93 protein-coding genes, 3 pseudogenes and 1 riboswitch (1 of these 97 cut by a window edge) are annotated in these 98,931 nt (G+C 74.1%); of the genes and pseudogenes, 51 read left to right on the top strand and 45 right to left on the bottom strand.

Features of this window, described 5'->3' with window-relative positions; translation table 11 throughout:
* Nucleotides 1–264 precede the first annotated feature (264 nt).
* Nucleotides 265–936 carry a DNA-3-methyladenine glycosylase gene (locus tag OO47_RS19390; RefSeq protein ID WP_030204869.1) on the bottom strand — a complete coding sequence of 224 codons (672 nt, stop codon included), beginning with the start codon at nucleotides 934–936 and terminating at the stop codon, nucleotides 265–267.
* Between the two features lie 87 nt (nucleotides 937–1,023).
* Between OO47_RS19390 and OO47_RS19385 the strand changes: the two genes are divergently transcribed.
* The 3 genes from OO47_RS19385 (at nucleotide 1,024) to OO47_RS19375 (ending at nucleotide 3,101) form a co-directional block, all read left to right on the top strand.
* Nucleotides 1,024–1,806: a sporulation protein gene (locus OO47_RS19385; RefSeq protein ID WP_030204872.1), complete on the top strand. Its 783-nt coding sequence runs from the start codon at nucleotides 1,024–1,026 to the stop codon at nucleotides 1,804–1,806.
* 84 nt (nucleotides 1,807–1,890) lie between these two features.
* Entirely contained in the window at nucleotides 1,891–2,430 is a 540-nt protein-coding gene (locus OO47_RS19380; RefSeq protein ID WP_030204875.1) for a YbhB/YbcL family Raf kinase inhibitor-like protein, read from the top strand.
* A 164-nt stretch (nucleotides 2,431–2,594) separates the two neighbouring features.
* A complete protein-coding gene (locus OO47_RS19375) occupies nucleotides 2,595–3,101 on the top strand; it encodes an HNH endonuclease (RefSeq protein WP_030204878.1) in 507 nt (168 codons plus the stop codon).
* A 69-nt stretch (nucleotides 3,102–3,170) separates the two neighbouring features.
* Here the strand turns inward: OO47_RS19375 and OO47_RS19370 are convergent, their stop codons facing one another.
* From OO47_RS19370 to OO47_RS19355, 4 genes are all read right to left on the bottom strand, one after another.
* Complete coding sequence (locus tag OO47_RS19370) at nucleotides 3,171–3,938, bottom strand: sulfite exporter TauE/SafE family protein (protein WP_030204881.1); 768 nt, start codon at nucleotides 3,936–3,938, stop codon at nucleotides 3,171–3,173.
* Between the two features lie 98 nt (nucleotides 3,939–4,036).
* Entirely contained in the window at nucleotides 4,037–4,975 is a 939-nt protein-coding gene (locus tag OO47_RS19365) for an SPFH domain-containing protein (protein ID WP_030204884.1), read from the bottom strand.
* A 93-nt stretch (nucleotides 4,976–5,068) separates the two neighbouring features.
* Nucleotides 5,069–5,500 carry an NfeD family protein gene (locus tag OO47_RS19360; RefSeq protein ID WP_030204885.1) on the bottom strand — a complete coding sequence of 144 codons (432 nt, stop codon included), beginning with the start codon at nucleotides 5,498–5,500 and terminating at the stop codon, nucleotides 5,069–5,071.
* 70 nt (nucleotides 5,501–5,570) lie between these two features.
* Nucleotides 5,571–6,368 carry an ABC transporter ATP-binding protein gene (locus OO47_RS19355; protein WP_030204886.1) on the bottom strand — a complete coding sequence of 266 codons (798 nt, stop codon included), beginning with the start codon at nucleotides 6,366–6,368 and terminating at the stop codon, nucleotides 5,571–5,573.
* A 136-nt stretch (nucleotides 6,369–6,504) separates the two neighbouring features.
* Here OO47_RS19355 and OO47_RS19350 point away from each other — a divergent pair, with 136 nt between their 5' ends.
* Nucleotides 6,505–7,209 carry a hypothetical protein gene (locus OO47_RS19350; protein WP_063831916.1) on the top strand — a complete coding sequence of 235 codons (705 nt, stop codon included), beginning with the start codon at nucleotides 6,505–6,507 and terminating at the stop codon, nucleotides 7,207–7,209.
* Between the two features lie 286 nt (nucleotides 7,210–7,495).
* Here OO47_RS19350 and OO47_RS19345 read toward each other — a convergent pair whose 3' ends face one another.
* The 3 genes from OO47_RS19345 to OO47_RS19335 all read right to left on the bottom strand — a co-directional run bounded on the left by OO47_RS19345 (nucleotide 7,496) and on the right by OO47_RS19335 (nucleotide 9,671).
* Nucleotides 7,496–7,756, bottom strand: a complete 261-nt coding sequence (locus tag OO47_RS19345; protein WP_030204892.1) for a chaplin — start codon at nucleotides 7,754–7,756, stop codon at nucleotides 7,496–7,498.
* A 132-nt stretch (nucleotides 7,757–7,888) separates the two neighbouring features.
* On the bottom strand, nucleotides 7,889–8,533 hold the full coding sequence (locus tag OO47_RS19340) for a response regulator (protein ID WP_030204894.1): 645 nt from the start codon (nucleotides 8,531–8,533) through the stop codon (nucleotides 7,889–7,891).
* Nucleotides 8,526–9,671 (bottom strand): GAF domain-containing sensor histidine kinase, encoded by a 1,146-nt coding sequence (locus tag OO47_RS19335; protein WP_030204895.1) that lies wholly within the window; start codon nucleotides 9,669–9,671, stop codon nucleotides 8,526–8,528. Before OO47_RS19335 ends, OO47_RS19340 begins: the two co-directional genes overlap by 8 nt.
* Nucleotides 9,672–9,856: 185 nt before the next feature.
* Between OO47_RS19335 and OO47_RS19330 the strand changes: the two genes are divergently transcribed.
* From OO47_RS19330 to OO47_RS19320, 3 genes are all read left to right on the top strand, one after another.
* Nucleotides 9,857–10,669, top strand: coding sequence for an SDR family NAD(P)-dependent oxidoreductase (locus OO47_RS19330; protein ID WP_078489743.1), 813 nt, complete (start codon nucleotides 9,857–9,859; stop codon nucleotides 10,667–10,669).
* Entirely contained in the window at nucleotides 10,666–11,766 is a 1,101-nt protein-coding gene (locus tag OO47_RS19325; RefSeq protein ID WP_051715136.1) for an S-adenosylmethionine:tRNA ribosyltransferase-isomerase, read from the top strand. Before OO47_RS19330 ends, OO47_RS19325 begins: the two co-directional genes overlap by 4 nt.
* A 291-nt stretch (nucleotides 11,767–12,057) precedes the next feature.
* Entirely contained in the window at nucleotides 12,058–12,843 is a 786-nt protein-coding gene (locus OO47_RS19320) for a transglycosylase SLT domain-containing protein (protein WP_030204899.1), read from the top strand.
* A gap of 69 nt (nucleotides 12,844–12,912) precedes the next feature.
* Here OO47_RS19320 and OO47_RS19315 read toward each other — a convergent pair whose 3' ends face one another.
* The gene (locus OO47_RS19315) at nucleotides 12,913–15,480 is read right to left on the bottom strand and encodes an ABC transporter ATP-binding protein/permease (protein ID WP_030204900.1); all 2,568 of its coding nucleotides are present in this window, start codon (nucleotides 15,478–15,480) and stop codon (nucleotides 12,913–12,915) included.
* Between the two features lie 196 nt (nucleotides 15,481–15,676).
* Between OO47_RS19315 and serB the strand changes: the two genes are divergently transcribed.
* Complete coding sequence (serB, locus tag OO47_RS19310) at nucleotides 15,677–16,906, top strand: phosphoserine phosphatase SerB (RefSeq protein ID WP_030204901.1); 1,230 nt, start codon at nucleotides 15,677–15,679, stop codon at nucleotides 16,904–16,906.
* A gap of 164 nt (nucleotides 16,907–17,070) precedes the next feature.
* Here serB and OO47_RS19305 read toward each other — a convergent pair whose 3' ends face one another.
* The 4 genes from OO47_RS19305 to OO47_RS19295 form a co-directional block, all read right to left on the bottom strand.
* Nucleotides 17,071–17,589: a SixA phosphatase family protein gene (locus tag OO47_RS19305; RefSeq protein ID WP_030204902.1), complete on the bottom strand. Its 519-nt coding sequence runs from the start codon at nucleotides 17,587–17,589 to the stop codon at nucleotides 17,071–17,073.
* A 35-nt stretch (nucleotides 17,590–17,624) separates the two neighbouring features.
* Entirely contained in the window at nucleotides 17,625–17,828 is a 204-nt protein-coding gene (locus tag OO47_RS19300) for a hypothetical protein (RefSeq protein ID WP_030204903.1), read from the bottom strand.
* A 165-nt stretch (nucleotides 17,829–17,993) separates the two neighbouring features.
* Nucleotides 17,994–18,110 carry an SGM_5486 family transporter-associated protein gene (locus OO47_RS38465; RefSeq protein ID WP_267883698.1) on the bottom strand — a complete coding sequence of 39 codons (117 nt, stop codon included), beginning with the start codon at nucleotides 18,108–18,110 and terminating at the stop codon, nucleotides 17,994–17,996.
* 17 nt (nucleotides 18,111–18,127) lie between these two features.
* Nucleotides 18,128–19,477 (bottom strand): CynX/NimT family MFS transporter, encoded by a 1,350-nt coding sequence (locus OO47_RS19295; protein ID WP_030204909.1) that lies wholly within the window; start codon nucleotides 19,475–19,477, stop codon nucleotides 18,128–18,130.
* A gap of 64 nt (nucleotides 19,478–19,541) precedes the next feature.
* On the opposite strand from OO47_RS19295, the gene OO47_RS19290 reads away from it, so the two are divergent.
* On the top strand, nucleotides 19,542–20,240 hold the full coding sequence (locus OO47_RS19290; RefSeq protein ID WP_030204912.1) for a FadR/GntR family transcriptional regulator: 699 nt from the start codon (nucleotides 19,542–19,544) through the stop codon (nucleotides 20,238–20,240).
* Here the strand turns inward: OO47_RS19290 and OO47_RS19285 are convergent.
* From OO47_RS19285 to fabG, 3 genes are all read right to left on the bottom strand, one after another.
* Entirely contained in the window at nucleotides 20,229–20,630 is a 402-nt protein-coding gene (locus OO47_RS19285) for a hypothetical protein (RefSeq protein ID WP_030204916.1), read from the bottom strand. The two genes, OO47_RS19290 and OO47_RS19285, sit on opposite strands and share 12 nt — an antisense overlap.
* A gap of 186 nt (nucleotides 20,631–20,816) precedes the next feature.
* On the bottom strand, nucleotides 20,817–21,593 hold the full coding sequence (gene fabI / locus OO47_RS19280; protein ID WP_030204920.1) for an enoyl-ACP reductase FabI: 777 nt from the start codon (nucleotides 21,591–21,593) through the stop codon (nucleotides 20,817–20,819).
* A 5-nt stretch (nucleotides 21,594–21,598) separates the two neighbouring features.
* Nucleotides 21,599–22,318 carry a 3-oxoacyl-[acyl-carrier-protein] reductase gene (gene fabG / locus OO47_RS19275; RefSeq protein WP_030204922.1) on the bottom strand — a complete coding sequence of 240 codons (720 nt, stop codon included), beginning with the start codon at nucleotides 22,316–22,318 and terminating at the stop codon, nucleotides 21,599–21,601.
* A 330-nt stretch (nucleotides 22,319–22,648) separates the two neighbouring features.
* Here fabG and OO47_RS33440 point away from each other — a divergent pair.
* The 3 genes and pseudogenes from OO47_RS33440 to tyrS all read left to right on the top strand — a co-directional run bounded on the left by OO47_RS33440 (nucleotide 22,649) and on the right by tyrS (nucleotide 26,939).
* Nucleotides 22,649–24,134, top strand: a pseudogene (locus tag OO47_RS33440) (TldD/PmbA family protein).
* 91 nt (nucleotides 24,135–24,225) lie between these two features.
* On the top strand, nucleotides 24,226–25,617 hold the full coding sequence (locus OO47_RS19265) for a metallopeptidase TldD-related protein (protein WP_030204928.1): 1,392 nt from the start codon (nucleotides 24,226–24,228) through the stop codon (nucleotides 25,615–25,617).
* Nucleotides 25,618–25,670: 53 nt separating this feature from the next.
* Nucleotides 25,671–26,939 (top strand): tyrosine--tRNA ligase, encoded by a 1,269-nt coding sequence (tyrS, locus tag OO47_RS19260; protein WP_030204930.1) that lies wholly within the window; start codon nucleotides 25,671–25,673, stop codon nucleotides 26,937–26,939.
* Between the two features lie 91 nt (nucleotides 26,940–27,030).
* Here the strand turns inward: tyrS and OO47_RS19255 are convergent, their stop codons facing one another.
* Nucleotides 27,031–27,306, bottom strand: coding sequence for a GlsB/YeaQ/YmgE family stress response membrane protein (locus tag OO47_RS19255; protein ID WP_030204932.1), 276 nt, complete (start codon nucleotides 27,304–27,306; stop codon nucleotides 27,031–27,033).
* Between the two features lie 169 nt (nucleotides 27,307–27,475).
* On the opposite strand from OO47_RS19255, the gene OO47_RS19250 reads away from it, so the two are divergent.
* Together OO47_RS19250 and OO47_RS19245 are read left to right on the top strand one after the other, a co-directional pair.
* On the top strand, nucleotides 27,476–27,817 hold the full coding sequence (locus tag OO47_RS19250; RefSeq protein WP_030204933.1) for a DUF3099 domain-containing protein: 342 nt from the start codon (nucleotides 27,476–27,478) through the stop codon (nucleotides 27,815–27,817).
* 188 nt (nucleotides 27,818–28,005) lie between these two features.
* Nucleotides 28,006–28,230, top strand: coding sequence for a hypothetical protein (locus OO47_RS19245; RefSeq protein WP_030204935.1), 225 nt, complete (start codon nucleotides 28,006–28,008; stop codon nucleotides 28,228–28,230).
* Between the two features lie 6 nt (nucleotides 28,231–28,236).
* Here OO47_RS19245 and moaA read toward each other — a convergent pair whose 3' ends face one another.
* From moaA to OO47_RS19230, 3 genes are all read right to left on the bottom strand, one after another.
* A complete protein-coding gene (gene moaA, locus OO47_RS19240) occupies nucleotides 28,237–29,226 on the bottom strand; it encodes a GTP 3',8-cyclase MoaA (RefSeq protein WP_030204937.1) in 990 nt (329 codons plus the stop codon).
* 163 nt (nucleotides 29,227–29,389) lie between these two features.
* Nucleotides 29,390–31,015, bottom strand: a complete 1,626-nt coding sequence (locus OO47_RS19235) for a solute symporter family protein (protein WP_030204939.1) — start codon at nucleotides 31,013–31,015, stop codon at nucleotides 29,390–29,392.
* A complete protein-coding gene (locus OO47_RS19230) occupies nucleotides 31,012–31,386 on the bottom strand; it encodes a DUF485 domain-containing protein (protein ID WP_030204941.1) in 375 nt (124 codons plus the stop codon). Before OO47_RS19230 ends, OO47_RS19235 begins: the two co-directional genes overlap by 4 nt.
* Nucleotides 31,387–31,659: 273 nt before the next feature.
* On the opposite strand from OO47_RS19230, the gene OO47_RS19225 reads away from it, so the two are divergent.
* Nucleotides 31,660–33,195 carry a S8 family peptidase gene (locus tag OO47_RS19225; RefSeq protein WP_030204943.1) on the top strand — a complete coding sequence of 512 codons (1,536 nt, stop codon included), beginning with the start codon at nucleotides 31,660–31,662 and terminating at the stop codon, nucleotides 33,193–33,195.
* 78 nt (nucleotides 33,196–33,273) lie between these two features.
* Nucleotides 33,274–34,584 carry a CoA transferase gene (locus tag OO47_RS19220; RefSeq protein WP_030204945.1) on the top strand — a complete coding sequence of 437 codons (1,311 nt, stop codon included), beginning with the start codon at nucleotides 33,274–33,276 and terminating at the stop codon, nucleotides 34,582–34,584.
* Here OO47_RS19220 and OO47_RS19215 read toward each other — a convergent pair.
* Both OO47_RS19215 and OO47_RS19210 read right to left on the bottom strand, forming a co-directional pair.
* Nucleotides 34,581–35,255, bottom strand: a complete 675-nt coding sequence (locus OO47_RS19215; RefSeq protein ID WP_030204951.1) for a lysoplasmalogenase — start codon at nucleotides 35,253–35,255, stop codon at nucleotides 34,581–34,583. The genes OO47_RS19220 and OO47_RS19215 overlap by 4 nt on opposite strands.
* A complete protein-coding gene (locus tag OO47_RS19210; RefSeq protein WP_030204954.1) occupies nucleotides 35,252–36,232 on the bottom strand; it encodes a sterol desaturase family protein in 981 nt (326 codons plus the stop codon). The genes OO47_RS19215 and OO47_RS19210 overlap by 4 nt, the downstream gene beginning before the upstream one ends.
* 166 nt (nucleotides 36,233–36,398) lie before the next feature.
* Here OO47_RS19210 and OO47_RS19205 point away from each other — a divergent pair, with 166 nt between their 5' ends.
* Entirely contained in the window at nucleotides 36,399–36,683 is a 285-nt protein-coding gene (locus tag OO47_RS19205; RefSeq protein WP_030204956.1) for a hypothetical protein, read from the top strand.
* An 11-nt stretch (nucleotides 36,684–36,694) separates the two neighbouring features.
* Here the strand turns inward: OO47_RS19205 and OO47_RS19200 are convergent, their stop codons facing one another.
* Nucleotides 36,695–37,435, bottom strand: a complete 741-nt coding sequence (locus OO47_RS19200; RefSeq protein WP_030204958.1) for a VIT1/CCC1 transporter family protein — start codon at nucleotides 37,433–37,435, stop codon at nucleotides 36,695–36,697.
* A 129-nt stretch (nucleotides 37,436–37,564) separates the two neighbouring features.
* Here OO47_RS19200 and OO47_RS19195 point away from each other — a divergent pair, with 129 nt between their 5' ends.
* From OO47_RS19195 to OO47_RS19175, 5 genes are all read left to right on the top strand, one after another.
* Nucleotides 37,565–38,545 (top strand): DEDDh family exonuclease, encoded by a 981-nt coding sequence (locus OO47_RS19195; protein ID WP_030204961.1) that lies wholly within the window; start codon nucleotides 37,565–37,567, stop codon nucleotides 38,543–38,545.
* A gap of 64 nt (nucleotides 38,546–38,609) precedes the next feature.
* Nucleotides 38,610–38,843: a hypothetical protein gene (locus OO47_RS19190; RefSeq protein ID WP_078489738.1), complete on the top strand. Its 234-nt coding sequence runs from the start codon at nucleotides 38,610–38,612 to the stop codon at nucleotides 38,841–38,843.
* 94 nt (nucleotides 38,844–38,937) lie between these two features.
* Nucleotides 38,938–39,753 carry an SURF1 family cytochrome oxidase biogenesis protein gene (locus tag OO47_RS19185; RefSeq protein ID WP_030204965.1) on the top strand — a complete coding sequence of 272 codons (816 nt, stop codon included), beginning with the start codon at nucleotides 38,938–38,940 and terminating at the stop codon, nucleotides 39,751–39,753.
* 33 nt (nucleotides 39,754–39,786) lie between these two features.
* Nucleotides 39,787–41,577 (top strand): glycoside hydrolase family 15 protein, encoded by a 1,791-nt coding sequence (locus OO47_RS19180; RefSeq protein WP_030204967.1) that lies wholly within the window; start codon nucleotides 39,787–39,789, stop codon nucleotides 41,575–41,577.
* A 4-nt stretch (nucleotides 41,578–41,581) separates the two neighbouring features.
* Nucleotides 41,582–42,337 (top strand): SDR family oxidoreductase, encoded by a 756-nt coding sequence (locus tag OO47_RS19175; RefSeq protein WP_030204969.1) that lies wholly within the window; start codon nucleotides 41,582–41,584, stop codon nucleotides 42,335–42,337.
* A gap of 21 nt (nucleotides 42,338–42,358) precedes the next feature.
* Here OO47_RS19175 and amaP read toward each other — a convergent pair whose 3' ends face one another.
* From amaP to OO47_RS19150, 5 genes are all read right to left on the bottom strand, one after another.
* Nucleotides 42,359–42,946 carry an alkaline shock response membrane anchor protein AmaP gene (gene amaP, locus OO47_RS19170; RefSeq protein WP_030204972.1) on the bottom strand — a complete coding sequence of 196 codons (588 nt, stop codon included), beginning with the start codon at nucleotides 42,944–42,946 and terminating at the stop codon, nucleotides 42,359–42,361.
* A gap of 118 nt (nucleotides 42,947–43,064) precedes the next feature.
* Nucleotides 43,065–43,685 carry a DUF6286 domain-containing protein gene (locus OO47_RS19165; protein WP_030204975.1) on the bottom strand — a complete coding sequence of 207 codons (621 nt, stop codon included), beginning with the start codon at nucleotides 43,683–43,685 and terminating at the stop codon, nucleotides 43,065–43,067.
* Nucleotides 43,682–44,062, bottom strand: coding sequence for an Asp23/Gls24 family envelope stress response protein (locus OO47_RS19160; protein WP_030204978.1), 381 nt, complete (start codon nucleotides 44,060–44,062; stop codon nucleotides 43,682–43,684). Before OO47_RS19160 ends, OO47_RS19165 begins: the two co-directional genes overlap by 4 nt.
* A gap of 6 nt (nucleotides 44,063–44,068) precedes the next feature.
* Nucleotides 44,069–44,260 (bottom strand): hypothetical protein, encoded by a 192-nt coding sequence (locus tag OO47_RS19155; protein WP_030204980.1) that lies wholly within the window; start codon nucleotides 44,258–44,260, stop codon nucleotides 44,069–44,071.
* A 74-nt stretch (nucleotides 44,261–44,334) separates the two neighbouring features.
* Nucleotides 44,335–44,820, bottom strand: coding sequence for an Asp23/Gls24 family envelope stress response protein (locus OO47_RS19150; RefSeq protein ID WP_030204983.1), 486 nt, complete (start codon nucleotides 44,818–44,820; stop codon nucleotides 44,335–44,337).
* 93 nt (nucleotides 44,821–44,913) lie between these two features.
* On the opposite strand from OO47_RS19150, the gene OO47_RS19145 reads away from it, so the two are divergent.
* Nucleotides 44,914–45,585, top strand: a complete 672-nt coding sequence (locus OO47_RS19145) for a hypothetical protein (protein ID WP_030204985.1) — start codon at nucleotides 44,914–44,916, stop codon at nucleotides 45,583–45,585.
* Nucleotides 45,586–45,608: 23 nt separating this feature from the next.
* Here the strand turns inward: OO47_RS19145 and OO47_RS19140 are convergent, their stop codons facing one another.
* From OO47_RS19140 to OO47_RS19130, 3 genes are all read right to left on the bottom strand, one after another.
* On the bottom strand, nucleotides 45,609–46,409 hold the full coding sequence (locus OO47_RS19140) for an enoyl-CoA hydratase/isomerase family protein (RefSeq protein ID WP_030204988.1): 801 nt from the start codon (nucleotides 46,407–46,409) through the stop codon (nucleotides 45,609–45,611).
* Nucleotides 46,410–46,538: 129 nt separating this feature from the next.
* Nucleotides 46,539–46,760 carry a helix-turn-helix domain-containing protein gene (locus tag OO47_RS19135; RefSeq protein ID WP_006123601.1) on the bottom strand — a complete coding sequence of 74 codons (222 nt, stop codon included), beginning with the start codon at nucleotides 46,758–46,760 and terminating at the stop codon, nucleotides 46,539–46,541.
* Between the two features lie 442 nt (nucleotides 46,761–47,202).
* Entirely contained in the window at nucleotides 47,203–48,801 is a 1,599-nt protein-coding gene (locus tag OO47_RS19130; protein WP_030204990.1) for an ABC-F family ATP-binding cassette domain-containing protein, read from the bottom strand.
* 312 nt (nucleotides 48,802–49,113) lie between these two features.
* On the opposite strand from OO47_RS19130, the gene ypfJ reads away from it, so the two are divergent.
* Together ypfJ and OO47_RS19120 are read left to right on the top strand one after the other, a co-directional pair.
* Nucleotides 49,114–50,004 (top strand): KPN_02809 family neutral zinc metallopeptidase, encoded by an 891-nt coding sequence (ypfJ, locus tag OO47_RS19125; RefSeq protein ID WP_030204992.1) that lies wholly within the window; start codon nucleotides 49,114–49,116, stop codon nucleotides 50,002–50,004.
* Nucleotides 50,005–50,085: 81 nt separating this feature from the next.
* Nucleotides 50,086–50,487, top strand: a complete 402-nt coding sequence (locus tag OO47_RS19120; RefSeq protein ID WP_030204993.1) for a VOC family protein — start codon at nucleotides 50,086–50,088, stop codon at nucleotides 50,485–50,487.
* A gap of 49 nt (nucleotides 50,488–50,536) precedes the next feature.
* Here the strand turns inward: OO47_RS19120 and OO47_RS19115 are convergent, their stop codons facing one another.
* Together OO47_RS19115 and OO47_RS19110 are read right to left on the bottom strand one after the other, a co-directional pair.
* Nucleotides 50,537–51,964, bottom strand: coding sequence for a hypothetical protein (locus OO47_RS19115; protein WP_078489736.1), 1,428 nt, complete (start codon nucleotides 51,962–51,964; stop codon nucleotides 50,537–50,539).
* A 210-nt stretch (nucleotides 51,965–52,174) separates the two neighbouring features.
* Complete coding sequence (locus tag OO47_RS19110) at nucleotides 52,175–53,302, bottom strand: alpha/beta hydrolase (RefSeq protein ID WP_030204998.1); 1,128 nt, start codon at nucleotides 53,300–53,302, stop codon at nucleotides 52,175–52,177.
* A gap of 381 nt (nucleotides 53,303–53,683) precedes the next feature.
* Between OO47_RS19110 and OO47_RS19105 the strand changes: the two genes are divergently transcribed.
* The 7 genes from OO47_RS19105 to OO47_RS19075 all read left to right on the top strand — a co-directional run bounded on the left by OO47_RS19105 (nucleotide 53,684) and on the right by OO47_RS19075 (nucleotide 62,210).
* A complete protein-coding gene (locus tag OO47_RS19105) occupies nucleotides 53,684–54,958 on the top strand; it encodes an inorganic phosphate transporter (protein ID WP_030205001.1) in 1,275 nt (424 codons plus the stop codon).
* 12 nt (nucleotides 54,959–54,970) lie between these two features.
* A complete protein-coding gene (locus tag OO47_RS19100) occupies nucleotides 54,971–55,192 on the top strand; it encodes a hypothetical protein (RefSeq protein ID WP_030205004.1) in 222 nt (73 codons plus the stop codon).
* 158 nt (nucleotides 55,193–55,350) lie between these two features.
* A riboswitch (cobalamin riboswitch) is annotated at nucleotides 55,351–55,493 on the top strand.
* Nucleotides 55,494–55,525: 32 nt separating this feature from the next.
* Nucleotides 55,526–56,506, top strand: a complete 981-nt coding sequence (locus OO47_RS19095) for a cobalamin biosynthesis protein (RefSeq protein ID WP_030205006.1) — start codon at nucleotides 55,526–55,528, stop codon at nucleotides 56,504–56,506.
* Nucleotides 56,503–58,050, top strand: coding sequence for a cobyric acid synthase (locus OO47_RS19090; protein WP_030205009.1), 1,548 nt, complete (start codon nucleotides 56,503–56,505; stop codon nucleotides 58,048–58,050). The genes OO47_RS19095 and OO47_RS19090 overlap by 4 nt, the downstream gene beginning before the upstream one ends.
* A gap of 82 nt (nucleotides 58,051–58,132) precedes the next feature.
* The gene (locus tag OO47_RS19085; protein ID WP_030205012.1) at nucleotides 58,133–60,244 is read left to right on the top strand and encodes a putative cobaltochelatase; all 2,112 of its coding nucleotides are present in this window, start codon (nucleotides 58,133–58,135) and stop codon (nucleotides 60,242–60,244) included.
* The gene (gene cobO / locus OO47_RS19080) at nucleotides 60,244–60,852 is read left to right on the top strand and encodes a cob(I)yrinic acid a,c-diamide adenosyltransferase (protein ID WP_030205017.1); all 609 of its coding nucleotides are present in this window, start codon (nucleotides 60,244–60,246) and stop codon (nucleotides 60,850–60,852) included. The genes OO47_RS19085 and cobO overlap by 1 nt, the downstream gene beginning before the upstream one ends.
* Nucleotides 60,846–62,210 carry a cobyrinate a,c-diamide synthase gene (locus tag OO47_RS19075; RefSeq protein ID WP_030205022.1) on the top strand — a complete coding sequence of 455 codons (1,365 nt, stop codon included), beginning with the start codon at nucleotides 60,846–60,848 and terminating at the stop codon, nucleotides 62,208–62,210. The genes cobO and OO47_RS19075 overlap by 7 nt, the downstream gene beginning before the upstream one ends.
* 2 nt (nucleotides 62,211–62,212) lie before the next feature.
* On the opposite strand, the gene OO47_RS19070 is transcribed toward OO47_RS19075, so the two are convergent.
* Nucleotides 62,213–62,941, bottom strand: coding sequence for a ZIP family metal transporter (locus OO47_RS19070; protein WP_030205024.1), 729 nt, complete (start codon nucleotides 62,939–62,941; stop codon nucleotides 62,213–62,215).
* A 66-nt stretch (nucleotides 62,942–63,007) separates the two neighbouring features.
* On the opposite strand from OO47_RS19070, the gene cobC reads away from it, so the two are divergent.
* Nucleotides 63,008–64,651, top strand: a complete 1,644-nt coding sequence (gene cobC / locus OO47_RS35190) for an Rv2231c family pyridoxal phosphate-dependent protein CobC (protein ID WP_234323228.1) — start codon at nucleotides 63,008–63,010, stop codon at nucleotides 64,649–64,651.
* Between the two features lie 116 nt (nucleotides 64,652–64,767).
* On the opposite strand, the gene OO47_RS19060 is transcribed toward cobC, so the two are convergent.
* Both OO47_RS19060 and OO47_RS19055 read right to left on the bottom strand, forming a co-directional pair.
* Entirely contained in the window at nucleotides 64,768–65,745 is a 978-nt protein-coding gene (locus OO47_RS19060; RefSeq protein WP_030205028.1) for an SCO1860 family LAETG-anchored protein, read from the bottom strand.
* A 318-nt stretch (nucleotides 65,746–66,063) separates the two neighbouring features.
* Nucleotides 66,064–66,783, bottom strand: coding sequence for a siderophore-interacting protein (locus OO47_RS19055; RefSeq protein ID WP_030205030.1), 720 nt, complete (start codon nucleotides 66,781–66,783; stop codon nucleotides 66,064–66,066).
* Between the two features lie 60 nt (nucleotides 66,784–66,843).
* Here OO47_RS19055 and OO47_RS19050 point away from each other — a divergent pair, with 60 nt between their 5' ends.
* Nucleotides 66,844–69,243 (top strand): penicillin acylase family protein, encoded by a 2,400-nt coding sequence (locus OO47_RS19050; RefSeq protein WP_106969418.1) that lies wholly within the window; start codon nucleotides 66,844–66,846, stop codon nucleotides 69,241–69,243.
* A complete protein-coding gene (locus OO47_RS19045) occupies nucleotides 69,240–69,800 on the top strand; it encodes a GNAT family N-acetyltransferase (RefSeq protein WP_030205034.1) in 561 nt (186 codons plus the stop codon). Before OO47_RS19050 ends, OO47_RS19045 begins: the two co-directional genes overlap by 4 nt.
* A 129-nt stretch (nucleotides 69,801–69,929) precedes the next feature.
* On the opposite strand, the gene OO47_RS19040 is transcribed toward OO47_RS19045, so the two are convergent.
* Nucleotides 69,930–71,015, bottom strand: coding sequence for an amidohydrolase family protein (locus OO47_RS19040; protein WP_030205036.1), 1,086 nt, complete (start codon nucleotides 71,013–71,015; stop codon nucleotides 69,930–69,932).
* A gap of 86 nt (nucleotides 71,016–71,101) precedes the next feature.
* Between OO47_RS19040 and OO47_RS19035 the strand changes: the two genes are divergently transcribed.
* A complete protein-coding gene (locus OO47_RS19035; RefSeq protein WP_030205038.1) occupies nucleotides 71,102–72,202 on the top strand; it encodes a pyridoxal-phosphate-dependent aminotransferase family protein in 1,101 nt (366 codons plus the stop codon).
* A gap of 68 nt (nucleotides 72,203–72,270) precedes the next feature.
* Here OO47_RS19035 and OO47_RS19030 read toward each other — a convergent pair whose 3' ends face one another.
* Entirely contained in the window at nucleotides 72,271–73,338 is a 1,068-nt protein-coding gene (locus OO47_RS19030; RefSeq protein ID WP_030205040.1) for an alkene reductase, read from the bottom strand.
* Nucleotides 73,339–73,479: 141 nt separating this feature from the next.
* On the opposite strand from OO47_RS19030, the gene OO47_RS19025 reads away from it, so the two are divergent.
* Nucleotides 73,480–73,989: a MarR family winged helix-turn-helix transcriptional regulator gene (locus tag OO47_RS19025; RefSeq protein ID WP_033209576.1), complete on the top strand. Its 510-nt coding sequence runs from the start codon at nucleotides 73,480–73,482 to the stop codon at nucleotides 73,987–73,989.
* 207 nt (nucleotides 73,990–74,196) lie between these two features.
* Here the strand turns inward: OO47_RS19025 and OO47_RS19020 are convergent, their stop codons facing one another.
* Together OO47_RS19020 and OO47_RS19015 are read right to left on the bottom strand one after the other, a co-directional pair.
* The gene (locus OO47_RS19020; RefSeq protein WP_030205043.1) at nucleotides 74,197–75,267 is read right to left on the bottom strand and encodes an aminotransferase class V-fold PLP-dependent enzyme; all 1,071 of its coding nucleotides are present in this window, start codon (nucleotides 75,265–75,267) and stop codon (nucleotides 74,197–74,199) included.
* Nucleotides 75,268–75,424: 157 nt separating this feature from the next.
* Nucleotides 75,425–76,135: a DsbA family oxidoreductase gene (locus tag OO47_RS19015; protein ID WP_030205045.1), complete on the bottom strand. Its 711-nt coding sequence runs from the start codon at nucleotides 76,133–76,135 to the stop codon at nucleotides 75,425–75,427.
* On the opposite strand from OO47_RS19015, the pseudogene OO47_RS37875 reads away from it, so the two are divergent.
* Nucleotides 76,110–76,454, top strand: a pseudogene (locus tag OO47_RS37875) (zinc-binding dehydrogenase); the annotation flags it as partial. The gene OO47_RS19015 and the pseudogene OO47_RS37875 overlap by 26 nt on opposite strands.
* Before the next feature lie 70 nt (nucleotides 76,455–76,524).
* Nucleotides 76,525–76,836, top strand: coding sequence for an MDR/zinc-dependent alcohol dehydrogenase-like family protein (locus OO47_RS37870; RefSeq protein ID WP_030205050.1), 312 nt, complete (start codon nucleotides 76,525–76,527; stop codon nucleotides 76,834–76,836).
* Here the strand turns inward: OO47_RS37870 and OO47_RS19005 are convergent.
* A complete protein-coding gene (locus OO47_RS19005) occupies nucleotides 76,761–78,260 on the bottom strand; it encodes an aldehyde dehydrogenase (NADP(+)) (protein ID WP_078489742.1) in 1,500 nt (499 codons plus the stop codon). The genes OO47_RS37870 and OO47_RS19005 overlap by 76 nt on opposite strands.
* A 110-nt stretch (nucleotides 78,261–78,370) precedes the next feature.
* Between OO47_RS19005 and OO47_RS33435 the strand changes: the two are divergent.
* The 4 genes and pseudogenes from OO47_RS33435 to OO47_RS18985 all read left to right on the top strand — a co-directional run bounded on the left by OO47_RS33435 (nucleotide 78,371) and on the right by OO47_RS18985 (nucleotide 82,314).
* Nucleotides 78,371–79,146, top strand: a pseudogene (locus OO47_RS33435) (IclR family transcriptional regulator).
* A 155-nt stretch (nucleotides 79,147–79,301) separates the two neighbouring features.
* Nucleotides 79,302–80,303, top strand: a complete 1,002-nt coding sequence (locus tag OO47_RS18995; RefSeq protein WP_106969417.1) for a hypothetical protein — start codon at nucleotides 79,302–79,304, stop codon at nucleotides 80,301–80,303.
* Nucleotides 80,300–81,538 (top strand): sensor histidine kinase, encoded by a 1,239-nt coding sequence (locus OO47_RS18990; RefSeq protein WP_030205056.1) that lies wholly within the window; start codon nucleotides 80,300–80,302, stop codon nucleotides 81,536–81,538. The genes OO47_RS18995 and OO47_RS18990 overlap by 4 nt, the downstream gene beginning before the upstream one ends.
* A gap of 74 nt (nucleotides 81,539–81,612) precedes the next feature.
* Nucleotides 81,613–82,314: a response regulator gene (locus OO47_RS18985; RefSeq protein WP_051715166.1), complete on the top strand. Its 702-nt coding sequence runs from the start codon at nucleotides 81,613–81,615 to the stop codon at nucleotides 82,312–82,314.
* 15 nt (nucleotides 82,315–82,329) lie between these two features.
* Here the strand turns inward: OO47_RS18985 and OO47_RS18980 are convergent, their stop codons facing one another.
* The gene (locus OO47_RS18980) at nucleotides 82,330–83,208 is read right to left on the bottom strand and encodes a hypothetical protein (RefSeq protein ID WP_324606520.1); all 879 of its coding nucleotides are present in this window, start codon (nucleotides 83,206–83,208) and stop codon (nucleotides 82,330–82,332) included.
* A 381-nt stretch (nucleotides 83,209–83,589) separates the two neighbouring features.
* Here OO47_RS18980 and OO47_RS18975 point away from each other — a divergent pair, with 381 nt between their 5' ends.
* The 5 genes from OO47_RS18975 (at nucleotide 83,590) to OO47_RS18955 (ending at nucleotide 91,566) form a co-directional block, all read left to right on the top strand.
* Nucleotides 83,590–85,047: a peptidoglycan D,D-transpeptidase FtsI family protein gene (locus tag OO47_RS18975; RefSeq protein WP_030205066.1), complete on the top strand. Its 1,458-nt coding sequence runs from the start codon at nucleotides 83,590–83,592 to the stop codon at nucleotides 85,045–85,047.
* A 187-nt stretch (nucleotides 85,048–85,234) separates the two neighbouring features.
* Nucleotides 85,235–85,621, top strand: coding sequence for a hypothetical protein (locus OO47_RS18970; protein ID WP_051715170.1), 387 nt, complete (start codon nucleotides 85,235–85,237; stop codon nucleotides 85,619–85,621).
* A 138-nt stretch (nucleotides 85,622–85,759) separates the two neighbouring features.
* On the top strand, nucleotides 85,760–87,826 hold the full coding sequence (locus tag OO47_RS18965; protein WP_030205070.1) for a SpoIIE family protein phosphatase: 2,067 nt from the start codon (nucleotides 85,760–85,762) through the stop codon (nucleotides 87,824–87,826).
* On the top strand, nucleotides 87,823–90,639 hold the full coding sequence (locus OO47_RS18960) for a SpoIIE family protein phosphatase/ATP-binding protein (RefSeq protein ID WP_030205072.1): 2,817 nt from the start codon (nucleotides 87,823–87,825) through the stop codon (nucleotides 90,637–90,639). The genes OO47_RS18965 and OO47_RS18960 overlap by 4 nt, the downstream gene beginning before the upstream one ends.
* Nucleotides 90,640–90,810: 171 nt before the next feature.
* Nucleotides 90,811–91,566 carry an SDR family oxidoreductase gene (locus tag OO47_RS18955; RefSeq protein ID WP_030205075.1) on the top strand — a complete coding sequence of 252 codons (756 nt, stop codon included), beginning with the start codon at nucleotides 90,811–90,813 and terminating at the stop codon, nucleotides 91,564–91,566.
* Nucleotides 91,567–91,893: 327 nt separating this feature from the next.
* Here the strand turns inward: OO47_RS18955 and OO47_RS18950 are convergent, their stop codons facing one another.
* The gene (locus tag OO47_RS18950) at nucleotides 91,894–92,919 is read right to left on the bottom strand and encodes an AraC family transcriptional regulator (protein WP_234323227.1); all 1,026 of its coding nucleotides are present in this window, start codon (nucleotides 92,917–92,919) and stop codon (nucleotides 91,894–91,896) included.
* 55 nt (nucleotides 92,920–92,974) lie between these two features.
* Between OO47_RS18950 and OO47_RS18945 the strand changes: the two genes are divergently transcribed.
* Together OO47_RS18945 and OO47_RS18940 are read left to right on the top strand one after the other, a co-directional pair.
* A complete protein-coding gene (locus OO47_RS18945) occupies nucleotides 92,975–93,214 on the top strand; it encodes a hypothetical protein (protein WP_030205083.1) in 240 nt (79 codons plus the stop codon).
* 36 nt (nucleotides 93,215–93,250) lie between these two features.
* Nucleotides 93,251–94,489, top strand: a complete 1,239-nt coding sequence (locus OO47_RS18940; RefSeq protein WP_234323226.1) for a TerD family protein — start codon at nucleotides 93,251–93,253, stop codon at nucleotides 94,487–94,489.
* A gap of 45 nt (nucleotides 94,490–94,534) precedes the next feature.
* Here the strand turns inward: OO47_RS18940 and OO47_RS18935 are convergent, their stop codons facing one another.
* Both OO47_RS18935 and OO47_RS18930 read right to left on the bottom strand, forming a co-directional pair.
* A complete protein-coding gene (locus OO47_RS18935) occupies nucleotides 94,535–95,977 on the bottom strand; it encodes an alkaline phosphatase PhoX (protein ID WP_030205089.1) in 1,443 nt (480 codons plus the stop codon).
* A gap of 265 nt (nucleotides 95,978–96,242) precedes the next feature.
* A complete protein-coding gene (locus OO47_RS18930; RefSeq protein ID WP_030205092.1) occupies nucleotides 96,243–97,703 on the bottom strand; it encodes a hypothetical protein in 1,461 nt (486 codons plus the stop codon).
* A 239-nt stretch (nucleotides 97,704–97,942) separates the two neighbouring features.
* On the opposite strand from OO47_RS18930, the gene OO47_RS18925 reads away from it, so the two are divergent.
* Nucleotides 97,943–98,931 carry the 5' portion of an endonuclease/exonuclease/phosphatase family protein gene (locus OO47_RS18925; RefSeq protein WP_030205095.1) on the top strand. Its footprint extends 847 nt past the window's final position, so only the first 989 of its 1,836 coding nucleotides appear in the window; it begins with the start codon at nucleotides 97,943–97,945; the stop codon falls past the right edge of the window.

The following is a 98,931-nucleotide window of genomic DNA, read 5'->3' as shown; positions in this document are numbered from 1 at the left end:
CCTTCGGTCTTGCGTCTCCGACTCTATCAGATCTTTCCGACCCGATTTCCTCGGTGCTTTCCGGTCCCTTTCGCTTTCACTCCGGGGGCCTTCCGGCGTGGTCACTACTTTAGCGGATTTCTCCGGCGACTCATAATCGAGCCATTCGAAACGCATTACGGCATGCCGGAATACGCCCTCGCCGAGGGAATCTTCTTGAGTAGTGGATGGCCACTGCAGGGGGTGCTTGAACAAGCAGGCCCTGGTCCAGCGGCTCGGGCCACATTACGCACTTCGTCGGTCCGAGTCAAGGCCCTCCTTGTTCCTCTTGCGGGGGGTGTGGGCGCGGTACGGGCTGACCGTGGGGTCCCCGTCGATCCAGAAGCGCCAGGGATGCGGGGCGCCTTCGCCGCCGACCCCCGTGCGGGGGCCGCTGCGGACCAGGTCCGGGGCGGGCGGGGTGCCGGTGAGGACGGCGAGCGGGGCGGCCGGGCCGGCGCAGGCGTCCTCGCCGTTCAGGGAGAGCGCGACGTCGAGGGCGGTGGCCAGGCGCGCCGGGCCCTTGGCCAGCTCCTCGTCCTTGCGGGCCGAGCGGCGGCGGGGGCGGGCCTGCTCGGCGCCGCTCACGATCTCCCCCGCGCGCAGCAGGACCCCGCTCGCGCTGCCCACGGGGCCGCACACCAGGTTGAGGCAGTGCCACATGCCGTAGGTGAAGTACACGTACGCGTGTCCGGGCGGGCCGAACATGACGGCGTTGCGCGCCGTCTGCCCCCGGAAGGCGTGCGAGCCCGGGTCGATCGCGCCGGCGTACGCCTCCACCTCCGTGAGGCGCAGCTCGATCCGTCCTTCCTCCGTGGTGCGGACGAGGGTGCGCCCGAGGAGGTCCGGGGCCACCTCCAGGACGGGACGGTCGAAGAAGGACCGCGGGAGCGGCGTACGGTCGGGGCTCTCGTTCATGGCGTCCGAGCGTAGTGGGGACCGGCGCGGAACCGGTTACCGTCTTCGCGCGTATGTAGGGGTCAGGACCGAGAAGGAGTGAAAGCCATGGGATTCAAGAAGCTGCTCGCGAGCCTGGGTGCCGGCGGGGCCACCGTGGAGACGGTGCTCACCGAGGAGAACGTGGTCCCGGGCGGGGTCGTCCAGGGCGAGGTGCGGATCCAGGGCGGCAACGTCGACCAGCAGATCGAGGGGCTGTCCGTCGGGCTCCAGGCGCGCGTGGAGGTGGAGGGCGGCGACCAGGAGCAGAAGCAGGACATCGAGTTCGTGAAGGTGCGCCTCGGCGGGGCCTTCCAGGTGCAGGCCGGCGCGGTGCACGTGGTGCCGTTCGGCCTGGAGATCCCGTGGGAGACGCCGATCACCGCCGTGTCGGGGCAGCAGCTGCACGGCATGAACATCGGCGTGACCACGGAGCTGGAGATCGCGCGCGCCGTGGACTCCGGCGACCTGGACCCGATCAACGTGCACCCGCTGCCGGCGCAGCAGGCGATCCTGGACGCCTTCCTCCAGCTGGGCTTCCGCTTCAAGAGCGCGGACATGGAGCGGGGGCACATCCGGGGGACGCGGCAGAAGCTGCCCTTCTACCAGGAGATCGAGTTCTTCGCGCCGCAGCAGTACCACGGCCTGAACCAGGTCGAGGTCAGCTTCGTCGCCGACGACCGCGAGATGGACGTCGTCCTGGAGATGGACAAGAAGCCGGGTCTGTTCACCGAGGGCAGCGACTCCTACCGGTCCTTCAAGGTGGGGCTGCACGACTTCCACACCACCGATTGGGCGGCTTACCTGAACCAGTGGCTCGCCGAGGTCGGCGGCCGTCGCAACTGGCTCTAGGCTCGGGTCCGTAAGGCCGCCGGGGCCGTCGGGCCGCGAGGCAGGAGTGCCGCGGCGGCGACGGGCGATACGGAGGGTTTCTACGTGTCCGAGGGCAAGAGGGCGCCGCTCCCCCACGACTTCCATCCGCCGGTGGCGGCGTTCACGGTGGTGAGCGACGACATCGCGCCGGGCGGGGTCCTGAAGGACGCTCAGGTGTACGCGGAGGGGAACGCCTCGCCGCAGCTGCGGTGGGAGGGTTTCCCGGCGGAGACCAAGAGCTTCGCCGTCACCTGCTTCGATCCGGACGCCCCGACGGGCAGCGGGTTCTGGCACTGGGTGCTGTTCGACATCCCGGCGTCGGTGACGGAGCTGCCGGCCGGGGCCGGTTCGGGTGCGTTCGAGGGGCTGCCGGCCGGTGCCGTGCACGCCCGCAACGACTACGGCGCGAAGGAGTTCGGCGGCGCGGCTCCCCCGGAGGGGGATCCGGCGCACCGTTACGTCTTCACGGTGTACGCGGTGGACAGCGAGAAGCTGGGGCCGGACGCCGACGCCTCGCCGGCGGTGGTCGGTTTCAATCTGCGGTTCCACACGCTGGGCCGTGCGCAGTTGGTCGGTGAGTACGCGGCTCCTGCCGCGGGCTGATCGTTCGTTTGTTGTTTGCCCGCTTCTGGTCTTGGAGAGATCAGAAGCGGGCACCTTTTGTTTCGCGAGAAATTGCGTTGTCCGACCCGGCCGGCCCGGCCATCGTTGATCCAAGCCCGAAGTCCCGTACGGGGGGCCGGGCCGGCACACGGGAGGTGGGCAACATGCGGGACACGCTGGTACTCAACGCGAGCTTCGAGCCGCTTTCGACGGTCACTCTGAACCGTGCGGTGGTGCTCGTGCTGCAGGACAAGGCCGTCGTCGAGCAGGCCCATCCCGAGCTGCGGGTGCGCGGTGCCGCCGTCGATCTGCCGGTGCCCCGGGTGATCAGACTCTGCCGGTACGTCCGGGTGCCCTTCCGAAGACAGGCCCCGTGGTCGAGACGGGGGGTGCTGGTCCGGGACCAGCACCGGTGCGCGTACTGCGGGAAGCGGGCGACCACGGTCGACCACGTCGTGCCGAGGGCCCAGGGGGGCGAGGACACCTGGCTGAACACGGTGGCGTCCTGTGCCGAGGACAACCACCGCAAGGCCGACCGGACGCCGGAGCAGGCGGGGATGCCGCTGCTGCACCAGCCGTTCGAGCCGACCCCGGCGGACGCGATGCTGCTCGCGCTGCGGGCGAGCGAGCGGTCCGCGCTGCCGGAGTGGCTGGCGAACTCGGCCGCGTAGTCCGCGTACCCGCGGATTCGATCCGTATGCGAGGGCCCGTCTCCCCGGTGGGAGGCGGGCCCTTCCGTGTCACTTGAGGGTCAGTTGGAGGATGGCGACGACGCCGACGGCGATGATCACCCCGCGCAGGACGGCGGGCGAGAGCCTGCGGCCGACCTTGGCGCCGAGCTGGCCGCCGATCGTGGAGCCGACGGCGATGAGCAGGACGGCCGTCCAGTCGAACTCCGCCACGAAGAGGAAGAAGACGGCGGCGACGCCGTTGACGAGGGCTCCGAGGATGTTCTTGACGGCGTTGACGCGCTGGAGGTCGTCGTGGAGCAGCAGGCCCATGAGGGAGAGGTAGAGGACGCCCTGGGCGGCGCCGAAGTACCCGCCGTACATGCTGGCGAGGAGGAGGCCGACGAGGAGGGCGGGGCCGCCGTCGGGGTGTGCCTCGGACCCGGTCCGCTCGCGTCGGCGCTGCACGGCCGCCGCGATGCGGGGCTGGAGGAGGACCAGGACGAGGGCGAGTCCGATGAGGACGGGGACGATCGCGTCGAAGGCGTCGGACGGGAGGGCGAGGAGCAGGATCGCGCCGACGAGGCCGCCGGCGAGGGCGGCGGCGCCGAGGCGGAGGACGCGCTTCTTCTGGCCCTTGAGTTCGCGGCGGTAGCCGATGGCGCCGCTGACGGAGCCGGGGACGAGGCCGAGGGCGTTGGAGACGTTGGCGGTGATCGGTGGCAGTCCGGTCGCGAGGAGGACCGGGAACGTGATCAGCGTTCCCGATCCCACGATCGTGTTGATGGTGCCGGCGCCGATGCCGGCGGCGAAGACCGCCAGGGCTTCCCAGAGGGACAACGCCTTCTCCTTACAGGATCGGTGGATCGCCTCCCCGCTCCGGGGTCGCCGGGGTCGAGGGGCTCGTACCGATCATGCACGAGAATTACGTGTACGTGTCAGTCAACCGGCGGTTCGTCTCGCCTTTCGGGCGCGCCCGTCTTGGTGTTGAAGCCGGGGGCGCCCGAGCCGATGTTTCCGAAGGCGCCGGAGAGGCCCTTGAGGGCGTCGCCGATCTCGCTGGGCACGATCCAGAGCTTGTTGGCGTCGCCCTCGGCGATCTTCGGGAGCATCTGGAGGTACTGGTAGGAGAGGAGCTTCTGGTCGGGGTCGCCGGCGTGGATGGCCTCGAAGACCGTGCGGACGGCCTGGGCCTCGCCCTCGGCGCGCAGCGCGGCGGCCTTGGCCTCGCCCTCGGCGCGGAGGATCTGCGACTGCTTCTCGCCCTCGGCGGTGAGGATCGCGGACTGGCGTGTGCCCTCGGCGGTGAGGATGGCGGCGCGCTTGTCGCGCTCGGCGCGCATCTGCTTCTCCATCGAGTCCTGGATGGAGGTCGGGGGCTCGATCGCCTTGAGCTCGACGCGGTTGACGCGGATGCCCCACTTGCCGGTGGCCTCGTCGAGGACGCCGCGCAGGGCCGCGTTGATCTCCTCGCGGGAGGTGAGGGTCCGCTCCAGGTCCATGCCGCCGATGATGTTGCGGAGGGTGGTGACGGTGAGCTGCTCGATGGCCTGGATGTAGCTGGCGACCTCGTAGGTGGCGGCCCGGGCGTCGGTGACCTGGTAGTAGATGACCGTGTCGATGTTCACGACCAGGTTGTCCTGGGTGATGACCGGCTGCGGCGGGAAGGGGACGACCTGTTCGCGCAGGTCGATCCGGTTGCGGATGGAGTCGATGAACGGGACGACGATGTTCAGTCCGGCGTTGAGCGTGCGGGTGTAGCGGCCGAAGCGCTCGACGATCGCCGCGCTCGCCTGCGGGATGACCTGGATCGTCTTGATCAGGGCGATGAAGACGAGCACCACCAGAATGATCAGGACGATGATGACTGCTGACATCGTGTTCCCCGTGCCCTTCGCTGCCGGTTGACTGCCGGTTTGCTTTCGATGATCGAGTCTCGCAGACGCCGGAACGTCATGGGCGAGGTTCGGTCACATGATCACGGCGGTAGCGCCGTCGATCTCGACGACGTCGACCTGTTCGCCCGGTTCGAAGGTCTGTCCGGCGTCGAGCGCGCGGGCGGACCAGACCTCTCCGGCGAGTTTGATGCGGCCCCCGCCGGTGGCGTCGATCCGTTCCAGGACGACGGCCTGACGTCCCTTCAGGGCGTCGACGCCGCTGGAGAGTCCGGGTCCGTCGCCCCGGTGGCGGGCGGCGAGGGGGCGTACCACCGCGATGAGCGCCACGGAGACGGCGACGAAGACGAGTACTTGGGGAACGATGCCGAAGCCGAGGGCGGCGGTCACCGCTCCCGCGACCGCCCCCACGGAGAACATGCCGAACTCCGGCATCGCGGTGAGGACCAGGGGAATGCCGAGTCCCACCGCGACGATCAGCCACCACACCCACGCGTCGATGTCCACCCGTTCATGGTAGGGCGGCGGGTGCTTCCGGGACAGGGCGCGGTGCTGTGCGGTCACGGCGCCCGGCCGGTCACTTCAGCGGCAGGCCGCGGGCGGTCCAGCGGTCCTCCAGGCGCTCGACGACGAGCGGGAGGCCGAAGCAGAGGGAGAGGTTGCGGGAGGTGAGCTCGGTCTCGACGGGACCGGCGGCGAGCACCTTGCCCTGACGGATCATCAGGACGTGGGTGAAGCCGGGGGCGATCTCCTCGACGTGGTGGGTGACCATGATCATGGAGGGGGCGTACGGGTCGCGGGCGAGGCGGCCGAGTCGGCGGACCAGGTCCTCGCGGCCGCCGAGGTCGAGGCCGGCGGCGGGCTCGTCGAGGAGGAGGAGCTCGGGGTCGGTCATCATCGCGCGGGCGATCAGGGTGCGCTTGCGCTCGCCCTCGGAGAGGGTGCCGAACCTGCGGTCCAGGTAGTCGTTCATGCCGAGGCGGTCGAGGAAGGCCTTGGCGCGGTCCTCGTCGACCGGGTCGTAGTCCTCGTTCCAGGTGGCGGTCATGCCGTACGCGGCGGTGAGGACGGTCTGCAGGACGGTCTGGCGCTTGGGGAGCTTCTCGGCCATGGCGATGCCGGCCATGCCGATGCGGGGGCGGAGTTCGAAGACGTCGGTGCCGACGCCGCCGAGCTGCTCGCCCAGGATGCGGGCGGTGCCCTTGGTGGGGAAGAGGTAGCTGGAGGCGACGTTCAGGAGGGTGGTCTTGCCGGCGCCGTTGGGGCCGAGGATCACCCAGCGTTCCCCCTCCTTGACCGACCAGGAGACGTCGTCCACCAGAGCCCGTCCGTCGCGGACCACGGATACGTCCACCAGCTCCAGTACATCGCTCATGAGCGCGTTGTCTCCCCTTGCGGTCGAGTGTCGTCGCCTTGCGCCGGCGGGCGCGGCGTCCAGGGGAAAACCTACGTTATCGCCGGAGCGGGCCGGACAGGCCCTGGTGTTTCCCCCGAGTCCTTAGTCTGGGGGGATGCTTTCGGAACCACGCTCAGGACGTCTGGCCGCCTGGGGCAATGCCCTGCTGGCCGGGGCGGTGTCGCCGGACGAGGCGGCCATGGCCATTGTCGGGGAGGACGCGGTGCACCGCGTGGAGGGGCTGCCGGGTGAGGCGGGGCCGGTGGGGCTGACGCTGGCCCTGGGGCGGCTGCGGCGGCTCGGGGTGACCGGGTGGCGGGTGGCGCTGCCGGCGCCGGGCCATCCGCTGGGGCTGAGCGGGCCGCCGGACTTCAACGCGCGCGCGTTGGAGGCGGAGGAGGCGGTGGTGGGCTTCGGCGCGCCGTACGGTCTCGTGCCGGAGGTCTCGGAGGCGGGTCCGGCGGGGGACGTGCACGTGGAGGTGGTGTGGCGCTGTCTCGCGGTGCGGGAGGCGCCGCCGGCGGACGTGCCGTCGCTCGGCGAGGCGGAACGGGAGCTGGCGGAGGCGCTGCGGGACGCGACGGCGGTGCTGACCCGGCTCGACGTGGCGGCCTCGGGCCCGGCGGTGGAGGTGGCGCGGGAGGCGTACCGGGCGCGGTCGGAGGTGGGCCGCGAGGTCCTGGCCCCGGGCTACCCGCCGCGCGCGGTCCGGGCGGCGCGGGGGGAGGCGCTGCGGCCGGTGGAGCGGGTGGCGCGGCGGGCGCAGGTCGCCGCCTACAACGCGTACGTGGAGGAACGGGAGCGGGACCGAGGGTTCTGAGGCCCGGGGCGGGGCGCGGGGGGCGGCGCGGGGGGAGGCGCTGCGGCCGGTGGAGCGGGTGGCGCGGCGGGCGCAGGTCGCCGCCTACAACGCGTACGTGGAGGAACGGGAGCGGGACCGGGGGTTCTGAGGCCCGGGGCGGGGTCGGCGCGGCGGCTCTGGTGGGCGGAGCCGCTGTGGTCGGCGCGGCGGCTCTGGTCGGCGGAGCCGCTGTGGTCGGTGGGGAAAAGGGAAACCCCCGGCCCCCGGGGGGATCGTCCGGGGGGCGGGGGCGTTCGGCGGCGGGTCAGTCGTTGACGGCGCCGTTGCCGAAGGCCGGGTTGAGCAGGCCGATCACGTTGACCGTGTTGCCGGAGACGTTCACGGGGACGTGGACCGGGACCTGCACCGCGTTGCCGGAGGCGACGCCCGGGGAGTGGACGGCCGCGGCCTCGGCACCCGCGTCGGCGGAGGCGACGCCCGCACCGGCGGCGACGATGCCACCGGTGACCATGGTGAGGGCAGCGGCCTTCTTGAACTTGTTCACTTGGTGATTCCTCCTGGTCATCACTGCGGGCGATCCGCCGCAGCATGCCCTGGAGAACGCCCCGCTCCCCGGGAGGTTGCGCCGAACGGGGGACGTACACACGACGGTATGAAGGGGTGAACGGTCGTGCGCCCGGCGCGCACGGGGGGCGCGTCAGCGGGTGAGGCCGTGGCGCACCGCCCAGAGGGCCGCCTGGGTGCGGTCCGCGAGGTCGAGCTTCATCAGGATGTTCGAGACGTGCGTCTTGACCGTCTTCTCGGAGAGGACGAGGGCGCGGGCGATCTCGCGGTTGGAGCGCCCGTCCGCGATCAGGCCGAGGACCTCCCGCTCCCGTTCGGTGAGGGACGGCCCCCGGCCCGTACCGCCGTGGGAGTCGTCCGGGGAGAGGAGCGCGCCGGCGACCTCGGGCTGGAGCAGGACGTGTCCGGCGTGGACGGAGCGGATCGCGCCGGCCAGGGCGTCGGGGTCGATGTCCTTGTAGACGTATCCGGAGGCGCCGGCGCGGAGGGCCGGGACGACCGTTCGCTGCTCGGTGAAGCTGGTGACGATCAGGACCCTGGCGGGGTTGGCGAGCCCGCGGAGCCGCCTCAGGGCCTCGATCCCGTCCGTACCGGGCATCTTCACGTCCATGAGGACCACGTCGGGGCGGAGTTCCTCGGCGCGGGCGACGCCCTCGTCGCCGTCGCCGGCCTCCCCCACGACCTCTATGTCGTCCTGCACCTCCAGGAAGGTGCGCAGGCCTCGGCGGACGACCTGGTGGTCGTCCACCAGCAGGACGCGGATGGGCTTGTCAGCCACCGGGGACCTCCATCTCGATCGTGGTGCCCTCGCCCGGGGCCGAGGTCACGGTGAGCCGTCCGCCGACGCCGCCCGCCCGGTCCCGCATGGAGACCAGGCCGAGGTGGCGTCCGGCGCTGCGGACCGTACGCGGGTCGAAACCCTTGCCGTCGTCGGTGACGGTGAGCCGGGCGCCCCGGCCGTCGCGGGTGAGGGAGACCCGGACCAGCTTCGCGTCCGCGTGCCGCAGGGCGTTGTGCAGGGCCTCCTGGGCGACCCGGAGGACGGCCTCCTCCTGGGCGGCCGGCAGGGCGCGGACGCCGGGGCTCTCGAAGGTGACCCGGGCGGAGTGGGCGCGGTCCAGGACCTGGATCTGGGTGCGCAGGGTGTGGACGAGGCCGTCCTCGTCCAGGGCGGCGGGGCGCAGCTCGACGACGGCGGCGCGCAGCTCGTCGGCGGCCTCGGCGGCGAGCGCGGCGACCTGCTGGAGCTCGCCCTTGGCGCGGACCGGGTCGCGGTCCACGAGGGCGGCGGCGGCCTGGGCGGTCAGCCGGAGCGAGAACAGCTTCTGGCTGACGGCGTCGTGCAGCTCGTGGGCGAGGCGGGAGCGCTCCTCGGCGATGGTGAGTTCGCGGCTGCGCTCGTACAGGCGCGCGTTGGTGAGGGCGATGGCGGCGTGCTGGGCGAGGATCGAGAGCAGGGCCTCGTCGTCGGCGGTGAAGCCGCAGCGGCCGTCCTCCCTGGGGCAGCGCTTGTTGGCGAGGAAGAGGGCGCCGATGATCTCGTCGCCGTCCCGGACGGGCAGGCCGATGAAGTCGGACATCTCGGGGTGGGCGGCGGGCCAGCCCTCGAAGCGGGGGTCCTCGCGGACGTCGGCGAGCCGCTCGGGCTCGGCCTTGTGGAGCATCGAGGCGAGGATGCCGTGCTGGCGGGGCAGCGGGCCGATCGCCCGCCACTGCTCGTCGCTGACGCCGTCGACCACGAACTGGGCGAAGCCGCCGTGGTCGTCGGGGACGCCGAGGGCCGCGTACTCGGCGTCGAGGAGCTCGCGGGCCGAGGCCACGATCGTCTTGAGGACGTCGCGGACCTCCAGGTGGCGGCTCATCGCCAGGAGGGCGGTGCTCACGGCGGCCAGGCCGGAGCTGGGTCGATGGCTCATGTGTTCACCGTACCGGCGGGGTGTGACCGTCCGTATCCGTCCGGGGACGAGGCCGGGGCGGGTCCCGGGACCTAGGTCGAAGTGCCCTCGGCGGTCCGGGCGCGGGGACGAGGCGGCGGGCGGGGGCCGCGCCGGAGGGTGGAGCCGTCGGTGTCCGAGCGGATGGACGGAAAGGGGCGGTGGCCATGGCTGTCGCGATCGTGACGGGGGCGTCGAAGGGGCTGGGCCTGGCCCTGGCCCACGGGCTTGCGGGACGAGGCTGGGACCTCGTGCTCGACGCCCGGACGGCGGACGTCCTCGAGGAGGGCGCGGCGGCGGTCCGCGCGGCGCACGGGACGCGGGTGGTGGCGCTGCCCGGGGACGTCCGGGACGCGGTCCACCGGCGGGAGCTGGTGGCGGCGGCTCGGCGGCTCGGCGGGCTCGACCTGCTGGTGAACAACGCGAGCGCCCTGGGGGCCGCGCCGCTGGTGCGTCTGGAGGAGCAGCCGCTGGAGGGCCTGCGGGAGGCCCTGGAGACGAACGTGGTGGCGGTCCTCGGCCTCGTGCAGGAGGGGCTGCCGGTGCTGCGGGAGAGCGGGGCGGGGGCGGTGGTCGTGGTCAGCTCGGACGCGGCGGTGGAGGCGTACGGGACGTGGGGCGGGTACGGGGCGTCGAAGGCGGCGGCCGACCTGCTGGCGGCGGTGCTCGCGGTGGAGGAGCCGGGGCTGCGGGTGTGGGCGGTGGATCCGGGGGACATGGAGACGGACCTGTACGCGGCGGCGGACCCGTCGGGGGTCGGCGGGCGGCCGAGTCCGGAGTCCGTGGTGCCGGGGCTCCTCTCCCTCCTCGACCGGCGTCCGGCGAGCGGGCGGTACGGGGTGGCGGGGGCGGCGTCGCCGGAGACGGTGGCGCCCGGGTCCGCGTCCCCGCCTGCGCCCGTGCCCGCGTCTGGTTCTGCTGGTTCTGCTGGTTCTGCGCCCGCGCACGCGCACGCGAGGACCACGGGGCCGGGCCGGTGAGCGTCGTGGTGGACGGGCTCGAAGGGCTGCGCGTGCCGGAGGAGCTGTCGGCCCGGGTGCCGGCCGAGCAGCGGGGGCCGGGGCGCGGCCGGGACGACGTGCGGCTGCTGGTGTCGCGGGGCGAGGTGGTGTCGCACCACGTCTTCCGGGAGCTGCCGTCACTGCTGCGGGCCGGGGACGCGCTCGTCGTCAACACGTCGCCGACGCTGGCGGCGGCGGTGGACGGGCGGCTCGGGCCCGAGCCGGGCGGGGAGCCGGTGGTGGTGCACTTCTCGACGCGGGGCGACGACGGGCGGTGGGCGGTGGAGCTGCGCTCGCCGGAGCCGTCGGGCAGTACGCGCCCGCGTGCGGGCGGCCCGGCGGGGGCGGTCGTGCGGCTGCCGGGCGGGGGGCGGATCGAGCTGGCGGGGCCGCTGGTGCCGGGGAGCGGGCGGCTGTGGTGGGCGCGGGCGTACGGGGACGTGCCGGGGCTGCTCGGGCGGTACGGGCGGCCGATCCGGTACGGGTACACGGAGCGGGACCAGCCGCTGTCCGCGTACCAGACGGTCTTCGCGCGCCCCTCCCCCGGCGGTGGGGGCTCGGCGGAGATGCCGAGCGCGGGGCGGCCCTTCACGGCGCGGCTCGTGGCGGAGCTGGAGGCGCGGGGCGTGCGGATCGCCCCGCTCTCCCTTCATACGGGGGTGGCGTCGGCGGAGGCGCACGAGCCGCCGTACCCGGAGCGCTTCGAGGTCCCGGCGGCGACGGCGGCCCTGGTGAACGCGGCGCGGGACGGCGGGGGGCGCGTGATCGCGGTGGGGACGACCGTGGTGCGGGCGCTGGAGTCGGCGGTGCCGGAGGGCGGCGGGCGGGTGCGGGAGGTCCGGGGCTGGACCGATCTGGTCGTGACGCCCGCGCGGGGCGTGCGGGTGGTGGACGGGCTGCTCACCGGGCTGCACGAGCCGGAGGCCTCGCACCTGCTGATGCTGGAGGCCGTCGCCGGGCGGGCGGCGCTGCGGAGCGCGTACGCCGCGGCGGTGAGGGACCGCTACCTCTGGCACGAGTTCGGGGACGTCCATCTCCTCCTTCGGGAGGAGAAGGCTCACCGTATGCATTGCTGAAGCAACTCGGGGTGAGTTCGAGGCCTCCCCCGTGTGAGGCCGGGCATAGGACCCACGTCACTTACGAAGCCGCTTAGTGGAGACCTCAAGGTCGGATAAGGACGGAGAAAAACGGGCACACGGGACGTCCTGCGGACCCCTCCCGGCCCCCCGGTCCACTATCCGGCTTCGTACGTCACACCTTTGCCACCAGATTTTGCTGCCGCTAAGAATTGCATCCGTCGCCGCCGAGTGAGGCGTGTGCCGCCCCCGGCCGGAGCGACCCCCAGCGATTCGAAGAGGTAGTCCTGCATGTCTGCGAACACCCCTGGCCACAGTCGTCGTGGTCTGAAGAAGACCCACAAGGCCACGATCGCCGGCGTCGCCGCTCTGGGCGCCGCGGCTCTCACGCTCTCCCTGGTTCCCGGTAACGGTTCCACCGAGACCGAGCCCCAGGCTCTCTCCACCGGTACTCAGAAGGTCGCGTGGTCCTACGACGCGAACAGCACCCAGGCCAAGGCGCTGGCCGCCGGCCTCAACGAGCAGCAGACCGCCCTCGGTCTGAAGGCCCAGCAGGAGGCCAGGGCCAAGGCGAACCTCGCCGCCCAGGCGAAGGCCGCCGCCGAGGCCAAGGCCGCGAAGGCGAAGGCCGTCTCCCAGGCCAAGGCCGCCGCGAAGGCCAAGGCCGCCGCGAAGGCGAAGGCCCAGGCCGCCGCCAAGAAGCGCGCCGCCGAGAAGGCCGCCGCAAACCGCTCCGTCACCCGCACCCCGGTCTTCGCGAACAACCTCGACGGCTGGATCCGCGAGGCGCTGTTCATCATGGACAAGCACGACATCCCGGGCAGCTACGCGGGCATCCACCGCAACATCATGCGCGAGTCCTCCGGCAACCCGCGCGCCATCAACAACTGGGACATCAACGCCATCAACGGCATCCCCTCGAAGGGTCTGCTCCAGGTCATCCAGCCGACCTTCGAGCGGTACCACGTCAAGGGCACCAAGTTCGACCTGTACGACCCGGTCGCCAACATCGTCGCGGCCTGCAACTACGCCGCCGACCGCTACGGCTCGATGGACAACGTCAACAGCGCGTACTGATCGCGCACCGGTACGCCGAAGGGCGGCACCCCGCACGGGATGCCGCCCTCGGACGCGTTCGCCCCCCGGTTACTTGCGCATGACCTCGGGCTCGTGGCGGCGCAGCAGCCGCGCCACGACGACGCAGAAGACGACCGCCATCAGGAGTTGGACGCCGAGGTCCATGCCCCACTGGCCGGCCGTGTGCTCCCACAGGGGGTCGGTGTCCGTGGGGTTCTTCGGGTCCCACGGCGGCATGAGGCGGGCCAGGTCGAGGGTGGTGCCGGCGCCGGCGATGCCCCAGCGGGACGGCATCAGCCAGGCGAACTGCTCCAGGCCGGGCGAGCCGTACACCTGGAACAGGATGCCGGTGAAGACGACCTGGACGATCGCGAACATCACCAGGAGCGGCATGGTCTTCTCGGCGGTCTTCACGAGCGCGGAGATGACCAGGCCGAACATCATCGAGGTGAGGCCCAGGGCGATGACCTGGACGCACAGCTCGACGGCCGGCGGCATGAAGAGGCCCTCCTCGGGCAGCGCCCGGGTGGAGAAGCCGATGCCGCAGATGATGACGCCCTGGAAGGCCGTGATCAGACCCAGGACGATGACCTTGGACATCAGGTACGCGGAGCGGGAGAGGCCGGTGGCGCGCTCCCGTTCGTAGATGACCCGTTCCTTGATCAGTTCGCGGACCGAGTTGGCGGCGCCGCTGAAGCACATGCCGACCGCGAGGATCAGCATGATCGTGCCGGCGTCGCCGTTGAAGCGGGACGGCGGGGTCGGCGAGCCGAGGCCGAAGTCGGCCGGGATGACGACCGAGACCGCGCCGAGGACGGCCGGCAGGATCACCATCAGGCCCAGGAAGCCCTTGTCGGACGCGATCACCGAGACGTAGCGGCGGATCAGGGTCCACAGCTGGGAGCCCCAGCTCTGCGGCTTCGGCGGGCGGGACATCGCCTGCTGCGGCACCTGGACGGGCTGGGCGGCGACGGCGTCGATGTCCGCGGCGTACAGCTGGTAGTGCTGCGAGCCCTTCCAGCGGCCCGCCCAGTCGTAGTCGCGGTAGTTCTCGAAGGCGGAGAAGACGTCGGCCCAGGTGGAGTAGCCGAAGAAGTTCAGCGCCTCCTCCGGCGGGCCGAAGTACGCCACCGAGCCGCCGGGCGCCATCACGAGGAGCTTGTCGCACAGGCCCAGCTCGGCCACCGAGTGGGTGACGACGAGGACCGTGCGGCCGTCGTCGGCGAGGCCGCGGAGCAGCTGCATGACGTCGCGGTCCATGCCCGGGTCGAGGCCGGAGGTCGGCTCGTCCAGGAAGATCAGCGAGGGCTTGGTGAGGAGCTCCAGGGCCACGGAGACGCGCTTGCGCTGGCCGCCGGAGAGGGAGGTGACCTTCTTCTCCTTGTGGATGTCGAGCTTGAGCTCGCGCAGCACCTCGTCGATGCGGGCCTCGCGCTCGGCGGTCGCGGTGTCGCCGGGGAAGCGGAGCTTGGCCGCGTAGCGCAGCGCCTTCTGGACGGTCAGCTCCTTGTGCAGGATGTCGTCCTGCGGGACCAGGCCGATGCGCTGGCGCAGCTCGGCGAACTGCTTGTAGAGGCTCCGGTTGTCGTAGAGGACGTCGCCCTCGTTGGCCGGGCGGTAGCCGGTCAGCGCCTTGAGGAGCGTGGACTTGCCGGAGCCGGACGGGCCGATGACGCCGATCAGCGACTTCTCCGGGACGCCGAAGGTGACGTCCTTGAGGATCTGCTTGCCGCCGTCGACCGTGACCGTGAGGTGGCGGGCCGAGAAGGAGACCGAGCCGGTGTCGACGAACTCTTCCAGCTGGCCGCCGACGATGCGGAAGGTCGAGTGGCCGACGCCGACGATGTCCTGCGGGCCGAGGAGGGCGGTGCCGCCCTTGGCGATCGGCTGGCCGTTGACGTACGTGCCGTTGTGCGAGCCGAGGTCGCGGATCTCGAAGCGCCCGTCGGGCGTCGCGTGGAACTCGGCGTGGTGCCGCGAGACCTGGAGGTCGGAGACGACGAGTTCGTTCTCCAGGGCGCGGCCGATGCGCATGACGCGGCCGAGCGACAGCTCGTGGAACGTGGTGGGGCTGCGGTCGGAGTAGGCCGACGACGCCCCCGCGGCGGCGCCGGGGTGACCGTGTCCCTGCTGGTGCGGGACCTGCGGCTGCGCGGGCTGCTGCTGCCAGCCGGCCTGCTGCGGCTGCGGGGCCTGGTGCTGCGGCGGTGCCTGGTGGGTGGCCCACTCGGCCTGCTCCGCGGCCTGGTGGGCCGGGACGGGCTGGGCCACCGGCGGCCGGTGGTGCGCCGGCTGCTGCTGCACGGGCTGCTGGGGCTGGTGTCCGGCCTGGGCTCCGGCGGCGAGATTCAGCCGCGGGCCGTCGGTCGCGTTGCCCAGGTGGACGGCCGAGCCGGGGCCGATCTCCATCTGGTGGATCCGCTGCCCCTGGACGAACGTGCCGTTCGTGGAGCCGTGGTCCTCGATGACCCAGCTCCGGCCGCCCCAGCTGATCGTGGCGTGGCGCCACGAGACCCTGGCGTCGTCGATGACCAGGTCTCCCTGCGGGTCCCGGCCCACGGTGTACGACCTGGACGGATCGAGGGTCCAGGTCCTTCCATTCAATTCCAGTACGAGTTCTGGCACTCCACGCCCCACTACTTGTCCCCCGATGTACCCCCGTCGCTGGGAGTCCAGGGATGGCGAACATCCGGGGGGAACTATTTCAGGCCCGGTCCCCTCTCGGAAAGTCGGGGCGCGGGCCGGGGCGGCGCGGGCCGCCCGGGGCCCGGGTGTCCGGTACGCGGGACGGGGGGTCTGGGGGCGCGCGGTGCCCGATACGGTGGGAACCACCATGAGCGCATCGCAGACCTCAGACGTTTCCCCCTCGGACGTTCCCACCCTTCTCGTCAAGATCTTCGGGAAGGACCGTCCCGGGATCACCGCGGGACTCTTCGACACCCTCGCCGCCTACTCCGTCGACGTCGTGGACATCGAGCAGGTCGTCTCGCGCGGCCGCCTCGTCCTGTGCGCGCTCGTCACCGAGCCGACCGTCGCGTCGCAGGGCGAGCTCCGGGCGACCGTGCACAGCTGGGCCGAGTCGCTGAAGCTCCAGGCCGAGATCATCTCCGGCACGGGCGACAACCGCCCCCGGGGCGAGGGCCGCTCGCACGTCACCGTGCTCGGCAACCCGCTCACGGCGGAGCAGACGGCGGCCATAGCGGCCAGGATCGCGGAGACCGGCGGCAACATCGACCGGGTCTTCCGCCTCGCGAAGTACCCGGTGACGGCCGTCGAGTTCGCGGTCTCGGGCTGCGAGACCGAGCCGCTGCGGACCGCGCTCGCCGTCGAGGCGCACACCATCGGGGTCGACGTGGCCGTGGTCTCCGCCGGTCTGCACCGGCGCGCCCAGCGGCTCGTCGTCATGGACGTGGACTCGACCCTGATCCAGGACGAGGTGATCGAGCTCTTCGCGGCGCACGCGGGCTGCGAGGACAAGGTCGCCGAGGTGACGGAGGCCGCGATGCGCGGCGAGCTGGACTTCGAGCAGTCCCTGCACGCGCGGGTGGCGCTGCTCGCCGGCCTGGACGCCTCGGTGGTGGACAAGGTGCGCGCCGAGGTGCGGCTGACGCCCGGGGCCCGGACCCTGATCCGTACGCTCAAGCGGCTCGGCTACCAGGTGGGCGTGGTCTCCGGCGGGTTCACGCAGGTCACCGACGACCTGAAGGAGCGCCTCGGGCTGGACTTCGCCTCGGCCAACACCCTGGAGATCGTGGACGGGAAGCTCACCGGGCGGGTCACCGGGGAGATCGTGGACCGGGCGGGCAAGGCGCGGCTGCTGCGCCGGTTCGCCTCGGAGGCGGGGGTGCCGCTGGCGCAGACCGTGGCGATCGGGGACGGGGCCAACGACCTGGACATGCTGAACGCGGCCGGGCTCGGGGTGGCGTTCAACGCCAAGCCGGTGGTGCGGAAGGCCGCCGACACGGCGGTGAACGTGCCGTTCCTGGACACCGTGCTCTATCTGCTCGGGATCACGCGCGAGGAGGTCGAGGCGGCGGACGGCGGCGAGGAGCTGCTGCACTGAGCCGGGGGCGCGTCCTCACGACGGGAGGGGCCCGGCCGTCCTGGGGACGGCCGGGCCCTCGCGCGTACGGAACGGGGCGCCCTCGCGCGTACGGGACGGCCGGGCCCTCGCGCGTACGGGACGGGGTGCGGGGTCCGCGTGTACGGGGGCGGGGGCGGTCCTCGTCAGTCGTGCGGGGTCCAGAAGTCGACGAGGGTGCCGACGCCGTGCTCGACCGACTTCCAGGAGCCGTCGAAGGTGAGGACGGCGAAGGCGGAGGTCGGGAAGCCGCTGCGGTTCATGCGGGTCGCGGTGTCGCCCTCGGCCCGGCCCGCGAGGGCGTCGGCGAGGGCGTGCATGCCGGGGTTGTGGCCGATGACCAGGAGGTCGGAGACCTCGTCCGGGACGTCGTTGAGCAGGGCGATGAGCTCGCCGAGCGAGGCCTCGTACAGCCGGTCCTCGTACACGGTCCTGGGGCGCTCCGGCAGTTCGTGCACGGCGAGCTTCCAGGTCTCCCTGGTTCTGACGGCGGTCGAGCAGAGGGCCAGGTCGAAGCCGATGCCGGTCTCGGCGAGCCTGCGGCCCGCGACGGGGGCGTCCGAGCGGCCTCGTTCGGCGAGGGGCCGCTCGTGGTCGGACACCTGGGGCCAGTCTGCCTTCGCGTGCCGGAGCAGCACGATCCTGCGGGGTGTATCGACGCTCATGGTCCACAGCTTCGCACGAAACGGGCCTCTCCGACTCAGAGAGGGAGCGTTTGCCGGACCTGCTCCAGGAACCGTCCGACCTTCGGGTCTCCCCCGGTCGCGTGGGCCTCTCCCGGCCCGGTCATGAGCAGCAGGAGGGCGGTGAAGGCGGCCACGGGGAGGGCGAGGACCCACCAGGGCAGCCGGGTGTCGGCACCGGTCGCCGTGGTGCTGGTGCCGCTGCGCGTACGGACCGACATGGCCGCCTCCGTGGATGGGTCTCCGCTTTCGCCGTCGTCCCCCAACGTACGGAGCGCAGGGGCCGCGGCCCATCCGGTGATCCACCCACTCGACCCTGAGACCCGCCCCCTAGGGGATGCGGGGGCCACCCCCCTGGCGAAGGGCCGCGAGGTCGGCGGAGGGGCTCACGGGGCGGCGATGGAGGCGATGATTCCGATGACGACGGTGATGGCGATCATCGCGCCGAACACGGCGAGCAGCTTCTTCTGGCCGTTCGGCGGATTGGGTTCGAGGACTGGCATGGGAACAGTCTCGCACCTCAGCATTCGTCCTCGACCGTCCGGTCCCTGCCCGCCAGGATTCCGACGATCATCTGAGGCACCATCAGCCCTCCCATGAGCGCGATGGGCAGTCCCCAGCCGCCGCTGTGCTGGTAGAGCACGCCGACGAGGAGGGGCCCGGGGATCGAGATGAGGTAGCCGACGCTCTGGGCGAAGGCGGAGAGGCGGACGACGCCGGCGCCGGTGCGCGAACGCATGCCGATCATGGTGAGGGCGAGCGGGAAGGCGCAGTTGGAGACGCCGAGCAGCACCGCCCAGATCCAGGCTCCGGCGGCCGGGGCGAGGAAGAGGCCGGTGTAGCCGCCGAGGCCGCACAGGGCGAGGGCGACGACGATCGGGCCCTGGGTCTTCATGCGGGTGGCGAGCCGGGGGATGACGAAGGCGAGCGGGACGCCCATGACCATGGTGACGGCGAGGAGCACACCCGCGGTGGAGGCGGGGACGCCGGCGTCGCGGAAGATCTGCGGCATCCAGCCCATGGTGATGTAGGCACCGGTGGCCTGGAGGCCGAAGAAGGCGCCGAGGGCCCAGGCGGTGCGGCTGCGGGTGACGCGGGGCGGGGCCTGGAGCGGGGCCTCGGCGGGGATCGCGGACCCCGCTTCCGTACGGGAGGTGCGGGGGCCGCCGGAGATGCCGTCGCGGTCGCGCAGGAGCGGGAGCCAGGGCAGGACGGCGAGGGCGGCGAGGACCGCCCAGACGCCGAGGCCGAGGCGCCAGTCCCCGCCGAGGGCGTCGGTCATCGGGACGGTCGCGGCGGCGGCGACGGAGGTGCCGAGGGCGAGCGCCATGGAGTAGAGGCCGGTCATGGTGCCGACGCGGTCGGGGAAGTACCGCTTGACGATGACGGGCATCAGGACGTTGCTGACGGCGATGCCCATGAGGGCGAGGGCGCTGGCGGCGAGGAAGGCGGCGGTGCCGCCGGCGAGGGGCCGCAGGACGAGGCCGGTGAAGATCGCGGCCATGCCCGCGCAGACGACGGCGGCGGGGCCGAAGCGGCGGGCGAGGCGCGGGGCGGTGATGCCGAAGACCGCGAAGCAGAGCGGCGGCACGGAGGTGAGGACGCCGGCGACGCTGCCGCTCATGTGGAGGCCTTCGCTGACCTCTTCGAGGAGGGCGCCGAGGCTGGTGATGGCGGGGCGCAGGTTGAGCGCGGCCAGGACGAGTCCGACGGTGACCGGGACGAGGAACCGACGGGTCGGAAGGGTCCGGGCGGCCGGGGACGCCTGGGGCTCCGTGCCGGCGGGGCGGGCGCGGTCCGGTGCGGGAGAATCCCCGGCGGTGGCGGCCGGTCGGACGGCGGGATCGAGGGTCTTCGGCTCGTCAGGCATGGAGCCATCATAGAATCATGGGATGATTGGTTGTCCAATCTCGAACGAACGGGAAGGTGCCCCCATGGCCCTCGGCCATCCCCGGCGCGCAGGTCTCTCCGACCAGGTGATCGCCGAGCTGCGGAACCAGATCACCTCCGGCGAGTGGCCGGTGGGCTCGCGCATCCCGACCGAGCCCGAGCTGGTCGAGCAGTTGGGCGTGGCCCGCAACACCGTGCGCGAGGCGGTCCGCGCGCTCGCCCACAACGGGCTGCTCGACATCCGGCAGGGCTCCGGGACGTACGTGGCCGCCACCAGCGAACTGGCGGGCGTCATGCACCGGCGTTTCGCCGGATCCGACCCCCGGCACGTCGCCGAGCTGCGCTCGACCCTGGAGTCCGCCGCCGCGCGGTTCGCGGCGGAGCGGCGCACGGAGCGGGACCTGAAGCAGCTCGACGCGCTGCTCGTACGGCGCGAGGAGGCGTGGGCGACGGGCGACGCGGAGCGGTTCGTGACCGCCGACGCGGCCTTCCACCACGCGGTCGTCGCCGCCTCGGGCAACGAGGTCCTCACGGAGCTCTACGCGGACCTGGGCGATCTGCTGCGGCAGTGGCTGCGGGACGACGTGGGACGGGAGCTGCGGCCGGAGAACCACATGGACCACGCGCGCCTGGTGGACGCGATCCGGGACGGCGACGCCGAGCGGGCGGGTACGGAGGCGGCCGGCTACCCCTTCATGTGCCTGCGGAGCCCCGTACGGGATTCACCGGATTCAGGGGCCTGAGGAGCTCGGCGCGGGTTCCGGGTCCGCCGGCTGGTGGGTGATCCAGGCGGCCCGGACCTCCTTCCAGCAGCGGCCGGTGAGCTGGGCGTAGTCGGCGGGGCCGACGTCGACGGGGGCGCTGTCGGTGTCGACGTCCCACCACCGCTCGCACTCGACGTGGAGGCGGACCCGGTCGGTGCGCGGGTACGGGTTCTGGCAGTGGGCGGTGACGCGGGAGCCCTCGACGTCGGTACGGCAGGAGGCGCCGAAGTTCTCCGGTTCCTCCGCGGCCGGGGCGGGGCGCTCTCCGGCCGGGGCGGGGGCCGCGCGCACCTCGGCGGCGAGGGCGACCCCGGTCAGCAGCACGGCGACCGAGGCGAACGCCCCGGCTCCGCGACGTATCGCGTGCATGCCCGTACCTCCTCCCCGTCAGCAGCAGACCTTCACGCTCTGCACCAGTCTGGGGCCGTTCGGGCTACTTCTCGAGTCGAGTGTTCGATTTCGGCGTTCGGGAGCCCGGCGGCCGGGAGACGGCGAAGGGCCGTGCGCACCGCCCGAGGGGCGGGCGCACGGCCCTTCTCGCACGTGCGGGGGGCGTCAGGCGCCGATCGCGTGCAGACCGCCGTCGACGTGGACGATCTCGCCCGTCGTCTTCGGGAACCAGTCGGAGAGCAGCGCGACCACGCCGCGGCCGGCCGGCTCCGGGTCGCTGAGGTCCCACTCCAGCGGGGAGCGGCTGTCCCAGACGGAGGCCAGCTCGCCGAAGCCCGGGATGGACTTGGCGGCCATCGAGCCCAGCGGGCCCGCCGAGACCAGGTTGCAGCGGATGTTCTGCTTGCCCAGGTCGCGGGCGATGTAGCGGCTGGTGGCCTCCAGGGCGGCCTTGGCCGGGCCCATCCAGTCGTACTGCGGCCAGGCGAACTTCGCGTCGAAGGTGAGGCCGACGACGGAGCCGCCCTCGCTCATCAGCGGCAGCAGCGCCATCGTCAGGGACTTCAGGGAGAAGGCCGAGACGTGCATGGCGGTGGCGACGGACTCGAACGGCGTGTTGAGGAAGTTGCCGCCGAGCGCGTCCTGCGGGGCGAAGCCGATGGAGTGCACGACGCCGTCGAGGCGGTCGCCGAGGTGCTCGCGGACCTGGCCCTCCAGGCGCGCGAGGTGCTCGTCGTCGGAGACGTCGAGCTCCAGGACCTTCACGTTCTCGGGCCGGGGCAGCTTCTTGGCGATGCGCTCGGTCAGCGTCGGCCGGGGCCAGGCGGTGAGGATGATCTCCGCGCCCTGCTCCTGGGCCAGCTTCGCGGTGTGGAAGGCGATGGAGGACTCCATCAGCACACCGGTGATGAGGATGCGCTTGCCCTCGAGGATTCCACTCATGGTGATCAGTGACCCATGCCCAATCCGCCGTCAACCGGGATGACGGCTCCAGTGATGTACGCGGCGTCGTCGGAGGCGAGGAACCTCACCGCGGCGGCGATCTCCTCGGGCCGCGCGTAGCGGCCCAGGGGCACCTGGGACACGATGCCCGCGCGCTGTTCGTCGGTGAGCACCGCGGTCATGTCCGTGTCGACGAAGCCGGGCGCGACGACGTTGAAGGTGATGTTGCGGGAGCCCAGCTCGCGCGCGAGGGACCGGGCGAAGCCGACCAGACCGGCCTTGGAGGCCGCGTAGTTGGCCTGGCCCGCGGAGCCGAGCAGGCCGACGACCGACGAGATCAGGACGACGCGGCCCTTCTTGGCACGCAGCATCCCGCGGTTGGCGCGCTTGACGACCCGGAAGGTCCCGGTCAGGTTGGTGTCGACGACGGAGGTGAAGTCCTCCTCGGACATGCGCATGAGGAGCTGGTCCTTCGTCACGCCGGCGTTGGCCACGAGGACCTCCACCGGACCGTGCTTCTCCTCGATCTCCTTGTACGCCTGCTCCACCTGTTCGCCGTCGGTGATGTCGCACCTCACGGCCAGGCAGCCCAGCTCGGCCAGGGCGGCCGGCGGCTCGCCGGAGCGGTACGTGAACGCGACCTTGTCGCCGGCCTCGGCGAACGCGCGGGCGATGGCGAGGCCGATGCCCCGGTTTCCTCCGGTGACGAGAACCGAGCGGCTCAACGGATCACCCTTTCGATAGCGGTCTGGTAGCCGAAAACCTATCGGTACCGCTCCCGACATGAGGAATCGACCTCCGACAGTGGCGTACGGGCCGCACTGTCGGGTCCCTACAGCCGGGGACCGGCGCCGTCCGGGGCCGCGGAGGGGCGCGAACCGGCCCGGCGGGGCCCTGGCCGACCCCCCTCGGCCTCCAAGGCCCGGCTCCCGGTGACCCGTTGGAGAGGGTTCCGCCAAGGGCGCAAGCAATGCGCCGTCCCGGCCGCCCGTCCCGTGATTGACTTCCGGGACAGTCGAACCACCGTCTTCCGATCACCGAGAGCGAGGCCGCTCGTGGTCCATCAGATCGACCCTTCGTTCACCGCGCTGCCCCTTCGGGCGCTCGCCGACGCGGCGCTCGCCCGGGCGCGCGCGCTGGGCGCCGAGCACGCCGACTTCCGCCTGGAGCGGGTGCGCAGCGCCGCGTGGCGATTGCGCGACGCCAAACCGTCCGGTTCCTCCGACACCACGGACCTCGGCTACGCGGTGCGGGTGGTGCACGGCGGGGCCTGGGGGTTCGCCTCCGGTGTCGACCTGACCATGGACGGGGCGGCCCGGGTCGCCTCGCAGGCGGTCGCCATGGCCAAGCTGTCGGCGCAGGTGATCGCGGCGGCCGGTTCGGACGAACGCGTGGAGCTGGCGGCGGAGCCGGTGCACGAGGACAAGGTGTGGGTCTCCTCGTACGAGGTCGACCCCTTCTCCGTGCCCTCCGAGGAGAAGAGCGCCCTGCTCGCCGACTGGAGCGCGCGGCTGCTGCGGGCGGAGGGCGTGGCGCACGTGGACGCCTCGCTGCTCACCGTCCACGAGAACAAGTTCTACGCGGACACGGCCGGGACCGTGACCACCCAGCAGCGCGTGCGGCTGCACCCGCAGCTCACGGCGGTGGCCGTGGACGGGACGACCGGCGAGTTCGACTCGATGCGGACGATCGCGCCGCCGGTCGGGCGCGGCTGGGAGTACCTGACCGGCACGGGCTGGGACTGGGACAAGGAGCTGGACGAGATCCCGGAGCTGCTCGCCGAGAAGATGCGGGCGCCGAGCGTCGAGGCGGGGCGGTACGACCTGGTCGTGGACCCGTCGAACCTGTGGCTGACCATCCACGAGTCGATCGGGCACGCCACCGAGCTGGACCGGGCCCTGGGGTACGAGGCGGCCTACGCGGGCACCTCCTTCGCCACCTTCGACCAGCTGAACAAGCTGACGTACGGCTCCTCGGTCATGAACGTGACGGGCGACCGGACCGCCGAGCACGGGCTCGCGACGATCGGCTACGACGACGAGGGCGTCGAGGCGCAGTCCTGGGACCTGGTGAAGGACGGCACGCTCGTCGGCTACCAGCTGGACCGGCGGATCGCGAAGCTCACCGGCCTCGGGCGGTCGAACGGCTGCGCCCTCGCGGACTCCCCCGCGCACGTGCCGGTGCAGCGGATGGCGAACGTCTCGCTCCAGCCCGACCCGGGCGGTCTGTCGACGGAGGACCTGATCGGGGGCGTGGAGCGGGGCATCTACGTGGTCGGCGACCGGTCCTGGTCGATCGACATGCAGCGGTACAACTTCCAGTTCACCGGGCAGCGCTTCTTCCGCATCGAGAACGGGCGGCTCGCCGGGCAGCTGCGGGACGTCGCGTACCAGGCGACGACCACGGACTTCTGGGGCTCGATGGAGCAGGTCGGCGGGCCGCATCCTCAACACGACGCAGGAGGCCGGTCGATGATCGCGACCATGGCGTACGGGACCCTCTGCTGGGGTCCTCAACACGACGCAGGAGGCCGGTCGATGATCGCGACCATGGCGTACGGGACCCTCTGCTGGGGGTCCGGGGGTCGTCCCCCGGGCAAGCACAGCCTGAACACGACGCAGGAGGCCGGTCGATGAGCCGCGTCAGCAAGCCGTACGAGATCGTCGAGCGGGCCCTGGAGCTGTCCCGGGCCGACGGGTGCGTGGTCATCGCGGACGAGGAGTCCTCGGCCAATCTGCGCTGGGCGGGGAACGCGCTCACGACGAACGGCGTCACCCGGGGCCGTACGCTCACGGTGATCGCGACCGTCGACGGCGCGCAGGGCACCGCCTCCGGCGTCGTCTCCCGGTCCGCCGTGACCGCGGACGACCTGGAGCCCCTGGTGCGGGCCGCCGAGGAGGCCGCCCGGTCCGCCGGGCCCGCCGAGGACGCGCAGCCGCTGGTGGAGGGCGTGCCCGCCTCCCCCGACTTCACGGACGCCCCGGCGGAGACCTCCTCCGCCGTCTTCGGGGACTTCGCCCCCGCCCTCGGCGAGGCCTTCGCCCGGGCCCGGGCCGGCGGCCGCGAGCTGTACGGTTTCGCCAGCCACGAGCTGACCTCCACCTACCTGGGCACGTCGACCGGGCTGCGGCTCCGGCACGACCAGCCGAACGGGACCCTGGAGCTGAACGCCAAGTCCCCCGACCGCTCGCGCTCCGCCTGGGCCGGGCGCGCGACGCGGGACTTCAAGGACGTCGACCCGGCGGCGCTCGACGCCGACCTGGCGGTGCGGCTCGGCTGGGCGGAGCGGCGGATCGAGCTGCCCGCCGGGCGGTACGAGACGCTGCTGCCGCCGACCGCCGTGGCCGACCTGCTGATCTACCAGCAGTGGAACGCCGCGGCCCGGGACGCGGTGGAGGGCCGTACGGTCTTCTCCAAGCCCGGCGGCGGCACCCGGCTCGGCGAGACGCTCTCGCGGCTTCCGCTGACGCTGCGCAGCGACCCGAACGAGCCGGGTCTGGAGTCCGCGCCGTTCGTGATCGCGCACTCCTCCGGTGACGACTCGTCCGTCTTCGACAACGGCCTGCCGGTGGGTCCGGTCGACTGGGTGCGGGACGGGAAGCTGGAGCGGCTCGTCACCACCCGGCACTCGGCGGGGCTTACTCGGTTGCCCGTGGCCCCGGGAGCGGGGAACCTGATCCTGGACGGCGGCGGTGAGCGTTCGCTGGAGGAGATGGCGGCCTCCACCGGGCGCGGTCTGCTGCTGACCTGCCTCTGGTACATCCGCGAGGTCGACCCGGCGACGCTGCTGCTCACCGGGCTGACCCGGGACGGCGTCTACCTGGTCGAGAACGGCGAGGTGGTCGGCGAGGTGAACAACTTCCGGTTCAACGAGTCGCCGGTGGACCTGCTGTCGCGGGCCTCGGAGGCGGGTCGTACGGAGAAGACGCTGCCGCGCGAGTGGAGCGACTGGTTCACCCGGGCCGCGATGCCCGCCCTGCGGGTGCCGGACTTCAACATGAGCTCGGTCAGCAAGGGGGTCTGACCCACCTAGACTGGGCACGGCATCACCCCATTCGACCAAGGAGACGGACGATCGTGACGGACATCGTCGACGAGCTGAAGTGGCGCGGGCTCTTCGCCCAGTCCACCGACGAGGACGCACTGCGCAAGGCTCTCTCGGACGGTCCCGTCACGTTCTATTGCGGTTTCGACCCGACCGCGGCCAGTCTCCACGTCGGCCACCTGGTCCAGGTCCTCACCGTCCGCCGGCTCCAGCGGGCCGGGCACCGGCCGCTGGCGCTGGTCGGCGGGGCCACCGGGCAGATCGGTGACCCGCGGCCGACGGCCGAGCGCACCCTGAACGACCCCGAGACGGTCGCGAACTGGGTGAACCGGCTGCGGACCCAGATCGAGCCGTTTCTCTCCTTCGAGGGGGAGAACGCCGCGGTCATGGTGAACAACCTGGACTGGACCGCCGGCCTCTCGGCGATCGAGTTCCTGCGGGACATCGGCAAGCACTTCCGGGTCAACAAGATGCTGACCAAGGACTCCGTGGCCCGGCGCCTGGAGTCCGAGCAGGGCATCAGCTACACCGAGTTCAGCTACCAGCTGCTCCAGGGCATGGACTTCCTGGAGCTGTACCGCCGCTACGGCTGCACGCTCCAGCAGGGCGGCTCGGACCAGTGGGGCAACCTGGTGGCCGGGCTCGACCTGATCCACCGCCTGGAGCCGGGGGCCGAGGTCCACGCGCTCGCGACCCCGCTGATGGTCAAGGCGGACGGCACCAAGTTCGGCAAGACCGAGGGCGGGGCCGTCTGGCTGGACCCGGAGATGACCACGCCGTACGCGTTCTTCCAGTTCTGGCTGAACGTGGACGACCGGGACATCTCCACGTACATGCGGATCCTCTCCTTCCGTTCCCGTGCGGAGCTGGAGGAGCTCGAGGCGCAGACCGCCGAGCGGCCGCAGGCCCGGGCGGCCCAGCGGGCGCTGGCCGAGGAGCTGACGACCCTGGTGCACGGCGCCGAGCAGTGCGCGGCCGTCATCGCCGCGTCCAGGGCGCTGTTCGGCCAGGGCGACCTGGCCGAGCTGGACGGCGCGACGCTCGCCGCGGCCCTGTCCGAGCTGCCGCACGCGCGCGTGTCGGAGCTCGGCCAGGTCGTGGACCTGTTCGCCGAGGTCGGTCTGGTGGCGAGCAAGTCGGCGGCGCGGCGCACGGTGAAGGAGGGCGGGGCGTACGTGAACAACGCGAAGGTCACCGCCGAGGACGCCGAGGTGTCGGCGGACGACCTGCTGCACGGGCGCTGGCTGGTGCTGCGGCGCGGCAAGAAGAACCTGGCGGCGATCGAGTTCACCGGCGCCTGACGGGTCCGCCCGTACGACACGACCGGAGGCCCGGTGCGGCACGTGACGTGCCGCACCGGGCCTCCCGGTTCTCCGCGTGGCCCCCGCGGAGTCAGGTTCGCTGTCTGTTGCCCTTGATCGAGGCCCAGATCATGTCGCCCACGCCGACGACGGCGACCGCGCCGATCAGCTGGAGCAGATGGCGGGTCCAGTCGATGCCCTTGGTGTCGTTCACCCCGATCCAGGTCGCGACCGCGTTGCCGAGCACGCTGCCGAGCATGCCGAACACCACCGTCAGCCAGAGCGGGATCTGCTGCTTGCCCGGCAGGATCGCCTTCGCGATCAGACCGAGGACGAGTCCCACAATGATCGCCCACAACCAACTCATCGTCGCCTCCTTGTGCGCATGTGGGCCCAGTCTCGGCCTTCCCGACGTACCGCGCATGTCGGACAGCGCCATACGTGCCCCGGTCTCGTGGGCGCGGAGGGGCGGGCGTACGGTGGAACCAGGTCCGGACCGGAGTGGGTCCGGCGCGACCGGCGGGTGGTGAACGGCGATGCCGAAGCGTGGCGGAACCGAGGTCTTCCGGATCACGGGGGCCCGGCAGGGACTCGCCGAGGACGTCCGGGGCCGGCAGCGGAGGTACGTCATCTCGATGACGGTCCGGACGCTCTCCGTGATCGCCGCCGCGGTGCTGTGGAACGTCGAGCGGCACGTGGCGGTCGTGGCCCTCGCCCTGGGCATCCTCCTGCCGTACGTCGCCGTGGTGATCGCCAACGCGGGACGCGAGTCGGCGCCGTCCCTCCCCTCCACGTTCGTGCCCGCTCCGGTGCGGCCCGCGCTCGGCGCGGGCGAGGAGGCGGACCGCGGGGCGGACCGTCCGTACGGCCGGGACTGACCGCCGGGCGCGGCCGGAAACCTCAAGGAAAGCTCAGATCAATCATGAAGTTCCAGTGCACCGCACCCCGTGTGCCGTGACATACTGCCTACGCGCTCCGCATCCCCCGTCGGAGCGACGGACCGGTGCCGGGCAGCTCCCCCCGTGGCTGCTCGGCATCGCCCTTGCCGGACAATGATCGGGTGATCATGGGTCCAGTGAGCGAAGAGAAGCCGATCTGTTCGGCCAAGGGGTGCCGCGCCGACGCCGTCTGGGTGCTCGCGTGGAACAACCCCAAGCTGCATGCGCCGGAGCGGCGCAAGACCTGGCTCGCGTGCGAGGAGCACCGCGAGCACCTCTCCCAGTTCCTGGGCGTACGGGGCTTCCTCAAGGACGTCGTCCCGCTGGCCGACTGGGAGTCCGACCACTCCTAGGGGTGTTCAGCCGCCGATCGCGGACATCGGGCGGTCGGGCTGGAGGAAGCTCGGGTCGTCGAGGCCGGAGCCGGCCTTCTTGCCCCACATCGCCTTCTTCCAGAGCTCCGCGACCTCGGCGTCCCCCGCGTCCGAGCGGAGCGCGGCCCGCAGGTCGGTCTCCTCGGTGGCGAAGAGACAGGTGCGGACCTGTCCGTCGGCGGTGAGCCGGGTGCGGTCGCAGGCCCGGCAGAACGGGCGGGTGACGGAGGCGATGACGCCGACCGTGTGCGGTCCGCCGTCGACCACCCAGCGCTCGGCGGGGGCGGAGCCGCGCTCGTCGGCGCCCTCCGGGGCCAGGTCGAAGCGGGTGCGCAGGGAGTCCAGGATGTCCCCGGCGGTGATCATGCCGTCGCGCTTCCAGCCGTGCTGGGCGTCGAGGGGCATCTGCTCGATGAAGCGGAGCTCGTACCCCTCCTCGATCGCCCAGGCCAGCAGGTCGGGGGCCTCGTCGTCGTTGAGCCCGGGCATCAGGACGGCGTTGACCTTGACCGGGACGAGGCCGGCGTCGCGGGCGGCGGCCATGCCGTCGAGGACGTCGCGGTGCCGGTCGCGGCGGGTGAGGGTCTTGAAGACGTCGGGGCGCAGGGTGTCCAGGGAGACGTTGACCCGGTCGAGGCCCGCGGCCTTCAGAGCGGTCGCGGTGCGCTTGAGCCCGATGCCGTTGGTGGTGAGGGACATCCGGGGGCGGGGCCCCAGGGCCGCGCAGCGCTCGACGATCCCGACGAGGCCGGGGCGGAGCAGGGGTTCGCCGCCGGTGAAGCGCACCTCGGTGACGCCGAGGTCGGTGACGGCGATGCGGATGAGCCGGACGATCTCGTCGTCCGTGAGCAGGTCCGGCTTGGCGAGCCACTGGAGGCCCTCTTCCGGCATGCAATAGGTGCAGCGCAGGTTGCACCGGTCCGTGAGCGAGACGCGCAGGTCGGTGGCGACCCGGCCGAAGGTGTCGATGAGCACGGTGGGCCCCCTCCCCGTCTGTGGATCGGTTCGTTTCGATCGCCTGTTCCGAGCCTACGCGAGCGGTCCGACATCGAGCAGGGCAGATTGTCACGAGGACGGGCGCGGCCGCGTCGTAGAACTCTACGACGCGGCCGTCCGTGCGTGGCGGAACGTATACGGTTCAGTGCGCTCCGACACCGGTGAGGGACTTGACCTCCAGCTCCGCGTACTTGCCCTTGTCCGGCTCCTCCTTGGAGAGGACCGAGCCGAGCCAGCCGAGCAGGAAGCCGAGCGGGATGGAGACCAGGCCGGGGTTCTCCAGCGGGAACCAGTAGAAGTCGACGTCCTTGAACATCGAGGTGGGCTTGCCGGAGACGACCGGCGAGAACAGCACCAGGACGACGGCGGAGACCAGGCCGCCGTAGATCGACCACAGGGCGCCCTGCGTGGTGAACCGCTTCCAGAAGAGGGAGTACAGGATCGTCGGCAGGTTGGCGGAGGCGGCGACCGCGAAGGCGAGGGCGACCAGGCCGGCGACGTTGAGGTCGCGGGCGAGGGCGCCGAGCGCGATGGAGACGACGCCGATGAGGACGGTCGCCCAGCGGGCGGCCCGCACCTCCTCCTTCTCCGTGGCCTTTCCGCGCCGGATGACGTTGGCGTAGATGTCGTGCGCGAAGGACGACGAGGAGGCCAGGGTCAGTCCGGCGACGACGGCGAGGATGGTCGCGAAGGCCACGGCGGAGATGACGGCGAGGAGGATCGCGCCGCCGGTGGAGCCGGCTCCGCCGCCGATCTCCAGGGCCGCGAGCGGGGCGGCGGTGTTGCCGGCCTTGTTGGAGGCGACGATGTCGCCGTTCTTGAGCAGGGCGGCGGCGCCGAAGCCGAGGACGATGGTCATCAGGTAGAAGGCGCCGATGATGCCGATGGCCCAGTTGACCGACTTCCGGGCGGCCTTGGCGGTCGGGACCGTGTAGAAGCGGATCAGGATGTGGGGGAGGCCGGCCGTGCCGAGGACGAGCGCGATGCCGAGCGAGAGGAAGTCCAGCTTCGAGGTGGCGGTGACGCCGTACTTGAGGCCGGGCTCCAGGAAGGCCTGGCCCTTGCCGCTGTTGGTGGCGGCCGCGCCGAGCAGGTCGGAGAGGTTGAAGTCGAACTTCAGCAGGATGAGGAAGGTGATCAGGAGCGTGCCCGCGATGAGCAGCACGGCCTTGACCATCTGCACCCAGGTGGTGCCCTTCATGCCGCCGATGGTCACGTACACGATCATCAGGACGCCGACGAGGGCGACGATCGCGATCTTGCCGCCGTCGCTGGTGATGCCGAGGAGCAGCGAGACGAGGACGCCGGCGCCGGCCATCTGCGCGAGCAGGTAGAAGATCGAGACGACGATGGTGGAGGTGCCGGCGGCGGTGCGGACCGGGCGCTGGCGCATCCGGTAGGCGAGGACGTCGCCCATGGTGAAGCGGCCGGAGTTGCGCAGCGGTTCGGCGACCAGGAGCAGGGCGACGAGCCAGGCGACGAGGAAGCCGATCGAGTAGAGGAAGCCGTCGTAGCCGAAGAGGGCGATGGCGCCGGCGATGCCGAGGAAGGACGCGGCGGACATGTAGTCGCCGGAGATCGCCAGGCCGTTCTGGAAGCCGGTGAACTGGCGTCCGCCGGCGTAGAAGTCGGCGGCGCTGCGGGTCTGCCGGCCGGCCCACACGGTGATGACGAGGGTGGCGATCACGAAGGCGCCGAACAGGGCGATGATCAGGGGCCGGTGCTCGCTGGTGGCGTTGTCCGCCGCGAGCAGGACGGGGGTGCTCATGCGTCGCCCTCCATACGGGACTTGATGGCCTCGGCCCTGGGGTCGAGCCGGTTCGCCGCGTGCCGCGAGTAGAGCCAGGCGATGAGGAAGGTGGTGGCGAACTGGCCGAGGCCCAGGACCAGCGCCATGTTGATGTTGCCGAAGACCTTGGTGCCCATGAAGCCGCCCGCGTAGTTGGAGAGCAGCACGTACAGCAGGTACCAGGCGATGAAGGCGAGGGTGAGGGGGAAGGCGAACGAGCGGTAGGTGCGGCGCAGCTCGCCGAACTCCTCGCTCTCCTGCACCTCGACGAACTGCTCCGTGGTGGGCGGCACGGGACCCCGATCGGTCTCCGTGCCGTTTCGGGCTGGCGGCGGTGCTTCGGTAGCCACGGAATCTCCTCGTGACGCGGGGGCGGACGGCTGGGTCAAAGGGGGCCTCACCGGGGGTGCGGGAGCCGGGGCTCCGGGTGGAGCCCTCCCCTGCACAACGGCACGGAGGGGGAAGCGAAGCGGTTCACCCCGAGGATTTTCTCGGGCAGATCTTCATGAAGTCTTCTCAACTCATTGATGGGACGGGAAGATCAGCGATAGCTTCACTCGTCATGCACCTGCCCGTGCGCAAACCCGCGCGCCGGCAGTACATACGGATGATGTGGAGAACCCATGGCTCATCTGGGATCGAGGCGCGGCCGAGCTCTCGCTCTGCCGGTAGGTCTCGCGCTCACGGCCTCGCTCGGCTTCCTTCCCTCCGGCGCCTCGGCCGCGGAGCTGAGCGACGCCCCGGCCGCCGCCGTGACGTCGGACGGGCCGCAGCTGTCGTACGTCGTGAACGTCGACGGGGGCCACTCGACCGCCAAGTCGGTGAAGAAGGCGATAGCCGCCGCCGGCGGTACGGTCGTCGTCGCGTACGACCAGATAGGCGTCATCGTCGTCCACTCGCAGAACCCGGACTTCGCGAAGAAGATCCGCAAGGCGCGCGGCGTGGTGTCGGCCGGCGCGACCCGCACCGCCCCGCTCTCCGTGCAGGGCGACAAGTCCGTCGGCGGCGGCACGCAGGCGCTGACCGAGGCCGAGGCCAAGGCCGCCGCGGCCCGCGCGACGGACGAGCAGGACGCCCTGGAGCCCCTGCAGTGGGACCTCCCGGCGATCAAGGCCGACAAGGCGCACCAGCGGACGCTGGGCAGCAAGCGCGTGACCGTCGGCGTCATCGACACGGGCGTGGACGACACCCACCCGGACCTGGCGCCGAACTTCAGCGCCGCGAAGTCCGCCAACTGCGTCTCCGGCAAGCCGGACACCACCGCCGGCTCGTGGCGTCCGAACCCGGGCGAGAGCGACCACGGCACGCACGTCGCCGGTACGATCGCCGCCGCCAAGAACGGGATCGGCGTCACCGGTGTCGCCCCGGGCGTGAAGCTCGCCGGCATCAAGGTGTCCACCCCGGACGGCTTCTTCTACACGGAGGCCGTGGTCTGCGGCTTCGTGTGGGCGGCCGAGCACGGCATCGACATCACGAACAACAGCTACTACACCGACCCGTGGATGTTCGCGTGCAAGGACGACGCGGACCAGAAGGCCCTCATCGAGGCCGTCACCCGCGCCACCCGCTACGCGGAGCGCAAGGGCACGGTCAACGTGGCGGCGGCCGGCAACTCCGCGTTCGACCTGGCGGCCGACTCGATCGTCGACGACAGCAGCCCGAACGACTCCACGCCGGGCGGCCGGACCATCGACCCGAAGAAGTGCCTGGACTACCCGGCGATGCTCCCGGGCGTCGTCACGGTCTCCGCGACCGGCGCCAAGGGCCTGAAGGCGTCGTACTCCAACTACGGCCACGGCGTGATCGACGTCGCCGCGCCCGGCGGCGACCGCACCGCGTACCAGCCGCCGGAGGCCCCGGCGGTGAACGGCCTGATCCTGTCGACCACGGTCAACGGCGGCTACAACTACAAGGGCGGCACGTCGATGGCCTCGCCGCACGCGGCGGGCGTCCTGGCGCTCATCAAGTCGAGGCACCCGCAGGCGGGCCCGGCGGCGCTCAAGGCCCTGCTGTACGCGCAGGCCGACAAGCGCGCCTGCACCAACCCGTACGACATCGACGCCGACGGCAAGGTCGACGCCGTCTGCGAGGGCGGGAAGAACAAGAACGGCTTCTACGGGGCCGGCGTCGTCGACGCGCTCGACGCGGTCCGCTGGTAACCGGTGGTTCCCGGGGCCCCGGTGCGGTACGCCGCACCGGGGCCCTTCCGCGTGCCGCCGGATGCCATAGTGCGGTGCATGGACCACCACACGGTACGCACGGGTACGGAGTCGTTGTGGTCGGCCCTCGGCGGTGACCCCGCCCTGGTCGACCGGGTGTCGTTCACGGGGCCCCCGGGGCTGCTGCCGGCCCGGCTGCCGGTGATGGACCTGGCGCGGGCGACGGTCGCGGTGGCGGGGCTCGCGGCGGTGGAGCGGGCGGGGCTCCCGGGGCCCGTGCGGGTGGACGACGGGGCCGTGGCCACCGCCTTCACCAGCGAGCGGCACCTGCGGGTCGACGGGCGGGCGCCGGTGAACTTCGCGCCGCTCTCCCGGTTCTGGCGGGCGGCGGACGGCTGGGTCCGCACCCACGCCAACTATCCCCACCACCGGGCGGCGCTGCTCACCGCCCTCGGCGTGCCGTCGGAGCCGGGAGCGGGGACGGTCGAAGGCGTGGCGGCGGCGATCGGGGAGCGGACGGCCGTCGAGGTCGAGACGGCGGTGTACGGGGCCGGGGGCCTGGCCGTCGCCCTGCGCACGCCCGGGGAGTGGGCGGCGCACCCGCAGGGCCGGGAGGTGGCGGGGAGCCCGCTGCTGACCCGGGAGCGGCTCGACGAGGCGCCGCCCCGGCGGCGTTCGGGCCCGCCGCGGGTCCTGGACCTGACCCGGGTGCTCGCGGGGCCCGTGGCGACCCGGACGCTCGCGCTGCTCGGCGCGGACGTGCTGCGGATCGACCCGCCGGGCAATCCGGAGCTGCCGGACCAGCACGCGGACGCGGACGTCGGGAAGCGGACGGCCGCGCTCGACCTGGACCGGCCCTCGGACCGGCGCACCTTCGACGAACTCCTCGACGCGGCCGACGTGCTGGTGACCGGCTACCGGCCGGGCGCCCTCGACCGCTTCGGGCTGCACCGGCCGGGACTCGTCACGGCCCGGATCTCGGCCTGGGGCGACGGCGGGCCGTGGGGCGGGCGGCGCGGCTTCGACTCGCTGGTGCAGGCGGCGACCGGGATCGCCGTGGTGGAGGGCTCGGCGGAGGAGCCGGGCGCGCTGCCCGCGCAGGCCCTGGACCACGGCACCGGCTATCTGCTCGCGGCGGCGGTCCTGCGGTCGCTGACCGAGCGGGACCGGGACGGCGGCACCCGGCTTGTCCGCCTCTCCCTCGCACGGACGGGCCACTGGCTGACGCACGCGCTCCCCGCGTACGACCCCGAGCGGTACCTCACCGAGTCGGACGGCCCCCTCGGCCGGCTGCGGCACGCGCTGCCGCCGGTCGCGTACGAGGGCGGCCCGACGGGCTGGTCACGCCCGCCGGGCCTGCCGGGGGCGGACGCGCCGGTGTGGCTCTAGGAACCTTCTCGCCTCCCTCCTGACGGCCGGAGCGCTCCGGTCGTCAGGAGGTACTGCGCCGCGATGTAGGTCAGCATGATCCAGAAGTCGGGCGCGGGCGGTTGGGGCCACTCGGCGACGCCGGTGGCGATGAGGGTGTCGGAGAGCAGGAAGAGCGCGCCGCCGAGGCCGGCGAGGAGTCCGAGGGAGCTCGCGCGGCAGGCCATGGCGGTGAGCAGCAGCGAGTACCCGGCGACCGGGATCCGCAGCTCGGCGGGGAGGTCGGGCCAGAGGAGCGCGACGGTGCCGACGAGGGCGGCCGCGTACAGGGCGCCGAGCGCCGGGGACGTACGGCGGCGGCCGAAGAGGACCAGGTAGCAGACGTGTCCGGCGGCGAAGGAGCCCATGCCGACGAGGAAGGCCCAGTCGGCGTCAAAGAGCAGGAAGACGTCGCCGCCCCAGCCGAACAGGAGCGCGACGACCAGGAGTTTCGGGGCGCCCCTGGTGGCCGCGTACGCGGCGAGCAGGGGCATCAGGAGCGGCTTGGCGATCTGGTGGCCGAGCTCGGCGCCGGCGAGCAGGGAGACCAGGTCGGCGGCGGCGGCGAGCCCGAAGGCGGCGAGCAGCGCGCGGGAGACGGGGGTCGCGCGCACGGCGGGCGGCACGGCGGCCGGGGCGGGGGACGCGGTCACGCGGCGGGCTCCGGGGCGGAGCCGACCGGGGCGGAGGCGACCGGGGCGGAGCCGGTCGTGGTGGGACCTGCCGTGGCGGGGCCTGCCGTGGCGGGCTCGGGCACGGCAGAGCCGGTCGCGACGGGGCCGTTCTTCGGCGGCGGGGGCGGTCCGGGCTGCCAGCCGGGTCCGCGGAAGACCCGCCCGGCCCGCTCGCGCCAGCCGTGCGCGGCCCGCAGGTCGCGGGCGATGGCGGCGTACTCGTGGGTGGCGACCCGGAGCGGGTTGTACGTCTCGATGTTCTTGGTGAGGCCGTAGACGGGCCGCTCGGTCTCGCCGACCCAGGAGCCGAACATCCGGTCCCAGACGATGAGGATCCCGCCGAAGTTCCGGTCCAGGTAGCCGCCCTGGGAGGCGTGGTGGACCCGGTGGTGCGAGGGGGTGTTGAAGAGGTACTCGAAGGGGCGCGGCAGCTTGCCGACGCGCTCGGTGTGGATCCAGAACTGGTAGACGAGGTTGACCGAGTAGCAGAAGGCGACGGCCGCCGGGTGCACGCCGAGGGCGATCATCGGCAGGTAGAACGGCCAGGAGGTCACGCTGGTCCACGGCTGGCGCAGGGCGGTGGTGAGGTTGAACCTGCGGCTGCTGTGGTGGACGACGTGGCAGGCCCAGAGGATCCGGATGACGTGGTGCCCGCGGTGCTGCCAGTAGTAGAAGAAGTCCTGGGCGAGCAGCATCAGCGGGATCGTCCACCAGAGGACGGGCACGCGGAGCGGGGTCAGCTCGTAGACGGCGGTGTAGATCGCCACCACGGGGATCTTCCACAGGGCGTCGAAGGCCAGGCTCCCCAAGCCCATGCCGATGCTGGTGGCGGCGTCCTTGGTCTCGTACCCGGCGGCGTCCTCGTCGGGGTGGATCCGGTGGCTGACCATCTCCAGGACGGTGAGCAGGACGAACGCCGGTATGGACCAGAGCACGACATCGGGCAGGTTCGGCATGCCGTCGACGGTAGAGGCGGGGGTCGGGGCGCGGCTAGACGTTGTTACCAACAAGTATGCGAGACGGCTTGTCAGCAGGCTTTGGCACCTTCCGACAAGACGTCCCCGCGCGGCGGGAGGCGCCGCCACGATCGCGGGGACGGCGTCCGTCGGGGGAGGAACCGCCGTGCAGGGACTGGAGATCGCGCCGGCGCGGCCGGCGGGGACGGTACCGGGCACGGTCGCGCGGTCGGCCCTCGCGCCCCGGAAGGGGGCGGGCCCCGTCCCCTCCCCCGTCCGCCCGCTCCCCCGCCCGGCGGGCCCCGACCGGCTCGCGAAGGTGCTCGGCGGACGGCTCGCGGAGCGGTACGGGACGCTGCCGGAGCACGAGCGGCTCGCGGCGGTCGAGGGGGTGACGGTCCTGCTCGGCGGGGGAACGTCCGAGCCGGAACGGATCACGCGCCTCTCCTGACCCCGTCCCCCTCACACCCCCGCCGCCCCCAGCAACGACCCCGCCCCGTACGTCACCGCCATCGCCAGGGCCCCGCCCGCCACGTTGCGGAGGACCGCGCGGCCCGGTGGGGCGGCGCCCAGGCGGGCGCTGGACCAGCCGGTGAGGGCGAGGGCGGCCAGGACCGAGAGGACGGTGACCCAGAGGCGGGCGGAGGGCGGGGGCAGGACGATCGCGAGGAGCGGGAGCAGGGCCCCGGCGGTGAAGGCGAGGAAGCTGGCGCCGGCCGCGTGCCAGGGGTTGGTGAGGGCGTCCGGGTCGATGCCCAGCTCCACGCGCGCGTGGGCGCGCAGGGCGTCGCGGGCGGTGAGCTGTTCGGCGGCCTCCCGGGCGACGTCCGGGGAGAGGCCGCGGGCGGCCAGGAGGGCGGCGAGCTCGTCCAGCTCGGCCGCCGGCCGCTCGCGCAGTTCGCGCTTCTCCTCGGCGAGCGCGGCCTTCTCGGAGTCGCGCTGGGTGGAGACCGAGACGTACTCCCCCGCCGCCATCGACATCGAGCCGGCGAGGAGCCCGGAGAGACCGGCCGTGAGCAGCGCGGACCCGGATTCCGTGGCCCCGGCGACGCCGACGACGAGGCCCGCCGTGGAGACCACGCCGTCATTGGCGCCGAGGACCGCGGCCCGGAGCCAGTTGAGGCGGGAGCCGAGACCGCCGCCGTGGGCCTCGTCGTGCGCGGAGGGCGCGGAGGACGCGGGAGGAGCGGGGGGTTCGGTCATGTGGGGCAGGGTCGCACCCGGCCGGTCGCCGGTCCCGGAACGACCCGCCAGGGTCTCCGTCCACCGGCCCCGGAGCACCGGCCCCGGACGCTTCGAGGAGGGGATTGTCGGCCGCGGCCCGTATCCTCAATGACCATGCTCGACGACCGCACGACAGCAGCAGCGTGGCCGACCGCCTACCCGCAGGGGTACGCGGTCGTCGACGTGGAGACCACCGGCCTCGCCCGCGACGACCGGATCGTGTCCGCCGCCGTCTACCGGCTGGACGCCCAGGGGAACGTCGAGGACCACTGGTACACCCTCGTCAACCCCGAGCGCGACCCGGGCCCGGTGTGGATCCACGGGCTGACCAGCGACGCCCTGGAGGGCGCTCCGCTCTTCCCGGAGATCGCGGCCGAGTTCGCGGCCCGGCTGGACGGGCGGGTGCTCGTCGCGCACAACGCGATCTTCGACTGGCAGATGATCGCCCGGGAGTACGCGCGCGCCGAGTCCGCCGCGCCCGTGCGGCAGCGCCTGTGCACGATCGCGCTCGCCAAGCAGCTGGCGCTGCCGCTGCCCAACCACAAGCTGGAGTCGCTGGCCGCGCACTTCGGCGTCGAGCAGCGCCAGGCGCACAACGCGCTGGACGACGCGCGGGTGCTCGCCGAGGCGTTCCGGCCGAGCCTGCACGCGGCGGCCGAGCAGGGAGTGCGGCTGCCGCTCCTGGAGTGCCGGCCGCTGACCGAGTGGGCCGCCTCCCCGGCCGTGCCCGCGGCCTCGCCGTACCCCTCCTCGCCGTACCGGTCGAACAGCTGGCGCCCCTCGCGGAAGCGGCCGGCCTGCCCGTACCCCAATCCCGGCCGGTACGAGACCGACAAGCCGCTCAAGCAGGGGATGCGGGTGGCGTTCTCCGGGGACACCTCCGTCGACCGCGAGCTCCTGGAGGACCGGACCGTCGAGGCCGGTCTGCACGTGGCCGGCAGCGTGTCGCGGCTGACGAGCCTCCTCGTCACCAACGACCCGGACGCGGCCACCTCCAAGACCCTCAAGGCCCGGTCCTTCGGCACGCCCGTCGTCGACGAGGCCGCCTACACCCAGCTGCTGCGGGACGTGGCCCCGGCAGACGGGTGACGTCCCCGGGCCCCCCGGGCGTGCCGGACGGCGCGCGTCCGCGGGGAGCCCCACCCTGTGGCGCATGGCACGTTGTGAGGTCTGCGGAAACGATTACGGCATGTCGTTCGAGGTGCACGCGCAGGGCGCGGTGCACGTCTTCGACTGCTTCGCCTGCGCCATCCACCGCATGGCGCCCATCTGCGAGCACTGCCGGGTCCAGATCATCGGCCAGGGCGTCGAGGTGGAGGGCAGCTGGTACTGCGGCGGCCACTGCGCCCGCGCGGAGGGGAAGGTGGGCATCGTCGACAAGGTGTGAGGACGAGAACCGGAGAAACGATTCCGGACGGCGGTCCCCGAGCCCGCCGAACCCCCCTGCGTGCACCCCGTGGCTCCCGCTGTACGGTCATGGGGTGTACCGCTTCCTGTTGTCCCGGCAGTGGGTGATCCTCACCCTGATCGCCCTCGTCCTCGTCCCGACGATGATCGAGCTGGGCTTCTGGCAGTTCCACCGGCACGAGCGCCGGGTCGCCCAGAACGCCCTGATCGAGGACAGCATCGGCGCGGCCCCGGTGCCGGTCGAGGAGCTGACCTCCCCCGGCCACACCGTCCCGCGCACCGACTACTGGCGCCCGGTCACCGCCACCGGCACCTTCGACACCGCCCACGAGGTGGTCGTCCGCCGCCGCACCTCCTCCGACGACCGGATCGGCGTGCACGTCCTGACCCCGCTGGTCCTGCGGGACGGGAAGGTCCTGGTCGTCAACCGGGGCTGGGTCCCGGCCGCCGCCGACCAGCACTCCTACCCGGCGGTGCCGCCCGTCCCGAAGGGCGAGGTCACGATCACCGGCCGCCTCAAGGCGGACGAGACGACCGGCGCCAGCGGCATCAAGGACCTCAAGGGCCTGCCCGACCGGCAGGTCATGCTGATCGACAGCCGGCAGCAGGCCGAGCTCATCGGCCGCGAGGTCCTCGGCGGCTACGTCGAGCAGACCGCGCCCGAACCGGCCGGCGGCACCATCGAGCAGATCCCCGAACCCGACCACGACTCGATCGGCGCCCACATGGCGTACGCCGTGCAGTGGTGGCTCTTCGCGGCCGGCGTGCCCGTCGGCTGGGTGATCCTGGTGCGCCGCGAGAAGCGCGACCGGGAGGCCGCCGCCGCGTCCGGGGCCGCCGGACCGCCGGAACCGGACACCGCGGAGACCCTGGCCGCACCGTCCCGCTGATTGACCTGCGCCGCTTCCGGGAACAGCCCGAGCGTGACGCAACGCATCGACGACTACGCCATGATCGGCGATCTCCAGACCGCCGCGCTCGTCGGCCGCGACGGATCGGTCGACTGGCTGTGTCTGCCCCGGTTCGACTCGGCCGCCTGCTTCTCCGCCATCCTCGGCGACGAGGAGAACGGGCACTGGCGGATCGCCCCCAAGGGCGCCACGACCTGCACCTCCCGCCGCTACGCCGAGGACTCCCTCGTCCTGGAGACGTACTGGGAGACCCGCACCGGCACCGTCAAGGTCGTCGACTTCATGCCGCAGCGGGACGCGTACCCCGACGTGATGCGGATCGTCGAGGGGATCAGCGGCAGCGTCGAGATGAGCGCCGTCCTGCGGCTGCGCTTCGACTACGGCTCGATCGTGCCCTGGATGCGCAGGTCGGACGGGCACCGGGTGGCGGTCGCCGGGCCCGACGCGGTCTGGCTGCGCAGCGAGCCGCACGTGAAGACCTGGGGCCAGCAGTTCTCCACCTGCTCCGCCTTCACCGTCGCCGCCGGCGAGAAGGTGGCCTTCGTGCTGACCTGGCACCCCTCGCACGAGCCGCGCCCCGATCTGATCGACCCCTTCGAGGCCCTGGAGCAGTCGCTCGCGGACTGGCGGGAGTGGACGGCCCGCTGCACCTACCGGGGGCCCCACCGGGAGGCGGTGCTGCGCTCCCTGATCACCCTGAAGGCGCTCACGTACGCCCCCACCGGCGGGATCGTCGCCGCCCCCACCACCTCCCTGCCGGAGGAGGTCGGCGGCGTGCGGAACTGGGACTACCGCTCCTGCTGGCTGCGCGACTCCTCCCTGACCCTCGGCGCGCTGCTCGCCGCCGGGTACCTGGAGGAGGCCGCCGCCTGGCGGGACTGGCTGCTGCGCTCGGTCGCGGGCGACCCGGCCGACCTCCAGATCATGTACGGCCCGGCCGGGGAGCGGCGGCTGCCCGAGACGACCCTGCCGTGGCTGCGGGGGTACGCCGACTCGACGCCGGTGCGGACCGGGAACGCGGCCGTGGACCAGTTCCAGCTCGACGTGTACGGCGAGGTCATGGACTCGCTGAACCGGGCGCGGGAGGCCGGGATCCCGGCGGAGCGGCACGCCTGGAACCTCCAGCTGAGCCTGCTGGGGTTCCTGGAGGCGGTCTGGCGGGAGCCCGACGAGGGGCTGTGGGAGGTGCGCGGGCCGCGCCGGCACTTCACCCACTCGAAGGTGATGGCCTGGGTGGCCGCCGACCGGGCCGTGCGGACCCTGGAGGCCGATCCGTCGCTGCCGGGGGACGCGGCCCGGTGGCGGACCATGCGGGACGAGATCCACGCCCAGGTGTGCGACAGGGCGTACGACCCCGTGCGGAACACCTTCACGCAGTCGTACGGCTCGCAGGAGCTGGACGCCGCCACCCTGCTCATCCCGCAGGTGGGCTTCCTGCCGCCGGACGACCCCCGGGTGGTGGGCACGGTGGACGCGGTCATGGCGGAGCTGATGCACGACGGCTACGTGCGCCGCTACAGCGCCGAGTCGACGGCGCTCGACGGTCTGCCGGGGCAGGAGGGCACCTTCCTGGTCTGCTCGTTCTGGCTGGCGGACGCCCTGCGGATGACGGGGCGGTCCGAGGAGGCGCGGGTGCTCTTCGAGCGGCTGGTCGCGCTCGGCAACGACGTGGGGCTGCTCGCGGAGGAGTACGACCCGGCGACCGGCCGCCAGTTGGGCAACTTCCCGCAGGCCTTCAGCCACATCGGCCTGGTGGGCACGGCGCTCGCGCTGGCAGCGGAGGAGCGGGACCCGGCAGGATAGGGCCATGGATCTCGGACTGAAGGACCGTGTGTACGTGGTGACCGGCGCGACGCGGGGGCTCGGCCGGGCCTCGGCGGAGGCGCTGCTCGCGGAGGGCGCCAAGGTGCTGGTGACCGGGCGCGAGGAGAAGGCGGTCGCCGAGGCCGTGGAGGCGCTGGGGCCGGGCGCGGCCGGGATCGCGGCCGACAACGCCGACCCGGGGACCCCGGCCCGGCTGATCGCGGAGGCGCGGTCCCGGTTCGGCGGCTTCGACGGCGTCCTGATCAGCGTCGGCGGCCCGGCGCCCGGCTTCGCCGCGGACAACACCGACGAGCAGTGGTCCGCCGCCTTCGACACCGTCTTCCTGGGGGCGGTGCGGCTGGCCCGCGCGGCGGCCGGGACGCTGGGCGAGGGCGGGGTGATCGGTTTCGTCCTGTCCGGCTCGGTCCACGAGCCGATCCTGGGCCTGGCGATCTCCAACGGGCTGCGCCCGGGGCTCGCCGGGTTCGCCAAGTCCCTGGCCAACGACCTGGGGCCGCGCGGGGTGCGGGTGGTCGGACTCCTGCCGAGCCGGATCGACACGGACCGGGTGCGTTCCCTGGACGCGCTCTCCGGGGACGCGGACGCGGCCCGCGCGGCGAACGAGGCGGCGATCCCGCTGCGCCGGTACGGCACGCCGGAGGAGTTCGGGCGGACGGCGGCCTTCCTGCTGTCGCCGGCCGCCTCGTACCTGACCGGTCTGATGCTGCCGGTGGACGGCGGGGCCCGCAGCGGCTTCTGACCCCGCCCGTCGGGCGTCCCGTCAGGCGACCCGGCGGGCGCGGTGCTTCGCCGCGCGCAGGCGGGCCTCGGTGGGCAGCGCGGACAGGCCGGTCGAGGCGCGGGCGTTGGCGAGCGCCTGGGAGCCGAGGGTGGCGAGGGCGTCGGCCGGGGCCGCGTACGGTTCGAGGCGGAGCTTCACGCGGGCGCGGGGTGCGGTGCGGCGGCCGGTGAGGGAGACCCGGGCCCGCTCCACGCCGTCCTGGGAGGCGGCGTCGGCCTCCAGGACGCCCTCCAGGGCCCGGCCGCGCAGGACGGCCTCGTCGCCGTCGCCGCTGTCGACGGCGACCTCGGCGAGCCGGGCCCGCCGGAACTGGGCGATCAGCCACCACAGGGCGAGCAGGACGAGCAGCCCGAGGACGGCGATGACCACCGGCCACCACCAGCCCTCGTCCCGCCAGCGCTGTCGGTCGGCGGTGGTGAGCAGGACGTCGGAGGGGCCCGACCAGGGCCACCAGGACGGTACGGAGAGGCCGGCCGCGGCGGCGAGGACGGAGCCGCCGAGGGCGACGAGGACCAGCCCGGCCAGGCCGAGCAGGACGCGGTTGACGCGGCGCAGGACGACGGTCACCTGCGGGCTCCTTCCGGGGGTGCCGGGGTCTTCGTGCGGGGTGTCTCCTCGCGTGGTGCCTCCGTACGGAGCGTCTTCACGCGGGGTGCGGTCTTCTCGGAGGACGTCATCGGGCCGCTCATCCCTTCCGGGGCGGCCGGGCCACCCGCACCTTCGGCGCGGGCGGGCGGGCGAGGCCGAGTTCGTCGACGCCGGTGGCGATCGCGTGCTCCAGGTCGGCGCGGACCTCGTCGAGGTCCCGGAAGTGCGAGACGGCCCGGACGGTCGCCCTGGAGCGGCGGACGCGCACCTTCGCGGACTGCACGCCGGAGACCTCCATGGCGCGGTCCCGCAGGATGAGCGACGCGGCCCCGCGGTCGAGTCCGGCCCGTACGTCGGGGTGGTCCCGGCGCATGGGCAGGACGGAGCGCAGTCCGGGGGTGAGGGCCAGGAACAGGAGCCAGAGGCCGAGGGCCGCCGCGAGGGACGCGCCGGCCAGGACCCAGGTGGAGTCGAGCGGCCGGGTCGCGAGGCCGTCGGCCGCCTCCTTGCGCCAGGCCATGGCGGAGTGGTCGGCCCGTACGGCCGCCACGTCGTAGAGGAGCAGCCCGGCGCCGCCGAGGACGACGGCGGCGAGCAGGGCGGCGGGAACGCGGCGCACCGCCCAGAAGCGGCGGGCGGGGGCCGCGGGGGCGGTGGCGGGCTTCTTCTCGTCCTCGTCCCGGACGGGAGAGGGGTCCGGTGCGGGGGTGGTGGTCATGAGAGGCGGCCCCTCGGCGTGTCGTCGCGGGTGTGGGCGGAGTGGAGGCGTTCCACGTCGACGGTCACCTCGTGGACCTCCAGGCCCACGAGGTGTTCCACCCGGCTGCGGACCCGGCTGCGGACGGCGCCGCACTGGCGGCCGACGTCGGAGGGGTAGTCGAGTTCGAGGGTCACCGCGACGCGGGCGGCGTCCCGGTGGACGACGACCGAGGCGTGGGGTTTCGAGCCCCCCTTCGGGACGCGGTCGAGCGCTTCCCGGGCCGCCTGGGCGGCGATCTTCGCGACGACCCGGTCGGCGATGTCGGTCGCTCCCCGGTCGCGTACCGGATCGCGGGCCGCGTCCGCCGCCGGGGCTGCTGCAAGGTCCGTCGCCACCCCGCGTCACCGCCGCCGGTCGCCGCGCTCGCGTCCCCGGAACAGGTCGCCGGGTTCGAGGTCCCCGTCGGCGAAGCGGCCGACCACGAAGCCGACCGCCCCGAGGGCCGCGACCAGTACGAACGCTCCGAAACCGCCGAAGTATCCGGCGAAGCCGAGAGCCATGCCGGCCAACAGGCCGACCACCGCCATGCTCATTCCGAGTCCCTTTCCTGGCCCTGTCCGCCGGTTGTCCGGTGCGTGCGGGGATCGACGGGTTGTGTACGGGCTGCTTACTGGAGGCGGCGCTGGTCGTCGTCGCCCTCGTCGTCGTCCTCGTCGTCGGGCAGCTTGACGTCGCTGACCGCGATGTTGACCTCGACGACCTCCAGGCCGGTCATCCGCTCCACGGCGTTGACGACGTTCTCCCGGACGTTGCCCGCGACGTCGGAGATGGCGTATCCGTACTCGACGACGATCTCCAGGTCGAGCGCGGTCTGCACCTCGCCGACCTCGGCCTTGACCCCTCGGGTGACGTTCGACTTGCTGCTGCCCCCGGGGACCCGGTCGCGCACGGCGCCGAAGGTGCGGGAGAGGCCGCTGCCCATGTCGTGGACGCCGTCGACGTCACGCGCGGCGAGGCCGGCGATCTTCTCGACCACGCCGTCGGCGATGGTCGTCTTGCCGCGGGTGGCGGCGGGACCGCCGCCGCGCTTGGTCACGGAGGCGCGGCGCGACTCGTCCGGGCCGGAGTCTCCGGTGTGGGTGGTGTCCGTCATCAGGTTTCGCCCCTTCTGGGATATTTCGGGGTTCCTCGCTCACATTAAGGGCGTTTCCCCCTTTCCGCTCCGCCGATGCGGCAGTCTGGGGGAATGACGACGGCTGAGGGTTGGACGGCGGCGGTCCGGGACCGCCTGGCCCCGGGCAGGCTGCTGCCCCTGGGTGTGGCGGAGGACGGCGCCTGGATCACGGAGCGGGCGGTGCGGCAGGTCCTCGACGGGGCCGCCGCGGCGGTACGGGGGGTGGTGCCGGGCGGGCTCCGGGTCGGGCCCGATCCGGACGGGGAGCCGGGCCCGGAGCCGCTGCCGGTGCCGCCGGGCGCTCTGCCGCCGGGGCCGCTGCGGATCACGGCGGAGTTCGGGGCGGTGGCGGGCCGGCCGCTGCCGGAGGTGTCCGAGGAGCTGCGGACGGCCCTGCTCGGGGCGGCGGACGGCATCGGGCTGCGGGTGGCGGCCGTGGACCTGCGGGTGACGGAGCTGCTCGACGCGGCGCCGGCGGAGGGGCCGGCCGCTCCCCCGCCGGGGCGCCCCTCCCCGGCGACGGACGATCCGGTGGCCCTGGCGGTGCTGCGGGTCGAGGGGGTGGCGGGGGTGACGGACGCGCTGGGGCCGCCGGTGCGCCGGAGCGGGGAGGTGCTGCGGGTCGAGCTGGCCGTGACGGCGGGCCGCCGCCCGCTGGACGTGGCCCGCGCCGCCCGGAGCGCCGCGACCGCGGCCGCCGTCGGGGCGACCGCGGTCACGGTACTGGTGTCGGAACTGCGCTGAGAAGGCGCCGGGGCCCGCCCGGATCAGTCGCCGAGGCCCGCGAGGTCGCGCAGGCGGCGGCCCTGGGCGGCGCGCTCGGCGACGCGCTGCTCCTCGTAGGAGCGGCCGGAGACGCCCTGGAGGAGCGCCTTGGTCTCGTTGACCGCGTCGCGGGGTGCCGCGAGCAGGGCGGCGGTGAGGTCCCGTACGGCCGCGTCGAGCTGGTCGGCGGGCACGGCGAGGTTGGCGAGGCCGATGCGCTCGGCCTCGTCGGCGTGCACGAAGCGCCCGGTGGCGCAGATCTCCAGGGCGCGGGCGTAGCCCACGAGGGAGACGAGGGGGTGCGTGCCGGTGAGGTCGGGGACGAGGCCCAGGCTGGTCTCGCGCATGGCGAACTGCACGTCCTCGGCGACGACCCTCAGGTCGCAGGCGAGGGCGAGCTGGAAGCCCGCGCCGATGGCGTGCCCCTGGACGGCCGCGATCGACACGAGGTCGCCGCGGCGCCACCAGGTGAACGCCTCCTGGTACTCGGCGATGACGGCGTCGAGGTCCTCGTCGGACCCGCGCGCCATGTCGAGGAAGGACGGCTCGCCGTCGAAGCCCTCGGGCGTGAACGCCTGCCGGTCGAGCCCGGCGGAGAAGGACTTGCCCTCGCCGCGCAGGACCACGACCCGCACGCTGCCCGGCAACGACCGCCCGGCTTCCGTCAACGCCCGCCACAGAGCGGGAGACTGGGCGTTGCGCTTCGCCGGATTGGTCAAGGTCACCGTGGCGACGGCGTCCTCGACGGCAAGCCGTACACCGTCCTTGTCGAATACGAGCTCAGAGTCGTCGAGCGTGGTCATGGGGCGCCTCCGGTTCCGGTGCAGCACTGCGTCCGATGCTAAGTGACTGCACAGTAACCACCCGGCCGGCCGCGGGGCCGACCGGGTCGGCCACCGGGAGACCCGGTGGCCCGGTCGGGCCGCCCCTCGTCAGGCCGAGGCCGCCTTCTTGCCCCGTGTCGCTCCGCCGCGTCCGCGCAGCGTGACTCCGGACTCACTGAGCATCCGGTGGACGAATCCGTAGGAGCGGCCGGTTTCCTCGGCCAGCGCCCGGATGCTCGCACCGGAGTCGTACTTCTTCTTCAGGTCTGCCGCGAGCTTGTCGCGCGCGGCGCCGGTCACCCGGCTGCCCTTCTTCAGAGTCTCGGCCACCCGTGCCTCCTCATGGGAAGTGCGCTCTGGACTTCTCATGATCACCCCTCCTGTCCGTCCTGGCCACCCATTCGACAAGGTCCGTGCCGCTTCGTTGGTGGACGCGTACCCCGTCGCCACGACCGGAACCCTGAATTCCGATCACGGGGAAAGGCGCCGCCGCACCGGCCGGGGCGGGAAGTACCAGGTCAGCGGCGCGCCGGGGAGACGCGTGCGGCGCGGGCCTGCCGGAAGGATTCAGCAGAGCACCGCGCCGACGGGTACGAGACGTCCTCACTCAGATGAAGGATCACCGATGAGCCGAATGATCCAGCCCCGAATGATCGTTTCGGGCCCGGGAAGGGTCCGGAGGGGGTCCGGGAAAGGTCCGGAAGGGGCCCGGGGACGGTCCGCGGGGGCCTTTCCGGGGCCCCGCGAGGGCTTCCCGAGGCCCCGGCGGGGGTCAGGCCAGGGCCACCAGGTCCGCGTAGTCCGCGCCCCACAGGTCCTCGACGCCGTCCGGGAGCAGGATGATCCGCTCCGGGTCGAGCGCCTCCACGGCCCCCTCGTCGTGGGTGACGAGGACGACGGCGCCCTTGTACGTGCGCAGCGCGCCGAGGATCTCCTCGCGGCTGGCCGGGTCCAGGTTGTTGGTGGGCTCGTCGAGGAGGAGCACGTTCGCCGAGGAGACGACCAGGGTCGCCAGGGCGAGCCGGGTCTTCTCGCCGCCGGAGAGCACCCCGGCCGGCTTGTCGACGTCGTCGCCGGAGAACAGGAACGAGCCCAGCGTCTTACGCACCTCGACCAGGTCGAGGTCGGGCGCGGCCGAGCGCATGTTCTCCAGGACGGTGCGGTCCGGGTCGAGCGTCTCGTGCTCCTGGGCGTAGTAGCCGAGCTTGAGGCCGTGGCCCGGGGTGACCTCGCCGGTGTCGGGCTTCTCGACCCCGCCGAGCAGACGCAGCAGGGTCGTCTTGCCGGCGCCGTTGAGGCCGAGGATGACGACGCGCGAGCCCTTGTCGATCGCGAGGCTGACGTCGGTGAAGATCTCCAGGGAGCCGTACGACTTGGACAGGCCCTCGGCCGTCAGCGGGGTCTTGCCGCAGGGCGCGGGCTCCGGGAAGCGCAGCTTGGCGACCTTGTCGGAGGCGCGCACCGCCTCCAGGCCGGAGAGCAGGCGCTCGGCGCGCTTGGCCATGTTCTGCGCGGCGACGGTCTTGGTGGCCTTGGCGCGCATCTTGTCGGCCTGCGAGTTGAGCGCGGCGGCCTTCTTCTCGGCGTTCTGGCGCTCGCGCCTGCGGCGCTTCTCGTCGGCCTCGCGCTGCTGCTGGTAGAGCTTCCAGCCCATGTTGTAGACGTCGATCACGGAGCGGTTGGCGTCCAGGTAGAAGACCTTGTTGACCACGGTCTCGACCAGGTCCACGTCGTGGGAGATGACGATGAAGCCGCCGCGGTAGGTCTTCAGGTAGTCGCGCAGCCAGACGATCGAGTCGGCGTCGAGGTGGTTCGTGGGCTCGTCGAGGAGGAGCGTGTCGGCGTCCGAGAAGAGGATCCGGGCGAGTTCGACGCGGCGGCGCTGACCGCCGGAGAGGGTGTGCAGCGGCTGGCCCATGACCCGGTCGGGCAGACCGAGGGCGGCGGCGATGGTGGAGGCCTCGGCCTCGGCCGCGTAACCGCCCTTGGTGAGGAACTCGGTCTCCTGGCGCTCGTACTGGCGCAGGGCCTTGTCGCGGGTGGCGCCGCTGCCGGTGGCGATCCGCTCCTCGTTCGCCCGCATCTTCTTGAGGAGGGTGTCGAGGCCGCGGGCGGAGAGGATGCGGTCGCGGGCCAGGACGTCGAGGTCGCCGGTGCGGGGGTCCTGCGGGAGGTAGCCGACCTCGCCGGAGCGGGTGATGGTGCCGCCGGCCGGCTGGCCCTCGCCGGCGAGGCACTTGGTGAGGGTGGTCTTGCCCGCTCCGTTGCGGCCGACCAGGCCGATGCGGTCGCCCTTGGCGACGCGGAAGGAAGCGGACTCGATGAGGACGCGGGCGCCGGCGCGCAGCTCGATGCCGGAAGCGGTGATCACGGACAGACTCCAGGGCGGTGGGGAAACGGCGGAAGGACGGGGTGGAGGGCTTCGACGCCGCTAATGCACGGGGAGAATGGCCATACGGCCAGTCTAACGGGCCCCTGCAACTGGTTTTCGGCCATATGGGGCGCGGGTCCCCTTCGTCCGGGCCTCCCCCGCCCGCCGCTCCCGGCGGACCGCCTCCGTCCGGGCCTCCCCCGCCCGCCGCTCCCACCGGCGCTTCGCAAAAGAAGCGCCGGGTACACGGGCGTCCGATACTCGGCGCAGGGCGGCGGTCACTGCCCGGCGGACAGCGGAGGGTGGTGGACCGTGCAGTTCGACGACAACGCCGATCTGGACACCTCGGAGGTCGATGACTCCCGGGGAGGCCGGATCCCGGGCGGCGGGGCGACCATCGGCGGCGGGATCATCGGTTTCGTCGCTCTGGTCCTGGGGCTGTTCTTCGGGGTGGGCCCCGAGCAGCTGGGGCTCTCGGACGGCGGTGACCAGCCGGCCGCGACCTCGTCGTCGGCCACCCGGGTGGACCAGGTCTGCAAGAAGGGCTCGGACGCCAACACGCGCGACGACTGCCGGATCGTGGCCGTCGTCAACAGCGTGCAGGACTACTGGCGGAGCGAGTACGCGCGCCGGGGCGGGACCTACAGCACCGCCCCCACCGAACTCTTCGCCCAGCGGGTCGGGACCGCGTGCGGCACGGCGACCTCGGCGGTGGGACCGTTCTACTGCCCCGGCGACCGGCGGGTCTATCTGGATCTGGGGTTCTTCGAGGAGCTGCGCACCAAGTTCGGGGCGAGCGGCGGGCCCTTCGCCCAGGCGTACGTGGTGGCGCACGAGTACGGCCACCACGTCCAGAACCTGATGGGGACCCTGGGCCGCGCCCAGGACGGGCGGACCGGCGCGGACTCCAACGCGGTGCGGGTCGAGCTCCAGGCCGACTGCTACGCGGGCGTGTGGGCGCGGCACGCGACGACCACGCCCGACGAGAAGACCGGCCGGCTGCTGCTGACGAAGCTCACCGACCAGGACATCCGGGACGGCATGGACGCGGCGGCCGCGGTGGGCGACGACCGGATCCAGGAGAGGTTCCAGGGCCGGGTGACGCCGGAGAGCTGGACCCACGGCTCGGCGGCGCAGCGGCAGCAGTGGTTCTACCGGGGGTATGAGACGGGCGACATGGCCCGGTGCGACACCTTCCGCTGAGGCTCCCGCGGCGTTGTCAGTGGCGACTGCGAGACTGAGACCTGGATCACATGCCGCCGATTTCGAGAGGACGTGGTCGGGATGACCGGGGCGCCCCACATCTGTCCGACGCTGGTGTACGAGGACGCGAAGGCGGCGATCGAGCTCCTCACGCAGGGCTTCGGCTTCACCGCGAACGGTGTGTACGAGGGCGAGGACGGGCGCGTCGTGCACGCCGAGCTGTCCTTGGGGAACGGGGTCGTGATGCTGGGCAGCAGGGGCACCGGGAGCGCCTTCGACAAGGCGATGGCCGGTGCCGGTCCCGCGGGCGTCTTCGTGCACGTGGACGACGTGGACGAGCACCACGCGCGCGCGGTCGCCCACGGGGTGGAGGTCCTGACGCCGCCCGCGGACCAGGAGTACGGCGCCCGGGACTACATGGCCCGGGACGCCGAGGGCAACGTCTGGAGCTTCGGGACGTACGTCCCCGGCGCCGCGGAGTAGCCAGGCGCCGGGGCCCCCTCCGGCGGCCCGGTCCCTCCGGCGCCGTGCGTCACGCTCCCCCGGTGTGGACCTGGAAGGCGGCCCTGCGGACCGCCTTGGCCAGGGCCGGGTCCGGGTGGGCCGCGGCGAGGGCGACCAGGACCTGGACGGTACGGGGGTGGCCGACGGCCCGGACCTCGTCGAGCAGCGCGGGGACGGTGCCCTGCACGGCGGAGTCCAGGTGGCGGACGAGCAGCGCGCTCTCGCCGTGGTCGGCGACGGCCGCGGCGGTGTCCACCCAGAGCCAGGTGGCCTCCTCCCGGGTCAGCACCTCCTGGGCGTCGTCGGGGTCGGCGCCCTCGTACTCGGCGAGCCAGAGCAGCGCGTACGGGCGCAGCGGGGGTTCGGCGACGGTGGCCCGGACCTCGGCCTCGGCGGGGGCGCCGACGACCCGCAGCGCCTCGAAGGCGAGGCCGCGCAGCAGGGCGTCCTCGCCCCGGGCGACGGCGAGGAGTTCGGCCACCGCGCTGGAGAGGGTGCGGGCCGCGAGCCAGGCGCGGTACTCGTCGCGGGCCGGGCCGGGGGTGAGCCGGGCGCAGCCGCGGAGCATGTCCTCGGCGGACTGCTCGATGTTGCCCGCGGGGCTCTGCGCGGCGACGCAGATCTGCTCCAGCTTGACCCACACGGCCCAGTTGCCGAGCGGGGTCAGGGTGGCGTGGCGCTCGCCGGTGCCGGGGTCCAGGGTGAGCGCGCCGACGGCGGCCAGTCCCTCCAGGGCCCAGTCGAGGAGGGCGGGGAGCCCGGCGGTGCCTCCCCCGGCGGGGGCCTCGGGGACCGCCGGCACCTCGGGGGCCTGTTCGGGCGCGGGGACCTCGCAGCGCTCACCGCGGAGTTCCTCGACCCGCTGGCCGAGGAGGTCGAGGAGGGCGGGGACGGGGACCGGGCCCTGGGAGAGCTGGAGGAGCGAGAGGACCTGCGGGACGGCCTCGACGACCTCGGCGACGGCGCCCGGGGCGACCCCCTCGGGGGCCGGGTGCACCAGGGACCAGGCGTCGAAGAGGGCGACCCAGCCGCGCAGCACGGCGGAGTCGTCGCGGTCCCAGGCGTGCAGCCGCCAGCCGGGGCGGGCGGTGTCGCCGTGGAGTTCGACGAGTCCGGCGAGCCGGGCGCGGTCCCAGCCGGCCCGGACCTGGCCGGGCGTCAGGTCGAGCGCGGCGGCGGCCCGTTCCTGCGGGGGGACGGCGCCGGGGCCGGTGCGGGGGGCCGTGCGGGCCCCGCCCTCGACGGCGGCCCAGCGGGCGATCCGTACGGCGTCGGCGAGGACGTGGCGGGCCTGGCGGGCGAGTTCCGCGCGGGGCGGAGTGCCCTCGGGCGGCCGCGGCGCCGGCCGGGTGCGCCGGGTCGTCACGGCCCGTCGGGCGGTGGCCAGCGACCGTGGGCGGACGAGTCGGAGTCTGGAGTTGCGCGCCAATGGTTCATCGGGCTTTCGAGACGTCACGGGGGCAGTCTTCCCGCTGACGGCCCGAAAGCCCAATCGGAACCGGCCGCGCCGTCGGAACGGGGCGCGCGGAGACCCGGCGGAGACGGTACGGAGGCCTCGCGGAGACTTCGGGAAGATCGCGCGGAGTCCTCCGGCCCGGCGCTCCCGGCCGGTGCGGGGGAGGCCTCGGGCCGGTGCCGGACGGCCCCCGGAGCAGTGCCGGGGGACTCAGAGCAGCGGGACGAGGAAGCGCCGCAGGGACTCCTCGTAGTGGACCGGGTCCGGGTTCCACATCGCCGCGTGCGGGGCGTCCCGGACGGTCCTCAGGCTGATCAGGTCGGGGCGGCGGGCGGCGAGTTCGACGGAGGGCTCCCAGGGGGCGATCGCGTCCTCGGGGCCGTGGAAGAGGAGGGCCGGGGCACGCAGGGCGCCGGGGGCCGAGGCGAGCCGGAGCAGGTCGCCGTGCGGGCCGGTCCTGCCCCGGGCGGCGCGGACGGCGAGCGGGACCAGGAAGCCGGGGACGTGCCGGGCCGACGCGAGGCTGCGGAGGGTGACCTCCCAGTCCAGGACCGGGGAGTCGAGGACGAGGCCGCCGATCCGGTCGCGGACCCCCGATGCGGCGGCGGCGCGCAGGGCCATCGACGCCCCGGGCCCCCAGCCGTGCAGGACGACCTTGCGGGCGCCCCGGCGGACGGCGTAGCGGAGGGCGGCGTCGACGTCCCGCCACTCGGAGTCGCCGAGGTGGGCGAGGCCGTCCGGGGAGGGGGGCGCGCCCTCGTCGCCCCGGTAGGCGGGGACGAGGACCGGGATGCGGTGCCGGTGGTAGAAGGGGACGACGTTGAGCGGGTGCTCGCGGGTGGTGCCGAGGCCGTGCAGGGCGATCACCCAGGTGGTGCGCGGGGCGGGCACGAGCCAGGCGGGCAGCGGGCCGAGCTCGCCGGGGATCTCCACGTCCTCGTGGTCGAGCCCGAGGGCGCTCGTGGGCGTGCCCCGGTGGAGCGCGGGGGTGAGCCGGACGCGGGCGCCGGGCCCGGGGGCGCCGAGCTCGATCCGCTCCAGGCGCCGGACGACGGTGTCGGCGGTGTGCGGGGCCCGGTCGAGGACGGGGCCGAGGACGGCGTGCAGGCCGTGGCCCTCCATGCCGTACGTGCCGGGGCGCAGCGAGGCGAGGCTGCGGGTGAGGGTGATCCGGTCGGGACCCGTGGCGTGCACGGTCAGTCTCGGATCGCCGGGCAGGGGGCGTACGGACGACGCCTTGAGGGCGAGGTCGCTGGCGTACCGGCCGGCCGCGACCGCGGCCGCGCCGGCACCGAGCAGGGTGGTGACGGCCGCTGCCGTCGCTGTAGCCGGGCGCACACCCCCAGTGTCGGCAGGACGGGACCGGGGTGCCACCGGAAGGTCCGGAGGGGCGCGTTCCGGTGGCCGGGGGCCTCCCCGGGAGAGTGACGCGGGTCTCCTCGGCGGGGTCCCCCGGTCGGGTGGTCCGGTCCGGGGAGCGGAACGGGGCGGTGCGGGCGGAACCGGGACGGACCGCCGAGGCCTTGCGCGGGCCCGGATTACCCGGGGTTGCAGGGCGACCGCATCGTGGACACCCCTTCCCGGGGACCCTTCTGGGGCGCCAAGCGGAATCTCTTGACACCGGTTAGGGACACCACGCCGCCCGCCCCAGTTCATCTTCCGTTCACCCAGGTTGCTTACGTTCGACCAGCCACTGACGTCAAACGATTGCCTGGGTAAATGGAACACATCACGCTGCTGCTCGCCATTGTGGTCGTGACAGCTCTCGTGTTCGATTTCACGAACGGTTTCCACGACACCGCCAACGCGATGGCCACGACCATCTCGACCGGTGCGCTCAAGCCCAAGACGGCGGTGGCCATGTCCGCCGTGCTCAACCTCATCGGCGCGTTCCTGTCCGTGGAGGTCGCCAAGACGATCTCCGGCGGGATCATCAACGAAGAGGGCATCCGCACAGAGGTGATCTTCGCCGCGCTGGTCGGCGCCATCCTGTGGAACCTGCTGACGTGGCTGCTCGGACTCCCGTCCAGCTCCTCGCACGCGCTCTTCGGCGGCCTGATCGGCGCCGCGGTCATGTCGGCCGGCTGGGCGGCCGTGAACGGCTCCACCATCGTCACCAAGGTCCTCATCCCGGCCGTCGCCGCGCCGCTCGTCGCGGGCCTCGCCGCCATGTTCGCGGCCAAGCTGACGTACCGGATCAACGCGAACCCCGAGGCGAAGGCCACGGCCAAGGGCTACCGGGCCGGCCAGATCGCCTCCGCCGGTCTCGTCTCCCTCGCCCACGGCACCAACGACGCCCAGAAGACGATGGGCATCATCACCCTCGCCCTGGTCACCCAGGGCGTCGTCGCCCCCGGCTCGAACCCGCCCCTGTGGGTCGTCGTCTCGGCCGGCGTCGCCATCGCGCTCGGCACCTACCTGGGCGGCTGGCGCATCATCCGCACCATGGGCAAGGGCCTCACCGACCTCCAGCCGCAGCAGGGCTTCGCCGCCCAGACCAGCGCCGCGACGGTCATCCTGGCCTCCTCGCACCTCGGCTTCTCCCTCTCCACCACCCAGTCCTGCTCGGGTGCCGTGATGGGCGCCGGCCTCGGCCGCAAGGGCGGCGTCGTCCGCTGGTCGACCGCGACCCGGATGTTCGTCGCCTGGGGCCTGACCCTGCCCGCCGCGGGCCTGGTCGGCGCCGGCGCCGAGTTCCTCACCAAGCAGGGCCCCTGGGGCATCGCCGCCGTCGCGGTCCTGCTCGTGGCCGGCTCGGCCGTCATCTGGTCGCTCTCCCGCCGCAAGCCGGTCGACCACCACAACGTCACGGCCGACGACCTCGACGCCGCCGACGCCGAGCCCGCGGGCGTGGTGACCACCGCCATCGCCGCCGTCACCCCGCCGCCGGCCGGCTCCGTGGCCGCCGTCACCGACGAGGACCTCAAGGCGACCATCCTCACCCCGGCCCCCACCGACCCGACCGCTCCCCCGGCCCCGGCCGCGAAGGTCTAAGGAAAGAACCACATGAAGATCGACTGGGCAGCCCTCGGCTCCGTCTTCGGCGTCAGCCTCGTGGCCACCGTCGTCCTGGTGGGCCTCTTCACCCTCGGCATCGTCGGCCTCACCAAGCAGGAGGAGGCCGCGGCCCGGGGAGGCTCCGCCGCCCTGGCCCGCACCGGCGCCTACGCCTGCTTCGGACTGTGCCTGGCGGCCGTGGCGTACGGCATCTACCTGATCGTCGTCTGACGGTCCCCGCTCCACCGGCCGGGCGGTCCGCACCTTCGGGTACGGGCCGCCCGGCCCTTTTCCGTGGTGCTCCCCACGGCTTTTCCGTGGTGCTCTCCACGGCGCTCCCTGTGGTGCTCCGCACAGTGCGCCGCCGCAGGTCAAGGCTGGGTTGACGCCCGTTCTCGGGGCGTGGTGGACTGCCGGGGCCATTACGGCGGCAGCAGAGGAAGTCCGGTGCGAATCCGGCGCGGTCCCGCCACTGTGACCGGATCCGAGGGGTCCGGGAGCCAGGAACTCTCGCCGCCGGTCACGTCGATCCAGGGCGCGGACCCTGAGTGAGGACACAGCGCCATGCCCGGCCGTCCCAGAGCCACCGCTGTCTTCGCGTACGGAGCGGCCGCGGGCCTCGCCGTCGACCTGCTCCTCGGCGACCCCCGCAGGGGCCACCCCGTCGCCGCGTTCGGCCGGGCCGCCGCCGCCGTCGAGAAGCGCCTCCACCACGACCACCGCGGCTGGGGCGCCCTGCACACCGCCGTCTGCGCCGGCTCCACCGCCGCCCTCGGCGCCCTCGCCGCCCGGGCCGTGCGGGACCGGCCGGCCGCCGCCGTCGCGCTGACCGCCGCCTCCGTGTGGGCCGTCGTCGGCGGGACGACCCTGGGCCGGGAGGCCCGCGCGATCGGCGGGGCGCTGGCCGCCGGGGACCTGGAGGTGGCCCGCGAGCGGCTGCCCCACCTGTGCGGGCGCGACCCGCAGTCCCTGGACGGCCCGGCGATGGCCCGGGCGGTCGTCGAGTCGGTCGCCGAGAACACCTCGGACGCCGTGGTCGGCGCCCTGTTCTGGGGCGCGGTCGCGGGCGTGCCGGGACTCGTCGGCTTCCGGGCCGTCAACACCCTGGACGCGATGGTCGGCCACAAGTCGCCCCGCCACCGCCGCTTCGGCTGGGCCTCGGCCCGCCTCGACGACCTGGCCGGCTGGCCGGGCGCGCGTCTGACGGCCGCGCTCGCGACCGTCGCCGGGGGAAATCCGCGCGGGGCCGTACGGGCCTGGCGGGCGGACGCGTCGAAGCACCCGAGCCCCAACGCGGGCCCGGTCGAGGCCTCCTTCGCGGGCGCGCTGGGCGTACGGCTCGGGGGCACCCTCTCGTACGGCGGGCGCGTCGAGCACCGGCCGGTGCTCAACGGGGAGGGGCGGGCCGTCGAGGTGGCGGACGTCGAACGGGCGGTGGCGCTCTCGCGCCGGGTGACCGCGCTGACCCTGGTCGCCTGTGCGGGCGGCCGTCTGATCGCCGACGCCGTGAGGCGCAGGAAGCACGGAAAGCGGGGGAACGCATGAGGGGCGGGGGGCTGCTGGTCGCCGGGACCACGTCCGACGCGGGCAAGAGCGTCGTGACGGCCGGGATCTGCCGCTGGCTGGTCCGCAAGGGCCTGAAGGTGGCGCCGTTCAAGGGGCAGAACATGTCCCTCAACTCCTTCGTCACGCGCGAGGGCGCCGAGATCGGGCGGGCCCAGGCCATGCAGGCGCAGGCCGCCCGGGTCGAGCCGACCGCGCTGATGAACCCGGTGCTGCTCAAGCCGGGCGGCGACCGGTCCAGCCAGGTCGTCCTGATGGGGAAGCCGGTGGGCGAGATGAGCGCCCGCGGGTTCTTCGGGGGGTCCGGCGGGTCGTCCCCCGGCACGACCCTGCACGGGGGGCGGCAGAAGGAGCTGTTCGAGCCGGTCATGGCGTGCCTGGAGGAGCTGCGGAGCACGTACGACGCGGTGATCTGCGAGGGCGCCGGCAGCCCGGCCGAGATCAACCTGCGGCGCACCGACATCGTGAACATGGGCGTGGCGCGGGCCGCGAAGCTGCCCGTGGTGGTGGTCGGGGACATCGACCGGGGCGGGGTCTTCGCCCAGTTCTTCGGCACGACGGCGCTGCTGTCCCCCGAGGACCAGTCGCTCGTCGCCGGGTACCTGGTGAACAAGTTCCGGGGCGACGTGAGCCTGCTCGAACCCGGGCTCGACATGCTGCACGGCCTGACCGGGCGCCGGACCTTCGGCGTCCTGCCGTACGCGCACGGGCTCGGCATCGACGAGGAGGACGGACTGCGGGTCTCCCTGCGGGGCACGGTCCGCGAGTCGGTGGTGGCGCCGCCGGTCGGCGCGGACGTGCTGCGGGTCGCCGTCTGCGCCGTCCCCCTGATGTCCAACTTCACCGACGTGGACGCGCTGGCGGCCGAGCCGGGCGTGGTCGTCCGGTTCGTGGACCGGCCCGAGGAGCTGGCCGACGCGGACCTGGTGGTCGTACCGGGCACGCGCGGCACGGTGAAGGCGCTCGCCTGGCTGCGGGAGCGCGGCCTCGCGGACGCCCTGGCCCGGCGCGCGGCCGAGGGCCGCCCGGTGCTCGGCGTCTGCGGAGGCTTCCAGGCCCTGGGCGAGCGGATCGAGGACGAGGTCGAGTCGAGGGCCGGTGTGGTCGACGGGCTCGGACTCCTGCCCGTACGGGTGCGGTTCGCGGTCGGGAAGACCCTGGCCCGGCCGGTCGGCGAGGCGCTCGGCGAGCGGGTCGAGGGGTACGAGATCCACCACGGCGTCGCGGACGTACGCGGCGGGGAGCCCTTCCTGGACGGGTGCCGGGTCGGCTCCGTGTGGGGCACCCACTGGCACGGCTCCCTGGAGAGCGACGGCTTCCGGCGCGCGTTCCTGCGGGAGGTGGCGGCGGCGGCCGGACGCCGGTTCGTCCCGGCCCCGGACACGTCGTTCGGCGCCCTGCGCGAGGAGCAGCTCGACCGGCTCGGCGACCTGATCGAGGAGCACGCCGACACGGACGCGCTGCTGCGGCTCATCGAGGAGGGCGCCCCGGCGGGGCTGCCGTTCGTGCCGCCGGGGGCGCCGTGAGCACGGGAGGCCCCCGCCGGCCCCTCCCCGGCGGCCGCGTGCCGTCGTCCGAACATCAGCGATCCGAAGGAGAGACCACCCGATGAGCACCCGGTACCCGTTCACCGCCGTCGTCGGCATGGACGACCTGCGGCTCGCGCTGCTCCTGAACGCCGTCAGCCCGGCCGTGGGCGGTGTGCTGGTCCGGGGGGAGAAGGGGACCGCGAAGTCCACCGCCGTGCGGGCGCTCGCCGAGCTGCTTCCCGTCGTGCCGGTGGTCGCGGACTGCCGGTTCGGCTGCGACCCGGCGTCCCCCGATCCGGGCTGCCCGGACGGGCCGCACGAGGCGGGGCCGGGGGCCGAGCGGCCCGCGCGGATGGTCGAACTCCCCGTCGGCGCCTCCGAGGACCGGCTCGTCGGCTCGCTCGACATCGAGAAGGCGCTCGCGGAGGGCGTGAAGGCGTTCGAGCCGGGGCTGCTCGCCGACGCGCACCGGGGCATCCTGTACGTGGACGAGGTCAACCTCCTCCACGACCACCTGATCGACCTGCTGCTCGACGCCGCCGCCATGGGCTTCTCGAACGTCGAGCGCGAGGGCGTCTCCGTGCGGCACGCCGCGCGGTTCCTGCTCGTCGGGACCATGAACCCCGAGGAGGGCGAGCTGCGGCCGCAGCTCCTCGACCGGTTCGGGCTCACCGTGGAGGTCGCCGCCTCCCGCGACCCCGAGCAGCGGGTGGAGGTCGTGCGGCGGCGGCTCGCCTTCGAGGACGACCCGGCCGCGTTCGCCGCGCGCTGGGCCGGCGAGGAGGCCGAGCTGCGCGAACGGATCGTCGCCGCACGGGAGTTGCTGCCGCGGGTGGTGCTCGGGGACGCGGTGCTGCTCCAGATCGCCGCGACCTGCGCCGCGTTCGAGGTGGACGGCATGCGCGCCGACATCGTCATGGCCCGCACGGCCACCGCGCTCGCCGCCTGGGCCGGGCGGACCGAGGTCACCTCCGAGGACGTGCGGCAGGCCGCGCTCCTGGCCCTCCCCCACCGCCGCCGGCGCTCGCCCTTCGACGCGCCGGGGCTCGACGAGGACAGGCTGGACGAGACCCTCGAACGGTTCAAGGGCGATGACCCCGACCCGGAGCCGGAGCCGGACGGCCCGGACGACGGCGGTCCGGGAGACGGGGGCCCCGGAGACGGCGGCCCCGGCGGGGGCGGTCCGGACGGCGGCGGGATTCCGCCGCAGGGTGACGGGCCGGCGCCCGAGGACGTACCGGCGCCGGAGGAAACACCCGTACCCGAGCCCGAGCCCGCCCCCGCGCCCGCTCCTCAGAGGGCGGGGGCCGGGGCCGGTGAGCGGGCCGCCGTCAAGGCCGCCGAGCCCTTCCGCACGAAGGTGCTCAGCGTGCCCGGACTCGGCGAGGGCGCGGCCGGGCGCCGCTCCCGGGCCCGGACCGAGCACGGCCGTACGACCGGCTCCACCCGGCCCCGGGGCGCGCTGACCAAGCTGCACCTGGCGGCGACCGTGCGGGCCGCCGCCCCGCACCAGAAGGCGCGCGGGCGGACGGGCCCGGGGCTCGTGGTCCGGCGCGACGACCTGCGGCAGGCGACCCGGGAGGGCCGCGAGGGCAACCTCGTGCTCTTCGCGGTCGACGCCTCCGGCTCGATGGCGGCCCGGCAGCGGATGAGCGCGGTCAAGGGCGCGGTGCTCTCGCTGCTCCTCGACGCCTACCAGCGGCGCGACAAGGTCGGCCTGGTCACCTTCCGGGGCCGGGACGCCGAGGTGGCGCTGCCGCCGACCTCGTCCGTGGACGCGGCCGCCGCGCGGCTCGAACAGCTTCCCACCGGGGGCCGCACTCCCCTGTCGGCCGGACTGCTCAAGGCCCACGACGTGCTGCGGGTCGAGCGGCTGCGGGACCCCTCGCGCCGCCCGCTGCTGGTCGTCGTGACGGACGGGCGGGCGACCGGGGGGCGGGCGGCCGGGGACCCGGTGACGCTCGCCGCACGCGCGGCGCGGCTGCACGCCGCCGAGGGCACGGCGTCGGTCGTCGTGGACTGCGAGACCGGCCCGGTGCGGCTGGGGCTCGCGGGGCGGCTCGCCGTCGAACTCGGCGGCACGGCCGTGACGCTGGACGAGCTGCGCGCCGACTCGATCGCCGGGCTCGTCAGGGACGTACAGGCAGGACAGGCAGGGCACGCAGCACGGGCAACCAGGAGGGCCGCTTAATGCCGCAGGGACAGCCGACCGTCGTTCCCGACGACGGTCTGACCACCCGCCAGCGCCGCAACCGCGCGCTGGTGATGGTGCACACGGGCGTCGGCAAGGGGAAGTCGACCGCCGCCTTCGGCATGGCGCTGCGCGCCTGGAACCAGGGCTGGCCGATCGGGGTGTTCCAGTTCGTGAAGTCCGCCAAGTGGAAGGTCGGCGAGGAGAACGCCCTCAAGGCGCTCGGCGAGACCGGCAAGGGCGGCACGGTCACCTGGAACAAGATGGGCGAGGGCTGGTCCTGGATCCAGCGCGAGGTCGCCGAGGGCGAGCAGTCGCACGAGGACAAGGCGCGCGAGGGCTGGGAGCAGGTCAAGCGGGACCTCGCGGAGGAGAAGTACAAGTTCTACGTCCTCGACGAGTTCGCCTACCTCCTGCACTGGGGCTGGATCGACGTCAACGAGGTCGTGGAGGTGCTGCGCGACCGGCCCGGGCAGCAGCACGTCGTCATCACCGGCCGCAACGCGCCGCGGGAGCTGGTGGACTTCGCGGACCTCGTCACCGACATGTCCAAGGTCAAGCACCCGATGGACGCCGGTCAGAAGGGCCAGCGGGGCATCGAGTGGTAGCACGTCTCGTCGTCGCCGCGCCCTCCTCGGGCGCGGGCAAGACCACGGTCGCGACCGGCCTGATGGCCGCGTTCGCGGGCCGCGGCCTGGCCGTCTCCCCGCACAAGGTCGGCCCGGACTACATCGACCCCGGCTACCACGCGCTCGCGACGGGCCGCCCGGGGCGCAACCTCGACGCGTACATGTGCGGCACGGGGCTGGTGGCGCCGCTCTTCCTGCACGGGTCGCGCGGCTGCGACCTGGCCGTGGTCGAGGGGGTCATGGGCCTGTACGACGGGGCCGCCGACCAGGGGGAGCTGGCGTCCACCGCGCAGGTGGCGAAGCTGCTCAGGGCGCCGGTGGTGCTGGTCGTGGACGCGTCGTCGCAGTCGCGGTCGGTGGCGGCGCTCGTGCACGGGTTCGCGTCCTGGGACCCGGAGGTGCGGATCGGGGGCGTGATCCTCAACAAGGTGGCCACCGACCGGCACGAGCACCTGCTGCGGGAGGCGCTCGGGGAGTCCGGGGTGCCGGTCCTCGGCGTGCTGCGGCGGGCGCCCGCCGTGGCGACGCCGTCGCGGCACCTGGGGCTCGTGCCGGTGGCCGAGCGGCAGGCCGCCGCCGTGGAGGCGGTGGCGGCGCAGGCCGAACAGGTCCTGGCAGGGTGCGACCTGGAGGCGCTGCTCGCGCTCGCGCGGTCGGCGCCGGAGCTGTCCGCGGAGGCGTGGTCGCCGGAGGTCGTGGGGCGCCCGGTCGCGGGCCGGCCCCGGATCGCGGTGGCCGGCGGGGCCGCGTTCACGTTCTCGTACGCCGAGCACGCCGAACTCCTTGCCGCCGCCGGGGCCGAGGTCGTCGCCTTCGACCCGCTGCGGGACGAGGTGCTGCCCGGGGGGACCTCCGGGCTGGTGATCGGGGGCGGCTTCCCCGAGATGTACGGGGGCGAGCTGTCCGCCAACGAGCCGCTGCGGAAGGCCGTGGCCGAGCTCGCCACCTCGGGCGCGCCGATCGCGGCCGAGTGCGCCGGGCTGCTCTACCTGGCGCGGTCCCTCGACGGCACGCCCATGTGCGGGGTGCTGGACGCCGACGCGCGCATGTCGGAGCGGCTGACGCTGGGGTACCGGGACGCGGTGGCCGTCAGCGACAGCGTCCTCGCGCCGGCCGGGGCGCGGATGCGGGGGCACGAGTTCCACCGCACGGTGATCGAGCCGGGTGCCGGGGAGCGGGCCGCGTGGGGGCTGCGGCAGCCGGAGCGGAGGGTGGAGGGCTTCGTGCGGGGAGGGGTGCACGCCAGTTACGTGCACACGCACTGGGCGGGTGCGCCCGGGGCGGCGGCGCGGTTCGTGGAGCGCTGCGCGGGTGCCGACGGCGGTCCGGTTTCGTGAGGTCAGCCGCCGGAGGCCCCCACCACGAGCCAGATGAAGCCGACGCCCGTCACCGTGCACAGCAGGGTGGAGCGGGCGGGGTGGTCGTGGTGGGCCTCCGGCAGGATCTCGGCGGCGGCGAGGTAGAGCAGGGCGCCGCCGAAGAACCCGAGATAGCCGCCGAGAAGTTCCTCCGGAAGGGTGAACAGCAGGGTGGAGGCGGCGCCGAGGATCGGGGCGACGGCGTCCGCGACGAGCATCGCGAGGGCCTTGCGGCGCGCGTTCCCGTAGAGGCTCGTGATCGTGTACGTGTTGAAGCCGTCGGCGAAGTCGTGGGTGATGACGGCGAGGGCGACGGTGGCGCCCATGCCGCCGCCGACCTGGAAGGCGGCGCCGAGCGCGATGCCGTCCATGAGGCTGTGGCCGACCATCGCCGCGGCCGCCGTGAGGCCGACCTGGGGGACCCTCTCGTCGGCCGCGACACCGTGCGCGGCCCGGCGTACGGCGAGCAGGCGCTCCACGACGTGGGCGAAGAGGAAGCCGCCGACGAAGAGCAGCAGGGCCTCCGGGACGCCGAACACCTCGTCCCCCGCGGCCTCCAGGGCCTCGGGCAGGAGGTCGAGTCCGACGACGCCGAGCATGAGCCCGCCGGAGAGTCCGAGGACGAGGTGACGCCGGTCGGTGACGCGCCCGGCGACCCATCCTCCGAAGAGCGTCATGAGGAACGCGCCGAGCGCGACGACCACAGCCATGGGGCTTTGGTATCGGATGGGGCGGCGTCCGCGCACCTCGGTGTGGGGGCCCGGTCGGGCGTCCCGGTGGACGAGGTGCTGGCCCTCGTGGACGCGGTGCTGCGGGAGGCGGGCCTTTCCCGTACGGCCGTCCGGTCCCTCGGCACCCTCGACGCGCGGGCGGCGGAGCCGGGGATCGCGGGGGCCGCGGCCGTACTCGGCGTGCCGGTACGGGGGTTCGCGGCCGAGGAGCTGGCGGCCGTGTCCGTACCGCATCCGTCGGCCCTGCCGCTGGCCGCGACGGGCACGGCATCGGTGGCGGAGGCGGCGGCCTTGCTGGCGGCGGGTACGGAGCCGGGGGCGGTGCACGCGCCGGGCGCGGGCGCGGGCGTGGTCCCGGGCGCGGGCGTGGTCCCGGGCACGTGCGTGGACTGGGGCACGGGCGCGGGCGCGGACGCGGGCGAACCGGAGGCGTCCGTGGCACGTGCGCGGGCCGTGCTGCTCGTACCGAAGCGGAAAACCCGGCGCGTAACGTGCGCTCTCGCCGCTTCCGTCCCGGTTCGGTCGCACGAAGACGCCCCGGGCGCACGGTTGTTGCCCCGAGCTCACGGGTACATCGCTGGCGAGCCTGGCTCACCCCCCACCATCCCCACCCCCCACACGACGGCGGCCATGGACATGCACACGCATACCGACGCCCACGACCTTCGCCACCACGGTGACGCCGAGGTCAGGGACGACAAGCTCATCGACCTCGCGGTCAACGTCCGGACGGACACCCCACCGGAGTGGCTGCGCAGACGCATCGCCGACTCCCTGACCGGCCTCGCCGCCTACCCCGACGACCGGGTCGCGCGGGCCGCGGTCGCCGAGCGGCACGACCTGCCCCCGAACCGGGTGCTGCTCACGGCCGGCGCGGCGGAGGCCTTCGTGCTGCTCGCGCGGGCGCTGCCGGCACGGCGGCCGGTGGTGGTGCACCCGCAGTTCACCGAGCCGGAGGCGGCGCTGCGCGACGCCGGGCACGCGGTGGACCGGGTGCTGCTGCGCGAGGAGGACGGCTTCCGGCTGGACCCGGCGGCGGTCCCGGAGGACGCGGACCTGGTGGTGATCGGGAACCCCACCAATCCGACCTCCGTGCTGCACCCCGCCGCCTCGATCGCCGCGCTGGCCCGCCCGGGGCGGACCCTGGTGGTGGACGAGGCCTTCATGGACGCGGTGCCGGGCGAGCGGGAGTCGCTTGCCGGGCGGACGGACGTGCCGGGGCTCGTGGTGCTGCGGAGCCTCACCAAGACCTGGGGCCTGGCCGGGCTGCGGATCGGGTACGCGCTGGCCGCCCCGGCGACGATCGCGGAGCTGGAGCGGGGGCAGCCGCTGTGGCCGGTGTCGTCGCCCGCGCTGGTGGCGGCGGAGGCCTGCATGTCGCGGGCGGCGCTCGCGGAGGCCGAGCACGCGGCGCACCGGATCGGGGTGGAGCGGGCCCATCTGCTCGCCGGGCTCGCGGAGTTCGACGAGGTGCGGACCGTGGCGGGGGCCGAGGGTCCCTTCGTGCTCGTCCGGATCGACGGAGCGGACGCGGTGCGGGAGCGGCTGCGGTCGCTGGGCTTCGCGGCCCGCCGGGGCGACACGTTCCCGGGGCTCGACCGGAACTGGCTGCGGCTCGCGGTGCGGGACCGGGCGACCACGAACCGCTTCCTCCAGGCGCTCGACCAGGCGCTGCTGATGGGCGGCTGAGGCGGGGGTCCCGGGAACGGCCCGGGGCCCGGGGAGGGCGGCGTCGTCACCGCCGCCCTCCCCGGGCCCCGCCGTCTTCCTTCCCCCGCGCCCCCCGGCGCTTCCCCCTCGGGCCGTCAGCCGCGCGCGCGGGCGCGCGAACGGGTCAGCGCGAGCGCGCCGCCGCCCGCCACGACGAGGGCGAGCGCCCCGGCCGCGAGGTACGGGGTGGTGGAGCTGCCGCCGGTCTCGGCGAGGTTCCGGGTGGGGGTGCCGCCGCCGTTGTTGGTGGTGAGGCCGCCGTCGTCGCTCGGCTCGGCGGAGGGCTCCGGCTGCTCGGAGGGCCGGTCGGTGGGCTTCTCGGTGGGCTTCTCGGTCGGCTTCTCGGTCGGCTTCGCGCCCTCGGGCGTCTCGCAGGTCGCCTCGGCGAGGGTCACGGTGCCGTCGACCTTGGCGACGCCCAGGTCCAGCGGGTTGACCTTCACCTTGAGTTCGAGGGCGGTCGCCGCGGCGGTGCGGGAGGTCGTGGAGGTACGGGAGAGGTCCAGGGTGACCTCGCCGACCTTCGGCACGGTGACCTGGGTCCGGCCGCCGGCGGAGAGGGTCGTCTTCTTGCCGAGGACGGTGACGTGCCCGAGGACATCGGACTCGGCGACCGGCTGCCTCCCCACCTCGCACAGCGCCTTGGAGGTGACCTTCTCGACCTCGATGAGGGAGAGCAGCGGGAGGCCGGGGACGTGCACGCGCGCCTTGACGAGGTTGACGTGCCCCTCGGCCCTCTCCTCGTCGACGGTGGCCTCGGAGGTGGCGACGTCGGCCTTGAGGATGTCGACCGGCTTGCCGTTCTCGGCCCCCTGCACCTTCACGGAGAGCGCGGTCTCGTTCTCGCTCTTCGGTGCCTGGACCTCGTTGAGGGAGGCCCGGACCGGCACGCTCACCGTCTTGTCGAGGAGGGAGACGTCGAGGCCGGCCCGCAGGACGACGGCGGTGGCGCGCCCTTCGCCGCCCGTGGCGTGCGCCGCGGGGGCCGCGAGGAGCACCGGGCCGGCGACCAGGGCGGCGGCCGCGGCGGCCGCGGAACGGCGTACGGGCATGCGGAAGGTGTTGCTGTTCAAGGTGGTGGAACCCCCACAGGAGACATGGCGTCGCCGGCCGCTCACCACGGGGACGGTGGCTCGGCGCGGTCCGGCGACTCGGGACACCGGAATCTTTACGCACGGAGAGTGAACCGGCGGTCACCTGGCGCCAGTTCACTCCAAAGGGGGGTTTCCGTGTTCATTTTCGATTCTTTTGGCCACAACCGTTCTCGCTCGTCCCGCGTGTTTCGTACGAAGGGGCGGGTGCGGGCGTGAGCGAGGACGGCGAGCGGCGGGCGGGCAGGGGTGTGAACGACCGGTTCCGCTCCCGGGTAACGGATCGTCAATCCGGCGCGTTCAGCTGTCGCGCCAGTACCCGAGGGCGTGGACGCGCTCCTTGGGCAGCCCGAGCTCCTTGCGCGCGTACGTGCCGAGGGTGCGGGTGGTCGTGGTGTCGCAGGCGATCCAGATGTACGGGGCGGTGCCGGCGAGCGCGGGCAACTCGGCCTTCACGCGGGCGACGAGCTCGGCGCCGCCCTTCTCGCGCGGCACCCGGCGCAGGTCGTGCCGCTCGGGGTCGACCCGGAACGGCAGTTCGGCGTCGGAGGCGTGCTGCGTCTCGAACCAGACGGTGGCCGGGAGGTCCGGGAAGGCGTCGAGCAGCGAGTTGATCGCGGGCAGGGAGGCCGTGTCACCGACCAGCAGCAGCCGCTCGGGCAGCGGGGCGGGGGCCTCGAAGCCGGTGCCCTGGAGGGTGGCCTCCACGGTGTCGCCCGGGGCGCACTCCCGGGCCCAGCGGCTCGCGACGCCCTCGTGGAGGGCGAACTCCAGGCTGAAGGTGCCGGCCTCCGCGTCCGGGTCGACGAGGGTGTAGGCGCGCTGGTGCGGCTTGCCGCCGTCGTCGAACCAGACGCGGACCCACATCGTCGGGTGGACCCCGGCGGCGGCGAGGAGGCCGCCGTCCGTGAAGTGCACCCGCCGGTAGTCCTCGGTGACCTGCTCGGCCCCCGTCACGGTGAACGTGAAGTCCTTGCCGCGCATCAACTTGAGGACGGCGCCCTGCCAGCCATGACCCACCGTGATCCCCTCCCCGGTGATTACTGTAGATTAATTTAGGTCAGCCTAACCTAAGATTTCATGGAAAAGCAGGGACGGGAGAATTTCTCCGTGAGCATCGAGGTCTACCGGGACGCCTGGGGCGTTCCGCATCTGCGGGCCGGGGACCCGGACGAACTCGCCTTCGCCCAGGGGCGGGTCACCGCCCGTGACCGCGCCTGGCAGCTGGAGGTGGAGCGGCACCGGGCCCAGGGCACCACGGCCGCGTTCCTCGGCGCCGCCGAGCTCGGCTGGGACGTCTTCGCCCGGCGGGTCCGGCTCGCGGACACCGCCCGTCTCTGCTTCGCCCGCCTGGAGCGCACGGACGCGCCGACGGCCGCGTGGGTACGCGCGTACGTGGACGGGGTCAACGACGGTCTGGCGGAGGGGGCCCGGCGCGCGCCCGAGTTCGCGGAGACCGGTCTCGCGCCCGGCCGCTGGGAGCCGTGGACACCGCTCGCCGTCTGGCTCTCGACCCACATCCTCTTCGCGGGCTTCCCCACCAAGCTGTGGCGGGAGGAGGTCGCGCGCCGGCTCGGCGAGGAGTGGACGGAGCTGTTCGCGACGGACGGGCCGGGCACCGCGGGCTCCAACGGCTGGGTGGTCGCGGGCGAGCGGACCGCGAGCGGGGCGGCCCTGGTGGCCGGCGACCCGCACCGGTTCATCGAGGCGCCGGGCGTCTACCAGCAGATCCGGCTCGCCTGCCCCGCGTACGACGTGGTCGGCCTCGCCGTGCCGGGCGTCCCCGGCCTCGCGCACTTCGGCCACACCGGGCCGGTGGCCTGGGCGATCACCAACGCGATGGCGGACTACCAGGACGTGTACCGGGAGCGGCTGCGGCGGCTGCCCGACGGAGGCGTGGAGGCCCTCGGCCCCGAGGGCTGGCGCCCGGCCACCACCCACCCGGAGACGATCGAGGTCGCGGGCGGGGAGCCGGTCGTGATCGAGGTGATCGAGACGGACCGGGGGCCGGTGATCGCCGGCGTGGAGGAGGAGCCGGCGGCCGGAGGGGCGGACGGCGAACGACGGCCCGGCGGCGCCTCGGAGACCGGAGCGCCGGTCGGCGGCGCCCCCGGGACCGGAACCCCGGTGAACGGCACCCCGGTGAACGGCACCCCCGAGGCGGGAGCCCCGGCAGACGGCATCCCGGTCGACGACGCCCCCGCGGACGCCCGGACGGCGGGCGACAGCCCGGCGGCGGGTGCGCCGTTGGACGGTCCGGCGGGCGGTCCGGCGGCCGGGGCCCTGGGGGACGGCCCGGTCGGCGGCGCCCCGGAGGACGGTCGCCCCGGCGAGGGGGGCGGCTGGGAGGTGCTCGCCCTGCGCCATCCGCCCCGGGTCACCGGGGAGCTCGGTTTCGGGGTGCTGCCCGCGCTGCTGCGCGCCCGGACCGTCGGGGACGTGGACGCGGCGCTCGACGGCTGGGTCGAGCCGGTGAACGTGGTCCAGGCGGCCGACACCCGGGGCGGGCTGCTGCACCGGGTCGCCGGCCACGTCCCCGTACGGGACCGGCTCAACTCCCTGCGTACCGTGCCCGCCTGGGATCCGGCGCACGCCTGGGCGGACGCACCCGCCCCGCTGCCCCGCGCCGAGGTCCGGGGCCACGCCGTGATGGCCAACGCCCGGGGCCTGGCCGCGCCGCTGGGCGTCGAGTTCGCCCCGCCGCACCGGGCGGACCGGATCGACGCGCTGCTCGGCGCCTCGGCCGACTGGACCCCGGAGGCCGTCACCGCCGTCCACCGGGACACCGACAACCCCTCGGCGGCCCGCCTCCTCGCGGCGGTCGGGCGCGCGGAGGCGGGCCTCTCCCCCGCCGCCTCGGCCGTACGGGGGCGGCTGCTCGCCTGGGACCGGCGCATGGACGCGGAGAGCACCGGCGCCGGTCTGTACGCGGCCGTCCGGGGCGCGGTCGTCCGCCGCCTCGCCGGGCACGAGGCCTTCGCGGCGCTGCGCGAACCCGCCCCGTACCCCGAGGTGTTCCGGCCCTGGCTGGCCCTCGGGCCGCGCGTGGCCTTCGCCCTGGAGACCCTGCTCACGGCCGGGCCGGTGCCCGCCGGGGACGTCGACCGGATCGTGCGCGAGGCCCTGGAGGAGGTCGCGGCCGGGGAGCCGCCGGCCGCCTGGGGCGCCACCCACCGGCTCGCGCCCTGGCAGGCGCTGCCCGACCCCGACGACGCGCGGTGGCCGGGGCTCGCCGGGGACCACGACTGCGTGCTCTCCACGTCCAGCGTGCCCGGCTGGACCGACCGCAGCGCGCGCGCCTCCGCCGCCCGGTACGTCTGGGACCTGGCCGACCGCGAACGCAGCGGCTGGATCGTCCCGTTCGGTGCGTCCGGCGTGCCCGGCGACCCCCACCACCAGGACCAACTCCCCCTGTGGCTGCGGGGCGAGCTCGCCCCCGTCACCACCGACTGGCAGTACCTCACCAAGGAGCAGGGATGACCACCGCCGTTCACGTCCAGACCGTCGAGGGCTTCGGCACCGTCACCATCAGGCCCGTCGACCCGGACCGGGACGCCCCGCTCCTGCACGCCTGGGTCAACGCGGAGCGGTCCCGCTTCTGGGGCATGACCGGGACCACCGTCGAGCAGGTCCGGGAGGTCTACGCGCACCTGGACTCGCTCACCACCCACCACGGCTACCTGGTCAGCAGGGACGACGAGCCCGTCGCCCTGCTCCAGACGTACGACCCCGGGGCCGACCGGGTGAGCGAGTGCTACGAGGTGCTGCCCGGGGACATCGGCGTGCACTTCCTCATCGCGCCGAGCGCGTCCCCGGAGCCGGGCTTCACCGGCAGGCTCGTCACCGCGCTGATCGCGTTCACGCTGAAGGACCGCACGCGGGTCGTGGTCGAGCCGGACGCCGACAACGAGAAGGCCGTCGCCCGCATGGTGCGGATCGGTTTCGAGCTGGGCCCGGAGGTCGTGCTGCCGGAGGTGGACCTGCCGGAGGTCTTCCTGCCGGAGAAGCGGGCCCGGCTCGCGTTCCTGTCCCGTTGACCGGCTGACCCGCCGACCGGCTGGCCGGCTGACTGGCGGGCTGGCCGACTGGCTAGCTCGCTGGCGGGCCGGCGGGCTGGCGGGCCGGCTGATCCTCGGGCCGCCCGCCGTCCCCGGGCCGCCCGCCGGTCAGCCCGTGATCCGCCCGTTGACGACGATCCGGCGGGGCGCCGTCAGGACGCGGACGTCCGCGCGCGGGTCCTCGTCGTAGACGACGAGGTCGGCGGGGGCGCCCTCCTCCAGGGCGGGGCGGCCCAGCCAGTCCCTGGCCCTCCAGGTGGTGGCCGAGAGGGCGTCAATCGCCGGGATGCCGGCCCGGGTCAGCTCCTGGACCTCCTCCGCGACCAGGCCGTGGGCGAGGGAGCCGCCCGCGTCGGTGCCGACGAAGACCGGGACGCCCGCGTCGTAGGCGGCGCGGACCGTGTCGTACCGCCGCGCGTGCAGCCGTCGCATGTGGGCCGACCAGCGGGGGAACTTCTCCTGGCCGCCGTCCGCGAGGTGCGGGAAGGTCGCGATGTTGACCAGGGTCGGGACGATGGCGACGCCCCGCTCCGCGAAGAGCGGGATGGTGTCCTCGGTGAGGCCGGTGGCGTGCTCGATGCAGTCGATGCCCGCCTCGACCAGGTCCCGGAGCGAGTCCTCCGCGAAGCAGTGGGCGGTGACCCGGGCGCCGAGCCGGTGCGCCTCCGCGATGGCCGCCTCCACCTCGGGGCGCGGCCAGCAGGCGGTGAGGTCGCCGGCCTCGCGGTCGATCCAGTCACCGACGAGCTTGACCCAGCCGTCGCCCCGGCGGGCCTCCCGGCCGACGTACGCGACGAGGTCGGCGGGCTCGATCTCGTGGGCGTAGTTGCGGATGTAGCGGCGGGTGCGGGCGATGTGCCGCCCCGCGCGGATGACCTTCGGCAGGTCCTCGCGGTCGTCGATCCAGCGGGTGTCGGAGGGCGAGCCCGCGTCGCGGATGAGCAGGGTCCCGGCGTCCCGGTCGGTGAGGGCCTGTTTCTCGGCGGTGCCGGCGTCGACGGGCCCGTGCCGGTCGAGGCCGACGTGGCAGTGGGCGTCGACGAGTCCGGGCAGGGCCCAGCCCGTCACCGTCAGGGCCTCCCCCGGGGGGCGTTCGAAGGTGATCCGCCCGTCCACGCACCAGAGTTCGTCCCGGACGTCCTCCGGGCCGACGAGCACCCGCCCCTGCACGTGCAACACCTCGTGATCGCTCATGCCTGCACTGTACGAGGGCGCGCCGGAGGGGTGGGCGTACGCTGGCCACGGCCGTACCACCGACCCGAGAAGGCACCACCGTGACCGTGACGCACCCGCTCCTGGACCTGGCCCCGCTGACCGCCGCGCACTTCGCGTCGATCGAGCGGCGGGTGGCCGCGCTGCTCTCCACGGAGCAGGACGTGGTGATCACGCAGGGCGAGGCCCTGCTGCCGCTCGAAGGGTGCATCCGGAGCGGGGCGCGGGCCGGTTCGACCGCGCTGAACGTGGTCACCGGCCCGTACGGGCAGACCTTCGGGAACTGGCTGCGGGACTGCGGGGCGACCGTGGTCGACCTGGAGGTCCCCTTCCACACGGCGGTGACGGCGGAGCAGGTGGAGCGGGCGCTCGCCGAGCACCCGGAGATCGACTTCGTGTCCCTGGTGCACGCGGAGGCGGCGACGGGCAACACCAACCCGGTCGCGGAGATCGGCGAGGTCGTCCGGGCCCACGGCGCGCTGTTCTACCTGGACGCGGTGGCGTCGATCGGCGCGGAGCCGGTGCTGCCGGACGCGTGGGGCGTGGACATGTGCATCATCGGCGCGCAGAAGGCGATGGGCGGCCCGGCGGGCGTGTCCGCGGTGTCGGTGAGCGCGCGGGCCTGGGAGCGGTTCGCCGCCAACCCGGCCGCGCCGCGCCGCTCGTACCTCTCGCTCCTGGACTGGAAGGAGCGCTGGATCGACGGCGGCCGCAGGACGCTCCTGCACGCCCCGGCGCAGCTGGAGATGCTGGCCCTGGAGGCCTGTGTGGAGCGGATCGAGGCGGAAGGCCTGGACGCGCTCATGGCGCGGCACGCCTCGGCGGCGGCCGCGACCCGCGCGGGCGCGCTCGCGCTGGGCGGCGGTCTGGAGCCGTACGTGTACGAGGCGAGGGACGCGGCCCCGGTGGCGACGACGCTGCGCACCCCGGCGGACGTGAACGCCGCCGAGCTGGTGGCGAAGGCGCTGGCGGCCGACCCGTCGCTGCCGCTGATCGCGGGCGGCGGCGCGCTGTCCGGGGAGATGATCCGGGTCAACCACTACGGGGTGGACGCGACCCCGGGGGCCGTCCAGTCCTCGCTCGCGGCACTGGGCGCGGCGCTCGGCGAGACGGGCCGCGCGGTGGACCTGGAGGGGGCGCGCCGCGCGGTGACGGAGGCCTGGAACTAGGGCCCGTACGGACCGGGGGCGGGGGCCCGGCACCGGGACCCCGTCCCTCCGCCGTGCGCCCGGCCGGGTCACAGCGTCGGGTAGTCCGTGTAGCCGCGGTGGTCGCCGCCGAAGAAGGTGGCGGGGTCCGGGGTGTTGTAGGGGCCGCCGGCCTTCAGGCGGGCGGGCAGGTCGGGGTTGGCGATGAAGAGGGCGCCGTAGGCGACGAGGTCGGTGGTGCCGTCCTCGATCAGGGCGAGGGCGTCGGGGCCGGTCGGGCCCTCGGTGGCCGGGTTGAGGACGAAGGTGCCGGAGAACGCCTTGCGCAGGGCGAGGGTCAGCTCGCGGACCTCGGGCTTGGCCTCCGTGACGTGCAGGTACGCGATGCCGATCGGGTCGATCGCGGCGACGAGGGCCGGGTAGATCGCGTCGGTGTCGGTCTCGGCGATGTCGTTGTAGGTGTTGGCCGGGGAGATCCGCAGGCCGGTGCGCTCGGGGCCGATGGCGGCGGCGACGGCCTTGACGACCTCGACGGCGAAGCGGATGCGGTTCTCGACCGGGCCGCCCCACTCGTCGGTGCGGTGGTTGGAGCCGGTGGCGAGGAACTGCTGGATCAGGTAGCCGTTGGCGCCGTGGATCTCGACGCCGTCGAAGCCGGCCTCGACGGCGTTGCGGGCGGCGGTGGCGAAGCCGGCGATCGTCTCCGCTGTCCCGTCGGCGGTGAGCTCGCGCGGGGCGACGAAGTCGATGAGTCCGGTGCCGGCGAAGAGCTGCCCGGCCGGGGCGACGGCGGAGGGGCCGACGGGGTGGAGGCCGCCGCCGAGGACCTCGGGGTGGCTGATCCGGCCGGCGTGCATCAGCTGGGCGAAGATCCGGCCGCCCTTCGCGTGGACGGCGTCGGTGACCTCGCGCCAGGCGGCGATCTGCTCGGCGGTGTGCAGGCCGGGGGTGTCGGGGTAGCCCTGGCCGATGGCGGTGGGCTGGACGCCTTCGGTGATGATGAGGCCGGTGGAGGCGCGCTGGGCGTAGTACTCCGCGACGAGCGCGGTGGGGGTGCGGCTCTCGCCCTCGGCCCGGCTGCGGGTCATGGGGGCCATGGCGATGCGGTTGGCGAGCCGGGTGCCGGCGAGGTCGATCGGGTCGAAGGCGGTGGTCATGGCGGTCCCTTTCCACAAAGTGTGTGGTCGACCAAGTATCGGTTTTATGTGGTCGGCCAAGCATCTGGTCCGGTCGCCACTGTAACCCATTCCTTGGCCGACCAAGGTAATCTTTGGGTGACGACGTCACGAGGAGCCACCATGTCCGGAACCGACCCCGTCTGTACCGAGCCGCCGCCCGCCGCCACGCGCTGCGGGCCCGTCGGCCACGCCCTGGCGCGGGTCGGGCGGCTGCACCGGATCGCCATGGGGCGGCGACTGCGGGAGCTCGGGCTCTACCCGGGCCAGGAGCTGATGATGATGCGCCTGTGGGACTGCGGGCCGGTCCGGCAGTCGGAGCTGATCCAGTCCCTGGGCCTGGACCCGTCGACGGTGACGAAGATGCTCCAGCGGCTCGAACAGTCCGGGCACGTGCGCCGGGGCCCGGACCCGGCGGACCGGCGCGCGGTCCTGGTCGAGGCGACGGAGAGGGGCCAGGCGCTGCGCACCGGCGTCGAGGACGCCTGGAAGGACCTGGAGTCGCTGTCGCTCGGCGGGCTCTCCGCGGCCGACGGGGCGGAGCTGTCCCGGCTGCTCGGCCTCGTCGCGGAGAACCTGCGCGAGGAGACGGAGGAGGCGGACGGCTGCGCGCCGGGGGCGACGGTCTGCTGAGACGCGCGGGCCCGGCGCCGGGCTCCGGATCTCGGCCGCCGGGACCGTGGGACCGTGGGGCTGTGGGGCCGTGGGGCTGTGGGGCCGTGGGGCGGTGGGGCCGTGGGGGCTCAGCCTCTCCAGGCCCCGGCACGGGGCCCGGGCCTTCGGTGTCCGGCCCCGGGCCCTCGGTCTCCCGGCCCCGGGCCCTCGCCGCCGCGTCCGGCCTCAGCCGCCCAGGACGTCCAGGGCGCGGTCCACGTCCGCCGTCGTGTTGTACAGGTGGAAGGAGGCCCGCAGGTTGCCCGCGCGGGCCGAGAGCAGGACGCCGGCCCTCTCCAGGGCGTCCGCGCGGTTCCCGAGGCCCGGGACGGCGACGACCGTCGAGTCGTCCGCGACCGGCTCGTGCCCGAGGGAGCGGAGCCCGGCGCGGAAGCGGGCCGCGAGCCCCTTGTTGTGGACCTCGATCCGCTCGATGCCGACCTCTTCGAGGAGGGCGAGCGAACGGGCCGCCCCGTGGTACGAGAGGAAGGCCATCGGCTCGTCGAACCGGCGCGCGGAGCGGGCGAGTTCGCGGACCGGGCCGTAGCTGTTGACCCAACGCTCCTCGCCGGTGACCCAGTTGGCGTGGATGGCGAGGAGCGAGTCCTGCGCCTCCTCGGTGACGGTGAGGAAGGACGCCCCGCGCGGACAGAGCAGGTACTTGTAGCCGCCGGCGACCGTGTAGTCCCACTCCCCCGCGCGCAGCGGCAGCCAGCCGGCCGTCTGGGTGGCGTCCAGGAGGGTGCGGGCGCCGTGGGCGGCCGCGGCCTCCCGTACCGCCGCGAGGTCGGCCGTCCGGCCGTCCGCCGACTGCACGGCGGAGAGGGCGACGAGGTCGGTCTCCGGCCGGACGGACGCGGCGAGCCGCTCCAGGGGCGCGAAGCGGACCTTGAGGTCGCCGCGGATCGTGAAGGGGGTGATGACGGAGGAGAAGTCGCCCTCGGGGAAGAGGACCTCGGACCCGGCGGGCAGCGACTGGGCGATCATCCCGCAGTGCACGGCGACCGAGCTGCCGACGGCGACGCGCTCGGGGGCGGTCCCGACGAGCCGGGCGAAGGTCGCCCGGGCCTCGTCGACGATCTCGAAGCTGCCGGAGCCGCCGGGGCGCCCGTCGGCGGTCTCCCGCGCGAGGAGCGTGACGGCCTCGACGGTCCGGCGGGGCATCAGCCCGCAGGTGGAGGTGTTGAGGTAGGTCTTCTTGGGCGCGAACTCGGCGCCGCCGAGCGGCTGGTCGAGCGCCTGGTCGAGGGAATCCATGCCCCCACCCTGGGTTCCCGACGATCACCCGTCAATCGCGCCCCCACCTGGGAGATCTTCCAAGACCGGCTTATCACCGCAGGTCAGCAGGGGTGCGACGCTCCGGCCCCGGGGCGGCGGGAGCCGAAATCCGGGCCGGAGCGGAGGCGGGTCCCGCTCAGGCCCCCGGGACCTCGCAGCCGTCCGGGCCGCAGGCCTCCGCGTCCACGTCGGTGCCGAGCGGCTGGAGGGCGCGGCCCTGCCAGGCCTGTTCGAGGGCCTGGGTGAAGACCTCGGCGGGCCGGCCGCCGGAGACGCCGTAGCGGCGGTCGAGGACGAAGAACGGCACGCCGTCGGCGCCGAGTTCCGCGGCCTCGCGCTCGTCCTGCCGTACGTCGTCGGCGTAGGCGGTCTCGTCGGCGAGGACGGCCCGGACCTCGGTCTCGTCGAGGCCGGCCTCCACGCCGAGCGCCACCAGGGTGTCGGTGTCGAAGACGGAGCGCTCCTCGGCGAAGTTGGCCCGGTAGGCCAGGTCCAGGAGCTCGCCCTGCCGGCCGCGGGCCTTGGCGAGGTGGAGCAGCCGGTGGATGTCGAAGGTGTTGCCGTGGTCGCGGCCCTCGGTGCGGTAGCCGAGTCCCTCGGAGTGCGCGTTGGAGGCGACGTGCGCCTCCATGGCCCGGGCCTCGTCGAGGGTGCGGCCGTACTTCTTCGCCAGCATCTCCAGGACGGGGGCCGTGTCGCCCTTGGCCCGGCCGGGGTCGAGCTCGAAGGAACGGTGCACCACCTCGACGTCGTCCCGGTGCGCGAAGGCCGCGAGCCCCTTCTCGAAGCGCGCCTTTCCTATGTAGCACCAGGGGCAGGCGATGTCGCTCCAGATCTCGACGCGCATGGGTTTCTCTCCGGGGATGACGGGGTCAAGGGGGTGTTCCGTGCGGAGAACGCTCCCACCTGCCCGTTTCATTCCGCGCGCGGGACGGTGTGGGGCGGAGCACGCCGTGGTCACCGCTCTCCGGACGGCGCTGCGGGTGGGGGCGGTGCCGATCGCCACCACGCGCGACGGGGAGGGGCGCGACCGGCTCCTGGCGCCGGGGGCCGCGCACGTGGTCGTCACGGAGCGGAAGGACCTGGTCGAGGAGGTGCGCCGGATCACCGGGGGCGCGGGCGCGGACCCGGTCTTCGACGGGATCGGCGGGCCCGGGTCCGCCCGGCTCGGGGACGCGCTGCGGCCCGGCGGCACCGCCGTGCCGTACGGCCGGCCCCCGGCCGGTCGAGCCGTCCGTGAACGGGCCGCCGACCGCGCACGGGTACGCCGACGGGGTGCTCGCCGCGACCGAGGAGGGGCGCCGCCGGGCGACGGGGTTCGTCGGCTCGGGGCTGCGCGACGGTTCCCCGGCGCCGGCGGTCGCCGAGGTCTTCGACGGCCTGGAGCGGATCGCCGACGCCCACCGGCCGGTGGGGTCCACCGCGCGCCTCGGGAAGATCGTGGTGCGCGTGCGCCACCGGGGGGTGTCGGCTCAGCGCCTCGGCACTCCCAGCGGGTTGCCGTCGCGGAGTTCCGGCGGGAGGAGGCGGTCGGGGGTCGACTGGTAGGTGACCGGGCGGAGCCAGCGTTCGATCGCGGTCGCGCCGACCGAGGTGGCGGTGGAGGTGGTGGCCGGGTAGGGGCCGCCGTGGTGCTGGGCGGCGGCGACGGCGACGCCGGTGGGCCAGCCGTTGACCAGGACCCGCCCGGCCAGCGGGGTGAGGGCGGCGAGGAGCGGGGCCGCGTCGGGGTCGTCGGCCGCCTCCGTGGTGTGCAGGGTGGCCGTCAGGTTGCCCGGCAACAGGTCCAGGACGGCCGCGGCCTCCTCGCGGGTGGTGTAGCGGGCGACGACGGTGACCGGGCCGAAGCACTCCTCCAGGAGGAGGTGGTGGCCGCCCGCGGCGAGCCGTCCGGCGTCGACCGCGAGGACGCCGGCGCTGACGGTGTGCGCGCCGCCCGCGCCCGGGGCGACGGGGGTGTCGACCCCGGGGAGCGCGGCGCGCTCCGCGACTCCGGCGAGGAAGGCGTCCCGCATCCGGTGGTCGAGCATGACGGAGGGCTCGGTCTCGCCGACGCCCGCGGCGAGGGCGTCGAGGAAGCGGTCGCCCGCCGCGCCCGCGGGGGCGAGGACGAAGCCGGGCTTGGTGCAGAACTGGCCCGCGCCCAGGGTCATGGAGGCGGCGAGCCCGGCACCGATCCCGGCGGCCCGCTCCTCGGCGGCGGCCGGGGTGATCACGACCGGGTTGAGGGAGCCGAGTTCGCCGTGGAAGGGGATCGGCACGGGCCGGGCGGCGGCCGCGTCGAAGAGCGCCCGGCCGCCGCGCACGGAGCCGGTGAAGCCGGCCGCCGCGACGAGGGGGTGGCGGACGAGCGCGACACCGGCGTCGAAGCCGTGGACGAGGACGAGGACGTCCTCGGGGAGGCCGGCCTCGGCGGCGGCCCGGCGCAGCAGCGAGGCGCAGAGCTCGGAGGTGGCCGGGTGGTCGGGGTGGCCCTTGACCACCGCGGGGCAGCCGGCCGCGAGGGCGCTCGCCGTGTCGCCGCCGGGGACGGAGAAGGCGAGCGGGAAGTTGCTCGCCGCGTAGACGGCGACGACGCCGAGCGGGACCTTCCAGCGGCGCAGGTCGGGCCGGGGCGGGACGGCGCCGGGGTCCGGGAGGTCGATCCGGACGTCCAGGAAGGAGCCTTCCTCGACGGTGTCGGCGAAGGCCCGCAACTGGGCCGTGGTGCGGGCGAGTTCGCCGGTGAGCCGGACGGTTCCGAGGGCCGTCTCGGCGTCGGCGGCCTCCACGACGCGGTCGCGGGACCCGTCGAGGAGGTCGGCGGCGGTACGGAGGAGGGCGGTCCGCGCGGCCCGGTCGGCGAGGGCCCCGCGGGCGGCGTGCGCGGCCCGGACGGCCCGGTCGACCTCCTCCGCCGTGGCCTCCACCGCGACCTGCTCGCGCGGCTTCCCCGTCCGAGGATCCACGCTCCACACCGGTTCTGCCGCCACCGCCACGCCCCCGTCGCCGCCCTGAACACGATTCCCGCAGATGAACGCGTTTCCGGTGGACTCTATTGACGGTCCGACCGTCTCCACAAGGGGCGGCCGGACGGCGGAAGATGGGGGCGGGGGCCGTGACGACTGCCGACGCGGGCGGGGCACGGGTGAAGTCGGCGGTGCGGACCGTGGAGTCGTTGGAGTACTTCGCCGGGCGCGCCGGGACGCGCCCGCCGTCCGCCGTCCAGGAGTCCGTCGGCTGTCCCGAGTCCAGCCCGTACGCGCTGCTTCGCGCCCTGGTGGAGCTGGGCCGGGCGGAGACCGATGGGACCGGCACCCGGTACGGCATCGGGGTGCGGGCGCCGCTGGTCGGCACCGTGTACGTCGACGGCGACGAGGTGGTGGCCGCCTCCCGGACCGGCTCGCGGGCGGGACCGCGGAGACGGTCGACCCGGCGCGGCTCGACGGCGCCGACGTGGTCTGTCCGGCGGCCCGCGGGCCCCCGCACCGCCTGCGGCCGTTCGCCCGGGTCGGACGGCGGCCGCCCGCGCACTCGACCGCGCTCGGCAAGGCGCTGCTCGCCACCCGTGACGACGAGCAGGTGCGCGGACTGCTCCCGGCGACCCTGTCGGCGATGACCGAGCACAGGGTGACCGGCCGCGAGGAGTTGACCGAGGAGCTGCGCGTCATCCGCGGGCGGGGCTTCCCGGTCGACCGCGAGGAGAGCACGCCGGGACCGCGCTGCTTCGGCGTCGCGGTCCCCTACCGGATCCCGGCGCGGGACGCGGTCAGCTGCTCGGTGCCGGCGGCCCGGCTCACCCCGGCTCGCGAGCGGTCGGTCCGGGACGCGCTCCTCGACGCGCGTGACCGACCGGCCCCGATGACCCGCCGGCCCTGAGCGCCGGGGGCCGTGGGGGCCTGTACGGGAGGGGCGCGTCCCCCGTACGGGAAGAGGCGTCCCCGTACGGGAGGAGGGCGTCTCCCCCGTGCGGCGGAGGCGGTTCACCGGGCGGGAGGAGGCGGCGCCCGGGGTCCGCGCGGGAGCGTGGGCGCATGACACCGACGGTACGCCGCGCCTCCTCCCCCGCCCCTTCCCCGACACCTCCCGCAGCCCACCCGCCGAGTGCCGTCCGCCGGTGGCTGCGCGGGCTCGCGGTCGTCGCCTGCCTCCCGTACGCCGTGCTCAAGTGCGTCTGGCTGGCGGGCGGCTCGCTCGGCATCCCGGCCGGCAGCGTGCTCCTGGAGCACCGCGGAACGATGGCGGTCGCCAACGCGCTCACGGTGGCCGCGGACCTGGTCGTCGTCGTCCTCGCCCTGCTCCTCACGCAGGACTGGGGACGCCGGGTCCCCGCCTGGCTCCTCGTCCCGCCGCTGTGGGCGGCGACCGGGCTGCTCGTCCCGATCATGACGGGATATCCGGCGCAGCTCCTGACCGCCCTCGCCACCGGCGGCGAGAAGGCCGCCGCGCCCGCCGCACCCTTCCTGGAGCCCTGGGTGTTCGCCGTCGTGTACGGCGGGTTCATCCTCCAGGGCCTGGCCCTCGGCGCCCTGTCGCTCCTGTACGCCCGGGACCGCTGGGGCCGTCCGTGGCGGGGGCGCCTGGGGGCGCTGTCCGCCGGTCCGCGGACGCGGGCCGTCGCCGTGTCCGGCGCGGTGCTCGCGCTCGTGCCGGCCGCCCTCCACCTGATGTGGGCGGCGGGCGCCACGACGGGCCTGACCGCCCGCCAGGCCGCCGAGCGGGACGCCGACTTCCACGTCCTGGAGGCCCAGCGGTTCGGCTTCGCCGTCGTCGCCGCGGCCGCCGTCCTCGTCCTGGTCCTGGGTCGGCCCGCCCGGTTCCGGCTCCGTCCCGTGCTCGCCACCGCCTGGATCGCGCCGGCCGCCGTCGGCTGCTGGGGCGCCTACATGTCGCTGGTGGTGCTGCTCCCCGTGGTGGATCCCGCCGAGCGGGTCACCGCCCTCACCCGGCTGGCCTACGCTGGCGACATGATCACCGGTTTCCTCCTGGCCGCGTGCGCGGCCGCCGTCCTGCGGCGCCGGAGCGCAGGGACGTGAAGCGGTGGACGGGGGCCCTCCTGGGGCAGCGGGCCAGGCTGCGCTGGGTGCACCTGATCCTGGGCGGCGCGCTGTTCATGCCGTACTGGCTGGTCGGCACCGTGGTCGTGGGACTCTTCGCGGACGGGGGCGGGGTGATCGGCGGCGACCTCCGGGTGCAGCTCGGAGCGTACGCGGTGGGGCTGCCCCTCGCGGCCGTCACCGCGCTCTTCCCGCCGGCCCGGCCGATGTCGGTGGCGGCGGCCAGGACGCTGTGCGGGGTGCCCGCCGAGCGGTTCGCCGACGGTCCGGCGCGCGGGTGGGAGGCCAGGGCGCGGACGGCGGGCTGGTTCATCCTGCACCTGGGCACCGGGGCCCTGGTCAGCGGTGCGAGCCTGGCCCTGCCGCCGTTCGCGGCGGCGGTGGCGGCGCTGCCGTTCTCGCCGTCGTTCCGGGAGTCCGAACTCAGCGGGTACTGGGGGCTCGACGGGTTCCCGTGGCTCTGGGCGGCGGTCCCGGCGGCCGTGCTCATGCTGCTCGCCCTGACGGGCACCGCCGCCGCGACCGGGGCCCTGCTCGCCCGGCAGGCGCCCCGGCTCCTCGGGCCGGACCCGGCGGACCGGCTGGCGGCGGCCGAGCGGCGCGCGGCGGAGGCGGAGTCCCGCAACCGGCTGGCCCGGGAGCTGCACGACTCCGTCGGCCACGCGCTGAGCGCGGTCACCCTTCAGGCGGGCGCGGCCCGCCGGGTGCTGCGCGCCGAGGACCCCGACCCGGAGTTCGTACGGGAGGCGCTGACCGCGATCGAGGAGACCACCCGGCGCACGGTCGGGGAACTGGACCGGGCCCTCGGCCTGCTGCGGCGCGGCGAGGAGGTCGCGGAGGGCGTGGGCCCGGGGCTCGACGCCCTGGAGGCGCTGGTGCGCGGGGCGGGGGCGCGGGTGGCGCTGACCGTGGACGGGGACCCGGAACCCGTACCGGAGGCGGTGTCGCGGGAGGCGTACCGGATCGTCCAGGAGGGGCTGACGAACGCGGCCCGGCACGCGCGCGGCGCGCCCGTCGCCGTGCGGCTCGGCGTCCGTACCGGGGAAGTGGAGATCGTCGTGGAGAACCCCCTGCCCGAGCGGCCCCCGGTCGCCCGTCCGCACGGCGGGCACGGACTGCCCGGCATCGCGGAACGGGCCCGGCTGCTCGGCGGCACCGCCGACGCGGGCCCGGCGGACGGCGTGTGGCGCCTCGCGGTCAGGATCCCCCGGTGAGCGCCGACGGACGCCGGGGCGACCGGACGGGCACGGTGGAGGCGGGGCGGACGGACGTGGGCGTGGGCGTGGACATGAACGTGGACGTGGGCGGGACGGAGGCCGGGCGGGCGGCGGAGGCCGGGCGGGCCGTGCGGGTCGTCCTCGCGGACGACGAGCGCATGGTGCGGACGGCCCTGCGGGTCATCCTGGACGCGGAACCGGACCTGAAGGTCGTCGGGGAGGCGGCCACCGGTGCCGAGGCCGTGTCGGTGGTGCGGGCGGCGCGCCCGGACGTGGTCCTGATGGACGTGCGGATGCCGGAGGTCGACGGCATCCGGGCCACCGAGCAGATCCTCGCCGGGATGGCGGAGCCGCCCCGGATCGTGGTGGTGACCACCTTCGAGAACGACTCCTCCGTGTACGACGCGCTGCGCGCGGGCGCGGCCGGCTTCCTCCTGAAGCGGGCGGCGGCGGAGGAGTTGGTGGGCGCGGTCCGGCTGGTCGCGCGGAGCGACTCGCTGCTCTACCCGGCGGCGGTGCGCGCCCTGGCCGCCGAACACGCCCGCCGCAGGCCGGCGGCCCCGCCCTGGGCCGCCCGGCTCACCGACCGGGAGGCGGAGGTGCTGCGCCTGGTGGCGACGGGCCTGACGAACGCGGAGATCGCCGCCCGCACGGGCGTCGGCCGGGCCACGGTCAAGACGCACGTGGCGGCGGTCCTGGCGAAACTGGGCGCCCGCGACCGCACCCGGGCGGTGGTCCTGGCGTACGAGTCGGGGTTCGTGGGGGCGGGGTGAGCCCCCGGGGGTCCGTTACGACCGGGTGGCCGTCCCGCAGCCGTCCCCGCCCCCGCCCTCGCCCAGCGGTGCCGTGCGGTCGTAGGGATCGGTCCGGCGGCCGTTCGGGTCGGTGTCCGCCCCTCCCCCGCCGAACTGCGGCCGGAAATAACCGGTGGGCTCGTCGCAGCCACCGTTGGTCATGTCGAGCTTGTACGACAGGAGGGTGAAGGTTCCCTTCTCGGTGGTCACCTTCGACGGGTCGTCCCAGCTGACCACGGTCTCCCGGCGCGCGATCACGCGCACGACCTCGTCGCCGCCGCCGGCCGGGGCGAGCGGGTACACGTAGGTGACGTCGGCGGTGACCTCCAGGGCCCCGTCCCGGCCCTCCCGGTAGGAGAGCCGGCCGCGGGTCCTGACCTCGTTCCCGACGAGGCGGGCCTGCGCCGGGTCGAAGCGGCTGAAGAGCAGCAGCGGGTCGTGGTCCTTGCCCGGCTTGCCCAGCGCGGTCGACACGAAGGTCCTGACGTCCTTCTGGTGCGGGTTCATCAGGGCGATCGCCTTCTCCGGGCGGGCGCCCCGCAGCACCGCCGGGTCCAGGCCGGACGCGGCGAGGAAGTCACGCGTGCGCGTGAGGGCCCGCGCCACCTCCGGCTCCGTCATCCAGCCGGTGGCCCGGACGGGGGGCACGGTGATGCCGGCCGTGCCGCTCGCCCAGCGCGCGGCCGGGGAGCCCCGGAAGGGGTCGGCGAGCGTGGGCCGCCCGTCCGCCTCGGCGGGCGGGGCCTCCGTCGGCCGCTCCGTCTCCTGCGCGAGGGGCGCGCCGGCCCGGTCCCCGTCGCCGGACCAGCCGACGAGGCCGCCCGGGTCGACCGCCACGAACAGCAGCGCGAGGGCGGCCGCGAAGCCCGCCACGTACCATCCCTTCCGGGACCGGGGCCGGGACCGGGGCCGTACGGACGCGGACGTGGGCGCGCGCCACGGCGCGGGCTCCGCCGGCCCCGACCGCAGCCGGGCCGCCGTCTCGCGGGCCCGCGCGGACGGTTCCCTCGGCGCGTCCCCCGCGCCGTCGGCCGAGGTCCGCAGGAACTCCTCCCACACCTCGTCCGGCACCGACGAACCGTCCCGGTCCCCGCTCACTCCCGACCCCTCCCCGTTCCCCACGCGTTTCCGGCCCCTCCCCGGGGTCTCCGCATGATCGCACAGCCGACCGAACGGATTCGGACATGAAGGTTCGCTGAGAAACGGGCCGCACCCGGAACGTCCGCCGCCGGTCCGTTCGTCCCGACCAGTGCGATGAACAAGACGATCAGGCACACCTCGGTCTTCGTGCTGCTCCTCGTGCTCGCCCTCCTGGGCCGGGCCACGTGGGTGCAGGCGTACCGGGCCGAGGCGCTCGCGGACGACCAGAAGAACCGGCGGAAGACGATCGCGCAGTACGCGCAGCCGCTCGGGAACATCGTCGTGGCCGGCTCCCCGGTCACCGGCTCGAAGAGAACGGAGGGGACGGAGGGGACGGACCTGGCGTACCGGCGCACCTACACGGACGGCGAACTGTACGCGGCCGTCACCGGCTACAGCTCGCAGGCGTACGGCGCCACCCAGCTGGAGGGCATCTACGCCGACGTCCTCGACGGCACCGACGACCGGCTGAAGAACCCGCTGGACGCGGTGACCCGCAAGCAGCGGGAGCCGGGCACGGTGCTCACCACGATCGACCCCGCCGTGCAGAAGGCCGCCTACCGGGCGCTCGGGAACAAGAAGGGCGCGGCCGTCGCCGTCGATCCGGTGAGCGGCCGGATCCTCGCCCTGGCCTCCACGCCGTCCTACGACCCCTCGCGGATCTCCGGGACGAACGACGGGGCAGCCTGGCAGGAGCTGACCGGCGACGAGGACAAGCCGCTGGTCAACCGGGCGCTGCGGCAGCCGCTGCCGCCCGGCTCCACCTTCAAGCTGGTCGTCGCGGCGGCGGCCCTGGAGGACGGCCTCTACCGCTCGGTGGACACGGCGACGGAGAGCCCCGACCCGTACACGCTGCCGCACACCCGGACCGTGCTGCGGAACGAGAACGCGTCCGCGCCCTGCGAGAACGCGACGATCCGCACCGCGCTGCGGTACTCCTGCAACAACGTCTTCGGCAAGATGGCCGCCGACCTGGGGCAGGACAAGGTGCGGGCGATGGCGGAGAGGTTCGGCTTCAACGACGCCGAGCTCGACGTCCCGGTCCGGGCGTACGCGAGCGTGTACCCGTCGGCGATGGACCCGGCGCAGACGGCGCTCAGCGGCATCGGCCAGTTCGACGTGACGGCCACCCCGCTCCAGATGGCCATGGTGTCGGCGGCCATCGCCAACGACGGGCTCCTCGCGGCCCCGCACATGGTGTCGGAGGTCGTCGACTCCGACGGCGACGCGCTCGCCTCGTACGAGGACGGGGACACCCGGCGGATCGTCTCCTCCGCGACGGCCGGGCAGCTGCGCAGCGCGATGGTGACCGTGGTGGAGGAGGGGACCGGCACGAACGCGGCGGTCGCCGGGGCGGAGGTCGGCGGCAAGACGGGCACCGCGCAGCACGGCGAGAACAACAGCAAGACGCCGTACGCCTGGTTCACCTCGTACGCGAAGGACCCCTCGACCGGGAAGCAGGTCGCCGTCGCGGTGATGATCGAGGACTCGGGCGCGGCCCGCTCCGAGGTCAGCGGCAACGGCCTGGCGGCCCCGGTGGCGCAGAAGATGATGGCGGCGGCGCTGAAGTGACGGCGGCATGACGGCGGTGGAGCCGAAGTGACGCCGAAGTGACGGTGGGCGGGGCCCGATTGGCCGTCGGGCCCCGTCACGCGGTATGCAGGGGCGCGCTCACATCCGAGCACGCATTCGATCCGTACCCCTGTCTGTCCCGTGGAGGACCGCCGTGCGCCTGCCCCGTTCCCTGTCCGGCTGGACCATGGCGGTCTTCGGCGTGCTCGCCGCCGCGCTCGGCGCGGTGGGCCTGGTCGTCCCGGACGCCCTGCTCACGGTCATGGGCTTCGAGCCGGTGCCCGACGGCGGGCGCGCGGACGGCGACCACACCCTGGTCTTCCTGACGGCCTCCTCGATGGCCGCGCTCAACATGGGCGTCTACTACGTCCTGGCCTCGCTCGCCGACTGGAAGGCGTTCTTCCGCTGGACGGTCCCCTTCCGCCTCCTCACCTGCGCGGTCTTCACCCTCGCCGTCGTCACCGGCCGCGCCCCGGCAGGCTTCCTGGGCGTGGGCCTGTGGGAGGGCGCCGGCGCGCTCGCGACGGGGCTCGCGCTGCGGTACGAGAAGGGGAGGGGCACGGACGCCCCCTAGGGTCTGCCCGACCCCGACCCGCCGGACACACGCCCTGGGGCCTGTCGGGCGGATCGGGGGCGGACAGGCCCTAGGTGCGGCGCGGCCTCCGGGCGGGGAGCATGGAGGAAAAGCGCGGGCGCGGCGGGAGGAGACAGGGTGACGGCCGGTTCCTTCCCTGGGACGGCGGGGCGGGTCGGGATGCCCCTGGACGGCAAGGGGCTGCTCGACGTGCTCGGGGTCGCGGCCGTCGTGGTGGACGCGCGCGGCCGGATCGTGCTGTGGAGCCCGCAGGCGGAGGCCCTCTTCGGCTTCCGCGCCGAGGAGGCCCTGGGCCAGTACGTGGCCCGGCTGATCGTCGGCGACGACCACCGGGAGGAGGCGGTGCGCCTCTTCGGCGAGGTGCTGGCCGCCGGCACGACCTGGGCGGGCACCTTTCCCGTACGGCACAAGGACGGCTCCACCCGGCAGGTCGAGTTCCGCAACATGCGGCTCACCGACGACCTGGGCGGGCTCTACGCCCTGGGGATCGCCGCCGACCACTCCGTCGTCGAGCGGGTCGAGGCCGAGCTCGCCCTCTCCGACCGGCTCGTCTCCCAGTCCCCGATCGGCCTCGCCGTCTTCGACACCGCGCTGCGGTTCGTCCTGGTGAACCCGGCCCTGGAGCGGATCAACGGCATCCCGGCCGCGCTGCACGCCGGGCGGCGGATCTCCGACATGCTGCCGGGGATCGACGCGCCGGGGATGGAGGAGGTGCTGCGGACGGTCCTGGCGACGGGCGAGCCGCTGCTCGACCACTCCACGGTGGGCCACACCCCGGCGGACCCGGGCCGCGACCACGTCTGGTCGGTGTCGTGCTACCGCCTCGAAGGCGGCGAGGGCCGGATCCTGGGCGTGGCGGCGTCGGTGATCGACGTGACCGAGCGGCACCGGGCGGACGCGGAGGCGGACCGGTCCCGGCGGCGGCTCGCGCTCATCGCGGACGCCTCGGCCCGGGTCGGCACCACCCTGGAGGTGGAGCGGACCGCCGACGAGCTGGCCTCGGTCGTGGTGCCGGCGCTCGCGGACGTCGCGGCCGTCGACGTCCTGGACTCCGTCCTGTCGCTGCGCAGACCGGGCGCGCCGGACGAGGGGCCCGCGCTGTTCCGGGCGCTCGCGGTGAAGGCGGCGGGGAGGACGGAGGCGCTGCCGGCCGCCGACCCGCCGGGGTCGGTCGCGATGTACGGGGCGGACCGGCTGGTCACCCGGTGCGTGCACACGGGTCTGCCGGTCCTGGTGGAGCGGGTCGGGCCCGGGGACCTGCCCCGGATCGCGCGGAGCCCGGAGGCGGCGGAGATGCTGGCCAGGGCAGGGGTCCACTCGTATCTGGCGGTGCCGCTGATCGCGCGCGGCGAGGTGCTCGGCGCGCTCGACCTCAAGCGGGACCGCAACGCGCTGCCGTTCGACGGGGACGACGTGCTGCTGGCGACGGAGCTGGCGGCCCGGGCGGCGGTGAGCATCGACAACGCGCGCTGGTACCAGAGCGTGCGGAACTCGGCGGTGACGCTCCAGCGCAGCCTGCTGCCGGGGGCGCCGCCGGCGCGGGCGGGCCTGGAGGTCGCGGCCCGCTACCAGCCGGCGCAGGCGTCGAGCGAGGTCGGCGGGGACTGGTACGACGTGATCCCGCTGCCCGACGACAAGACGGCGCTGGTCGTCGGGGACGTGATGGGCAGCGGGATCGACGCGGCGGCGACGATGGGCCGGCTGCGGACGGCGACCTGCGCGTTCGCGGACCTCGACCTGTCCCCGGTCCAGGTTCTGCGGCACCTGGACCGGATCACGGAGGGCCTGGAGCACTACATCGCGACCTGCCTCTTCGCCGTGCACGACCCGGCCAGGGAGCGCTGCCGGATCGCGAACGCCGGGCACCTGCCGCCCGTGCGGGTCCCGGTGGACGGCCCGGCCGAGCTGGTGCGGCTCTCGACCGGGGTGCCGCTGGGGGTGGGCGGCGGCACCTTCCGGACGGCCCGGGTGCCGTTCCGGCCCGGGGACCGCCTGGTGCTCTACACGGACGGCCTGATCGAGACCCGCGACGAGGCGATCGACGAGCGGCTCGCGCTGCTCGTGGGCCTGCTCGACGAGGCGCGCGGCCCCCTGGAGGAGACCTGCGACCTGCTGCTGAAGGCGCTGCGCCGGCCGGGCGCGCCGGACGACGTGGCGCTCCTGATCGCCCGGAGCACGGGATGACCGCGCGGAGGCGGCGGGACGGGCCGGGCCCCGGCACCGGCCGGGAGCGGAAGCGGGCCCGGCGGGAGAAGGGCCGGAAGCGCGAGACCGGACTGCGGAGCGTCGCCGGGCAGGTCTTCGCCCTGGAGGCGCTGATCGCGCTCCTGGTGATCGTGGCGGCGGCGTTCGTCACGTTCTACCAGGAGCGGCGGGACACCGAGCGGGACGCCCGGGCCCGCTCGCTCGCGGTCGCGGAGGCTCTGGCGAACGCCCCGGGCATCGACGCGGCGCTGGCCTCGCCCGATCCGACGGCGCTGCTCCAGGACGAGGCGGAGGCGATCCGGCGGGCCACGCGGCTCGACTTCATCGCGATCCTGGGGCCGGACGGAATGCGGTACACCGACTCGCAGCTGGACCTGATCGGCCGCCGGGCGGTCGGCGACCTCTCGCGGGCGACGGTGGACGGCGAGTCGTACACGGAGATCTTCCAGGGCGCGCCGAACGACGCGGTACGGGCCGTGGTCCCCGTGGTGAACGACCGGGGCAAGATCGTCGGCCTGGTGACCAGCGGCATCGAGGTGGAGAACATCGCGGACGCCGTCCGGGACCGGCTGCCGCTGCTGGCCGGGGCGGCGGGCGGCGCGCTCCTGGTGGCCGTGGGCGGGGCGGCCCTGGTGAGCCGGCGGCTGCGGCGGCAGACGCACGGCCTGGGGCCTGCCGAGATGACCCGGATGAAGGAGCACCACGAGGCGGTGCTGCACGCCGTCCGGGAGGGCGTCCTGATCATCGACTCCGACCACCGGCTGCTGCTCGCCAACGACGAGGCGCGGCGGCTGCTCGGCCTGGGGCCGGAGGCCGAGCGGCGGCACGTCTCGGAGCTGGGTCTGGACCCGCGTACGGTCGAGCTCCTGGAGTCGGGGGAGGCGGCGACCGACGAGGTGCACCGGGCGGGCGACCGGCTGCTCGCGGTGAGCGTGCGGCCCACGCTGCCGCACGGCTCCGAGTCCGGCTGCGTGATGACGATGCGGGACACCACCGAGCTGGCCGCGCTGTCCGGCCGGGCGGCGCTGGCCCGGGGCCGGCTCCAGCTGCTGTACGAGGCGGGGGTGCGGATCGGGACGACCCTGGAGGTCGTGCGGACGGCGGAGGAGCTGGCGGAGGTGGCGGTGCCGCGGTTCGCGGACTTCGCCACGGTGGAGCTCCTGGAGCCGGTGCTGCGCGGCGAGGAGCCGTCCGAGATCGTGGAGACGGCGGCCGCGCCGGCGGAGATGCGGCGGACGGCGCTGAGCGGGCTGCGGCCGGACCGGCCGCTCCAGCCGGTCGGGGACACCGTCCGCTTCGACGTCCCCAGCACCCCGATGGCCATGGCCCTGGCCACGGGGCACGCGGTGGTGCAGCCGGAGCTGGCGGCGGCGGAGGGGTGGCGGGCGCAGGACCCCGAGGGGGCGGCGCAGGCCCTCGCGTACGGGATGCACTCGCTGCTCACGGTGCCGCTGCTGGCCCGCGGGGTGGTCCTCGGGATGGCGAACTTCTGGCGGGCGGACACCCCGGAGCCGTTCGGGGAGGAGGACCTGTCGTTCGCGGAGGAGCTGGCGGCGCGGGCGGCGGTCGCGATCGACAACGCGCGCCGGTTCACCCGGGAGCACGCGATGGCGGTGTCGCTCCAGCGGAGCCTGCTGCCCCGGGTGCTGCCGGAGCAGAGCGCGGTGGAGGTCGCGTACCGCTACCTCCCGGCGCAGGCCGGGGTGGGCGGCGACTGGTTCGACGTGATCCCGCTGCCGGGGGCGCGGGTGGCGCTGGTGGTGGGGGACGTGGTGGGGCACGGGCTGCACGCGGCGGCGGCGATGGGGCGGCTGCGGACGGCGGTGCACAACTTCTCGACCCTGGACGTGCCGCCGGACGAGCTCCTGGGCCACCTCGACGAGCTGACGGGCCGGATCGACCCCCGGGAGTCGGAGGGCACGGACGGGGAGGGGCGGCGGCGCGACGAGGGGATCACCGGGGCGACCTGCCTGTACGCGATCTACGATCCGGCGTCCGGGCTCTGCACGGTGGCGAGCGCGGGCCATCCCGGGCCCGCGCTCGTCTCCCCCGACGGGCGGGTGGAGTTCCCCGAGCTGTCGCCGGGGCTGCCGCTCGGGCTCGGCCTGGGCGAGGCGGCGTTCGCGTCGACGGAGCTGCGGCTGCCGGAGGGCAGCAAGCTGGTGCTCTTCACCGACGGCCTCCTGGAGGACCACGGGCGGGACTTCGACGCGGGGCTCGGGCTGCTGCGGTCCACGCTCACCCGCCCGGACCGCAGCCCGGAGCAGACCTGCGCGGACGTCTTCACGACGCTCCTCCCGCCCTCCCCGCGCGACGACATCGCGCTGCTCGTGGCGCGGACCCGGCTGCTCGACCGGGAGCGGATCGCCGAGTGGGAGGTGGCGCGGGACCCGTCGGCGGTGTCGCCGGTGCGGAACGCGGCGGCGGCGAAGCTGTCGGAGTGGGGACTCGACGGGCTCGCGTTCTCGGCGGAGCTGATCCTCAGCGAGCTGATCACGAACGCGGTGCGGTACGGGGCGGACCCGGTGCGCGTGCGGCTGCTCCACGACCGGACGCTGATCTGCGAGGTCTCGGACGGCAGCAGCACCTCGCCCCACCTGCGGCACGCGGCGGCGACGGACGAGGGCGGACGCGGGCTCTACCTGGTCGCGCAGTACGCGGAGCGCTGGGGCACGCGGTACGGTCGGCGCGGCAAGACGATCTGGGCCGAACTGCGAGCGGGCGCGGATGGCCCGGAACCGGCGGAGGCGGCGATGCCGGACCTGGACGCGCTGGAGGACCTGGCCTGGTGAGGCCGGGGCGGGGCCGGGCCCTTCGGCGGGGGAGCGCTTCCGCGCACTCCTTCGACCGGCCGTCGGGCGGTTCTCCGGCGCGGCCCCGGCCGCGGAGGCCGCGCACGCGGGCGGCCCGGTGAAGGACCCGCTCCGCGTCCGTCCCGCACCGACCGAACGGAGAGCCGTCGCATGACCCGTCCTCTCGCCCTCGTGACCGGGGTCGGCCGTACCGTCGGCATCGGCGCGGCAGTCGCCCGGCGCCTCGCGGACTCGGGCTGGGACCTCGTCCTCACCCACTGGACCCCCTACGACCTGCGCATGGAGTGGGGCGTCGAGCGGGGCGCGACCGAGGCGATCCTCCACGACCTCGCCGGCCGGGGCGCGACCGCCGAGGCGGTCGAGGCGGACCTCGCCGACCCCGGGGCCCCCGCGCTCGTCTTCGACGCGGCCGAGCGGCGCTTCGGCCGTCCGGTCACGGCCCTCGTCCTGTGCCACTGCGAGTCGGTCGACTCCGGTCTCCTCGACACCACGGTCGAGAGTTTCGACCGCCACTTCGCGGTCAACGCGCGCGCGTCCTGGCTGCTGGTACGGGAGTACGGGCGGCGCTTCACCGGAGCCCACGGGGCCGGCCGCGTCGTCGCCCTCACCAGCGACCACACCGTGGGGAGCCTTCCGTACGGGGCGAGCAAGGGCGCCCTGGACCGCATCACCCTGGCGGCCGCCCACGAGTTCGCGCACCTCGGGGTCACCGCGAACGTCGTCAACCCGGGCCCGGTGGACACCGGCTGGATGACGGAGGGGCTGCGGGAGGAGATCGTCCGGCGGACCCCGCTCGGCCGCCTCGGCACCCCGCGGGACGCGGCGCACCTGGTGGGCTTCCTCTGCTCGCCCGAGGGCCAGTGGGTCAACGGGCAGTCGCTGACGGCCAACGGCGGCCTGGTCTGAGCCGGAGTCGCGGCACGGAATCACGGCACGGAATCACGACGCGGAACCACGGCACGGAATCACGACGCGGAGTCGCGGCGCGGAATCACGACGCGCAGACACCGCGACACCGCGCGGGGGCACACAGGACCCGGCCGGACTGATACGGGGGAGCCGGCCGGGTCCGGGTGACCGTCCGCGTGGGCGGAACGGACCCGCTCACCGTAGGCCCGGCCGAAGATCGTCGCGAGCCGCGGAACGCGGAGCCTGTCCGGAATGCGCGACGGACCGGGGCAACGGAAGCACGGCCCGGCCGGAGGGTGCGCCCCTCCGAGCGCCCGTCCGCCGTCAGCCCCCCGTCCGCAGCGTCCGGGACGGCGACTCGCCGTACTTCTCGCGGTAGCGCGCCGCGAAGCGGCCCTGGTGGCCGAAGCCCCAGCGCCAGGCGACCTCGCTCACGCTCACCTCGTCCGGCGCGGCCGCCCGCAGCTCCTCGCGGACCCGATCGAGGCGGACCTCCCGTACGTACGCCATCGGGGACACCCCCACGTACTCCCGGAAGGACTCCTGGAGGCGGCGCACGCTCACCCGGGCCAGGGCGGCGAGCTCGGTCGTGGTGAACGGGTGCTCGGGGCGCTCCCGCACCGCGTCCATCACCCGTTTGACCGGGGCCGGGCGCCTGGCCTCCCCCGGATGGTCGAGCGCCTCGCGCCAGGGGTGCTCGGCGGCCAGGAGCAGCCCGTTGAGCAGGGCCTCCTGGAGGGGCCCGGCCACCAGTTCGTGCCGGACGAGGCCCTCCCCCGCCAGCGCCTCGTGCGCGACCCGGCGGGCGAGGCGCACCCAGCTCAGGCCGGGGCCGCGCGTGATGTCCAGGCGGGGCGCGAAGGCGAGCGGGCCGCGCGGCGGCCGGCCCGTCAGCTGTTCGAGCCGCTCGCGCAGCGCGGCCGCCCCGATCTTCACCGCCAGGGTCCGGCAGTCGCCGCTCCAGCGGTCCAGGAAGGTGTCCCCCGCCGGGTCGAGCAGCAGCCCCTCGGCGGGCGTCGCGACGAGCGGCGGGCCGCCGCCCTGCCGCAGCTCCATCGTGCCGCTCAGCGGGGCGTTCAGGTGGTAGGCGCCCAGCTCCCCGAAGCTCATCCGGACGTCGGCCCCGCAGCTGAGGTCGCCGATGACCAGCGGCCCGAAGACGACGGTGTCGAACCGGGCCGCGAAGGTCCGCGACCGGTGTTCGACCAGCTCCATGCGGCTCGTGTAGTACCGCGCGTCCAGCTCTTCGCGCGCCTCGTCCACGTCCCCCGTCCGGAACGAGCCCCCGCCCGCCGGCCTCGCCCGTCCCACCGCGCCCGCCACCGTCCCCCCGGCCCCCACCGCACCCATGGGTCGAAAGAATATTCATATGACGGATCTGACCGGGAACGGCAGGATGCCCGTCATGCCACGACCCCATGGATTCACGTACGAGCAGCGGGGCGACGGCTCCGTCGTCCTCACCCACCAGGGCCGCGCCGCGGGCGTGCTGCGCGGCGGGCGCGCCGGGAAGTTCCTGGCGGAGGTGGAGTCGGGCGACGCCCAGCTGGTCATGGCCCGCTGGACGGGCGCGTACCGCTTCGGCAACGAACGGCAGGCCAGGAACCACCCTCGTAACCAGGGTGGCCGAACCGGGCGAAGGTAAGGGAACGGCAAAGGGGGCCGGATCGTTAGCCCTGGCATGACCGCTATGACCCCCGGCTCGAACATCCCTCTCACCGCCACGCGCGTGGCGGTGGACGTCGCCGCCCCGGTGCGGCTCGACGTCTCGGGCCTGCTGCTCGGCGCCAACGGCAAGGTGCGCTCGGACGACGACTTCATCTTCTACAACCAGCCGGCCGGGCCCGGTGTCACCTACCGCTCCGGCGGCGGGACCGCGCCCGACGCGATCCTGGTCGACACCGGCGCCCTGCCGGCCGGCGTCGAGAGGATCGTCGTCACGGCGAGCCCGGACGCCGCGGGCCAGACCTTCCAGGGCATCGAGCCCACGGCGACGATCCGCAACGCGGACGACGGCAGCCCCCTCGCGACCTTCACGCCGCCGAGCCTCACCACGGAGACGGCGCTCGTGGTCGTCGAGATCTACCTGCGCAACGGCGCGTGGAAGGCCCGCGCCGTGGGGCAGGGCTACGCCAACGGCCTCGCCGGCATCGCGACCGACTTCGGCGTCTCGGTGGACGAGGAGCCCGCCGCTCCCCCGGCCCCCGCCGCACAGACCGCGCCGCCGGCCCCCGCCGCACAGGCCGCGCCCCCCGCTCCCCCGGCCCCGCCCGCGCCGCCCGTCGCCCCGGTGGACCCCCGGGTCGCGCCCCCGGCCCCGGCCGCCCCCGCTCCCGGTGCCGGCAAGATCAACCTCGACAAGGGCCGGGTCAGCCTCCAGAAGAACCAGACGGTGTCCCTGGTCAAGGGCGGCCGTCCGCTGCTCTCCCAGGTCAAGATGGGCCTCGGCTGGGAGCCCGCCTACCGGGGCAAGGACATCGACCTGGACGCGTCCGTCATCGCGTACGGACCCCAGCGCAACCACCTGGACAGCTGCTACTTCGGGAAGCTGACCATCCTCAACGGCTCGGTCAGGCACTCCGGCGACAACCTGACCGGCGAGGGCGCGGGCGACGACGAGGTCATCACCGTCGACCTGGGCCGGCTGCCCGCCGAGGTCTCCGGCCTCGTCTTCACGGTCAACTCCTTCTCCGGCCAGAAGTTCACCGAGGTCGCCAAGGCCTACTGCCGGCTGCTCGACGCGGCGACGGGCGAGGAGCTGGTCCGCTTCGACCTGACCACCGCCGAGCCGCAGACCGGCGTGATGATGGCGAAGCTGATCCGGCAGTTCTCCGGCGAGTGGGAGATGACGGCGATGGGCGAGTTCGTGAAGTCGCGGACCGTCCGGGGCATGGTGAAGCCGGCCGCCCAGGCGCTCTGAACGACCGGAGGGGGCTCCCGGGAGCCCCCTCCGGCGGGTCGGTGCTCAGCGGCGGGGCTGGCGGCGCCAGGGACCGGTGATCGCGACCATGATCCCGGGGTCCTGGATGTTGGCGAACAGCGTGTCGCCGTCGGGCGAGAAGACGACGCCGGTGAACTCGCTGTCGTTGAGGTCGTTGCGGGCGATCGGGTACGTGCGGCCGGAGTCGGTGGCGCCGAAGAGGTGCTGGACCCCCTCGCCGTCCTCGGCGATGACGAGCCCGCCGTACGGGGAGACGGTGATGTTGTCGGGGCCGTCGTAGGCGCCGTCCTCGTCGGGGTTCGCGTTCACGCCGAGCAGCACCTTGAGGGTGAGGGTGCGGCGCTTCGGGTCGTAGAACCAGACCTGGCCGTCGTGCGCGGCGCCGGGGCTCTCGGCGCGCGCGTAGGAGGAGACGACGTAGGCGCCGCCGTCCGCCCACCACATGCCCTCCAGCTTGCGGGCGCGGGTGACCTGCCCGGCCGCGAACTGCTTGCGGACGGGGGTGGTGCGGGCGTCGCGGTCGGGGACGTCGACCCAGTCCACGCCGTAGACGGTGCCGATCCGGGTGGCGCGGGAGAGGTCGTCCACGAAGCGGCCCCCGGAGTCGACGCACTTGAAGGCCTGGAGCACACCGGCGTCGTCGGCGAGGGTACGGAGCCTCCCGCGCCCGTGCCGGAAGCCCTTCGGCGGCACCCAGCGGAAGAGCAGCCCGTTGGGTCCTGACGCGTCCTCGGTGAGGTAGGCGTGGCCGCGCTCGGGGTCGATGACGACGGCCTCGTGCTCGTAGCGGCCGAAGGCCTTGACCGGCTTCGGGTCGCGGTTGGCGCGGTGGTCGCGCGGGTCGACCTCGAAGACGTAGCCGTGGTCCTTGGTCATGCCGTTGACCCCGGCACGGTCGGCGTTCTCCTCGCCGGTCAGCCAGGTGCCCCAGTCGGTGCGACCGCCCGCGCAGTTGGTGGAGGTCCCGGCGATGCCCACCCATTCGGCGACCGTCCCGTCGCGGTGCACCTCGACGACGGTGCAGCCGCCGGCGGCGGCCGGGTCGTAGACGAGGCCCTCGGTGAGCGGGACGGGGTGGTCCCACTGGGAGCGGGGGCCCTTGAGCTCGTGGTTGTTGACCAGGTACGTGGTGCCGCGCGGGCCCGCGAAGGCGGCGGTGCCGTCGTGGTTGGAGGGGGTGAACTCGCCGGACTCCAGGCGGGTCACGCCGCTGTGGGTGACGACGCGGTAGGAGAACCCGGCGGGCAGGGCGAGCATCCCCTCCGGATCGGCGACCAGGGGCCCGTACCCGAGCCCGTGCCCGTGTCCGTGTCCGTGGTCATGTCCGTGCCCACCCCCGTACGCCTGGGGCTCGTCGGACGCGAGCGCCTCGGGGGCGGTGGCGAGAGCCCCGACGACGCCGGTGAGGGCGAGCCCCGCACCGGCGACGGCGGACTGCTTCGTGAACTCTCTGCGGTTGAGCGGCATGGTGGCGGGGTCTCCCTGCGGTGGCCGGATGTCGCGGGCCACCCTCCCGCGCCTCCGCGAACACCGCCTGAACACCACCGGAACACCGCCGGGCGCCCTGGACCGCCGGACGCCGTACGCGTCAGGACCTGTGCGTGTCAGAAGCCGTACGCGTCGGAAGCCGTACGCGTCAGGCCTCGTACGCGTCAGGACCCGTACACGTCAGGCCTCGTACGCATCAGAAGCCGTACGCGTCAGGAGCCGTACGCGTCAGGAGCCGTACGCGTCAGGACCCGGCCCGCGACCGGGCCTTGAAGGCGGCCTTGCGGGCCTCCTTCGCCACGCCCTTGTCCCGGTGCAGCCGCCCCATCGCCTCCAGGACCTCCGCCGTCGCCGGGTGCTCCACCCGCCAGGCCGCCTCGAAGAAGCCGCCGTGGCGTCCGGTGAGGCCCTCGATCAGCTCCTGCAGCTCCTCCAGGTCGCCCTCCGCGTCGAGCTGGGCCGCGATCGTGTCGATCGCCAGCCAGAAGATCATCGACTCCGGCGGCGCGGGCACGTCCGCCGCGCCCCGCTCCGCGAGCCAGACCCGGGCCAGGCCGCCGAGCTCCGCGTCGTCCAGGACCTCCCGCACGGCGGGCTCCGCCTCCGGGCCCACCAGGGAGAGCGTCTGCTGGCAGTGCAGGCGGCGGAGCGGGGAGCCCGGGTCGGAGCCGCGGGCGGCGTGCAGCAGCTCGCGGGCCGCGCCGAGGGCGTCGCGGCCGGCCAGCCAGGCGACGGTCTCCTCCCGGGCCGCGGCCTCCGGGTAGCCGGCGATCCCGTCGAGGAGGGCGTCGGCGCCCTTGTCCGCCAGGTCGCCGACGGCGGGCGCGGCGACACCGGCCTCCAGCATCCGGGCCCGGACGCCGTAGAGGCCGAGGGGCGTGAGCCGGACCATGCCGTAGCGGGTGACGTCCTCGTCGTCCACGGAGACGGCGGGCTCCTCGCCCTCCTCGACCATCAGGGCCTCGTCCAGGGGCTGGTACTCCACGAGCCCGATCGGCTCCAGGAGCCGGAACTGCTCGTCCAGCCGCATCATCGCGTCGGAGACCTGCTCCAGGACGTCGTCGGTGGGCTCGCCCATGTCGTCGGGGACGACCATCGACGCGGCGAGCGCGGGCAGCGGCACCGAGCCCTCGCCGGCCCCGCCCTCGCTGACGGTCAGCAGGTAGAGGTTGCCGAGCACGCCCTCCAGGAACTCGGCCTCGGCCTCGGGGTCCCAGTCGAGGGCGTCGACGTCGATCTCGCCGTCCTCGTCGAGGAGCCGGTCGAGGTCGTCGAGGACGGGGGCGACGGCGTCCGCGAAGACGGTGTCGAAGCCGTCCAGCCAGAGCGCGAGGACGTCCCGGGGCGAACCGCCGGTGAGGAGCGCCAGGTTCTCGCCGGGCGCGGCCCGTCCGGGGACGTCCTCCCCGTCCCCGTCGGCCGCCTCGCCGTCCTCGACCTCCACGAGGCCGGTGTCGACCGCGAGCCGCCAGGCGTCGCCCGCCCGCAGCTCGCCCTCCTCGTCGGCGGGGAGGCCCAGGGCCCCGGCCGCCGCCGGAAGCTGCTCGTCGACGAGTTCGCCGCCCGCGTCGACCCGGGTGTCCGGCCCCGCCCAGCGGGCGAGCCGCGCCGCGTCGGCGAGGAGGGGGGCGGCCAGGGCGTCCCGCGCCAGCTCCGCGTCCGCACGCAGCCGAACGGGGGGAAGGGTGGGGTGGTCCGCTGACATCTGGTGGGGTCTCCTCGGCGCGTACGGGGGGCGAGCGGATGGAAGGGGCCCGGAGAGCGGTCGCGAAGGGCCGCCCCGGAGAACCGTCCCAGCGTAGACGCATCCGGGAGGGTGTCCGCCGGTTCACGATTCCGTCAGCCTTCGTACACCCGTCGACCCTTGACAAGTGGGGTGCCCTGCCAAGAGATTGACGCGCGTAGATCCATCTGCCGTTCCTCCAAGCACCCTCGGAGTCCCTGATGTCTTCCTCCATACCGAGATCCGCGGCGGTCGCCGCCGTCGTGTCCGCCGCCCTGGCCGCCGGGCTGCTCGTCGGTTCGGCGAGCGCGTCCGCCGAGGACGGGGCCGGTGTCCGCATCCACGACATCCAGGGCACGACCCGCGTCTCGCCCCTGGTCGGGCAGCAGGTCACCGGTGTCACGGGCATCGTGACCGGCGTCCGCGCCTACGGCTCGCGCGGCTTCTGGATCCAGGACCCCACCCCCGACGCGAACCCGGCCACCAGCGAGGGCCTGTTCGTCTTCACCAGCGCCGTCCCGACCGTCGCCGTCGGCGACGCGGTGAGCGTGAACGGCACGGTCACCGAGTACGTCCCCGGCGGCCCGGCCTCCGGCAACCAGTCCCTGACGCAGCTCTCCAAGCCCGTCGTCACCGTCCTCTCGCAGGGCAACCCGGTGCCGGCACCGGTGACGATCTCGTCCTGGTCCGTGCCCGGCGCGTACGCCCCGGCGGGCGACCCGGCCGCGGGCGGCTCGATCAACGGCCTGACCCTGAAGCCCCGCACGTACGCCCTGGACTACTACGAGTCCCTGGAGGGCACCAACGTCCGGATCGGCTCCTCGCGGGTGGTCGGCGCCACCGACCCGTACTCCGAGCTGTGGGTCACGGTGAAGCCGTGGGAGAACGCCAACCGGCGCGGCGGCACGGTCTACGGCTCGTACGAGGACCAGAACACCGGCCGCCTCCAGGTCCAGTCCCTCGTCCCGATCGCCCAGCAGCCGTTCCCGAAGGCGAACGTGGGCGACGTGCTCTCCGGCGTCACCGAGGGCCCGCTCGACTTCAACCAGTACGGCGGCTACACCCTGACCGCCCGCACCCTCGGCACGGTCGTGGACCGGGGCCTGGAGCGCGAGACCACGGACCGGCAGCACCGGAACGAGCTGGCCGTGGCGACGTACAACGTCGAGAACCTCGACCCGACCGACCCGCAGGAGAAGTTCGACGCGCT

The organism is Streptomyces bikiniensis (genome assembly GCF_000716625.1).
Lineage (GTDB): Bacteria > Actinomycetota > Actinomycetes > Streptomycetales > Streptomycetaceae > Streptomyces > Streptomyces bikiniensis.
This window is presented reverse-complemented; position numbering and strand designations above follow the sequence as displayed.

Bases quoted from the DNA above. Each gene is read 5' to 3' on its own strand.
- OO47_RS19020 (WP_030205043.1), bottom strand. From the start codon at position 75,267: ATGGATTCCCTCGACCAGGCGCTCGACCAGCCGCTCGGCGGCGCCGAG.
- OO47_RS19335 (WP_030204895.1), bottom strand. From the start codon at position 9,671: ATGAGCCATCGACCCAGCTCCGGCCTGGCCGCCGTGAGCACCGCCCTC.
- OO47_RS19220 (WP_030204945.1), top strand. From the start codon at position 33,274: ATGGACCACCACACGGTACGCACGGGTACGGAGTCGTTGTGGTCGGCC.
- OO47_RS19070 (WP_030205024.1), bottom strand. From the start codon at position 62,941: ATGGCTGTGGTCGTCGCGCTCGGCGCGTTCCTCATGACGCTCTTCGGA.
- OO47_RS19305 (WP_030204902.1), bottom strand. From the start codon at position 17,589: ATGAGCGTCGATACACCCCGCAGGATCGTGCTGCTCCGGCACGCGAAG.
- OO47_RS38465 (WP_267883698.1), bottom strand. From the start codon at position 18,110: ATGCCAGTCCTCGAACCCAATCCGCCGAACGGCCAGAAGAAGCTGCTC.
- OO47_RS18995 (WP_106969417.1), top strand. From the start codon at position 79,302: ATGACACCGACGGTACGCCGCGCCTCCTCCCCCGCCCCTTCCCCGACA.
- OO47_RS19105 (WP_030205001.1), top strand. From the start codon at position 53,684: ATGGAACACATCACGCTGCTGCTCGCCATTGTGGTCGTGACAGCTCTC.
- serB (WP_030204901.1), top strand. From the start codon at position 15,677: ATGAGCGCATCGCAGACCTCAGACGTTTCCCCCTCGGACGTTCCCACC.
- OO47_RS18950 (WP_234323227.1), bottom strand. From the start codon at position 92,919: ATGGGTGCGGTGGGGGCCGGGGGGACGGTGGCGGGCGCGGTGGGACGG.
- OO47_RS18960 (WP_030205072.1), top strand. From the start codon at position 87,823: ATGACCGCGCGGAGGCGGCGGGACGGGCCGGGCCCCGGCACCGGCCGG.
- OO47_RS18940 (WP_234323226.1), top strand. From the start codon at position 93,251: ATGACCGCTATGACCCCCGGCTCGAACATCCCTCTCACCGCCACGCGC.
- OO47_RS19045 (WP_030205034.1), top strand. From the start codon at position 69,240: ATGACCACCGCCGTTCACGTCCAGACCGTCGAGGGCTTCGGCACCGTC.
- OO47_RS19145 (WP_030204985.1), top strand. From the start codon at position 44,914: ATGACGACGGCTGAGGGTTGGACGGCGGCGGTCCGGGACCGCCTGGCC.
- OO47_RS19265 (WP_030204928.1), top strand. From the start codon at position 24,226: ATGAGCCGCGTCAGCAAGCCGTACGAGATCGTCGAGCGGGCCCTGGAG.
- OO47_RS19025 (WP_033209576.1), top strand. From the start codon at position 73,480: ATGTCCGGAACCGACCCCGTCTGTACCGAGCCGCCGCCCGCCGCCACG.
- OO47_RS19150 (WP_030204983.1), bottom strand. From the start codon at position 44,820: ATGACGGACACCACCCACACCGGAGACTCCGGCCCGGACGAGTCGCGC.
- OO47_RS19290 (WP_030204912.1), top strand. From the start codon at position 19,542: ATGGCCCTCGGCCATCCCCGGCGCGCAGGTCTCTCCGACCAGGTGATC.
- OO47_RS19195 (WP_030204961.1), top strand. From the start codon at position 37,565: ATGACCATGCTCGACGACCGCACGACAGCAGCAGCGTGGCCGACCGCC.
- OO47_RS18975 (WP_030205066.1), top strand. From the start codon at position 83,590: ATGAACAAGACGATCAGGCACACCTCGGTCTTCGTGCTGCTCCTCGTG.
- OO47_RS19320 (WP_030204899.1), top strand. From the start codon at position 12,058: ATGTCTGCGAACACCCCTGGCCACAGTCGTCGTGGTCTGAAGAAGACC.
- OO47_RS19390 (WP_030204869.1), bottom strand. From the start codon at position 936: ATGAACGAGAGCCCCGACCGTACGCCGCTCCCGCGGTCCTTCTTCGAC.
- OO47_RS19120 (WP_030204993.1), top strand. From the start codon at position 50,086: ATGACCGGGGCGCCCCACATCTGTCCGACGCTGGTGTACGAGGACGCG.
- OO47_RS19190 (WP_078489738.1), top strand. From the start codon at position 38,610: ATGGCACGTTGTGAGGTCTGCGGAAACGATTACGGCATGTCGTTCGAG.
- OO47_RS19015 (WP_030205045.1), bottom strand. From the start codon at position 76,135: ATGCGCGTCGAGATCTGGAGCGACATCGCCTGCCCCTGGTGCTACATA.
- OO47_RS19085 (WP_030205012.1), top strand. From the start codon at position 58,133: ATGAGCACCCGGTACCCGTTCACCGCCGTCGTCGGCATGGACGACCTG.
- OO47_RS18955 (WP_030205075.1), top strand. From the start codon at position 90,811: ATGACCCGTCCTCTCGCCCTCGTGACCGGGGTCGGCCGTACCGTCGGC.
- cobO (WP_030205017.1), top strand. From the start codon at position 60,244: ATGCCGCAGGGACAGCCGACCGTCGTTCCCGACGACGGTCTGACCACC.
- fabI (WP_030204920.1), bottom strand. From the start codon at position 21,593: ATGAGTGGAATCCTCGAGGGCAAGCGCATCCTCATCACCGGTGTGCTG.
- OO47_RS19350 (WP_063831916.1), top strand. From the start codon at position 6,505: ATGCTTTCGGAACCACGCTCAGGACGTCTGGCCGCCTGGGGCAATGCC.
- OO47_RS19095 (WP_030205006.1), top strand. From the start codon at position 55,526: ATGCCCGGCCGTCCCAGAGCCACCGCTGTCTTCGCGTACGGAGCGGCC.
- OO47_RS19250 (WP_030204933.1), top strand. From the start codon at position 27,476: ATGCCGAAGCGTGGCGGAACCGAGGTCTTCCGGATCACGGGGGCCCGG.
- OO47_RS19345 (WP_030204892.1), bottom strand. From the start codon at position 7,756: ATGACCAGGAGGAATCACCAAGTGAACAAGTTCAAGAAGGCCGCTGCC.
- OO47_RS19225 (WP_030204943.1), top strand. From the start codon at position 31,660: ATGGCTCATCTGGGATCGAGGCGCGGCCGAGCTCTCGCTCTGCCGGTA.
- OO47_RS18985 (WP_051715166.1), top strand. From the start codon at position 81,613: ATGAACGTGGACGTGGGCGGGACGGAGGCCGGGCGGGCGGCGGAGGCC.
- OO47_RS19330 (WP_078489743.1), top strand. From the start codon at position 9,857: ATGGCTGTCGCGATCGTGACGGGGGCGTCGAAGGGGCTGGGCCTGGCC.
- OO47_RS19090 (WP_030205009.1), top strand. From the start codon at position 56,503: ATGAGGGGCGGGGGGCTGCTGGTCGCCGGGACCACGTCCGACGCGGGC.
- OO47_RS19285 (WP_030204916.1), bottom strand. From the start codon at position 20,630: ATGCACGCGATACGTCGCGGAGCCGGGGCGTTCGCCTCGGTCGCCGTG.
- OO47_RS19050 (WP_106969418.1), top strand. From the start codon at position 66,844: ATGGAAAAGCAGGGACGGGAGAATTTCTCCGTGAGCATCGAGGTCTAC.
- OO47_RS19235 (WP_030204939.1), bottom strand. From the start codon at position 31,015: ATGAGCACCCCCGTCCTGCTCGCGGCGGACAACGCCACCAGCGAGCAC.
- OO47_RS19355 (WP_030204886.1), bottom strand. From the start codon at position 6,368: ATGAGCGATGTACTGGAGCTGGTGGACGTATCCGTGGTCCGCGACGGA.
- OO47_RS18945 (WP_030205083.1), top strand. From the start codon at position 92,975: ATGCCACGACCCCATGGATTCACGTACGAGCAGCGGGGCGACGGCTCC.
- OO47_RS19295 (WP_030204909.1), bottom strand. From the start codon at position 19,477: ATGCCTGACGAGCCGAAGACCCTCGATCCCGCCGTCCGACCGGCCGCC.
- OO47_RS19365 (WP_030204884.1), bottom strand. From the start codon at position 4,975: ATGTCAGCAGTCATCATCGTCCTGATCATTCTGGTGGTGCTCGTCTTC.
- OO47_RS19375 (WP_030204878.1), top strand. From the start codon at position 2,595: ATGCGGGACACGCTGGTACTCAACGCGAGCTTCGAGCCGCTTTCGACG.
- OO47_RS19385 (WP_030204872.1), top strand. From the start codon at position 1,024: ATGGGATTCAAGAAGCTGCTCGCGAGCCTGGGTGCCGGCGGGGCCACC.
- OO47_RS19245 (WP_030204935.1), top strand. From the start codon at position 28,006: ATGGGTCCAGTGAGCGAAGAGAAGCCGATCTGTTCGGCCAAGGGGTGC.
- OO47_RS19040 (WP_030205036.1), bottom strand. From the start codon at position 71,015: ATGAGCGATCACGAGGTGTTGCACGTGCAGGGGCGGGTGCTCGTCGGC.
- OO47_RS19100 (WP_030205004.1), top strand. From the start codon at position 54,971: ATGAAGATCGACTGGGCAGCCCTCGGCTCCGTCTTCGGCGTCAGCCTC.
- OO47_RS19255 (WP_030204932.1), bottom strand. From the start codon at position 27,306: ATGAGTTGGTTGTGGGCGATCATTGTGGGACTCGTCCTCGGTCTGATC.
- OO47_RS18970 (WP_051715170.1), top strand. From the start codon at position 85,235: ATGGCGGTCTTCGGCGTGCTCGCCGCCGCGCTCGGCGCGGTGGGCCTG.
- OO47_RS18935 (WP_030205089.1), bottom strand. From the start codon at position 95,977: ATGCCGCTCAACCGCAGAGAGTTCACGAAGCAGTCCGCCGTCGCCGGT.
- OO47_RS19175 (WP_030204969.1), top strand. From the start codon at position 41,582: ATGGATCTCGGACTGAAGGACCGTGTGTACGTGGTGACCGGCGCGACG.
- OO47_RS19200 (WP_030204958.1), bottom strand. From the start codon at position 37,435: ATGACCGAACCCCCCGCTCCTCCCGCGTCCTCCGCGCCCTCCGCGCAC.
- OO47_RS19140 (WP_030204988.1), bottom strand. From the start codon at position 46,409: ATGACCACGCTCGACGACTCTGAGCTCGTATTCGACAAGGACGGTGTA.
- OO47_RS19300 (WP_030204903.1), bottom strand. From the start codon at position 17,828: ATGTCGGTCCGTACGCGCAGCGGCACCAGCACCACGGCGACCGGTGCC.
- OO47_RS19165 (WP_030204975.1), bottom strand. From the start codon at position 43,685: ATGACCACCACCCCCGCACCGGACCCCTCTCCCGTCCGGGACGAGGAC.
- OO47_RS18930 (WP_030205092.1), bottom strand. From the start codon at position 97,703: ATGTCAGCGGACCACCCCACCCTTCCCCCCGTTCGGCTGCGTGCGGAC.
- OO47_RS19210 (WP_030204954.1), bottom strand. From the start codon at position 36,232: ATGCCGAACCTGCCCGATGTCGTGCTCTGGTCCATACCGGCGTTCGTC.
- OO47_RS19030 (WP_030205040.1), bottom strand. From the start codon at position 73,338: ATGACCACCGCCTTCGACCCGATCGACCTCGCCGGCACCCGGCTCGCC.
- OO47_RS19155 (WP_030204980.1), bottom strand. From the start codon at position 44,260: ATGAGCATGGCGGTGGTCGGCCTGTTGGCCGGCATGGCTCTCGGCTTC.